The organism is Streptomyces sp. NPDC096324 (assembly GCF_044763015.1).
In the GTDB taxonomy this organism is placed as follows: Bacteria; Actinomycetota; Actinomycetes; order Streptomycetales; family Streptomycetaceae; genus Streptomyces.
In genome coordinates this window covers 169,087-280,050 of record NZ_JBIWFK010000010.1, presented here as the reverse complement: position 1 = coordinate 280,050, position 110,964 = coordinate 169,087, and the positions used below count along the sequence as shown (strand labels likewise).

The following is a 110,964-nucleotide window of genomic DNA, read 5'->3' as shown; positions in this document are numbered from 1 at the left end:
CGCGCACCCCGGCCGGGTCGCCGCCCTCGCCGGATTCCATCCGAGCCCGCTGATGAGCGACGCCCCCGACAGCCCGCACCTCCTCTTCCCCGAGCTCACCGCCCGGGTCCACCTCGGCATCGCCGAGAGCGACATGACACCCGAGGTCGTCGGCGAGCTGGACCAGGCATTGGAGGCGGCGGGCGTGGACCACACCTGCGAGATCTACCCGGGAACGGTGCACGGCTTCACCATGGCCGACACCGACGCCTTCGACCCCGCGGCACTGCAACACCACTGGGACCGCTTGCTTCCCCTGCTGGAGAGCGCCCTGACCAAGCCCTGAGCGCCTCCTCGGCGTAGGGGCAAACCACACGTTGCCAAAGAACCCGGCTGCGCGACCGGGACGCGCTCAACAGCCCGGCACGACTGGTGGCCGCGTGCCGAGCCACTGCTCGGCGCCCCAGGCCTCGAATCGCTCCACCTCCGCGAACCCGAGCTTTGCCGCGAGACGCATCGAGCCGCTGTTGGCGGTCTGGGTGGTGAGCACCACCGGCTTGCCGGGGAGCGCTTCCGCGAGCCAGTCGAGCGCCGCCGTGCACGCCTCCGCGGCGTACCCGCATCCCCATGCCCGCGGCAGGAACATGTAGCCGAGGTCGGCCTTCCCCGCGGCAGCCGGGCGTTGGTGCCCCGTCGCCCTTCTGAGCAGGACCTGGCCGATCATCGACCCGTCGAGTTCGACGACGAAGCTCCCGGGCCACCCCTCGGGCACCTCAGGCGTCTCGCGCTCGAGCTCGGCGCGAGGCCGGGGGCCGCCGAGGTAGGTGTGCACCTCCGGCGAGGCGAGCAGCTCGATGAACACCGCACGGTCCCGGGTCTCGGACGCACGCAGTATCAGGCGCTCGGTTCTGATCGGCTCAGGCGGCCATATGACGGCTCCAAGATCTTCCATCCCGCGCACGCTAACAGGTGGTCAGAACAACCGGGCGGGTATCGCCGACCCCGCTCAGCCGCAGACCCACACGCCATCCCGCTGTAGCGTTCACCCGCTTCCATTGCAACGTGTGTGATGCAGGTTGTTGCGTTGCGCTCATTGTCATTGCAACAATTTATCGTCATTCACCTGCTGCTATGACGATTCCATGCAATAAATGAGTTGCTAGATATGTGAATGCAACGTAGCGTTTCCGGCATCAGAAACGATGGTGCACGCGTCCCGTCGAGCGGTCGACCGGGCAGGCGAAGGGGTGGGGATCATGGAATTGACGCAGAGCCGGCGGCAGGCCGCCGCTCCTGGTGCCTTCACCGCCTTCGCTCGCTTCGTGCTCTGCGGTGGGGGAGTGGGGCTCGCTTCCAGCTTCGCCGTGGCGGCCCTCGCCCGCTGGATTCCCTGGGGCCTGGCCAACGCCCTGATCACGGCGGCTTCCACCGTCCTGGCCACCGAACTGCATGCTCGCTTCACCTTCGGCGCGGGCGGACGCGCGACCTGGCGCCAGCACGTGCAGTCGGCCGGGTCCGCCGCGGCCACGTACGTGGTGACCTGCGTGGCGATGGTCGTCCTGCATCTACTGCTGGCGGCGCCCGGGGCCGTGCTCGAACAGGCCGTCTACCTGTCCGCCTCCGCGCTAGCCGGCGTCGCCCGGTTCGTGGCGCTGCGTCTGGTCGTCTTCGCGCGCGGCAACACACAGGAAGCGACGGTCGCCGTCCGCCGCGCCTCCGCGCCGGACGCGACCGCCGTCCGTCCCGTCCACCCCGCACCCGCGACCGCACCCGCGACCGCGGTCCGCGTCCCGGCGCTGGTCGGTCGGGCGACGCTGTGCCGCGCCGCCTGACCGACCGGCGCCGGTGCCGGGCGGCCGAGTGGAACGCCCGGCATCCCGCCGCGGTGTCACATCCGCGGGTCGGGCTTCAGCAGGGCGAACGCCGCGCCGAACGGGTCCGCGAGCCAGGCGATCCTGCCGACGTCCGGGACGTCCGCCGCCGGCATCAGGACGGACCCGCCGTTCGCCGTGGCCGCCGCGGCCGTGGCGTCGGCGTCCTCCGCGAAGAAGTACGGCACCCAGCGCGGCCGTTCACCCTCGCCGTCGCCCGTCGGCGCGACCCCGCCGAAGGAGGCGTCCTGCTGGTCGCCGTCCTTGGTGCTCAGCACCCGGTACGTCATGCCGGGAGCCTGCATGTCCTGGCTGCGCCAGCCGAACAGGCCCTCGTAGAAGGCGATGGCGGCGAGGGGGTCGGGGACGTGCAGCTCCGCCCAGAGCAGCGTGTTCGGGGCGGAGGCGATCCCCAGCCCGGTCGTCTTGCCGGGCTGCCAGAGCGCGAACTCGGCGCCCTGCGGGTCGGTGGCCTGTGCCAGGTGGCCCTCACCCATGACGTCCATGGGCTCCATCCGGACGGTGCCGCCTCCGGCGGTCACGGCCGACACCGTCGCCTGGATGTCATCGGCCTTGAAGTGGATCATCCAGGCGGACGTGGCGCCGTCCTGGGTGAGCGGTCCGAGCGCCGCGACGGTCTTCCCGTCGATCTGGAAGAACCCGTACCCGCCCGCCTCCGGTCCGGCGGAGACGAACTGCCAGCCGAAGACGGCGCTGTAGAACGCTGCGGCCGCCTCGGTGTCGGGGCTGCCGAGGTCGAGCCAGTTGGGCGATCCGAGGCTGAAGTCTGTACCGAGCATGAGGAGTCCTCCGGGGACGACGGTCGAACGGGCGGGGGCAACAATGCCGACCCGGCCCGCGGCCGGCCACCCGTGACCACCGGCGGATCCCCAGGCTTCACCCGTACGGAGCAACCCGGGCGTCGTGCGGGGCGTCGAGGCGCCCCGGCGACCCACGCCCGACGCGGAGAGGGCGCCTCGCCGAGGTCAGTCGCACAGGGCCGCCACCACCAGACTGTCGAACACCAGGGTGCCGTTCTGGGAGGCGGTCACCCGGACCGCCGTGTCCTCGGCCGCGTCCTGCTGGGGGAGCGGGGTCGCGGCGATGTGGCACGCGATGTCCAGCTCCACGGGGTGGTGGAAGGCGCTGCGCACCTCGATGGGCAGAACCCGGTACGGGGCGCAGACCGCCTGAGCCGCCTGGCGGGCGGCCTCGAGGAGCAGCATCGCGGGCACATGGTCCACGGGATGGTCGAAGAGCGCCGGATGACTGGGGTCGACCCGCAACTGCCAGGTGCGGCCGCCCCGGCCGGAGCGCGCGGCCGGGACACCGAGCACCACGTCCCGGACGTCGAGGCGCCCCACGACGGGCGGCGGCAGGGCCTCGGGCAGCCGGGGCAGACCCGACGGCGGCCCGAGACGGTCCCCGCGCAGCCGGGCGTACGCGGCGGGCGACAGGATGTCGAGGCTGATGCGGCCGGCGCCGACGAAGGCGTCGTCGTCACGCAGCAGTTCGGCCTCCACGGTCATGACCGTCGCCGCCCCCGCACCCGCACCCGCACCGGAGTCCGGCTCCGCACCCGCGCCGGGAGCCGAGTCCGGGTCGGGGGAGCGGGCCACCTCCAACCGGATCTCGGCCGGCCGGCTGCCCAGGAGGAGCGCGGCCGGGGCGACCTCGATGTCGAGTTCGCCGATGATCCACTGATGGCCGCGGGGGATCCCGTAGTAGGTCTGGCCGACCAGCAAGGACGCCTGTCTCAGGGATTCGGCCGCGAGCAGGGGGTCGTACCAGGTACCGGCGATCGGCGCGTAGAAGGCGTGGCCCCGGGGCCACTGGGCGCCGAGGAAGAAGGTGTCGGCGCCTGTCCGCTGCCAGTCGGTGATCAGCACGTCGGCGATGGCGCTGCGGTCGACGAGGTGACGGGGTGCGGTGCGCAGGTAGGAGAGTTCGCCCTGACCGGAACCGTGGTCCGGTGCCAGGAACGCGCGCGAGGGTTGGATCAAAGACACGCGGGTCTGCCCTTCTCGTGGCCGGTGGTGGGGCGGGCGTCGGCGGCCCGGGTCAGGCGACCAGTTCGGCGAAGCGTCCGGCGTGGAAGACCAGCGGGCCCTCGCCGTCGGTGACGGCGCCCTCGACGGCGTCGGCGATGACGAGCTCGTGGTCGCCGGCCTGGTGGATGGTGGCGATACGGCAGTCCAGCCAGGCCAGACCGTCCGCGGGTATGGGATGGCCGGCCCGGGTGGAGTCCCACTCGCCGCCGCCGAAGCGGTCGGCGCCCCTGGTGGCGAACGTCCGGCACAACTGCGCGTGCTGCCCGCCCAGGATGGTCACGGCGAAGCTCCCCGCCTCCCGGATCGCCGGCCAGGTGGTCGACGTGGACGCCGCACACAGGGCGATCAACGGCGGGTCGAGGGAGACGGAGGTGAAGGAATTGACGGCCATGCCCACGGGACCCGTCTCCGTCTGCGCGGTGATCAGGACGACCCCGGTGGTGAACCGGCCCAGGATGTCGCGAAAGGAACGCTGCTCCAGCATGTGAACTCCAAAGGTTGTCGGGTGGCCGGGCGGGGTCGGCGCGGGGGCGGAACCGCCGCCCCCGCGCCGTATGACTGTTCCCGCACCGGGTGACTCGCCCGCGCCGGGCGATCCGCCCCGCGCCGCGGGCGATGATCAGCGGCCGGCGCGGCTCGCGATGGCCCAGTCCACCGCTTCCTGGGGGCGCGACGCGGAGCCGGTGATCTGCGGGGACACGTACCGGGCCAGCAGTTCCAGGCTGAGGTTGGTCTTCTCGTACGAGGTCCAGTCGGCCACGTAGACCAGGAGCTTGCCGAAGCCGCCGGTCGCCTCCTGCATGCGCCGGATGCCCTGCACGACGTCCTCGACCGAACCGACGAGCGCGCCGCCGGCCTCGACCCGGGCCTCGAGCGCCCGCTCGCGCGGGGTGTCCGGGCTGATGACCTCGCGGCCGGCCGCCTTGCCGAAGTACTCGAACAGCCAGCGGTCGTAGCCCTCGCGGACATCGGCGAACGCCTCGGCGCGCGTCTCCGCGACATGGACCGGAAGCGCGATGCGCCAGTCCTCGCGCCGCAGGGTCTGGCCGTGCTCGTCCGCGGACTCCTCGGCGTACTTCCACTGCTGCGCCAAGCCTATGTGGTCCGGGGCGCCCGGCGTCATCAGCGCGAAGGGCAGCGCGAACGAGGTCATGCTCAGGCCGTACTTGCCGACCAGGCGCGGGCTGGCCGAGGAGGTGCCGCTGGTGGCCATGGCCACCTCGATGCCGTCGCGGTTGAAGCGGGGCAACTGCAGCTTCGCGTCCTGGAGTTCGTACCAGTCGGTCTTCTGCGTGATCCGGGAGTCGCCGTTGACGAGCTCAAGGACGGTCGGCAGAGCCTCGTCCAGGCGCCGGCGCTGGACGTCGGGCGCCAGGCCGAACATCTTCGCGTCGAACGGGACGCCGGGGCCGACACCGAGGATGTAGCGGCCCCGGCTGAGGTGGTCGAGGTGGACGGCGCGGCTGGCGACATGGAAGGGGTGGTGCCCGGACAGCGGTACGACGCCGTGCGCCAGCTTGATCTGGCTGGTGCGCTGGGAGGCCGCGGCGATCATCGTCTCGGGGGCGCCGACCAGGCCCCAGCCCAGGGTGTGGTGCTCGCCGAACCACGCCTCGTCGAAGTTCAGGCGGTCCGCGTGCTCGACCAGGTCGAGGTTGCGGCGGACGGCGAGGTGCGGGTCCTGGCCGGTCTCGTGGACGGGGGACAGGAAGAGACCGATACGGCTGTGCACAGCATTCCTCCGAGGAATATGAAGACGGATCTGGATGTGGATCTGGATCTGGATCTGCATGTGGATCTGGGCGCGGGCGCGGACGTGAAGAGCAGCGCAACGCGACGGGCTTCGGCCGTGGTTGCGGCTACGGCTACGGCTGCGGGACGACCCGGTAGACGGAGTCCTTGAGACCGCGGACCTTCTCGTAGTCGACGTCGAGCTGCGCCTCGTCGCGCGCCGTGAGGTAGACGCGCATGGAGCTCGTCAATAGGTCGGTGGTGGGGCGGATTCGGGAGCCCGGAGCCAGCTTCAGACCGGCCAGGAACACGCTGTCGAGTCCGCGGATCTCGTTCACCGCCGCGGTGTCGACGCTCTCGACGACACCGTCCTGTTCGGTGGGGGTGTTGTAGACGACGCCGGGCCGCAGCCGGGTGTAGACGCGGCCGCCGTACTCCCGGCGGAACTCCGCCGGCCGGACGTACGCCCGGGCGGCGAGCCCCGCCTGGTTGTGGCCGAGGCACACGTCGTGGAAACCGGCGTGGATGTTGCCGTTGAGGCGGGTGCCGATCTCGACCAGCGCCGGGCCCTGCTCGGTCATGATGACCTCGGCGTGCGCGGGGCCCCAGCGGACGTCGAGAGCGGCCAGCACCTCGCGTACGTATGCCACCAGGGTCGGCACCGGACCGGCGTCCGGAGCGAGGAGGATGTCCCGGTTGTAGATGTTCTTGCCCGAGGGCAGGAGCGTCTTCTCGTACTGCCAGACACCGCAGGCGTAGTGCTCGCCGTCACTGCTGACCGTGTCGACGATGTACTCGGTGCCCTTGAGGTACGACTGGACGAGGATCTCGGTGTTGGCCGTGCCGAAGATGTCCCGCGAGGCCAGCCCGGCCGAGGCGGCGGCCGCCACTTCCTCGGCGTTGTCGCAGATGTACACGCCGTCCGAGGCCGCCGAACTGAGCGGCTTGACGACGACCGGGTACGCGCCCCGCTCCTCCGCCCAGCGGACCAGCTCCGTTGCGTCGCCGCTCTTGAACTGGTCGGCGCACCGCACACCGGCCCGCCGCAGCGCCTCGATCATCTCGTACTTGTCCCGGCGGGCCGCAGAGAGACGGGTGCCGTTGGACGGGACGCCGAGCGCCTCGCTGAGACGGTCCGCCAGCGGTACGGCACCCTCCTGGCCGGCGACCACACAGGCCGGGGCGTACGGACGGAGCCGTTCCAGCAGCACCTTCTCGTCGCCCTCGACGATGTTCTCCTCGTACTCCGACAAGCCGGGCGCGAGCATCGAGGGGATGAGTTCCGGGGTGCTCTGCACGTGGATGACCCGTGCACCGGTCTCGGTGAAGGCCGCGGGGTAGAAGTTTCCGGCGGAGTAGCCGTCGACCACCACGACGGTGGGCCGTTGACTGCTGGTCTGGCTCATGGTCGTCCTTCTTCTGACGCGACACGTGGTCGCTCGATCACCAGGGGAGTGCACAGCGGGGGTGCGGAGGGTGCGGGGTTGTGAGGCCGCTGGGCGTAGGGGGCCGCGGGGTGTGTGGGGCCGCTTGGTGTGCGGTGCGTACGGGGATGACGGAGTGCTACGCGCGCGGTGATTCCGCGATGAAGCGGGCCAGGCGCGCGATGCCCTCGCGGATCGCCTCCGGCGCGAGGTTGCTGAATCCGAGCCGGATCTGCCGTTCGCCGCCACCGCCGATGTGGAACATGCTCATCGGCGCCCAGCTCACGCCGTAGTCACGGGCGCAGCGCTCCATCTCCGCCAGTCCGGCCTCGAACCCCACCTCCACGGTGAGGAAGAAGCCGCCGCGCGGGGTGTTCCAGCGCACCTGGTGCTCGGCGTACCGCTCGGGCGGGAAGTGCTCGGCGAGGCTGTCCAGCGTGGCCTGGAGCCGCTCCAGGTAGACGGCGGCCAACTCGCGGGTCGCGGGGCGCAGGGTGTGGCCGTTCTCCACGAGGATGCCGCCGACCACGGCCTGGGACAGGGAGGACGATCCGACACTGAACATGGCCTTGGCCCTGGACAGTTCCTGCGCCAGCGTGCGGGTGACGCCGTCGGCGGCGGTGACCGGCTGGTCGGCGACGAGGTAGCCCAGGCGGGCACCGGGGAAGGCCGACTTGGCGAACGAACCGAGATAGATGACCCGGCCCGCGGTGTCGAGCGACTTGAGGGTCGGCATCGACTCGCCGTCCCGCGCGAACAGCCCGTAGGGGTTGTCCTCCAGGATGACCAGGTTCTCCTCGGCCGCCACCTCCAGCAGACGCCGGCGGGCTTCGAGCGGCAGCACGGTGCCGGAGGGGTTGGAGAAGTCGGGGACGAGGTAGACCGCGACCGGCCGCCTGCCCCCGGCCCGCACGGCGCGTGCCGCCTCCGCCACCGCCTCGGGGTCGAGGCCGTCGGGGCCCTCGCCGATCCCCTCGACGGGGATGTCGAGCATCCGGGCCGCGCCGCGGATACCGACGTACGCGGGGGAGACGCTCAGCAGCACGTCGTCGGGGCCGGCGAACAGACCGCGCAGGGCGACCAGCGTCGCCTCCTGGAAGCCGTGCGTGATCATGATGGCTTCGGCGGGGGCGTCGATGTTCTCGTCCTGCCGCAGCATCCGCGCCACGTCGTCCTGGATGAAGCCGTTCACCGGTCCGTACTGGAACAGCATCCGGGTGATGCGGTGCTGCGGGACGCCGCGCTCCTGGAGGTGCTTGACGTAGCGGTCGATGTGGAACGAGAGGTCCGCCAGGTCGTGGTTCCCGTCGTACGGCGCTCCCGAGGAGAAGGAGAGGGCGTCGGGGAACTTCATGGCGGTCTCGCTGAGGATCCGCATCGAGTCCATCGCGGGGTCGGCGATCCCGGCGTGCAGCGCTTCCTGACGCAGCGCCACCCAGCCGCTGTCCGCCGCTTCCGACGCCGGTGATGTGGGCGATCCGGGCGATGCGGGCAATGTCGTAGTGCTCAAGGTCAGATCTTTCCTTCCGTGATCCAGCTGCCCTTGCCGGGCGACCACTGGCGGATGCGGGTGGCGGCGACGATCCCGCCCTGTACGTAGGGCTCGGCGTCCAGCACCTTCTGGAGCTCGGCCCGGTCCTCGACCTCGTAGAGCAGCAGGCCGGCGTTCTCGTCGGCCAGTGGCCCGCCCAGCAGCAGCACGCCGCTCCGGGCGAGGCGGTGAAGGTTCTCGGCGTGCGCCGGGTGCAGTCCCTGGCGTCCCGCGCGGTCCACGTTGTACTCGAATTCGACGACGAACTTCGCCACGGTTGTCTCCTGTTCGCTCTTCCTGGCCCGCCGGCATTTCCGTCCGGCGGGTCTTACATGTAGAGGCCGCCGTTGACGTCGATCACCGCGCCGGTGGAGTAGCCGGCGCTCTCGGAGCACAGGTGCAGGACGCTGCCGACCGCCTCGGCGACCGTGCCCATGCGCCGCATCGGCAGCTTCGAGAGCACCGCCTGCTTCTGCTCGGGGTCGCGGCGCTCCCAGGCGCCGGCCACGCGGTCCGTCGCGATGGGCCCGTGGGCGACCACGTTCACCACGACCCCGGCGGGGGCGAGTTCGTACGCCATCTGCTTGGTCATGCCGATCACGGAGGCCTTGGCGCCGACGTAGGCGGCGTTGTTGAAGTGGCTGTAGGTGCGGCCGCCGGCCGAGGCGAAGTTGACGATGCGTCCGTAGCCGTCCTGAGCCATCCGCGGGGCGCATACCTTGATCGCGACGAACGTGCTGACAACGTTTTCCAAGTAGGACTGGCTGAAGTGCTCCTCGGTCAGGTCCGCGTACCCGATGACCCGGGTGTCGCCTCCCACGCCGTTGACCAGGATGGAAGGGGCGTGCCGGTCGACGATGTCGGTGAGCTGTGCCTCCGCGGCGGGGATGTCGGTGATGTCGCCGACGACCACCTCGACCTTGGTCTGCTGGGCCAGCTCGGCGGCGAGGCGGTTCACGGCCTCCTCGTTCTTGTCGAAGAGGACGAGAGTGTGTCCCTGGCGGGCCAGGCCGCGCGCCACGTCCTGAAGGATTCCGCCCGCCGCGCCGATCAGGAGGGCTGTGCGCGAGGTCTCTACGGTCATGTCGATTCCCTGGGTTGGGGTTGGGCTTGGGATGTGATGGGTTGGGCTTGAGAGGCCTGGGACCGGGTCTGAGGCCCGGTGGTCCTGCTCGGCGTCGTCGCGGGTTCGGGGGCCGGTGCGTCGGCGGGGGCCGTCCGCTTCGCGGTGGTGGCGAAGTCCGAGATCCGGGTCATGGACTTGAAGCCGGCGGCGACGCCGAGGCCGAGGACGAGCAGACCGATCCACAGGAACGGGTATCCGTACGCGTTCGCCACGGTGATCCCGATGGGGCCGCCGATGACGAAGGCGGCGTTCCAGGCGAAGAAGTAGGAGCCCTGGTAGGTGCTGACGCGTCCCTCGGGGGCCCGTACGGCGATGAAGGTCGCCGACATGGGCGCCCACAGGACCTCGCCGAGCGTCCAGACGACGGTCGCAGCGGTGAACATGAGGATGTCGTCCGCCAGGGCGTTGAGGCCGAAGCCGACCGCCATCAGCGTGGCCGCCAGGACCAGCGGCGTCTCGTCGCCCATCCCCTTGACCGCCTTGGGCACCAGGGGGAGCAGGGCGATGGAGAGCACCGCGTTGATGGCCAGCACGATGCCGATGTCCCCCGGACTCAGCCCCGACCCGCTCATGTCCAGCGGCAGGGCGGAGTTGACCTGGAGGTAGACGCAGGCCAGCAGGAAGACGAGGGCGAGGAAGGCGACCAGGACCGGGGAGCGGTAGGGCTCGCCGATGCTGCGCGCCGCACGCCGCAGGGCCGACGCGTCCGCTCCCTCGTGCTCCGCCGGGTGCATCTCGTCGGCGGGCAGGGCACAGACCAGGAGCGCGTAGACGGCGCTGCCGGCGGCCCAGACGAGGAACAGCGCGGGTGGGTAGAAGGAGAGCAGGAACCCGGAGATGACCGGGCTCAGCGACATCCCGACGTTGAAGCCGACGAGGAAGAGGCTGTAGGCCTTCGAGAACTGCTCCGGCGGGACGATCTTGGCGATCAGCCCGGCGCCGGCCGGCCGGTCCACCGCCGACAGGAAACCCGTCGCCAGTGACAGCAGGCCGAGCGCGTACACATTGGTGGTCACGAGGAACAGCAGCGCCGTGACGGCCGCGAGCGGTTGGGCGGCGATGATCGTGCGCCGTGGCCCGATCATGTCGGCCACCGCGCCGCCCACCAGCCCCGAGGCGAGGATGCCGGCCCCGAACAGGCCGACCATGACCGGTGTGGTGTGGGCGTCGACGAGGTGGTCCTGCTCCAGGAAGAGCACGAGGAAGGCCGGGGCGAGGATGCCCAGCCGGCTGACGGTCTGTCCGGCCCAGAGCAGCCAGAAGGTTTTGGGAAGCGCCATCAGGTGCCGACCCTTCGTGTCGTGGTGAGACTGCTGTACGCGAAGGCGGCGGAGACCAGCGTCATGTGGTGGTGCCATCCGGGATAGGACCGGCCTTCGAAGGCGCGCAGACCGAAGTCGTCCTCCAACTGCCGTACGGTGTCGGCGGTGCCGGCGTGCAGAGCCGCGAGTTCGAGCAGTTCACCCGCGGGCCGGTTCACCAGGCTGGTGATCCATGTCCGTCCCAGGCGGCGGGTGTTCGGATCCCGTTCGGCGAACACGCGGTAGGCGGGCGGGTGTCCGGCGGCGCGGGAAGCGCGTGGCGTGCCCGGCTCTGGTTCCGGCAGCCGGACCAGGCCGGTCAGGACGTGAGCCGTACGTTCCTCGTCCCGCCGGGTCCGTATCGTCACGAGGTGCGGCGCCGCGGCTTCGCGGCGGGTGAGGACCTGCCGTGCCGTCAGGACCGTTGCGGCTCCTGCGTGTTCGGAGCGAGTGGGGCGGGCGCCCGACTGCGGTCCGGGGGCGGCCAGGACCGGCAGGGCGGCGGGCACCGCGACGACGAAGTGACGTCCCCGGGAGCTCAGCGCGCGCACGATCTCCCCGGTGTCCGCGTACCCGTCGAGGTCCGCGACCACCGGCACCTCGGCGAGTTGCCCGCCCGCCGGCAGGCTCTCGACCAGGTCGAGGGTCTGCGCCTCGGCGGAACGGTGCTCGGTGCTCTCGGGGATGCGGGCCCGGCGGCGCAGCGCCGGGTCGTTGGACCACTGGTCGGGCAGCAGCAGACGCCAGTCGACGGGCACGTCCTCGGTGTCCGTGGACAGGAAGGCGCCCACGCCGACCTGGCAGTTGAGGGTGCGGCCGGCCTGGGGCACGAAGCGGCGGTGCACACCGCAGGACCGGTCGCCCCGCTTGGGGACGACGGCCAGGCCGATGGTCCAGGCGCGGGGGGCGGTGTGCCGCTGCACCCAGCGGGTCAGCTCGGCGCGTACGGGTTCCCAGGCCCAGGGGCTGGCGTTGATGAACTGGTGCAGGGACTGGGGGGCCGTGCACGAGTCCGACACGGTCGCCGCGAGGCGCCGCACGGTCTTCTTGCCCGGCGTGCTCAGGAGCCCCTCCATGTAGGCGTGCGCCCACCGCCGCTGGTCGGCCCGGGGCAGCCGCCCGAAGAGCTCCTGCGTGAACGCGGAGACCGATGCCCGTGGCCGTGTACCCGGCTTCGTCGCCATCGCTTGTGTCCCTCCCGCTGGTCCTGCTGGTCCCGGCTCCTGAACGGCGCCACACGGAAAAGAATAGAGAACGATCGCTTTGTTTTCGACTCCGGGGTGGGGACTGCCGGACACTTTGCGAAGTCCGTCCGCGGAGCGAGCCGGGAAACACGACCTGACCTGCGCATACGCGAAAGCGGTGGGCAGGTCAGGCGACGAGGTCCAGGGCGCGCGCGGTCAACTCCGCCGCGATCTCCGGCGCGTTGAGCCCCCCGTTGCCGGTGGAGGCACCTGCCCTCGCCCTCATTTCCGGGAGGTCGGGCATCCCCAGTGACAGCGTGAGGGCGCCCTTGAAGCGGGACAGGTGCAGGACGCCGAACGGCCGGGGCGCCGCGCCGTGCAAGGCCGTTGCAGGGGAGGACGAGTACGGGGTTCCGTCGCCGCTCGTCCCGTATCCGGGCCCGTGCGGGCCGGTGCCGTGCATGACCTCGTACGGGGATGTTCCGTGCGCGGCCTTCCGCGAGGCGGTCGCGTAGGACGGGGTTCGCCACGGGGTTGTCCCGAACTCGGCCTCGTACGAGGCGAGCCCGTACGAGACGGATCCGTGCGCGAGGGGTCCGAACGCGAGGGTTCCGTACGGAGTTGTCCCGTACCGGGTCACCAAGGCCGCGTGGTGGCCGAGCGCGGTGTCCGCGCACCCCTCCTGCGTGACCCGGAAACCGAGCCCGCCACCGGCGACGGCGGCCGCCGTCTCGGCCTCCACCGCACGCCGGATACGGGCATGGTCCTGCCGGACCGGGTGCCGTGCGGCGTCCGCCTCCCGTACCGCCAGACCGTACGCGCGGGCGTGGTCCGCCAGCGCGCCTCCGTCCCCAGCCCGGACGGTCGTCCGTACGACGTCGACGAAACAGCCCACCTCGGACACCCGGACACACTCCGCGTACCGCCGACGCAGCGAGACCGCCGTCAGCAGCGCCACCTCCTCCTGCCCCACCGCCCGCGCGCACGAGTCGGCCAGCGCCGCCGCGAAGAACTCGCCCGCGGTGACGCGGTGGCGTCGGCACCACGCCGTCAGGCGCGCGCTCTGCCGGGCCGTCAGCGCCACACTCCCCGCGCCGACGGCCTCAACCACCGCCCCCGCCGAGCCCAGGACCGGCCTGAGGTCCGACGACACCGGCGCTCCCGGGACCGGGGTCAGGCGCTTCGGCCGGGCCGTACGGAGGCCGAGCGGGGCCCGCGGGGCCGGGATCGGTCCCGGCCCCGCGCCCGGGTAAGGCTGTGGCTGCGGCCGATAGGTCAGCTCGTCCGCATCGGGGGCCGGATCCTGCCGGTAGTCAGGCCGGCCGCGGCCGGCCGGGCCCTCTCCGAGCAGGGCGTCCAGCAGCGCCCGCAGCAGCCGTGCCGTGGACGGGCCGTCGCACAGCGCCGGGTGACAGGTCAACAGCAGATGCGTCTCGGCGGCGGCCGGGTCGTGGCCGACCCCCAGCCGCCACAGCGGACCACCCGCCGTCAGGACGTCCCCGGCCCCGGACATCAGGCGGTCGCTGGCCCGGGACGCGGACATCGGGCCGACTCCGGGCCGGGACCCGGACGTCAGGCCGACTCCGACCCCGAACGTCAGCGCGTCGTCGGCCCCGGACGACATGACCTCCCCGGCGCCGGCCGCGCCGGGACCGGGGACGGCCGCCGTGCACATCTCCTGGCGGAGCTGGTCCGGAACGAATCCGGGCACCTCGTGGAACCACAGGCTCCCGCCGTCCTCCACGATCCGCAGGGACAGGGCACGAAATCCCCGCGCCCACCGTGCCACGGCCCGCTCCACGTACGCCGGGGAGAACACGGCGGCCACCGTCAGACGGGTGGCGGCCTGGGTCTGCCCGCCCGTCAGCGCGTGCCGGTACGCGCAGGCCGCCTCGGTCCCGCTGAGCCTGCGCAGCACCCCGGCCGGCGTCATCCCGCGACTCGTCCCGCGACCGGCCGCGTCGCCCGCCCGCCGGGCCAGGAGACCGTGTTCGTCAGACTCACCCCGTGGCTGTCGAAGTCGAGCGTCACGCGGTCCCTGTCGGCCATCGTGAACCCGCCGTGGAAACTGCTGCGGTCGGCGCCGAGATACACGTAGTGCACCCGCCCCGGGTGCAGCAGCGCCCCGTGGGCGAACAGCCCGGACATCATGTCCTCCAGCCCGTAGTGCAGCGCCTTGGTGCCGGTCGTGAAGTCGCCTTCCCAGACCCGCGCGCCGTCCCGCTCGATCGTGACGCGCCCGGTCACCGACCGCGGCGGCTCGTCCAGGAACAGCCAGGACGCCACCCCGGCGTCGCACAGCTTCGCGTACGACAGATGCCCGGCGTGGCGCCGGAACCGGCCGATGTCGGTGAGGTCGTTGCCGAAGGTGTAGCCGGCGTAGCGCGGGCTGCCGTGCTCGTCGGTGACGAACACCAGCACCACCTCGGCCTCCTCGCACAGCGCGACGGCGCCCGGCGGTACGGCCAGCGGTTCGCCGGAGACCTTCAGGACCTCCCCGAGCCCCTTGACGAACCAGTTGGGCTGCGCCTGCGTGGCGGCGTCGACCTTGACGTTGTGGGTCTGCATGAAACCGCTGACCATCGCGTCCCCGACGGACGCGGGCAGCAGCGGCGGCCGCGGCGCGATGCCGTCGCGCCCGGCGGCAGGGACGACCACCTCCTCGCGGCCCGCGGTGAGGGCCGCCCGCAGCGCGGCACCGTCACCGTTCGCCGCCGACACCGCGGCGACGACCGCCGCGCCCAGGTCTTCGCCGGGGCGCACCGGATGGAGACGGACGGCCTCGCCGTCCACGGGCAGGCCAAGGCCGAAGTGGCGCTCACCCTGGTAGGTGCATTCGAAGAACACGTTCATGGCAGAGATCTCCTTGAAGTCGTCGGAGCAGGGTTGTCGGGGCATGGCTGACGGGAATGTCAGCGCATGGCTGACAGGGATGGCGGGCACGGCTGGTGGTGCGGCGCGCACGGTGCGGGGCACGTTGTGCGGCGTGCGGTGTCCGGCGCGCGTGGGGCCCGGTGCTCAGTGCGAGGCGCGGACGGCGGGTCGCGGGACGGGCACGGGCCGCCAGGAGCAGCTCTCCTCGGCGAGGGCGAGCACGGCCCACGGCTCGGCCGCGTCGTTCAGCGTCAGCCCGAAGCCGTAACCCGGCGCGGGCGAAAGGGTGTTGGCGTGACGGTCGACGACCGGGCGAGGTGAGACGATCATCTCGGGGAAGAAGCGGTCGCTCTGGCCCGCCTCGACGGTCAGCGCGTCACGGTGGCAGAAGGCCAGCGCCCGGCCCGCGTTGATGAGCGGGCCGACCTCGGCCACCTGGACACCGATCTGGAACGCGATGCCGTGCCGGCGGGCATGGCCGATGAGGCGGGCCGCGGGCAGCGGGCCGCCGTTCTTCGCGACCCGGATGTTGAACGCGTCGCACGCCCGCGCCTCGACCGCCGTCCTGGCGTCCTCAAGGGTGCACAGGGACTCGTCCAGCATGATCTTCAGTCCCGCCCGGCGGCGCAGGGCGCCCAGAGCGGCCCAGGAACCCTTGGGCAGCGGCTCCTCCACGTAGTCCGCCCCGGCGTCCCGCAACCGCCACGCGTGCGAGAGCGCGGTGGCCTCGGTCCAGCTCATGTTCGCGTCCACCATGACCGGCACGCCGTCACCCACGTGCGCGCGCACCGCCCGGACACTGCGCGCGTCGCGCTCGATGTCGTCGGACGCCTTGATCTTGACGAAGTGGAACGGACCGCGGGTGGCCAGGAACTCCTCGGCGGTGATGCTCAGGTCCAGCACCTGCGAGACGGGCAGGGGAGCGGAGGGCGGAGCACCGTCCGGCGCCGGCCCGGCGCCGCCCATCAACTCCGCCGCGCTGAGCCCCATCCGGTGGCCGAGCAGGTCCAGGACCGCCGTCTCCAGCAGGCACAGGAGGTTGTTCCCGCCGGTGATCCCGAAGACCTTCGAGAAGCCCTCGCGCCGCGTCCGGTCGAGGAGTTCGGCCGGTGGCTCGCCGCGCAGGAGCGCGAAGGTCCGCTCCAGAGGCGTCCGGCGCAGGGCATCGAGGACGGAATCGGTGTCCTCACCGGTCACGTACGACCTGGGCGCGCACTCGCCGATGCCGCTGACGCCCTCACAAGTGAGGCGCAGGATCAGGCTGTCGGAGGCGGCACGGCGTGCCGCGGGGTGGTCGAAGCGGGCGTGCATGGGCTGGCGCACCCGGTAGAGCACGGCGGCCTCAGGCATCGCGGTCGAGCCCCTGGAGCAGGGTGTGCGTGGAGGTCCAGTCGACCAGGTCCGCGCTGACGCCGGTGAAGAAGAGGTAGTGCTTGTCGGTGGGCAGCTTCATGATCGTCCCGCGGTCCGGCGCGATCGCGGCGAACACCCGGTGGGCGCTGTCGAGGTCGACGATGGGGTCGCTCATTCCCGACACGAAGGTGGCCGGGACCGCCGGGACCGCCGGGAGCGCCCGGTCGCCGGGTTGCAGGTAGCGCCGCTCGAGCTCCAGCAGGGTGCTCCGCGAGCGGCGGGTGATCAGGCGTACGGCGAGGTCGTCGTGGTCGATGAACTCCTGGTACTTGGGGTCGTCGGTGAAGTCCCGCGACTTCAGGCCCGCGTCCCACGGCTCGGTGCCGGACTCGGCAGCCAGCGCCCGCAGTTCGTCCTCGCCGAGCGTGGCGTGCATCCGCCCCAGCCAGGCGGAGCAGAACACGGCCGCGTCGTAGCGGGTGGTGAAGTCCGGGTGGTGCATGAGAGCGGCCATGAAGGAGCCGCCCAGGCAGTGGCCGAAGAGCGACAGAGGCACGTCGTCGCCGATCATCTCCCGTACGTGCGCCAGCGCGGCGATGTAGTCCCCGAGCAGCGTCTCGGCCCCGGGCAGGTCCCCGCGGTCGCCGGGGCTGATCCCGCTGCCCCGGCGGTCCAGGACGAAGAAGGCGATGTCGTTGTCGGCGAAGCGCGAGCCGACCTCCCACATCCAGCCGGCGTGGCTCTGGAGGCCGTGGAAGTAGAAGACGGCGCCCTTGACCCGCTGGGGCCGCCAGAGGTGCAGGGCCAGGTCGACGCCGCCGGACGGCAGGTCGACTATCTCGCGGCGGGTGTTCTGCGGAGGCCTCTTGGTCTCGATCATCTCGTTGTTCTCCTCAGCGTCCGAAGCGGCCCGCGGTGGCGACCGCGGCGATGGTGGTGATGGCGGGGGCGAGCGGCGATTCGATGGTGACTGCGGGGGTGTTGACCGTGTCGAACGGTGTGTCGATCGTGTCGGTGGTGATGCCGTCGATGCCGGCCATGAAGTCGACGTCCTTCTGGAAGGGCTTGTACTTGTACTGGGTGGCGTTGCCCGCCTGCCGGCGGGACTCGGCGTACGCGGTGATCGCGTCGAGCGGCACGGTGCGCACCCTCAGCGGCCCGAGCCGGCCGCTGTCCCGCTTGGAGGCGTACTCGATGTTGACCTCGCTCAGCTCCCGGTCCACGGCCTGGGAGAGGGAACGGTCGAGGTCCCGGCCGGGTACGGGGACCTCGGCGGCGACGACGTAGTACGGCGGCTCCGCCCACTGCGGCCCGCACATGTACAGGCCGGTGTCGAGACCGAGCCCGGCCATGCCCTGCTTGATGGCCTGCGAGACCTCGGCCTCGGTGATCTTCTCTCCGGTGAACGAGTGGAAGACGCCGTCCCGGTGGACGAAGTGCAGCCACGGCGTGCCGTCGACGATCCGGTCGACGCGGTAGATGTCACCGGTCCACAGCCGGTACAGGCCGTTGCCCTGAGTCATGATCAGGTGGTAGTCGCGGCCCGCCTCGACCTCGTCGAACAGCAGCGTCCGCACCCGGGTGCCCGCGTCGACCAGTTCGCCCAGTGGTACGTCGGCGGGGACGAACTCGAAGAACGCCTGGCCGACGGCGAGCGGTTGGCTGTCCAGCGAGTCGTCCACCGGGATGGATGTCACGCCCTCGGTGCCGCAGCCCATGAACGGCAGCTTGCTGACGCCGGGCAGCACCGCGTCCAGCTTGGCGCGGTACAGCTCCGCGCTGGAGGACAGCCAGCAGCTGTACAGGGTCAGCGACGGCCACACGTCCGTGAGGCTGAACTCGCCCTTGGCCAGGACCGATTCGAGGTGACGGGCCGCCGCCTCGTCCGGATCGGACCACGGCCGGCCGTCGAGCGTGCCCTCGCGCAGATCGCGTACGAGCTCCTCGCCGTGCTCGGCGACCAGGTCGCGCAGCGATATGAGCGTGCTCGGGTTGATGGCCGATATGTAGTGCAGGTCCTTGCCCACGAGGTGGCGGATGCGGTGGTACATCCGGCCCGCGTGGGTGGCGGGAGCCTGGGTGTTGAACCAGGGGGACTGGTACCACGGCGGGTTCCAGTCACGGCTGTTGATCTGCGGGTGCCGGTTGCTGATCGCCTGGTGCTCCACGCCGTGCACGAAGTCGTACACGTCCTCGCGGACCGTCTGGGTGTCGAGGGTGGCCCATGGGTGGGCGAGCAGCTCGGGGTGGTGCAGGAGGTAGGTCCCCCACATGGCCTTCATGGCCGGGATGCGGTAGGTGAGCAGCCAGTGCAGGGTGTACGGGACCCGCTTGGGCACGCCGGTCGTACCGCTCGTCTTGAGCCAGCGCAGCACGGGGCTGCAGGAGAGCACACCTCCCTTGGTACGGGTCTCGCGCTCGATCTCCGGGAGGAAGTCGGCGTACCGCCTGATCGGCAGGACCGAACGGAACAGGGAGGGGTCCTCGGCGGTGACGTTGTAGCCCCGCGCCTTCCAGTGGAGGGAGTCGGCGCAGGCGCCGATGATGTCGCGCAGCACCCGTTCCTGCGCGGACTTGGGGTCCTTGAGATCCGCGAGCAGGTCGTCGCGGGCCTGGAGGCACTCCTGCACGAACGGGTCGCGCCGGTTGTTCCAGTGCTGCTGCCAGTCGGTGGTGTCCATGGGTGTCGTTTCTCCTTGCGGATGAATGTGGATAAAACGGTCATGTGGGGTGTGAGAGTGCCCGTGAGTCAGGGCATCCGGGGAGGGGAGGAGGAGAGCGGGAGGAACGCAACGGGGAGGGGCGGGCCCGGCGGTCGGCAAGGCGGTGGCCGGGGACGGCCGGGCGCGGCTGCTGGGGGACGGCCGAGGTGGGGCTGCCGGGGGCAGCAGCCGAGTGGGGCGAACGGCCGCCCCCGTCCCGTCAGTTGTGAGGTGCGGGGCTACCGGCAGCCGGTTCCGATGACGTGGCGGTGGCGCCGGTGGCGGTGGCTGTGGGGGTGGCAGTTGCGGTAGGCGTGGATGTGGATGTGGATGTGGATGTGGATGTGGATGTGGATGTGGGTGCGGGTGCGGGTGCGGATATGGGTGTGGTCGTACGGGCGAGCTCGGTCAGCTCGTCGAGGTCGTACAGGGCGCGCCGTGCGGTCCCGTACCTGGTGATCTTGCCGCGCCGGGCCCACTGGCGGATCGTGACCTCCTGGACGCCGAGGACGAGTGCCGCGAGCTCGGTGGGCACCCGTCGGGCGCGGGCGCTCACGCCGCCTCCCGCAGGGCGAGCCACTGACGCGGGGTGAGAACGTGTCCCGCGGCGCAGACGGGTCCGCGCAGCAGCAGGCCCTCGCCGCCCCGCCGGGGCAGGAACACCTCGGCCGTGCAGTCGGGTTCGACGCAGGGCCCGAGGCGGACGAGGTCGGCCGCCGGAGCGGTGCTTTCCCGGCGCAGTCCCGCCGTCGCCCGCCCCATCTCGTCGGCGAACCGGCCGGCTTCCGGATGGGCCGCCAGCCAGCCGATGTACCGGCCGAGGAAGGCGGCCATGTCCGCCACCGTCCGGCGCGGCGGCGCCGCGTCCGCCACCCCGTCCACGACGAGCCGCGCCCAGGCGGACAGTACGGCGACCACGTCGTGGCGGGCGTCCAGGGCCGCGGACCGCACCGGCAGAGCGGCTTCCCGGCTGCCGGTGATGCGCTGCGCGGGAGCGCCGCCGGAGGGCCTGTTCCGCTCGGACTCGCTGTGCCCGTGCAGTTCCGGCAGGGCGGCCACATCGCGCACGACGGCCCGTCGGCACAGGCCGCACAGGCGACTGCCGGGCTCCGCGCGCCGCCCGCGCGGGCGGCCGGCGTCGCCGTCCGCCCTGCGGCAGCGCGTCGAGGTGCACAGGGTCGTTTCGTCGGCCACGGCCAACTCCTAGCGTTTTCGGGGTCGGTGAACAAGAAAGCGCCGCACGAGGCGGCGCTTCGGGTAAGAGGTGAGGAGCCGCCATGCGCGTGAACTGGCTTGTGGAGCGCGGCGGTTCGGGCGGTACGGGGAGCGTCCGGAAGAAGACATGCGGGCTCGGGAAACAGCGTTACACGGCTGCCGGTCGGCCACAAGCGCCGACCCGTGCCGGGGGCGAACTCCTCGTCTACTTCGGCAAGTCCGGCGCCGTGGATGCCTTGGGGCGAATACCGGTGGGCCGAAAGGCGGGAGCCGGAGGCCGGGAGCCGGAGGCCGGAAGGGGGGGAGGTGGAGGGCGGTGGGGCGGGAGGCAGGAGCCGGAGGGTGGTGGGCCGGAGGCAGGGGCCGGAGGCAGGGGCCGGAGGGCGGCGGGAGGCCGGAGCCGGAGGGTCGGTGGGTCGGAAGGGGGCGGCGGAGAGCCCGAGGTCTGGGGTCGGCTCGGGGTTCTGACTCGCCCGAACTCGCCCCGGCCTGACCATCCCCCGACCCACCACCCCCCCGAACCACCGAGACCAGTCCGGGGCAGCCCTAGACAGGCTGTGGCACGCCCAAGAGCCGGTCACGCAGCACCGGGAACTCCTCGCGGGTCCGGGCGGCCAGGCCGGGGTCCAACTCCACTCGTAGCACCTGCTCCCCGGCACCCGCCTCGGCGACCACCTCGCCCCAGGGGTCGACGACCACGCTGTACCCGGCCTGCTCGACCCCGGCGTGTGTGCCCGCGGTGTTGCAGGCCAGTACGTACGCCTGGGACTCCACGGCGCGGGCGCGCGCCAGCAGCGACCAGTGGGAGCGCCGCCGTGCGGGCCATCCGGCCGGGACGACCAGCAGATCGGCGCCGGCGTCGACGAGCAGCCGGAACTGCTCGGGGAAGCGCAGGTCGTAGCAGGTGGCCAGGCCCGCGGTCAGTCCGGTGCCGGTCAGCGGGACGGTGACGACCTCTTGCCCGGCGGCCATCAGGGCGGCCTCGCCGCGGTCGAAGCCGAAGCGGTGGATCTTCCGATAGGTGGCGTGCGGACGGCCGTCGGGCCCGAAGACCAGCGAGGTGTTGCACAGTTCCCCGTCCGGGCACCGCTCGACGATCGAACCGGCGTGCAGCCACACCCCGGCGTCGCGGGCGGCCGCCCCCATCGCCGTGGCCGTCGGGCCGATTAGCGGCTCGGCGTGAGCGTCGAAGCGCTCGAAGTCGAAGGCGCCGACGGGCCACAGCTCGGGCAGCACCACCAAGTCCGCGCCGCGCTCCGCACGCACCAGGTCCGCGACGCGCTCGCGGCGGTCACCGGCCGTCTCGCCGGGGTCTACATCGATCTGCAGGAGCGTCGCGCGCACCGCCGTACCGTCCATGGTCGAGTCCTTCTCCGTGTGAAGAGTGAGGTGTGAGGTGTTAGATGTGATGCGTGAGGTCGCGGGTGCCGGGTCTCAGCGCAGGTGGGAGGCGCCGTTGAGGTCGAGTACGGCCCCGCCGGCCCACTCCGCCCGATCGGAGGCCAGCCAGGCCACGGCCGCGGCGATGTCCGAGGGGTCCGCGACCCGCCCGTACGGGCTCTGCGCACGGATGGCGTCGCCGTCCGGCCCGGTGAGCATGGGCTCGGCCAGCTCCGTGGCGACGAAGCCCGGTGCGACGGCGGTGACCGTGATGCCGTGCGGGGCGAGGGACTGCGCGAGCGACTGGGTCAGGGCGTGCACGGCCGCCTTGCTCGCCCCGTAAGCGGGGGCGTCGGGCTCGCCCCGGTAGGCGCCGCGGGAGCCGATGTTGATGATCCGGGCGCCGCGCGGGCCCTGCGGCCGGTGCATCAGGTGGTCGACGAGGCACCAGGTGAGCTGGGCGGGGCCGTGCAGGTTGACGTCGATGACGCGCCGCCACGCGGCCTGCCAGTCGGCGTACGAAGTGCTGGTGATGGGCTGCTCGGTGTAGATCCCGGCGTTGTTGACCAGGACGTCGACGGTGCCCAGGGCGGTCACGGCGGCCGTCAGCACCGCCGCGGCCTGGTCGGGGTCGGCGAGGTCGCCGGACACGACGGTGTGGCCGTCGCCGGGCAGCGCGTCCGCGACGGCTCGCGCGGCTGCGGTGTCCGCATGGCAGTGCACGGCCACGGCATGGCCGGCGGCGGACAGTTCGGCGGCGACGGCGGCTCCGATGCCGCGGGATGCACCGGTGACGAGCGCATGACGTCGGGCGGTGGTCAAGGGGACGCTCCTTGGGTAGGGCGGGCACGGCGGAGGTGACCGGTCGCGCGGATCGGCGGGGAAGCCGAGGCACGCCGGTGGCGGCGGGAGGAGGGAGGGCCGGGCCGAACGGACAGAGCGGTGCGAGGCGCGACGGGGCGCTCTGAAAAGGCAGTTGGGCGTGGCAGTGGGAGAGCGGTGCCGGTCAGCGCGCCCCCTCCGAGTCGCCGGCGGAGGAGCGGTTCTTGGCCCGGACACTGTCCCCGCCGAGGTCGCCACCTTCGGTACTTCCTGCGAATCCGGGTTCTCCCGTGAAGCCGGCCTCTCCTGTGAAGGCCGCTTCTCCCCCGGAGTCGGAAGCGTTCGCGAAGCCGGGATCTGCCGTGAGGACGTCGTCTCCCGTGAGGGCGTCATGGAGCCCGCCGCACGTCAGGAACGCCCACAAGCCGCGCAACTCCTGTGACACGCTGCCGCCTTCCGCCCCGGCCCGGACCGATGCCTCGGCACCGGCCATCAGGTAGGCCACCAGCAGTTCCATGTCCCGCAGATCCCTGTCGCACGGCACCGGGATCCCGTCCGTCTCGGCGCGGGTCCGTTCCAGCAGGTCCCGCAGCACGTGGACCCAGCCCGCGGGCCGCTGCGCCGGGTCGGCCGTCTGTTCCTGGGCCAGCCGTCCGGCGGCGCGTACGGTGACGTCCCGCTCCAGCAGCCAGGCCAGCTCTATCGTCAGGTCGATGACCACCTGGACCCCCGGGCGCGGTACGGCGGTGATGGGGCGGAGGGCGGCGAGCGTGGCCGCGTCCCCTGCGGCGCGTACGGCGTCCGCCAGGTCGCCCTTGGTGGGGAAATGGAAGGTCAGCGCGCCCATGGTGGTGCCGGCCGTCTTGCAGATACGGGACAGGGAGGTCCCGGCGTACCCGTGCCGGTCGAACTCCGCGGCGGCGGCCGCGATAAGCGCGTGTCGGGTCTGTTCGGCCCGCAACTGTCTCACCATGCCAGGACCTCCGTGCCACATCGGCGCCGTTCCTGCGCGGCTGCGGCGGCCGCCGGGGGCGGCGGGAAAGGAGGGGTCCGCTGTTCTCGACCGGGCTGCACGGTTCCTCCGGGCTGCTAGAAGGCGTTGCGCCGGTCGGGCCGGAGCGGCCCGAGGTGTCCAGTGCCGTGCGCCGCACGGTGGAGGACCCGGTTCCGCGGCGCTCGGGCCAACGGCCACCGGTCCCTGGGCCGCGCGCCTCCGGGCCACCTGGTCCTTGGGCCGCGCGTCCCCGGGGCCACCGGTTCCCGATGCTCGGGCCACCGGTCCCCGGCGGTCGGCGGGACGGGGATTTCCTCGGCCCTGTTCCGGCGGTGACCGGGGCCGCGGGCCCGGCGGGCTCGGCAAGGACCCCCAGACCGTGCAACACGATGTCGGTGCTTCGGTGGCTGGAGCCTATAGCCGAGTGGGTCCGGTACCGCCCCCTTCGCACACCTGGCGAACGACTTTGGCACCTTGCGGGCATCCGTCGTACGACATCGGCGCATCCCTCATCAGGCCGCCAGGTGAACGCGGTACCAGGACGCGGACTCGGCGAGACGGGCCAGCGGGCCCGGCCCCGCGGGGCAGCCGGTGATCCGCCAGATGTCGTCGCTGCGATACCAGTGGTGGCGGGCCAGCAGCGAGAACTGACGCTCGCTCATGCTTCCCGGCGCCTCCCGCAGCCGGCGCAGACAGGTTTCCCAGGGCCAGTCGTCGGCGACCGGGTCCAGCAGGCCGCGTTCGGTCAGCGCCGCCATCAGGTCGTGGTTGCTGACGGGCACGGGATGGCTCGCGTGGTGCACCGCGGGACCCGCCGGGGTGTTGGTCGCGGCGAGCGTGACGATCAGCCTGGCCAGGTCGGTGACGTCGACCACGGACAGCAGTCCGCTGCCGCCGTCCCAGTGGGCCGGGACCCTGGCGCGCAGTTCCGCCAGTGCGGGCACCACCCAGCGGTCACCGGCGCCGAGGACGAGTCCGGGCCGCAGCACGATCGCCCCCGCCTCCAGCGCCAGGCGCTCCCCGGCGAGCCGGGTGACGCTGGCGGGGGAGACGGGGGCTGGGGAGACCTCGTCCACCGCGATCCCGCGATGCGGGCCGGGCCCGTAGACCGCGGCGGTGGACAGATGCACGATCCGTGCGACACCGGCACGTCGGGCCTCGTCCAGGAGGGCCCGGGTGCCGTGCACGTTGACGGCCTCACACGCCTCCGGGCTGCCGGAGACCCGGGAGGCGAGGTGGACCAGTACGTCCGCGTCGCGTGCCGCGCCGCGCAGTGACGCCGGGTCGGACAGGTCCCCGGGCACCCAGGACAGGCCGGGCGTGTGCGGGCCGTCGGGCGGAGCGGCCCGCACGAGGGCGCGGACGCTGATGTCGCGCCCACCGGCGCGCCCGCGCCGCAACGCGCGCAGGACCTCGGAACCGACGAAGCCGGTGGCGCCGGTGAGCAGGACTCTGAGGGGTGTCACGCGGGAGACTCCGTCTCGGCGGCAGCGTCATCGGTTGCGGCGGTGGCGCGGGTGGTGCTGGTGGCGCCGCCGTACAGGGACAGGTCCAGTTCCGCGATGACCTCGGCCGGCGCGAGGGCCGGCAGCAGACATCGCCACATCGACGCGATCCGCTCGGGCAGGTCGGCCCGGTTGGTGGAGATCTGGGACATGATCTGCGTGCCGGTGTACGCCCCCACGAGGAGCCGGGCGAAGTCGGCCTCCTGGACATCCGGCAGGATCTGCCCCATCTCGCGGGCGCGCTCCAGCTCCTGGCGGAACTGGTCCGCCCACCACTCGTAGATCGCGTAGTCCTGGAGCTCGGTGGCCCCCTGCTCCACGGCGAGCCTCACGCCGGCCCGGAAGAGGATGTTGCTCTGCATCTCGACCGCCAGGTAAGCGGTCATGTCCAGGAGCTGTTGAAGTCCGCCCCCGCCCTCCGGAGGCCGCAGGTCGGCGGCCTGTTCCAGGATCACCGCGCGGGCCAGTTCCTCCTTCGACTTGAAGTGGAAGTACATGGCCCCGGTGGTGGCGCCGGCCCGGTCGAGGATCTTGTTGATGCTCGCGCCGGAGTAACCGACTTCATCGAAGACCTCGGCGGCTGCGCGCACCAGTGTTTCCCGGGTCCTGACCGCACGCTCCTGCTGACGCGCCATCGATCGACCTCCTGAATCCCTCGACAAACAAAAAGAACGACCTCTATGTTATTCGAGTCGGGCCCGACGACCAAACGGGTACCGGCTTCCATCTCGTGCTGAACCCAGGGGGAGATTCAGTCATGCCGTCGAACGCTGTCCAGGAGCAGGTCACCACCGCCGTCCAGGAACACGTCACCACCGCTGTACGGGAGTACGCCACCGGCTCGCTCGCACCCGTACCGCAGAGCTACACGCACAAGACCAGGCAGGAGGAGGTGCTGCTCCGGGCCTGGGAGCGCACCGGTCCGGACGCCTTCACCGTCACGGCCGAATGGCCCCGCGACCACCGCTTCTACCGCACCCGCCATGGCCTCCTCGATCCGATGCTGTTGAGCGAAACGATCCGTCAGACCCTGCCGCTGCTGTCCCACGGCGCCTACGCCGTGCCGCTCGGGCACCAGCTCCTGTGGCAGGACCTCGACTGGCACATAGCGGCTCCGGCCGCGGCCCCGGAGATACCCAAGGGCCTTGAAAGCCCTCTCGCCCGGTACGCAGACTCGGACTCCGCCCGGTACACAGGCTCGGACTCCGCACCCACGACACCCACCGGTCCCGAAGGCCCCCTCGCCCTGCGGGCGGGCTCGGACCCCACTCCCGCCCTCGTCGAGCTGCGCATCACGTGCCCGAAGGTCACCTACCGCCGCGACCGCGCCGCCGCGATCGCCCTGAGCGTCGAGGTCCTGCGCGACGGCGTCCCGTTCGCCACCGCGCACTCCCGCTTCACCATCCAGGACCGCGCCGTGTACGAGCGGCTGCGCGGCCGGTACGCCGACATCGCGGCGCTTCGTGTTCTGCCGCTGTCGCCCCCGGCGTCCCCGCGGCCCGTGGGCCGGGACGGCTTCGAGGACGTGGTGCTGTCTCCCACCCACACCCCCGACCGCTGGCAGTTGAGGGCCGACACCACCCACCCGATCCTCTTCGACCACGCGGTCGACCACGCCCCCGGCATGCTGCTGCTCGAAGCCGCACGCCAGGCCGCCCAGGCCCTGGCCCACCCCACGCCCACCATCGCCGTCGGCATGGAGTCCACCTTCACCCGCTACGCGGAACTCGACGCCCCGTGCTGGATCCTGGCCGACGCCCTCCCCGCCGACTCCCTCGGCCGCACCCGCGTCCGCGTCACCGCCCGCCAGAACGACCGCGACATCTTCACCTCGACGGTCACCCTCGCTCCGGTCCCCGCTCACCCGTAACGACACGGGTGCCATAGGCCGTACCAGCGGTGGGACTTCCGCTCGTGTCCGCCGCGCGGTGTCGGGCCGGTGTACTTCTACCGTCGGCCCCACACTGTCAACATCACTGATCGAAGCGGCAGTTCACGAGCCCCGGCCGCTCCCGTGCCTCGCGTGCAGGCCGACACTATGATCCGTTCTGGCGGCGGATCACAGGCCTCCGCCCTGCTCCGCAGGAGTCCGTCCCTCTCCGCCCGGAAGGGGCACAGCGTCCACGGAAGAATCCGATGAACAACGATCAGCCCAGCATGGCCGTGATCCTGCCGATCATCCTCGTCGGTTTGATAGCGGCGGCGACGTCGGCAGGGCACGGCGCCAGTTCGCTGGCCCGGCACGGCATCCGACGCGCGGACCTGGGCATCCGACTGCGCGCAGGCGCCGCCTTGGCGGGAGGGGCGGCGGCGCTGATGTACGTCTGGGGTGCGGTCCACCTGGTCCGGGACGAGACGATGACGACCCAGGCGTGTCGGGAGGCGGTGCCCGTGGAGTGGGCGGCACGCATATCCGGGGTCGACGTCTCTCTTCTGCCGGTGCACTTGAACTGTCATGTCACCGGAGGGAGTTCGTACGCGGCGGCGGTACCGGAGTACGTCAACCCCGCTGTGCTGGGGTTTGCGCTTGTCGCTGTTGTTCTCGGAGTCTTCGCAGCTCTCGAATCCGAGCGGCAGGCCAGAGTCGACTTCCGTGCAGAGAAGACCCGTTGACGCGATCCCCGAACTTCCGGGAACGAGAGGAACAGGTATGACCACGGTTCACGCCACAGGAGTTCAGGGGGACCGGCAGCCCGGTTCCGGGCGGGATCGGGAGCGGGGTGCCGTGGCGCGCGTCCTCGTACGGGCAGCGACCGTGCTCGTCGCCTCGGCTGTGGGAGTCGCCGGCACCCTCCTCTACGAGAGGGACGCCCCTCCGGACACATCCGCTGTCGACGCCCAGGCCGCCGGTCTCGCCGAGGACCTGCGCGGCGACTTGAACGCGGGCTTCTACTCGGGCGGCCGGGCCTACGGGGGACAGTTCACCGAGGGCACGCTCGTGGCCCAGGTCGAGAGGCACGGCGGAGCACTGCTGAGCGTGGCCGGGGCACAGGACCGGTCCGACCCTTTCGGCCACACGGCACAGGTGATGCTGGGGTTGGTGCCACCTGGGAAGGGCACCGTCGCAGCGGGTGCCTATCCCGTGCGCTGCTACCGCTACACCTTCGGTCTCGGCTCCCACAGCGTGGACCAGTCCGCCATGACCTGCCCGGCTTCGCGGACCGACGGCAAGCCCGGCAGTCCGGTGGCCCAGATGGGCGCGCTCCTCGCACGGCAGCCCTCGAGCCCGTACGCCTACCGGGCGATGACGACCGAGGGGTACGCGCATACGCCGAAGGGCGCGCTGGACTTCCTGGAGGACAAGCGACTGGTCGGCGCGAAGGACACCGTGAGCATGGTCTCCGGGCAGGCCGTGGGCGAGGGCGGCGTCTACGTCCTGGCCCTGCGCATCAACGGTGTCTGCCACCACCTGCGTATGGAGTCCTCGTCCGCCGCGTCAGGCTTCGTACCCCTGTGGGCCGCCCCGGCCGACCGGCAGAAGACATGTGACGTGAGGGGGGCCGCGGCCGCCGCGACCCTGTACGGGGTCGATCCGGCGAAGGCGGGGTGATCTTCGCGCGGTGACATCCGCGCGTCACCCCACTTCCTGATCGGCCAAGGTCGGGCCGGGAATCGCGGCCGGGCATGAGGTGGGCCGGGCCCTACTTGCTGTGGACGATCTGGATCAGGTTGCCGCAGGTGTCGTCAAGCACCGCGGTGGTGACCGGGCCCATCTCCAGCGGCTCCTGGGTGAAGGTCACCCCCAGATCGCGCAGCCGGTCGAACTCCGCCCGTACGTCCTCCACGGCGAAGGCGGTGACCGGGATGCCGTCCTGGACCAGCGCCGTCCTGTACGGCTGCACCGCGGGATGACCGGAGGGCTCAAGCAGCAGTTCGGTCCCGTCGGGATCCTCCGGCGAGACCACGGTCAGCCACCGGTGCTCGCCCAGGGGGACGTCATGCTTCTTCACGAATCCCAGCACCTCGGTATAGAAGCGCAGGGCAGTCTCCTGGTCGTCGACGAAGACGCTGGTCAGGTGGATCCTCATTCGGTGCGCTCCGATGGGTCGGGCCTGAGCCATCGGGTCGCGATGCGCTCGAGGGGTTCGGTGTTGAGGTCGTGGAATTTGTACCGGCCCTGGCGCCGCGAGGCGACCAGACCCGCGGATTCCAGTACGGCCAGATGCTGGCTGATCGCCTGACGGGACAGCCCCAGGCCGTGCTTGGTCACGAGGCGTGTGCATATCTCGAACAGGGTCTGCCCGTCCCGCTCCACCAACGCGTCAAGGATCCGCCGCCGCGTGGGGTCGGCCAGCGCCTTGAAGACATCCTCCGCCACAGGCATCACCATAGGCAAGCAACGACTTGCCTATCAAGTCGAGCTTCACCTGATCGAAGAGACGACACGAGGCGAGACGGGACGGAGAGCGAGGCGGGGACGGAGAGGGAAGCAGAGGCGGAGGCTGAGGCGGCGACGGAGGCTCAGGCAGAACAGGCGCCCTGGTCCGATGCACACGCCGACCCGTCGGTACCCTGCGTCATCATGATGCGTGTCTGGATCCTGCCGATGCTGCTCGTGCTCTGCGGTTCGGCCGTCGCGACGGGGATGGTCCTCAAGGGCACCCCCGCCACGGCCGCGGTACTCCTGTTGGCGTTCCTGGCGCTCGCGGGCGTGAACTCGCCCCTGATCTTCCCGAGGTCCATCGACGCGGGAGAGGCACAGCGTCGCAGCGCGGTCGACGGTCGGCCCATCGTCTACTGGCGTCCCGGTTGCACGTACTGCATACGTCTGCGCCTCCGACTGGGCCGTACTGCCCGCCGCCTGCACTGGGTCAACATCTGGCGGAACCCGGCAGGAGCCGCCGAAGTGCGGGCGGCCAACGACGGCAACGAGACCGTGCCGACCGTCGTCGTGGGGGGCCGGCCACACACCAACCCCGATCCCCATTGGGTACGCGAGAAGCTCTCCGACCGCCCCAGGTGACGCGCTCCGCCCTCGTACCCATATTGTGCGGCCATGGCGGTCATGGATGTTCGCAACGACAACACGGGCTGGCTCGTTCTGTGGCTGGAGCCACTGGGGGAGGATCGCTGGCTGAGGCCTGGTGAGACCTTCCGTGTCCGATCCGACTACGACGGCGCCGAGTCGGCGTTCTCGATCACGTCCTGGGTGAACGAGGAGGACCGGGCCGCCGGGATCGAGAACGTGGCGGTCTGGATCGAGGCCGGTGACTGCTACGCCCAAGTGACCGATGACGCGGGCGACATCGTCGAGTGCGGCCACCATCGGCCGGAAGAGATCGACAGGAAATGGACCGAGGCGGCGGAGAAGGCGCGCGAGCGCGTGAGCGAGCTCGAGCCCCGACGGAACCCTTGAGACAGGATCCTCACGCGCCCTAGCAGGCTTGGCCGTTCGCAGTGGCCGAGGCATCGGCCAGGTTCTGGCGACACAGCCCGAGAGCCTCCCGTACGAGCCGGCCTTCGTCGTCGTCAGCCGTCTCCAGAAGCGCACCGGCGGCGCACAACGCGTTCCAGAAGTCCACGGGCCTGCCGCGCGGTGCACGGGGCATTTTCCGGGCGAGGGAGAGGAAGGCAGTGGCCAATTCGCCCTTGAAGAGGTTGCGGGCCAGTGCGAGTGCACGGCCGGTCGCGATGCCCCCCGATGCGCCGAAGGCGTTCCTCAGCAGGCGCTGTACTTCCGTCTCCCGCTCGTCCAAGAGCCGGGGAACGTCGAACACGCCGTGGATCTCCAGGACTTTGCCACACAAGTCCTCCTCGCCCGGGCCGAACTCGGAGTAGATCTCGTGGGAATCCGGGCCCAGCCGCCGCAAGTCGGGGGCCGACAGACCCAGTGCCAGGCAGACGGCCCAGACCGCGCCGTCCCAGTCCCCGGTGCGCGCCGCGAGTTCGGCGAACACACCGACGGGCGGAACGCCTTCCCGCAACCGGTCACCCGCCACCGTGACCAGCACACGGTCGCCACCGCCGTGATCTGCCACGCACCAGCCTCCTCGTCACAGGCCCGACCGCCGCCGCTCGCGTCGGAACCTGTGCGGAACGCTACCGGCCCAAGGACAGCGCCAGGACTCGGCCTCCTTCCTACGGAATCAGTGGCGGTGGTCACGGCCCCACCGCCAAATGCGAAGACGTACTTCACAGGGCGTACCGCGGATTCAACTGTTGCGGCTGGCCGTTGTTGCAAGCTATGTGCAATAAAGTGGATTCGCGTGGATGCACATGGATGCGCATCCCAGTCAGTCACTACCTGCGCCGGGGGGCGTCTTGCCGTATCCGAACACGGCCGAAGCCATACACGCATGGACTCACGGGTGGGCCGTCTCGCGTGGTGCGGCCGAACCTGTGCCCGCCGCCTGGGGGTTCACCGTTGACGTCGGACTGCCCGGGCACGTCGTGCGCCATGTTCTGTCGGCCACCGACGAAACGGTCGTCCGTAAGATCACCGAGAACACGGTCGCCCCCGGCGTCTGGCTCAAGACGCCCACGCCGCCGGAGACAGTCACGTCCTGGCTCGGGCCCGGCTGGTCCCTCGCCGGCGGACCCGGTTTCCTGATGTCCGCTCCTCCGCGCCCGGCCCGCGCCGAAGCCCCACCGGCAATCGCCGAAGGGTACCGGCTGGACACCTGGACCAGGGCCGGCCTCACCCGTGCCCTGGTCCGTTCCGCCGACGGCGCCTTCGCCGCACGCGGTCAGGTCGCCGTCACGGGCTCCGCCTATGTCGTCGACCAGGTCGAGACCGACTCCGCTCATCAACGCCGGGGTCTGGGACGCCTGTTGATGTACAAGCTTGCCGAGGTCGCGGCCGGACAGGGGGCCACGACAGGTGTGCTGGTCGCGACACCTGAGGGCCGAGCCCTGTATGAGACGGTGGGATGGCACGTACTGGCCCCGCTGACCAGCGCCGTACGGAACTGAGCCCTGCCCGACGCCTCGACGCCGGCCCGGGAGCGCGGGAAGCTCGACCGGAGGATCCGGCCGAGCTTCCTGCCTCCAGCGCCGATCTCCCTGCTCAGGGAATGAGCTTCAGCAGCTTGTTCGGGGAGCCCGAGCCGATGCCGCTGAGGACTCCGCTGGTCGCGCCGTTGACCAGCGCGCTGCCGACGGTCGCGGGGGAAGCGCCCGGGTGGGCCGTCAGGTAGAGGGCGGCGGCCCCGGAGACGTGCGGGGCGGCGAACGACGTGCCGTTGCCCGTGTACGTGGCCGAGTCGGAGGTGTTCCAGGCCGCCGTGATGCCGGAGCCGGGGGCGAAGATGTCCACCCTGGAGCCGTAGTTGGAGTAGCTCGCCCGCGCGTCCGTGCTCGTCGTCGCGCCGACGGTCAGCGCTTCCGTGACCCGGGCGGGGGAGTAGTTCGACGCCAGGGCGCCCGAGTTGCCCGCCGCTATCGAGTACGTCACCCCGGAGGCGATGGAGTTCTTCACCGCGGTGTCCAGCGAGGTGCTGGCGCCGCCGCCGAGGGAGACGTTGGCGACGGAGTTGGCCACATGGTTGGCGGTGATCCAGTCCACGCCCGCGATGACTCCGGCGGTCGTGCCGGAGCCGTCGTTGCCGAGGACCCGTACGGCGACGATCTTCGCCTTCTTGGCCACGCCGTAAGTGGTCCCGGCGGCGACGGTCGCGACGAACGTCCCGTGGCCGTAACCGTCCTGTGCGGTGGCGTCGTTGTCGACGAAGTCCCATCCGTAGGAGGCGCGGCCCGCGATGTCCTGGTGGGTGATCCGCACACCGGTGTCCAGCACGTACACGGTCGACCCGCTGCCCCCGTCGTCGGGAGAGGTGTACGTGCCGCTCAGCGGAAGGTTCGTCTGGTCGATCCGGTCCAGACCCCAGGGAGCATTGGTCTGGGTACCGAGGGTGTGGACGACCTGGTCCTGCTCGACCGAGGCGACGTCGGGGTCGGTCGCCAGCCTTCTGGCCTGGGCGCCGGTGAGGCGGGCGGCGTAGCCGTTGAGCGCGGAGGTGAACGTCCGCCTGACGGTCCCTCCGTACTCGGCCACCAGGCTCTTTCCGCGCGGGGCGGTGGCCTTGAAGCCGACGTTCTTCTTGAGCGTGACGATGTAGCTGCCGGGAACGGCGTCGGAGGAGTTCGCCCCTAAGACGGTTCCCTCGGCCGGTGTGGCCTGGGCGGGGAGGGCGGAAAGCGCGCCGACTGCGGTCGCCGCGGCGGCCGTTGTGGCGATCGCCGCGGCGATGCGCCGCTTCATGGTGCGTACTGCTGCCATGTGGGGAGGTCCTTTGCGATCGGGCGCGGAATCCTGGTGGGGATCCCCGCCGAACCATGCGTGGCACTCGGGTCGGTGCCACACGGCGACCTTGGGTTCCGTGTCCGGCGATCGGAAAGGCATTACATGCACACGTCATGAATCTGTCACGCGTGGCCATCCTGCGCAGCACTGTGGCCACAGGGGGGCCACGTCACCGCGGCGAGAGGGGCTGCGACCGCCGCCCGCCGACGGTTGTGGATCGCTGGGCGCCGCCAGGCGGTCGTCAGGCCCGCCGCGCGCGGGCGCAGGCAGTCGTCAGGGCCGCCGTACGCCCCCGCTCGTCAGGCCACCGGCCCCTGACCCCCGCGGACCCGCCGCCAAGCCTCGGTGAACAACGCGGGAAGCGTGTCCGGCAGGAGCTCGAAGGCCCGCACCTCGTCCCCGGAGAAATGCAACTGCGCCCCGATCAGAGGCACTTTCCAGGTCTCCATCGGTGGCAGAGGCTTCTTGGCGTGCGCCCACGGCCCGGGCAGGAAGATCGTGCGTCCCGCGCGGGCCCTGCGGTCCTCGACCACCAGGGCACGCACCGTCAGCTCTGCCGCGGCCGCCTTGTGGCGGGCCGGGGTCCACGCGTTCCAGCGCCGTACATTGCGGTCCGACGGGGCCGGGAGCAGCAGGAGTTGGAGGAAGAGGGCGGCGGCGTCCTCGGACAGGCCGAGGGTGGCGACGACATCGGCGACCAGGTCCGGGACACAGGCGCGCGGGTCGGACTCGTAGCGGCCCGGAGGCAGATCGCCGGCGGCGACCCGGGCGGTGACGCGGTCGCCGGAGCCGTCCGTGAGCCAGTCGGAGCGCCGGTTCCCGAGGCTGTAGCGGGCCATGCTCTCGTTGAGCAGCCCGGCCGCGGCGTCGCCCGCGGCGAGCAACTCGCGCAGATGGCGGACGACTTCGGGCATCCCCTCGCGCACGGGGTCCCCGGCGGGGAGGTCCGAGTACGCCCACGCCAGGCCGGCGAAGACGGCGTCCACGAGGAAGTCGGCCTCGTAACGGCGCGTGATGTCCCACGGGGTCCGCGGGACAGGCTGCTCGGGCGGGCCGGGCCGGGCGCCCGGGAGGAAGTCCGGTGGCACAGCGGAGTTCGCCGGGGCGAGGAACAGATGGCACAGGTGGGCCGCCGGCATCCGGGTCTCCAGGGCGACCGCGGCCTGCCAGGTGCTCCACGGCGGGGCCGGGCGGGCGCCCTGCTGCCGTGCCCAGGCCGCGGCGGCGCGCTCCGCGACGCGGACCAGGCCGCCCGGCTCCCACAGGTCCGCGGGGTCCTCGGGCATCACCTCGGCGAGCAGGGCGCTTCGCCCCGAGTCGCCCAGCATCGCCAACTCTTCGCGCGCCGAGTCGAGTTCCCCGTTCTTGAAGCCGAGCACGGTACGTTCGTGCTGGTCGAGGCAGGGCTTGTAGTAGCTGACCGCGCCGGGGTTGCCGGCCAGGACGAGGGCCGCGGCGGGGCGGCTCAGCCCGGTCGCCTCGCTCAGGGCGAGTACCGCGTCCGCGGCCCAGTCGACCGGGCCGCGCTCGCGGACGAGCTCCACCAGGCGCCGTAGCTGCTCGGGCGCGCCCCACGCGTGCCGGCGGTCCACGACGTGCAGCGGCGCCTCGGGGCGCGGGGCGGCCTCACCACCGGGCAGAACGGCCTCGAAGTAGAGGGTTCTGCGCGCACCCGGCAGGTGCAGTCCGAAGGAAACCCCTTGATGGTCGCGGGCGTTGAACGAGATCGGTCCGGCGAGCCGACCCACGCGGAAGCGGTAGGCCGGATCGGCGAACGGCGTGCCCGCCCACATCTCCAGGAAGCGGAGCACCACTTCGCGGCGCTCCGGCCGGGTCGCTGGGGACGCCGCGCGCAGGGCGAGCCCGCCCGTGCGTCCCACGACGTCCGTCCAGGTGCCGGATCCGGGAAGCCGGACTTTCCGTCCGCTCGGATCGGGTGCCCAACTGGCGATGATTTCCGGCCAGGTGCCCTCCGGTGACCGGTGGACCTCCTGCTGCCCCGGATCGAGTGCCCGACTGCCTTCGATGTAGCGTCCGATGCGCTCGATGTCCTCGAAGGTGCCGAAGCTCCAGCCTTCCGGGACGTGGACGAGACCCCCCAGGGCGCCGCCTATCGCGTGACTGTCCCGCATGGGGGGCGGCGGAGGCGGAGCCGTCTCGATGTCGTTCATGGGTCAGATCATGGCGGACGGCACTGACACGCCGGGCCGTAGGGGCGTGCGGCGAGACGGGCGTACGGCGAGCGTCTCGACGTGCGGCGCTGCCCACTTTCCCGCAGGATTTGGCACACCTCTCCTCCGGCCGCCGCGTCCGCCCAGGCCCGTCGCGGCCGAGGGCCCACTGCGACACCAGGGAACTGTGACTGCATAGTGGAGGGTCGATTCGAGGAGAGGACCGCTGTTGCCGCCGTTCAATGAGGGTGCCGCAGAACAGGTCGAGGCGGAGCAGGCTCACGTGGCCGCCATGTACGGGCTGCTCGACGAGCGGTTGGCGGACGTACGCGCGCAGTTGGCCGATGTGCTGAGGTCGCGGGCCGACAGCGCGGGCGAGGTGTACGAGCGCGACGCGGCCGCGGAGCGACTGGCGCGGGGCCTCCGTCGGCTGGAGGGGGCCGAGGAGGGGCTGGCGTTCGGCCGGATCGACAGGGGGGACGGAACCGCCCTGCACATCGGACGGGTCGGGCTGCACGTGGACGACCGCGATGTACCGCTGCTCGTCGACTGGCGGGCGGACGCGGCGCGGCCCTTCTACGAGGCGACGGCCGTCCATCCGATGGGGCTGCGGCGGCGCCGTCATCTTCGCGTCGAGGACCGTGCCGTACGAACGGTGAGCGACGAGGTCCTGGACGGATCCGCGGTCGCGACCGACGACGTCGTCGGCGACAGTCCCTTGACCGAGGCGCTGGAGGCACGGCGTACGGGACGGATGCGTTCGGCGGTGGCGACGCTGCAGGCGGAGCAGGACGCCATCGTCCGATCCCCGCACCGGGGGGTGACGGTGGTGCAGGGCGGCCCCGGCACGGGCAAGACCGTGGTCGCGCTCCACCGGGCGGCATACGTCCTGTACGCGTTCCCGGGCGCAGCCGCGCGGGGTGTGCTGGTCCTCGGGCCGAACACGCGGTTCCTCGACTACGTGTCCCAGGTGCTTCCCTCGCTGGGGGAGAACGATGTGCTCCTGGCGACCTGCGAGGAGCTGGCCGGGGTGGTGCCCGGGGCCGCGGAGCCGTTCGACGTCGCGCGCCTCAAAGGGAGTTCCGCGCTGGCCGAGGCGCTCGCGGACCTGGTCCGTTCCCGGCAGGCCCCTGGCAGCGGCTTCACGGTGCGGGTCGGGCAGGAGCAGGTCCGTCTGGAGAGCGTGGACGTCGCCGCGGCGCGGGAGGCCGCGACGGCGAGCGGTCTGGCGCACAACCGTGCCCGGGAGGTGTTCAAGGAGCACCTGATCGGCACGGTCACGGGTGCCCTGGAGCGCGGCGCCGTCGAGGCACTGCGACACATCGACGCCGAGGTCGCCGAGAGCACCGGCATGAATCTCGATGCCGCGGCCGCGTCCGACCTGCGGGCGCTCGGTTTCGACGACGCTCCGGCCGCCGACCCGGCCGAGGTGTTCGACGCCGAGACCGCCCGCACGAACCTCATGGACGACGATCATGTCGACAGCGCGGTGGAATCCCTCTGGCCGCGACTGACGCCCGAAGGGCTCGTACGGACCCTGTTGGTGGACCCCCGCATGATGACCAGGCACCTGGCGTCCCTCACCGGCGACGAACGTGCCCGGTTGGTCCGTCCTCCTGACGCCCCGTGGACGGATGCCGATCTGCCCCTGCTGGACGAGGCGGCAGCCCTGGTGGACGGGCCGCCGGAGCAGTCGTACGGACATGTCGTGGTCGACGAGGCCCAGGAGCTGACCGCCATGCAGTGGCGGATGGTGATGCGCCGCTGCCCGGCCAGGTCGATGACGCTGGTGGGCGACTACGCCCAGGCGGGTGCCCTGACGGTGGCCAGCGACTGGTCCCAGGCGCTGGGCCCGCATCTCGGCGGCCGGTTCGCCCTGCACACACTGACCGTCAGCTACCGCACGACACAGGAGATCCTGGAGACCACCCACGGCCTCCTGTCCCGGATCGCTCCCGGACAGACACCGAGCCGTTCGATCCGCCACGGTGAGTCCCCGCGGCGGCTCACCGCGACACCGCACGCCATCACCACCACCGTGGCCGAGGAACTCCGGGAGCAGAACGAGGCCCACCCGAGTGAACTGCTCGCCGTGATCTGCGCGGACGACCGGGTCGAGGAGCTGGCGTCCGCGGGTCTCGCCCGGTGGGCCCGCCTCGTACCGGCCTCCGAGGCCCGCGGCCTGGAGTTCGACGCGGTCGTCATCGTCGCCCCGGAGGAGATCGCCACGGCCCGCCCCAGCGGCGAGCGTGACCTGTACGTCGCCCTCACGCGCGCCACCAAGAGACTGTGCACGATCGCCGTGGACGCGACATCGTGATCGGCTCACCGAATTTTCAGGTGGTCATGAAGTCGAGCTCGGAGGGAGCGGGCGATCTCGTCCGCCCGGTCGTTCGTCACGTGCTCCGCCGCCGGACGCCGAAGCAGCTCGAACACGCCCGGCCCGCGATGTTCGGGCCGCAGATCCGCCTTACGCGGAACGATGTGGAAGTGCACGTGCGCGAAGCCTTCGGCCTCGGCGAACTGCACGACGTACGTCTTCGCGCAACCGGTCGTCTCCCGCAGGGCCCGGGAGAGCTTGACCTGCCACATTCCCAGGGTGGATGCCTCGGCGTCGGTGAGGTCATGCACCGCGGCGACGTGCCGACGAGGCAGCAGCACCAGCCAGCCGGGCACCACGGTGTTGAAGGCGTGTGCCACCCGCCAGTATTCGTCATGCGCGACGCACTCACGGGGCGGCAGGTCGTCGAACTCCGCTTCCTTGCCGCACGCGAAACAGTCGGGAGTCGTCATGAACGGGGATCGTAGAACTGTCTCTCGGTGAACCGCTCCTCGGCGGTCGGCCGTCCGGGGACCCCTGGCACGGAGCGGGCCATCGCGATGCAGCGGGGTGAACAGGCGGAATACCCGGTTTGTGTCAGGTTGTGGATGGCGAGACTGAGGCCATGAGTACCTCGGAAACCACCCTCGCCAAGAACAAAGACCTGGTGCGCGCCTTCATCGACGCGCTGTTCACCAAGGGCGACCTCGGCGCGGTCGATGAGTACCTCGCCGAGGACTTCGTCGACCACGACCCTCCGTTCAACGCGCCGGCCGACCGTGAGGGCATCCGCTCCGCCGGCGCGCTGTTCCGGGAGGCGTGCCCCGACTGGCACAGCGAGCCGCAGCTGATGATTGCCGAGGGCGACCTGGTCGTCGAGCACTTCACCGCCGGTGGGACGCAACGCGGTGACCTGCTCGGGGTACCGGCCCCGGCCGAAGGCCGCCCCTTGACCCTGCACGGCACCAACATCTTCAGGATCCGGGGCGGACGCATCGTCGAGCGGTGGGGTCGGCCCGACGAACTCGGCATCCTGCGCCAGCTCGGGATCGTCCCGCAGATGTAGCGACACCCCGGCGGCGCGGGAGGATCACGAACCCCTTGGCTCCCCTGTGGCCGGGACGACCGGGTCGCCCGGGGCGGGGCGCGTCCGCGGTGGGGGAGCCAGGGGCATGTCGAACGTCGGGCTGAAGTTCCATCCCAGCAGGCTGGGCCTTGCGTCGTACAGGGCGAGACGTCCGATGGGGGCGGTGCACAGTGCCAGGTTCGCGCCGGCGGCGCCGGGCAGACCGAGCCATCGGACGGTCAGGACGCGGATGAGATTGCCGTGGGTCACCAGCACCACGTCCCTGCCTCCCGCCAGCCGATGGCTGTTGGTGTCGCTGCACTGGAACGCGCTGCCGGGGATGAAGGCGACCGGATGCCGGACGGCGTAGGACAATAGTTGGGAGGGGGCGAAGGTCCGGTTCGGATCGGCCACGAAGGCCTGCCGAAGTCCGGGTCCTCGGTGAAGTTGAACAGACCGCTGCGCATCTGCGCGAGATGACGCAGCGTGATGCGGTCACCTTCCGGGACGCCCCGTACGTACTTCGAGACGGGATCGTCCAGGCCCACCTTCTTCTGGTCGACCAGGCGCAACAGCGCGGTGACCGTGAAGGTCTTGGTCACGCTGCCGACGCGCATGTTGAACCTCGGCGACATCGGCGCGTTCGTCGCCTCGTCGGCGGTGCCGAAGGCCCGCACGTAACTGCCCTTTCCCGGGGCCCACAGGCCCACCGTCACACCGGGCGTTTTCGTGGTCTTCAGTACGTCCTTGATGGCGTGGTCGAGCTGCGCGGTGACGGCCGGCGACAGCTTCCGCATGACCGGTTCCGCCGAGCGGGATCCTTCCCCCGGTCGGGACCCCTCTGCCGAGCGGGACCCTCCGTCGAGGGCATGCCGTCGAAGGCCTGCGCCCCCGGGCCGGCCACCAGAACCGTGCCGGCTGCCAGGGCCGCGCCGATCGTCACGAGCGCGCCACGTCGAGCCGCGGGACGAGCGCGGTCAGTGATTCAGGAACCGCGGGGCATGTGCTGCGCCTTTCACCGTCCGGGTGGGCCCTGTGCCGCCTTCCCGTCTTCTTCGCCAACTGTCGTCCCGTCCAGTCGGCGATTCCTCTGCTCCAAGAGCGGTTCGCGGCATCCGTCGAAGTGATGACGGAGGCGCCGGCCTCACCCTCGTTGCTGACACAGAACCCAGGGTGAACCGACGCCGGGCATCGTTTCCGGGCAGCGCCGGGAACAGCCGGCCCGGCCGGCACGGTTGCATCGACAGAGGGACCGGCGCCACACGGCCGGGGCACGCGGACCGTAAGGTCGTCGGCCCCGCCGGGATCCGGGCCCCAGGATCGCGGTACGCCCGCCGCGCATCCGGACCCAGACGTACTTCCGCAGGAGGAACCGTTTCATGATCGACCGGCCCTTGACGCTCATGGCAGTGCACGCCCACCCCGACGACGAGGCCACCGGAACCGGAGGGGTCCTCGCGCGGTACGCGGCGGAAGGCATCCGCACGGTTCTCGTGACGTGTACCGACGGCGGTTGCGGGGACGGACCGGGGGGTGTCAAGCCGGGCGAACCCGGGCACGATCCGGCGGCGGTCGCCTTGATGCGCCGTCAGGAACTCGAGGCGAGCTGTGACGTCCTGAAGATCAGCGATCTGGAGATGCTGGACTACGCCGACTCCGGGATGACGGGCTGGCCGAGCAACGACGCCCCCGGTTCCTTCTGGCAGACCCCCCTGCGGGAAGGGGCGGCCCGGCTCGCGGAACTCATGCGGCACTACCAACCCGATGTGGTCGTCACCTATGACGAGAACGGCTTCTACGGCCACCCCGACCACATCCAGGCCCACCGCATCACCATGGCGGCGCTGGAGATGACCGAGCTGACCCCGAAGGTCTACTGGACCACGATGCCCCGCTCGTCGATGCAGCGGTTCGGCGAGATCATGCGCGAGTTCCACGAGGACATGCCGGAACCCGATCCGGCCGAAGCCGCCGCGCTGGCCAAGATCGGCCTGCCCGACGACGAGATCACCACATGGGTGGACACCACTCCGTTCAGCGGCCAGAAGTTCGACGCGCTGGCCGCGCACGCCAGTCAGGGCGAGAACATCTTCTTCCTCAAGATGGGCAAGGAGCGGTTCGGCGAGCTGATGGGCATGGAGACCTTCGTACGTGTCCAGGACGCCACCGGCGCGGCCGTGCCCGAGAACGATCTCTTCGCTGGACTGCGCTGACCCGTCCGCCCCGAAGACCAGGGAAGCGCATCGACCGCCGGTACGGGCCGGGCGGACCGGACGAGCCCGGCCGCCCGATCCGACGCCGGTCGCGGGACTCCGGAGACTCCAGCGATCGGTGCGAGTCGAGTCCGGCGCAGGCACCGAGCCGGATCCACTCCTCGCGACGGTCGCGCAGGGTGGTGGCACCTGCGCCTGCGACGGACCCGGCGTGCGGTCCTCCCGTGACCGACGTGTGCCGGTCAGGTGTACCGAGGCGGCGTCGGATCGACGGGCGCGTCCCCTCTCCCGTGGCGCCGTGGCGCCGTGGCGCCGTGACGCCGTGACGCCGTGACGCCGTGACGCCGTGACGCGGGGCTCGGGAGTGACGCGGGGGCCCGGGAGGATCCGGCGGCCTCAGCGGGCCCGGGCGGGAGCGGCCCGGCGCCCGGCCACCGCGGCCGTCACCGACGCCAGCAGGAACGCCGCCGAGGCGATGACCGCCGCCGCGTGCAGCCCGCCGATCATGCCGCCCGCCGCGCCGAGGAGGGTGCCGAAGAGGGCCACGCCCACGGCGCTGCCCACCTGTCGGGACACGTTGAACACCGCCGACGTCACACCGGCCTTGTCCGCCGGGCTCGCCTCCATGATGGCCACGGTGGCGGCCACGACGGTGACGGGCGTCGCCAGACCCGTCGCCATGAGCGCGAAGAGCAGCACCGGGTAGGAGGTGTCGGGGCCGGCCACCAGCCAGCCCAGGAAACCGGCGCTCCCGAGCACCAGCGCGCCGGCCATGGGCAGATACGGACCGCCGCGGGCGGTCAGGCGGCTCGACAGCGGTGCCGCGAGGAAGCCCATGCAGACCGACGGCAGCAGGGCGAACCCGGTACTCAGCGGGCTGAGTCGACGTTCCTGCTGGAAGTACAGCGTGGCCACGAACAGCATCCCGTAGTAGCCGAAGCTGAGCAGCAGGCCGATGAGGTTCGTCGCCGTGAGCCGGATCTCGCGGAACAGCGACAGCGGCAGCAGCGGCCGCCTGCCCTCCGGCCGCAGCACAGCGCCCTTCTCCAGACGCAGTTCGACGGTGACGAAGGCGGCCAGGGACACCACGCCCCCCGCGAACAGCGTCAGCACCTCCGGCGACGACCACCCCGCGCTCCCCGCCTCGTTGAGCGAACCGGCCACCCCGAGCAGCCCGACCACGCCGAGGGCCAGACCGGCCGGGTCCATCCGGCCCGGCCGGGCGCGCCGGCCGGGAGCCGGCACATGACGCAGGGTCAGCAGCACCGCCACCGCGGCCACCGGCAGGTTCACCCAGAACACCGAACGCCAGTCGAAGCCCGAGACGAGCAGCCCGCCGACCGCGGGTCCGGCACCGAAGGCGACGGCCGAGACGAGCCCCCAGTGGCCGACCGCCCTGGCACGCTGGGCCCGGTCGGGGTAGGCCGCTTGCAGCAGGGCCAACGACGCGGGGACCAGCAGCGCGGCCCCGGCACCCTGAGCCAGCCGGGCCGCGATCAGGACCTGCGCCGAGGGCGCCACCCCGCAGCCCACCGAAGCGGCCGCGAAGACCCCCAGGCCCGTCAGGAACAGCGTGCGGTGCCCGAAACGGTCCCCGAGTCCGCCACCCAGCAGCAGCAGTCCGGCGAAGAAGGCGCTGTAGCCGTCGACGATCCACTGCATGTCCGACGCACCGGCGTGCAGCGAGTCCTCGATGGAGGGCACCGCCACGTTCACGACCGTGACGTCGAGCATCACCAGGAAGTAGCCCAGGCTCAGCGCGATGAGAGGCGGCAGCGAGAGGGACGACCGCCCCGGTGGCGCCGCCCGGGCGGGGGCGGCAGGGGCGACAGGGGCGTGCGAGGGGGATGGAGCGGGATCCGTGGAGGTCATGTGATCAGTCTCGGGCCGCAATACTTCGTCCTCCGTCGAAGTGTCGTCGCACTAGGCTGGCCGCATGACCAGGACGACGACCGGTCGGCACCCGGACCAGATCCACCACCAGCCCGACATCGCCAGGGCGGCCGCCCTGATCGCCGATCCCTCCCGCGCCCGGATGCTCAAGGCACTCAGTGACGGCCGCGCACTGCCCGCCGGTCTGCTGGCCGCAGAAGCAGGCGTGAGCGCCGCGACGGCGAGCGCCCATCTGGGCAAACTCGTCGAGGCCCGCCTGGTCACCATGGAAAGCGTGGGCCGGTGCCGCTACTACAACCTGGCCGGCCCCGACATCTGCCTCGCCCTGGAAGCCCTGGCCGTCATCGCGCCGCCCCTCCCGGTCACCTCACTGCGCGAGAGCAGCACCGCCGGCGCCTTGCGCCGCTCGCGCACCTGTTACGACCATCTCGCCGGCCAACTGGGCGTGGGCCTGCTGGAATCCCTGCTCAAGGCCGGTCTGCTCGTCGGACACGACGGCACCCACCGGCCAGACGCAGCGGTGCGCGACGGCGCGAGGGGATACGGACACGACGTCGACTACCAGCTCACCGAGACCGGCCTGGAGGAACTGGCCCGGTTCGGTGTCGACCTGGCCCGGCTGCCGGCCCGCCGCCCGCTGATCCGGTACTGCGTGGACTGGAGCGAGCAGCGCCACCACCTCGCCGGCGCGGTGGGCGCGGCCCTGACCGCCCGGCTCTTCGCACTGCGCTGGCTGCGGTACGGCTCCAGCCCCCGGGTCGTCCATGTGACCGAGGACGGCGCCGACGGCCTGGCCGACACCTTCGGCCTGCGGCTGGCGGACTGAGCCCGCCCGGGGGAGCCTCCATTGCGGCCGAGCGGTGTACTCCTTGCGGAGGCGACCGACCCGGTGGACCGGGAGACGGAGGCTGGAGTCAAGGTCTTTCGTCCGGATCGGGGAGCGGCGCCCGGTCAGCCGAGGACGACGGTCATGCGAGGAAGACGGTCAGCCGAGGATGACAGTCAGCACCTCGCCGGGCGCGGAGCCCGCCTGCGCCACCGGCGAACCGTTCGGGGACCACACCCCGGAGCCGCCGGACGTCTCTTGGTACTCCCCGCTCTGTCCCGCCACGGTCGACAGTACGACCCATACGCCGTGCGCCTGCGCCCGCTCCCGCATGTGCGCGTCCCGGCGGGCGGACTGCTCGGGGCCCTCGCCGTAGAGCGTGCCGGCGACGTACGCGTCGATGCCCAGCGCCGCGGTTCGCGCCGCGTGCTCCGGCACCGCGGCGTCCCGGCACACGGCGAGTCCCAGCCGCCAGCCGTCCACCTCGAAGACCACCGGCTTGTCGCCCGGGGTGAAGCGGATCCCCTCGGCGCCGTGCAGGTGCATCTTGGCGTACGCCGCCTCGGCGCCCTCGCCCGTGACGGCCAGCATCGCGATGTACTCGCGTCCGTCCACGTCCTGCCAAGGGGCGCCGGCCAGTGCGGTCGATCCCGTGCTGCCGCAGGCGTCGATCAACGGGGCGAGGCGGGGATCGTCCGCCGCCACGGCCGGTGCGGCGAGGTCGTATCCGGTGAGCGACAACTCGGGGAAGACGATCACGCGGGCCCCGGCGCCCCGCACCGCCTCGGCGTGCAACACGGCGTTGGCGGCGACGTCCGGACCGGCGCAGCGGGGCTGGGCGACGGCGACGGTCAGAGGTTCGGGCACAGGGCACTCCGGTCCGGTGTGGGGGAACATCGGCCACCCTAACCTCAGGCCGATGAGGGCCTCCGGATGAAGGCCCTCGGTGGATGCCTACGGGGCGCCGGCCGATGACACGCCCGACCGGCGATCGACGCTCCGAAGGAAGCGGCGCGGTCCTGGCCCGCGGGTTCAGGCGAGGGCGGCGGCCAGCAGGGCGAAGGCGGCGATGATGACGGCGACGCGGACGTAGTGGAAGCGGTCCCAGTGGTTCATCTGCTGCTTCCAGTCCTCGGGCAGGCCGTCGGCGGTCCACGTCTTGACCCGGTTGTTGATCGGGACGAGCAGCAGGATCGACATGACCACGCTCAGGATCAGCAGCGCGGCGGCGGTGACGACGAGTCCGGCGCCGTGGTGGTCCCATCCGGCGACGGCCCACACCACGCTGAGGACGAGCGAGCCGATGTACCAGAACGGCATCACGGCGCCGAGCAGTCGGGCCCCGTGGGTGCGGCCGCGCAGGCCGTTGTCGCCGGGGAGGCCGTTGAGGATCGGATTGACGAAGAAGGCGACGGAGAACTCCACCCCCACCATCACGCCGACGACCACGGTGGTGAAGACCTCGAGTGCGTTGAGCATGATGACCCCTCCTGAGATCTAGCGTTGCTAGGCGATGAGGCAACGCTAGTACTACTGCCGCTCGATTGTCTAGCGATGCTAGGATCGGGTTATGTCGGTACAGGAACGCAAGGAGCGTGAGCGGGCGGGCCGCGAGCGTCTCATCGTGGCGACGGCCCGCGAACTCGCGGAGCAGCAGGGCTGGGACGCGGTCACCACGCGTCGGCTCGCCGAGCGCATCGAGTACAGCCAGCCCGTCCTCTACAGCCATTTCCGCGGCAAGCGCGAGATCATCGGTGCCGTCGCCCTCGAGGGTGCCGCCGAGATGGCCGTGGTCCTGCGGGCCGCAGCCTCCACAGCGGACGGCCCGCGCGCCCGGGGCACCGCCCTCGCCCGCGCCTACCTCGACTTCGCCGAGCACAACCCGGCGGTCTACGACGCCATCTTCCAGCTCGACGGCGGCCTGCCGTTCGCGGACGAGGACACCCCGGAGCCGTTGAAGGACGCCTTCGCCGCCCTGCTGGAGAGCCTGGGTGAGGTCGCCGGGGACGGCGTCCACCCGGCACTGTTCACCGAGGTGTTCTGGGCGGCCCTGCACGGGCTGGCGACCCTGACCCGGGCGGGGCGGCTTCCACCGGGGGACGCGGAGCGGAGGGTGGAACTGCTGGTGGACCGGCTTGCCAGGGCCTGACACCAGTTGGCGTGCGGCCGGACGGGAACGAAGAAGCCCCCGCCCGGCGGGCGGGGGCTTCCAGATCCTTTCGAGAGCGCGCCCCCGGCGGCGACCGCTCGTGCGAGCGCGCCGGGCGCCAGCCACTCGCGGATGGGGTCAGTGCCAGTTGCTGATCCGCACGTCGTGCGGGTGCGGTGCGCCGGCGCCCGTCTCCACCAGGGATTTCAGGCTCATCAGGAACAGTGCCCACTTGGTGGTGCAGTGGTTCATGAACTCCACCTGCTCGCGCCAGCCTTCGTGCGCGAACAGGATGATCGTCCACTCGCCTTCCTGCTTGAGGTCGAAGGTCACCGTGGTGCCGACCCATTCCTCGGGACCGGCGACGACCTCCCACCGCACCCGGGTGTCCGGGAGCAGTTCGAGGACCTTCATGTCGAAGCCGCCGACGTCGCCGAAGCGGAACTGCAGTACGTCGTCTCCGCTGCCCTCGGTGTCGGTCGTCCACCACGCGGCCAGACCGTCGACCGTGGTGAGTGCCTGATAGACCGTGTCCCGGGCCGCGGTGGTGCCGACCCGGTGCAGGATGTCCGCCATCTCGATCTCCTCGCTTCTTCGCGTTCTCGGCTCGTTACTTCTTCTCGTTCTTGGCTCGCTGGATCGCCTCGGCGATCTTCTTGACGCGTTGCAGTCGGGCGTCCCACAGCGCGCCCACCGACTGCAACTGGGCCACGGCGCGCGCCAGTTGCGCTTCGTCGACGTGGTAGCGACGCTCCCGGCCGGCCGCCGTGGACCGAACGAGTCCGGCCCGGTCGAGCACGGTCAGATGCTTGGTCACGGCCTGCCGGGTGACGGGCAGGCGGGCGCTGAGGGTCGTCGCGGTGCCCTGGCCCTCGGCCAGCAGCAGGTCGATCATGCGGCGCCGGGTCGGGTCGCCGATCGCCGACCACAGACCGTCGTCGACGCCGGTGTTCATCGCGCGCCCGCCGCCTGCTTGGCGGTTGCCGCCAGACGGGGCAGATAGAAGTCCCAGCCCTGCCGGTGGTCGTTGTAGTGCGCCTCGAGCACAGCGGCCTCCCAGCCGCGTTCGCGGTAGCCGCTCTCGCGGAAGCGGAGCGTGGTCCCCTCACCCGACGGGGCGAGTTCGAAGGTCACCAGCAGCGAGTTGCCGGAGGCCGCGGTCTCCCCCTCCTCGTAGGTCCACCGGAACGACAGGGTGCGCGGCGGATCGGACTCGACGACCGTGAACGGCGCGGAATTGCGGGTGCCGCTGCTCTCGTCCGTCCAGGTGAGGCTGCCCGGCCTCCCGGGGGTCGCCTCGAAGTCGGTCTCCGCGCTCCACCAGTCCCGGATGTGCTCGGGGTCGGTGAGTACGTCGAACACCACCTCGGGCGGGGCGTCCACGTACAGCTCGCGCTCGATGCTCCCGTGCTCCATGTCCGCAGCCACCTTTCGCAACCTTTGGTTGCACATCACGATAGGCGACACCGCCGCCTTTCGCAACCGAAGGTTGCTCATTGGTGCCGGGCCCGCGGTATTGGATCTACGGTGTCGGACCCGCGGTGTCAGGCCTGCGGTGTCGGACCCGCGGTGTCAGGCCTACGGTGTCAGGCCTGTGATGCTGGGCCCGCACGCCGGGCCACCCGCTGCGGAGCGGGAACCGGTGGCGGGCACACGGCTGTCCCGCCGGGAATCCCCTGTGTCCTGTATCCGGTGTCTGTCCGTCAGCGCGAGGCGGCCGCGCGCAACGCCCACTCGTGTGCCGCCGCGGTGCGCAGGGCGGCCTCAAGGTGGAAGAGCTCGCCCGACAGGGAATCGTCACCGCCGAAGACGCGGTCGGCGAGTTCGGCAAGCGTGTCGCTGCCGTCGGGCGTCGGGGCGAACAGCACGTTGTACAGCGCGTCGCAGCTCTCCGGCTCGACGTCGGCGGCCCCGACGCCGGTCCAGACATGTGCGCACCGAAGTCGCAGCAGCGTGATGAACGACCGCAAGGCGTCCCACTGGACGTCGGGGTCGGCGCAGGCGTTGAACCGCGTCCGCAGGGCGGCGTACAGCTCGGGCAGACCGAGGCCCAGTACGCGCGTACCCGCGTACGTCCACAGCGCCGATCCGGTGCCGGAGCCGCAGGCCTCCCAGCGGGAGTCCCACAACAGGCGGGTGAAAGCGGTGCGCGCGGGGCCGCCGTGCAGGGAGATCCCCAGGATCAGGCCGCCGTTGCAGTCGACGGATGCGTGGTTCTCACCCCATGCGACGAGCCGCCCCAGCCACGCCGGGTCCTCGGTCTTCCGGGCGAGGACGGGCAGGAACTCGGGGAACAGCGCGGCCCCTTCGTGCTTCTCCAAGGCCTCGGCGATCGCGCCCCGCAGCTCCTCGCACGGCAGGTGCAGCAGCCCAAGACACGCGTCCCTCGACACCTCGTGCAAGCCGTCGACGTGCTCCCACAGCAGGGACGTGGCCGGGGTGTACCCCAGGCGGCCCACCGCGTGGAGCACGCCGGACGGTACGTCCTCACGCAGCCGGCCCCCGTCGACCGTCGCCTCCAGCAGGCGCGCGGCCAGCTGCCGGTCGCCGTGGCGGGCGAAGACCGGCACCAGCGCCTCGTGCGCGGCGGGCGCCGACAGGAACAGCGGCAGGAGCGCCTCCGCATCGGCTGAGCCACCGTGCCGGAGCACGGCCTCGGCGGCCATGGACTCCCATTGCCGCGCCGCTCCCGGGGCGTCGACGCCCGCGCAACGGTCGAGTATGGCCTGCGTGGCCGGGGACAGTGTCAACGTGGGAACCGCCTCTGTGTGGACAACACCGCCGCACAGCATGACGGAGACCGGTCACGCGATGCCACGCAGTTTCCCCACCCGGCCAACCCGGCACGCCCACCTCGCGGTTCCCGCTCAGCCCGCCCGCGAACAGCGCCAAACCCCCGTGACCCAGGAGCAGTTCACCATCAAGCTCCTCGCCCGGACCGGCGCCGGCATGCGGCAGCACCCTGACGAGCCCCGGGCACCACGCCGATCGCCATCTACGGCAAAGTGGCGGGTAAGGACAGCTGAACGCCAACGGCCCTGTTAGGGGCGGGCGTCCATCGCACCTGGGGCGTGACGCGCGCCACAGGAACTTCGGGCGGGGCGCGGAGAGTACCGAGTGTGAGTCAAAAAGAACCAGCGGAGTCCATGCGCTCGCGCATACGGGCGGGGGACCGGGCGGCATTCGCCGAGCTCTACGACCAGTACGCGCGGGCGGTCTACAACCATGCCCTGCGGCTGACCGGCAACTGGTCACAGGCCGAGGAGGTCATGTCCGAGACGTTCCTCGCCGCCTGGCGCGGCCGGGAGCGGGTCGATCCGGAGGGCGGACCGTTGGGGCCCTGGCTGCTCGGCATCGCCACGCACAAGGCGCGCAACGCCAACCGGAGTCTGCGCCGACGGCTCGCCTTCCTCGCGCGCAGCCCGCAACCACGTCCCGTCGAGGACTTCGCGGAGGAGACGGCGGGGCGGATCGACGACGCCCGCCGGCTAGCGCTGGTCCACCAGGCGCTGGGCCGGCTGCGCCGCCAGGAGCGTGAGGTGTTCGCGCTGTGCGTGTCGGCCGGGCTCGACTACCGGCAGGCCGCGCAGACACTCGGGGTCCCCGTCGGCACCGTACGGTCGAGACTGTCGCGCGCCCGTGCCCGGCTCGCCCGGCTCAGCTCCGGGCAGGACAGCGCGAGGACGGAACCTCCCGGCCCCCGTGGAGAGATGGAGAGTGAGGCCGCGTTTCGCGGCCCTGTTCCTGCAGGAGGAGACCCGATGAACGCCGACGGTCGACGGACCGAGGACGCGCTGGAGTTGCTGTCCGCGCCGGCCGAATGGGACCTCCCGCCGGAGCGGCACCTCCACCACAAGGACGTACTGATGCAGCAGATCGACCACGACCTCGGCCACGCTCCCACCGCGGCCCCGGTCCGGCCACCGCGTCGCCGGCTGACGCGTCCGGCCATCCTGGTGCCCCTCGCCTCCACGGCGCTGGCCGCAGCGCTGGCCGTCACCCTCACCGTCAGCGGCACCGGACACGGTCCCGCGCCGGCGGACCGGGCCGCCATCGGTAGCGCCCGCGCCCAGAGCGCCTCCGTCACCCTGAACCGGATCGCCGTCGCCGCCATGGCCAGTGACGTCACGCCCGTCAGGGACGACCAGTTCGTGTACGTCAGGAGCCTGGCCGTGTCGAACAAGGGAACGTTCGAAGGGCCCGTGGTACTCGGAGCCCCTCACACGGTGGAGACGTGGACCTCGCAGGACCCCAGGCCCCTCAAGACCACCGGCTGGATACGCGAGTCGGGCAAGGACGCCGTGATGCCCGACGAGACGATCCCCATCGAGTCCACCGACGCGGTCCCGGCGGGCATCGACCACCCCACGTACACCTGGCTGTCCTCGCTGCCGACCAACCCTGACACCCTGCTCGCCCGGCTGCGCCGCGATGTCCGCGTATTCGACGGAGAGTCCAGGGAACAGGCCGTCTTCTCCCTGATCGGCGACCTGCTGAGCGAGACACTGATGCCGCCGCAGAACACCGCCGCCCTGTACAAGGCGGCCGCGAAGATACCCGGCGTCAAGGAGATCCCGGACGCCGTCGACGTGGCCGGCCGGCACGGGATCGCCATCACACGCGAGGACCCCTCCTCCGCCACACGCGATGAATGGATCTTCGACAAGCACAGCCTCGCGTTCCTCGGCGCACGCGGCTTCATCACCCATGACAAGCAGAAGGGCATCACGTCCGACACGCTGACGGGCAGCACAGCCGTGCTGCAGCGCGCCGTCGTCGACGGGCACGGCGAGAAGAGCGCGGGGGCCGAGAGCTGAGCAGCAGGGGGCGACGCGCGGGGGCTCTGCCGGCCCGCCCGAGTTCGCCCCCTGCCTGCCGGGGTCCGCGAGGGGGCGTGCAGGCCGCCGACCGGTTGCCGGGCGTGCCCGCCTCGCGGACTCGATGGTTTCGTGCCCCCGCGGGCCCCGACGCAGGTCGGTCACTACGAGGACGCGTTCCGCAAGGCCGAAGACCGTTGGCTCCTCAGCTCTCGTTCCTTGATCTGGCCTTTGCGGGACCACCCACGTGGACGACTCCCGCACTGAGATGCGAACCCACCACTGTTCAGCAGACGGTATTCGTGATCCTGTCCGACCCTCTCGTGCGGCTGATGCGCAGGCGCGGGCCGGAGAGCCCTTCGATCGTGTCGGGACCGGAGGCGAGGATGGGATGATCGTCTCCTCTCCGGGACACCAGGCGACGCCCTGTGTGCCGGATCGCGGTGATCGACGAGGAGGACGAAGGATCGATGACGTTGAACGTGGGCCAACGGGTGCGGTTGGCGGCTGATCTCCGGTTGGACGGGTCCGTGACCCCAGCGGGGGAGCCCTCGGAGGAGACGGGTGCCTTTGCCGCCTCTCTGGCCCTGGCAGCAGGCATCGAGGGCACCGTCGAGCGTGTGGATGAGCACCACCGCCAGCAGAGCCACGAGGTCCGTGAGTACCAGCGCCTCAAGTCCCTCCTCGACGACTTCGGCCACCAGATGCCGCCGGTGAGCAGAAAGCAACTGGAGGAACAGGTGGAGGCCTTGGAAGAGCCGTGGGCCGCCTACCAGCGCCAGATGCTCCGCGTCACGGTCCGCGTGCGGCTCGACAACGGATTCGTCCTCGACGACGCACCCGAGGAGGCTTTCGCCTCAGCCTGACGAGGCGTTCGGGGCGCGCTTTGCGCATGCGGCCCGAAGCCGGGCAGGACAGTCCGGTTGAGGACGGGGGGCGCGGGTCAAGGCTGCTCTCTGCGGCTCACAGCGGTGTCAGGAAGAGGTTGGGGACGACAGCACAGCGTCTACGAAGTCGGCCGGCGCCAAGTAACAGTGGACTTCGACGTAGTGAGCAACCAATTCAGGAGCAGCGTAGGTGACGTCGTTGCCCATGACGCGTATCTCTGAACTGCCCCGCGGACAGTCGCCACGCGTTCCGGACCGTCTCGAGACACACCAAGGGCAGAAGTGATGGCCCCGAGTCCATGGTGATTTCCATCAATCTCCTGTTCCCACGTGGTCGTGGCTTGGACCACGTGGGGAGTTTCAGCGAGCGAGCCCAGTTTCTACGGGGCGGGACTCGTCACGGCTGTAGGCGGACCATCCCCCGACGAAGAGTCGGCCAGGGTGCAGGCCCGCGTATTCAAGGGTCAGGAGGTTGTGGCAGGCCGTCACTCCTGAGCCGCAGTACGACACGACCTTCGGCGAGGAGCACTGATCCACTCCCGCGGCGGCGAAGTTGTCCCGGATCTGCCGCACGGGCAGAAGCTGTCCCTGACCGTCCAGGTTCTCCCGGCAGGGGACGTTCACCGCACCCGGTACGTGGCCCGGACGCGGGTCGACCGGGTCCAGCTCGCCCACGAAGCGGTCACGGTTGCGGGCATCGACCGCCAAGACGTCCGGCCCCACCACCTCATCGGCCTCCGCCAAGGCCTCGGCCGGCCAGGGGCGCACGGAGAAGTCGGCATCGGCGGAGGCCGGTTCCACCACGGTCAGGGAGCCGGGGTGCGCCTCGACATAGGCGGCGATTCCGCCGTCCAGGATCGCCGCGCGACGGCCGGTGGTCCGCAGCATCCACACCAGCCTGGCCGCGATGACCCCGCCTTGATCGTCGTACGCCACGACGATGTCACTGTCGTTGATCCCCAGCGCCCGCATGCCCGCGGTGAACACCTCCGGCGACGGCAAGGGATTCCGTCCGCCCTTCGGCGTTGCGGGCCCCGTCAGCCAGCGGTCGAGGTCCACGAACACCGCGCCCGGCAGATGTCCTCCTTCGTACGCCGCTCGCCCGGAACGGCCGTCCAGGTACCACCTCACGTCCGCCAAAACCACGTTCCCCGGCAGGTCGTTCAGCCCCTCAACCCGCGTGAACGGCGAGACATCCACAAGTTCACTCATGGGGCGACGGTAACCAGCGGTCCATAATGTGAGCAAGATCGTTTCGTATAGCGGGATTGATCCGGTGGAGGTCGTCCGGAGCGGCGACACAGTTCCCGCCCGTGCCGGAGGGGCGGCTGTGCGGTTCGGGACGGAGTGAGTGGGTGCGTACGGCGGCTTCCGGCGCAGGACCCCGTTCACTGCGACGCGGACCGGTCGGCCCCGGACCCCCCGCCCGCCGGATCGACGGGTTGGGACGTCTGCCATCCAGCGAAACGGTCTCGGCCGGGTGGTCGATCGCAACCATGGTCGGCTGTGCGGCGTGTGATCCGGTGGGACGGCTTTCGCCTGTTCCCGACCGGAATGCGAGGGGGCCCGATGACACAGGAGCAGACCGGGGACACGGCGTCACGGACGGGACCGGGCACGAGGCGGCCAAGGACCATGCGCGGCCATGCGGCGCGCTGGTTGTTCCGTTTGGTCATGGCCGTCATGATCCTGCTGCTCGCCCTGCGCACCTACGAGGAGACGGGCGTTGCGCACGCACAGTCGAACGGAACGCTGCACACGGCCGGGGCCACTATTGCGAAGCTGACGTCCCACACGACGAGCGGGCGAGACGGTGGAGGCCAGGACGGTGGCAGCGGCGACTGGACCGTCACCACCAAGTACACGATCGAACTGCGTATCGGCGACGGGACGAAGACGGTGAACGGCGTCTCGGACGATTCCGCGAACGGCCTCCAAGAGGGGCAGCGGGTCCGGGTGGGCCTGTGGCACGGGCGGGTCGTGGAGATCGACGGGCGTGACGTGTGGCTCGGCTGGTATCCCGAGGGGTGGGACATGGCCCTGTTCATGCTCTACCCGCTGATGACGGGCTATCTGATCGCCCTTGCCCTGGCCGCCGCCGCGTACCTGGCCGGCCTCGACGGCCGGGTACGGCTGGAGCGGCGGGAGCGGGCCGTACCCTGGGCGTTCGGGTTCCTCGTCGCGGTGGCGGCGAGCTTCTTGCTCCTGGGGTGCGCGGCTTTCGGGAACACCATCGCATACTGGCCCCTCGCTCCGATCGGAGCCGGGACCGCCACCGCGCTGGTGGGGCTGAGGCGAGCGCTCCGGCGGGCCCGCGCCACCCGTGCCGAGGACTCACCCATGGGGAGTGCACCGGCCCAGGCCTGATGTCCGGGGCCGGCCGCCCGGGCGATCCTTCTGGAATGGTCAGGCGAAATCGCTGGGGGCGGAGACCTCCGTGCCATGGAAGGGGCGAACGCCGAAGGGGGCTTGAGGTTCCCTCACTTCTCCGTGATCAAGCCCACCGTGCACCATCCATGGCCATAGAGGTGCAAACCGTCTTCTAGGTGATGTGTGCACACCGGTCAGGCGCTAGTTTGGCGACTTCTTGATCGCTATCTGACCATCTGACCAAGGGTCGAATGCACACCATGCACATGGCACCGCCCGTTCCGGGGGAACGGGTCACTCTGCGCGCGCTCGGACGTCCGCCCCGCACCACCGCCCTGCTCGTTCTCTCCCCGACTCCGCTGAGCGGGGCGGTCCTGGCGACGCCCCGGCCGGCCGTCGCGGCGACACCCGCCGTGAACGGGTCGGCCGGAAAGCTCTCCGCTGCCGACGTTCCGTCTGCCGTCGGCGCGGCGAGGCGTTCCGGCGACGGGAGTTCGAACAGGACCTGCCTTGCGGCTCTCACCCTGCGGTACCGCGGCAAACCCAACTACAACGCGTGGGTCATCAGCCTCCGCTCGAAGGCGAGGTCCTGACCATGGCACGCAGGACAAGACTCACCGGCATCGCCCTGGCCGCCGCCGTCGCGGGCGGATTCCTGACGGGCTGCACGTCGGACGACGAATCCCTGACGTATCAGACGGACTACAGCAATCACCGACCGCTGCGGGTCGTCGGCTACCCCTCCACGGGAAGCCTGGAGACGGTGCAGAAAGCCGTGTGGCGGCTCGCCGACGGCGACGTCGACGCGTTGGCCGCGCTCGCCGTCGACGACACGCACGCCGACGCCACGGCCCGCAACTGGGTCAAGGCCTTCGGCGCCGCCGCCGGAGGAGACGTGACAGCGGACTTCTATGACGAGGGCTCCGTACGGCAGGTCGTGGTCCTCTACTTCGCCAGGAGCGGCCAGATCAAGGAGATCGAGGCCCGCAGAGGAGAAGAGGACGACTCCTGGGGACTGACCCTCGCCGAACCCGACCCGGCCGAGGCGACGGCCAAGCCCACATGGGCCCCGTCCAAGCCGGGCAGCTCCGGCTCCCGCACCTCCGGCACCCCGGCCATCATATTGGGCGGCACTGAGCCTCCTCCAAGTCGGGGGAACTGAGCGCGAGTTGGACAGTCCCGCGCAACGGCGAAGCTCCTGGTAGACGGGTTCTCGACCAAGACCGCTCGTGTCCGCCAGGAGCTTTCGCGTGCTTGCCCACCCGTTCTCGATCGACTTGGCCACCCGCACGCTTCAGTTCCTGGCCGGACAACTGACGGCCGGGCGTCGGGACATCGGGACGCGGTGGCGGCGGCTTTCCGTGGCACGTCAGGCCCTGCTCGCCCTGGCCCACCTGCAGTGCGGCGACACCTACACCCAGCTCGCGGCCGGGTTCGGCATTGGGATCGCAACCGTCTACCGCTGCATACGTGAGGCCATCGAAGACCTGGCCGCCCTCGCCCCGACGCTGGCCGAGGCGACGAAGACCATCCGGACGAAGGCGTTCGTCGTCCTTGACGGCACCCTGCTGCTCATCGACCGCATCGCCGCCGACACCCCCGTACTAATATGGGAAGCACAAAGGCCACGGCATGAATGTCCCGGTCCTTGCCGATCCGTTCGGACGGCTGCTCTGGGCCTCGCCGGCTCCGCCCGGCTCGACCTACGACCTGACCGTCGCCCGGCAGCAGGGGAACATAGACGCCCTCACCGCCCCTCAAGGGCTGGCGGCTCCTGCGGAAACTCCACTGCATCGAGGTAATGGAGTGGCACGTCGCGCTGATAGCCGTCGAACACCCGGTCCTGCTCTACGACGCCGACGGCTGGGAGCCAGGCCGGGGGCGGGAAACCTCACGACGGCGTGGCTACGCGGCGCCCCAACTGCGCCATTGGCTGCGGACGTGGCCTGACGGTGGCAACGTCTGGGACGAGGCACTCCAGACGATCGGTAAGACTCGAGCACCCGCAATCGTCGGCACCCGTCGGCACGACTCGTCAAGGAGGAAGAACACTCCTCTGCCAGGACCGGCGTTCCCGGAGACGGGACTTGGCGCCCTTCGACGCGGTCGTCCGCACGTCACTTGTAGATCTTGCCGGGCTCGGCCTTTGCCGGAGCGAGCAGCTGGGAGACGGTCACGAAGGTGTAGCCCCGCTTGCTGAGCGCTTTCAGGATGGAAGGCATGGCCGGCACGGTGCCCTTGTGCAACGGGTGGAGCAGGATGATCCCGTCGCGGCCGGCGCCCGCGAGTACGCGCTCGCTGATCAGCGCGCTGTTGTTCGTTTCGTAGTCCTTCGCGGTCACCGTCCACAGCACCTGCGCCATCCCCAGTTCCCTCGAGACCTTGGAGACGCGGTCGTCGGTGCGGCCCTGGGGCGGGCGCATCAGCGTCGGCTCGCTGCCGGTGACACGGGAGATGGCCCGTGCCGTGCGGCGCAGCTCGTCGCGGATCTGGGCGTCAGAGACATCGGTCAGCACCGCATGGGTCCAGGTGTGGTCCCCGATCTCGTGGCCCTCCCCGGCGATCCGTCGCACCACATCCGGGAACTCATGGATGCGCCGGCCCTCAAGGAAGAACGTCGACGGCGCCTTGTACTCCTTCAGGAGGTCCATCAGCCGGTCGGTGGGTTCGCCCGGCTTGCCGTCGAAGGTGAGCGCGATGCACTTGACCTTCCGGCAGTCCACCTGCCCCGACGGTACGACTGCTCCCGACCCGGCACGGTCACGCTCCTCACGCGGGGAGAGCGTCTCCATCCTGTTCGCCTGGACGACCATGACGGCGATCACCGTCACGGCTGCCACCACGGTCAGGGTCAGGAGTATCAGTAAGCGAGGCCGCCTTTTAAGGATCTTCATCTCAAGGAGAAGATTTCGACGCCGCAAGCGTTGCCCAGCGGCCTCAACAGTGAGGCAGGGCACGTGTGCGCAGCACGATTCAAGTGAGATGCAAGCACGACCTCGACTGCGTTCCGCGCCGGCGTCTCTCCGAGGTGCTCGGCGGTCGGCATAGCGTGACTGCACTGCCGAAGTAGGAGGCGTGTTCGAGTATCTGCCCTACGAACTCGTCCGGCTGGGGGTGGTCTCGAAAGCGGCTGGGCTCGATCCCAGTGCGGTGGCCGCACAAGTGCGCCTGGGTCAAGAGTGTCTCGGCAGCGCGCGGCTGGACGCTCGCGAGCCTCGCAATCTGAGTGAGGAGGGGTCGGCGTCGCTCACGGGCGGCCCGGCGACGGCATGCGGCGTTACGGTCATGGTGACTCCCAGGGGATGTACGGCGCTCGGACTCACAGGTCCAGGACGAGGCGGTCGCAGCAGGAACGGGACACACACGGCACCAGGCAGTTCCCGGCGGACCGTTCGTGATCGGTGAGGACGGAGTCACGGTGGTCCGGCGTTCCTTCCAGGACCGGCGTGAGACAGGTGCCGCAGATGCCCTGCTCGCAGGAGGACAGCACCTCGGCCCCCGCCTGCCGGATCGCCTGCAGCACGGTGATGTCCGACGTGACGGTCACCGTCCGCCGGCTGCGCCGGAGTTCCACCTCGAACGGCGACTGGCGGACGGCGGCGCCGCCGGGCCCGGCGGAGAACCGCTCCGTGCGCAGACGGAGGACGCACGGGCACGTTCGACCGTGGCGAGCAGCGGTGCCGGCCCGCAGCAGCAGACCTTCGTGTCCGCGTCGGGTTGCCCCAGCACGGCGTCCAGGTCGAGCAGCCCGTATTCGTCCTGCGGGACGATCCGCACCCGGTCCCGGTGCGCGGTCGACAACTCCTGGCCGAACGCCATCGATGCGCGGGACCGGCCGCCGTAGAGCAATCGCCAGTCGAGGCCCATCAGTTCGGCCTGCTGAACCATCGGCAACAGAGGAGCGATGCCAATGCCCCCGGCGATGAACAAGTAGCGTCGGGCGGGCGCCAGCGGGAAGTGGTTGCGCGGGCCGCCGATGTATTGCCGCGTCGTCCCTTCCTCCAGGATGAGATCGATGTGCGCCTCGGGAGTCCAGTCCGGCAGACGCCTCAACAGCAGGATCCAGGGTCCGTGAGAAACGCAGTCAATGAGCCGATTCGGCATCACTTCTCAAGGCGCGCATGGCTTCACCGAGGACGGTCCTCCGGCCGGAGCGCATACGGGATCTGCGGAGAGGCCAAGGCAATTTTGCGCGACCGAACTCAGAGCAGGTGTCCAATCGTCGTACCGACTCTTATTGAACGGGAATCGACTTTCTGTGCGCGATCCCGTCCGCAGGTAGCGTTCGGCATACCTCTAGAGGCGCTGCGCGCTGATTGCGGCGGAGATGCCGGAGGCCGCAGCGCGCAGCACGCCGACTGCGGAGCGGGCCGGCGCGTCGCGAGGAAGGACGACCGACAGCGCCGCGACTACTTGCCCGCGTCCCTCGCGTACCGGCACGGCGACCCCCGTGGAGACGGTCTCGACCGTTCCCGGGGCCACGACGAATCCGTCGCGACGGATGCCGGCCAGGACGTCGTACAGCTGCGCAGGGGAAGTCACGGTTTCCGGCGACAGCGATCTGAGCTGCTTGGCGAGGACGCGTTCCTGAAGTTCTTCGGAGCCGTAGGCGAGCAGGACGAGTCCGGACGACGATGCGTGCAGGGGAAGCCGCCCTGCGACGCGCGTGATATTCGCGCCGGCATTCGGATGGGACAGGCGCTCGATGAAAAGCGTCTCATCGTTCTCCAGGACCGCGAGTTGTGTGTGCTCCCGGATGCGATTCTGCACACCCTCCATGAAAGGGAGCGCCGCTTGCCGCAGCCGCAGGGCGTGGGAGCCGCGCAGGGCCAGCTCCCACAACCGCATGCCCAGACGCACCTGCTCATCCTCGTCTCGCTCCAGCAGCCCGCACTCGACGAGGTCGGCCACCATTCGGTGCACCGTGGACGACGGCAGGTTCGCACGCCGTCCGATCTCCGCCGCCGTCTGTAGCGTCCGGTCGGTACTGAACGTTTCCAGGACACGGACGATCCGCTCGGTGACGCCTTCTCCGGATCGGGAGTTCGCCATGGCCCGTCCTTCCTCCTTTCACCTGCTTCTCGCCTGCACATCGATAGGCTCCGGTCGCCGCCCGCTATGAGAAGCCGCGACCGTCTGCCTGGCCGGACTCCGCATCGCGGGCATCTTCCGCTGGTCCGCCCGCTGATCCGACGCTCTCCTCAACTCGCCGGTGCGGCATCGAAGCGGACCTGCGCAGCCGGTTCGACGGTGATGGAGCGCTCGGCGTACTGGATGGCCGAGAAGGTCGTGTTGTGGTGGGCGATGACCTGAGCGGCCGACGGCGCAGCGTCAGGCGGGCGTTCCGGCGTGGTGTGTCCGTCTGAGACCAGCACAAGGTCGTAGCCACGTGAGAGCGCGCTGCGGCTGGTCGAGTCGACGCAGTACTCGGTGGCGAAGCCGGTAATGATCACTCGGCACACCTCTTGTTCGTCGAGCAGATCACCGAGCCCGGTGTCGAGGAAGGAGTCCGCGCTGGCCTTGTCCAACACGACATCGCCCGGCTGGGGTGCCACCGCCGGATGGACGTCGATCAGGCCGGCAGGCACGTCAAGGAGCCGTTGCCGCAAGTAGACGATCGGCACGCCGGCGGAGCGAGCCTGTTCGGCCAGATCGGCGACCTTGTGCAGGCAGGCCTCGACATCATGGGCGTCGCTCAACAGGGCGGTCTGCATGTCGATGATGAGCAATGCGGTGTCCGGCATCACCCGAGCCTATCCGGCTGGGCCCCGCACCGTGGACGGGCAAGTGGCCCAGGAACAGCGAGCCCGTCATGATCTGAACGAAACCATCTTGCGGTCACCCGCCGCCCCGCGCCCTCGAAGCCCGCATTCCGAACAACCGGGGTGCAGGCCTCTACGTTCACGTGCTCGCGGCGGAGTCGGACCGGCTTCACTTGCTGCGAGCAACCCGCGCACGCGGGCGGTCAGAAGCTCCAGCTGTACAGGCCGCCACCGGTCTTCACCGCGGACACCGCGAGTCGGGCAACTTCCCGCAGGACCGCCGACAGATCATCGTCGGTCATGTCGTCCCCGTCGGCAGACCGGAGCCGCGTGCTCCAGCGGCCTGCGAGCTCCTCCAGCTGGGCGCCAGGTTCTCGTGTCTGGGGCGATCACCACAGCCTCAACTCCGCCGGGTGGCAGCGGTCTTCGGAGGGCATGGTGATTTAACATGATCGGGGCGTGTGCGCGAATCGGTGCCGGGGGTACGACATGGCCGTCTACGAACTCAAGAACCGCCTGGTCGTCGGTATCGCCTCCAGCGCACTGTTCAACCTGGCGGAGGCGGATGCCGTCTTCCGCGATCAGGGAGAGGAGGCCTACCGCGCCTACCAGGAGGAGCACCTGGATGACACCCTGGACAAAGGGGTGGCCTTCCCCTTCATCCGCAGGCTGCTGTCCCTGAACGACCTCTCTCCCGATGATCCTCTGGTCGAGGTCATCATCCTGTCCCGCAATGATCCCGACACCGGGTTGCGGGTCATGCGGTCCATCCAGTCCCACGAACTGCCCATCAGCCGGGCCATCTTCATGCAGGGCCGCTCGCCCTACCACTTCATGCCCGCCCTGAACATGTCCCTGTTCCTGTCCGCGAACGAGGACGATGTCCGCGAGGCCGTCGCGCTCGGGCTGCCCGCCGGCCGCGTGCTCGGCGCGGCGGTGGCCGACGAGGGCGATGACCACGACCTGCGGATCGCCTTCGACTTCGACGGGGTCCTCGCCGACGACGCCTCGGAACAGGTCTACCAGGCCGGCGGCATCGACGACTTCCGCTTCCATGAGTCGGCGAACGCCGCCACCCCGCACGATCCGGGTCCCCTGCGTGACTTCCTCGCAGGAGTCAACCGGCTCCAGCGGCGTGAAGAAGAACAACGGGCGCAAGACGCCGACTACAGGATTCGCGTCCACGTCTCCCTCGTCACCGCCCGCAACGCACCCGCTCACGAACGCCCGGTGCGCAGCCTGCAGGACTGGGGTGTGGCCGTCAACGACGCCTTCTTCCTCGGTGGCATAGACAAGAGCACGATCATGGAGGTCCTCAAACCCCACATCTTCTTCGACGATCAGGTCGGCCACCTGACCGGCACCTCCCGCAGCACGCCCAGCGTGCACATCCCCTTCGGGAAGATCAACGAACCGGACCCCGGCGACTGAGCGAGCACGGCTATGAGGTCCGCCTCAGGCGAGTCCGGGCCCCTTCAGGAAGATCGCGGACAGAGGGTCCGGCACGGTCTTCTCGGTCGGCGACAATCCGGCCGCCCTCGGGAGCGTGAGAGGGATGCCGGCAAGGGGACCGCATCGAGGCGGGAGGCCTCCGGGCTACCGAACCGAGGCGGTCGTCGGCGGTGCGCGATGCGGGCCGCCGAACGGGGTGAGGGTCAACGTCGCGTGCACGGTCTTGCCGTCGAGCGCGGGAACCGTCTTGATCCTTCCGCCGAGGCCCTCGATGAGGGGGAGCCCGAAGCCGCCGCGCTCGCCCGGGGTGCCGGACTTCTCCGGCAGCGTCTCGCCGTGGTCGGCCACGGCGATGTCCAGATGGCTTCCGTGCAACGTGAGCTCGAGGGTGCAGGACTCGTGCGTGTGCCGGATGGCGTTGGTGACCAGTTCGGAGACGATGAGCACCACATTGCCCATGCGTGAAGCGGGAGCCCCGTGCGCGGCCAGCCATCGGGCGGTGATGTGCCGCGCCACCTGCGGGGTGTGCAGTCCGTAGGGCAGGGCGACGGCCAGTTGATGGTCGGTAACGGGGCTGTGGGGCTGATCGGTTGGGGGTGCCGGAGTCGGTGCGGTGGTGGTCATGGCCGGTGCCTCCTCTCTCGCGGGGCGTGTTGTGGCTCTGCCAGTGATCCGGAGCCGTAGCCATCGCAGATGACGCGAAAAGCGCATAAAAAGTGAACATTATGAACCAAATGCGGCTTCCTGTTCAGGTCGTCTGACGGTGATGCCACTTCGGATGCCGATCCCCTTGCCGCGTCGCCGACTTGCCGATTCCAGATGCCCGGGGAAACCCCCTTGCCAAATGGTCAAGAAGTGTTGACCATTGGAGGCATGCCTACCGACGATGTCCCCGAGACGTTCCACGTCACCACGGACGACCAGCTACGCGCCGTCTCCAATCTCACGCGGCACCGGATCATGGCCGTCCTCCGCTTCGAGCCCGCGACGATCACGCAGATCGCCGAGCGAGTGGGCCTCGCGAAGGGGAGTTCCAGCTACCACGTACGGCTGCTGGAGCGGGCCGGCCTGGTGAAGGTGGTGCGAACGCGGAAGGTCCGGGGGGTCACCGAGCGGTACTACGCCATGGCCGCGCGGTCGATCGTGCTGCCGGATCCGGGCGAGGGAGGCCCGGACGTGCTGATGCGGCACGCGGTGGCGGACCTGGAGGCGGCTCCGGCGGATGCCGAGCGGCATGTGGGGATGGCACATCTGCGGCTCACCGAGGAGCAGTTCGCGGAGCTGGGGGCGCGGCTCCAGGCGCTGGCGGAGGAGTACCGGAAGCTGTCAGATCCGTCGCTGCCGGACACGTCACTCGTCTTCGCGCTGTTCCACCCGGGATCGCGCAAGCAGGCCGAAGGAGACGCCAAGTGAGCTCAGACGTCCGGAAGTTGCCGACCGGGTTCGGACGGCTGTGGACCGCGCAGACGGTGTCCTCGCTCGGTGACGGGGTGACGCACGCGGCGCTGCCGCTGCTCGCGTTGACGTTGACGCGGGATCCGATGGCGCTCGCCGTCGTCACGGCCGCCGGAACACTGCCGTGGCTGCTCTTCGGGGTGCTCGGCGGTGCGCTGGTGGACCGCTGGGACCGTCGGCGCACGATGTGGGTCACGGACGCGGCGCGTGCGGTGCTGCTCGCGATACCGGCGGCGGCCGCCGCGCTCGACGTGCTGAGCATTCCGGTGCTCGCGGCCGTCGCCTTCCTCCTGGGCCTCGGCGGACTCTTCTTCGACACGGCCGCCACGGCTTATCTGCCGGATCTGCTCGGCCGCGACCCCGCGGTCCTGGAGCGCGCCAACTCCCGTCTGCGCGGCGCCCAGACCGCCGCGTCGGGCTTCGCGGGGCCGCCCGCGGGCAGCGCCCTGCTCGCGCTCGGACGAGCGGTCCCGCTGCTCGCCGACGCGGTCTCGTTCGCGCTCTCCGCAGTGCTCGTACGATCGCTGCCCGCCGCACCCCGGCCCGTTCCGCAGGCCCGTGAGTCGCTGCTGCGGCAGGCGCGGGCCGGTGCCTCGTACGTGTTCCGGGACCGGCTGCTGCTCGGGCTCGCGCTGCGTCCGGCGGTCGGGAACATCGCCTTCCTCGCCGTGGAGACCGTACTCGCCCTCTTCGCGCACGACCGTCTCGGAATCGACACCTTCGGCTTCGGCCTGCTCCTCACGGCGGAGGCCACCGGCGGTCTGCTCGGTGCGGCCATCGCCTCCTTCCTGGGCCGGCGACTGGGCACCGGTACCGCGCTCACCTGTACGGCAGCGGTCGAGGGACTCGCCATCCTGGGCCTGGCCGGCGCCCCGAACCCGTACGTCGCCGGCCTCGCGCTCGCCGTCTGCGGAGCCGGCATGGGCGCCACGATGGTGCTCGGCCCCTCCCTCCGACAGGCGGTCGTCCCCGCCCACCTGATGGGCCGGGTCGCCTCCACCTCCCGCATGCTCGCCATGTGCGCCGCCCCGTTCGGTGCCTTCCTCGGCGGTTGGCTGGCCACCACCTACGACGTGCGCACCCCGCTCTACACCGCCGCCGGCCTCCTTCTCACCATGACCACCGTCACCGCGACGATGACCAGCAACCGCCGGGTCGAGGCGGCGCTGCGTGCCGCCGCCCCGGTCGATGACCCAGAACACCCGGAATCCCGGGACCCCGTTCAGGAAGGCGCCCTCTAGGGCTCCGCGAGGCCGTCGAGCCGGTGCCGAGCCCGGCTCGATGTCCCTCGCCTCGGCCCGGAGCGTCGGGCGCCCGGCCTCCACGGGATGCGACGAGCGGTCCGGCGGGCGGGGAGCGAAGGGAGATCCCGCAACGATCACTACGGAAACGACGTCATATTGAGGTGGGCGGCGTGGAGTTCGTGAGGGGATGCCAGTGGTGCGGGACGAGGCGTGGAGCGAGTGGTTGCGGCAGTCGCCGCCGGGAGACGAACTGCTCGCGTGGTGGCGGCAGGCGGGGGACGGGACGCGCCGGATCGGCCGGGAGGCTTACGGGGAGCGTCTGGCCGTCCTGCTGTCCGCCGCGGCCCCGCGCGACTGCGCGGCGGCTGGATTCGGGTGCACGCGGCGCATGGACCGGGTCTGCCGTGAGCCGTCGGTGTGCCGGCTGGATCCTGTCGCGCCGTCGGCCGCCGAGGAGGTTGCGCGCGGTGAGCGCGAGGGTCCGGTCCCGGGTGCCTGCGGCGGATTCCACGGCTTCCGGGACGACTTCGAGGTCCATGTGCGGTTCAGTGGTGGCGGCGACCGGCACCGCGCCGTGTTCTGGCGCGACACGGCCGCGTCGGCGGTGCGGCTGTGGGTGGACGGCGTCCCGGTCGGCTCCGGGGCATGCCTGGACTCGTACGGGCGCTGGCTCGACGACAGGTTCCTGGTGGTGCAGGCGGAGGGGCCGGACAGCCATCCCCGGCAGTCGTACGGGCCGGGGACACTGGTCACCGGAATCGTCTCCGTGCTGATCCACGACGCCGCCCACGGCTCCACCCGGATACTGATCCCGGAGCCCCACGAGGGATGGACCGATCCCCAGGTGGTCCTGGCCGGTGCGACCCTACGGGTGTACGCGACGCGCGAGGCCGTGGCCGCCGACGTACCCGACCGGATTTTCCCGGCCCGGCCGGCCCCGGAGTGACGGCGGTAGCCGCCCGCACCGGGGCGCGGTCCCCATCCACCGGCGGGAGTACGGCACGATCGCCCCGACCGAAGCCGGCCGTGCCCGACCGTACGAGCGGTACGAGTGGGGAAGGCCGGTAAGCCCAGGACGCCGTGCCGGATGCCGTCGTTCAGCGCGTGAGCTGAAGTTGCCAGACGTCGAGGTAGCCCGATCGGAAGCCGGCCTCCGAGTACGCCAGATAGAACTCCCAGAGGCGTGGAAAGTCCGGGGCGAAGCCGAAGGAGGCGACGTCGTCGCGGGCGAGGAAGCGTGAGCGCCACTGGGCGAGGGTCCGCGCATAGTGGTCGCCCATCCGGTGGCGCCCGCTGACGCGCAGCGAGGTCGGGCCGAGGGCTTCCTCCAGGGCGTGGAGCGAGGGGATCTGCCCTCCGGGGAAGACGTACTTCTGGATCCAGGTGCGGACGTCCTTCGTGGCGAGCATCCGGTCGTGGGGCATGGTGATCGTCTGGAGCGCGACGCGTCCGCCGGGAGCCAGGAGGCGGTCGAGTACGGCGAAGTACGTCGGCCAGTACTCGGATCCGACCGCCTCCAGCATCTCGACGGAGACGATCGCGTCGTACTCGCCCTGTGCCTGCCGGTAGTCACGCAGCACGACGGACACCCGGTCGGCCACACCCGCCTCGGCGATCCGTGAGCACGCCAGGTCGCGCTGGCTCGGGGAGATCGTCAGCGTGGTCACCTCGGCGCCGCGCAGTCCCGCCCGGATCGCCAGTGCGCCCCAGCCGGTCCCGATCTCCAGCATCCGTGTCCCCGGACCGACCCCGGCCATGTCGAGGACACGGTCGATCTTGCGGATCTGTGCGGCGTGCAGGTCGTCGCCGGGAGTGAACAGCGCGCACGAATAGGTCATGGAGGGGTCGAGGAAGAGCGCGAAGAACTCGTTGGACAGGTCGTAGTGGCGTCGGATGTTGGAGCGGGCACCCTCCAAGGTGTTGCGTTCCGTGTCCGGACGGCTCTGGTCGGCCCATTGCCGGAACGCGGTCGCGGGTCGGCGGGCCGGGCGTTTCAGGCGGGCCGCGACCGGCGTCAGCAGGGCCGCCGGGTCGGTGCTCGTCCAGTCACCCGCCATGTAGGCCTCGCCGAAGCCGACGGGGCCTATGACCGCCAGACGGGAGAAGAGCGCCGCCGGGCGGACGATTCTCATCACCGGCGAGTCGGGGCCGCCGCGCCCGATGCGTTCCCCGCCGGGAAAGGCCACCCGCACGGGGAGGGAACGCATCGCCTGGCGGAAGATCCGCTCCACCATCCACGCCCGCACCGGGGCATGTGGGGGGTCCGTGAGCAGGGGACGGGCGTCGGTCACGGGCACGGTCGTGGTCATCGAGGTGTCCTTACGGCGGGCCGGCGGGGGAAGACCGGCAGACGGCGCAGCCAGAGCACGGTGCCGTGGAGGCGGATGCCGAGGCTGACCCTCTGTGGCAGCAGCGGGTGGGCGAGGACGGTCCGCAGGACATCCGTCGGCGCGGCCCCGCGGCGGCGGCCGGTGAGGGAGGCGGAGAACACCGTACGGCTGTCCTGGACGAGCGTCACGGTCAGCGCGAGCCGTTCCCGGGGGACCGGCAGGCGCATCCGGTACTCCCCGGCCACATCCAGGAAGGGCGAGACGTAGAAGGTCTTGGCCGTGCTGGCGTGTCCGGTCGGGGAGGGCCTCAGCAGGTAGCGGTGGTGCTGCCCGTAGGTGTTGTGGACCTCGGCGATCACGCAGGCGGGGTCGCCCGCGGGGGTCAGACACCAGTAGACGGTGAGCGGGTTGAAGACGTGTCCGAGCACGCGCGCGGAGGTCAGCATGAGGATGCTTCCCCCAGTGAGGTCGATGCCTTGGTCGCGCAGCCAGGCGTCGATCTGGGGGCGCAGCGGACGGCCCGGCTCCGCGCGGTGATCGGAAGCCAGGATCTGGGTGAACGGTCTCAGCCACCACGGGTAGGCGGGCAGGTCGTCGAGGTCGACCAGCCACAGGTAGAGGCGGTTCCGGAAGACGCGCCGTAGCGGTGTGCGGCGCGTGTGGGTGAGCCGCCCGACATACAGGGCCGCGCTCACCACCGTGCCCCCAGTGCCGCCGCCGCGCGCACGCCCGCCAGACAGCCGTCCTCGTGGAAGCCCCAGCCGTGGTAGGCGCCCGCGTACACCACGACCGGGCTGTTGAGCGCGGAGAGCCTGCGCTGGGCGGCGAGTGCGTCGAGCGTGAGGATCGGGTGCTCGTAGACCCGTCTGACGAGGACCGCGGCCTCGTCGACCTCCGTGGAGCCGTTGAGCGTCACGAGGTAGTCCAGCGGTTCGCTGAGCCGCATCAACCGGTTGAGGTGGTAGCTCACCAGGACGGAGCCGCCCCCTCGGCAGCCCTGTTTGAGGAGGTTCCAGGACGCGTGGGTCCTCGGCCGCGACGGCAGGACGGAGGCGTCCGTGTGCAGCCAGGTCTCGTTGCGCGAATAGCCGAACGCGCCAAGGACCTGTTTCTCGTCGGTCGTGGCGTCGGTGAGCAGGGCCAGGGCCTGGTCGGCGTGGGTGGCGATGACGACCCGGTCGAACGTGTGCTTCGTTCCGGCGGTGTCGATGACCTCCGCGCCGTCGAAATGCCGGGTGATCCCCCGGACCGGTGTGCCGGTATGCACCTCGGGCAGTCGCGCGGCGATCCGCTCGACGTAGGTGCGGGATCCGCCGGAGACGGTGCGCCACCGGGGCATCGCCCGCACGCTGAGCAGGCCGTGGTTCTCCAGGAAGGCGAAGAGGGGGACGGCGGGGAAAGCGGTGCTGATCTCCGCCGAGGCGGACCAGACCGCCGAGACCAGCGGCAGGGCGAAGTGGTCGGCGAAGTAGCGGGTGAACCGGTGCCTCTCCAGGAATCCGCCCAGGGTCAGGGTGCTCTCCCCGGACGCCAGCAGCCGGCGCGCCTCGGAATGGAACCTGGGTATCTCGGACAACAGGTTGAGGAAGGCCCGGCGGGCGGTGCCCGGACGGGGGAGCAGGCCCAGCCCGCGCCTGCCGCCCGCGTATTCGAGACCGCAGCCTCGGCAGCGGATGCTCATGGACATCTCGCTGTCCTGGGTCGGGACGTCCAACTCGGCGAACAGGCGCAGCAGTTGTGGGTAGTTGCGGAGGTTGTGCACCAGGAAACCGGTGTCGAGCGACACGACCGCGCCGTCGGGGGTGGCCACTTCGTGGGTGTCGGCGTGTCCTCCGAGCCGGGGCGCGGCCTCGAACAGCACCACGTCGGAGCGGTGGCGCAGCAGGTACGCGGCGGTCAGGCCGGAGATGCCACCGCCGATCACCGCGATCCTCTCAGACCCCATCGACGCTCCTCGGACGGTCGGTCCGCAGGCCAAGATCGCGGCGGATCAGTGCCGCGGCCGTCAGGGCCGACCGGGCCGCCCCTTCCGCCGAGTCGATCGGGTAGCTGTTGTGGATTGCCGACCCCGCGAAGTACACGCCCGGCAGCGGCCGGCGCGTGATCCGGTCGGGACGCAGGTAGTCGCCCGCGAGGATGGCCTCGCCGGGGCGCTGGTTCGGCCGCTGCCGCACCCGCCGGACGGGATGCCGCAGGTCCAGGTGGAGGCGGACCTTCTCCATCACGTACTCCTCGTCGGTGCGGGGGCTGAGTGTGCACAGCACGACGCACCGGCCGGCGTCCGGCTGCATCAGGATGTTTATCCCGTCACGCGAGTACAGGACGGGGCCGGACTCCCGCAGGACCGTCTCGCGGTCGTCGAGGTCGACGGTGAACGCGACGCAGTGGGTGTGACCGTCCTCGTCGACGGCGTGGTCGATCCGGGACGCGTCGAGGAGCGCCACCATGTCGGGGACGAAGGCCGTGACCACGACGGCGTCGAACTCCTCGGCGCCCGCCCGGGTGTGGACGCGGACGGCCCCGTCGGACGACTCGATGCGGGACACCCTGCGGTCCGCCGTCAGCGTGACCCCGCGTTCTCGTAGATGGGCCACCCAGGGGTCCACGAGGTACTCGTCGGTGGCTCCGGGGAGCACGAAGGCGGTCTTGGAGCGGAACAGGTTCGCCGCCATGCGGGCCAGCGGAAGCGGTGAGTAGTTGCGCGCCGATCCGTACCGGTTCTCGCCGCGTCCGCTGAAGTGCCGCTCCGCCAGCAGGGGTGAGGGACGCCATGCCCACAGGACCCGCAGCTTCTCCCGGAGCGGGATCTCCTTCGCCATCATGCGGTAGAGGTGGGAGATCTCCACCCAGCCGGTGGTCTCGGTGTGGGCGAGCCGGCGGACGCGGCGGAGGGACTCGTGGACGGTCCGGCCGCCGGGGCCCTTGATCATGCCGAGGATCCGCAAGAGGTGACGGTAGTCGTCCATGAAGAAGCGGGGGCAGTGCTCGCCCCCGTCGCCGACGTCGGCCCGGCCGCCGAAGTGGACGTCCTGTTCGTAGACGCTGAGTTCCGCGTCCGGGTGGCCGCACAGGGCGAACGCCGTGGTCAGGCCCGCGATGCCGGAGCCGATGATGCAGATCCTCACGCGTCGTCCTCCGGGCCCGGGGTGCCGGACTGTGCCCAGCTCGTTCCAGAGGGGTCCGCGACGAACGGGAATCCGCTGGCGCCGTCCGAGCCGGTCCGTACCGCGAGGATCTGGTGGACGCTCATCCGGTTGGCCTCGAAGGCGAGGGAGGCGCCGGCGAGGTACAGCCGCCAGATCCGTGCCCGGCGGGCGCCGAACCGGTGGACGATCTCCTCCCAGGCGGTCTCCAACTGCTGGGACCAGGCGTCGATCGTGCGGACGTAGTGCTCGCGCAGTGACTGGACGTCCCGGATCTCGAACCCGGCCCTCTCCAGGTGCGCGAGGGTCGCGGGCAGCGGGCGCATGGTCATGTCGGGCGCGATGTAGGACTCGATGAACGCGCCGCCGCCCGGCTTGGCCCTGCCGCGAGACATCTGCTGCAGGAGCAGTCGGCCGCCCGGCCGCAGCGAGCGGTGGAGCATCGCGCAGTACTCGGGGTAGTTCGCCGCGCCGACGTGCTCGCCCATCTCGACGGACGACACCGCGTCGTAGGAGTCCCCGACGCTGTGCCGGTAGTCCTGTAACCGGACCTCGACCTCGTTCGCGAGACCCCGCTCGGCGAGCCGGGCGGTGATGTACTCGTGCTGACGCGACGAGATGGTGATCCCGGTCGCCCGGGCACCGTGCCGTTCGGCGGCGTGAACGACCAGTGAACCCCAGCCGCAGCCGACGTCCAGCAGGCGGGAGCCCGGTCGCAGGCCGAGCTTTCGGCAGACGAGGTCGAGCTTGTCGCGCTGGGCGTCGGCGGGACGGTACTCGGGGGCGTCGGAGGTCCACAGACCGCAGGAGTAGCCCATGGTCTCGTCGAGGATGGTCTGGTAGAACTCGTTGCCCAGGTCGTAGTGGTGGGCGATCGCGGCCCGGTCGCGTCCGGGGGTGTGGGTGCGTCCGGTGAGTCCGGCCTCCTCGGCCGGTGGCTTCGGGGGCAGGCCGAGGAGGCCCAACCGCACGCCCAGCGGCAGCAGCGACGGCAGCGCGCCGAGGGTGCGGACCCCGTTCTGCCGGACCGTCCGGACGTAGTCGAGGCACGTGTGCAGCGCCTGCCGGAAGTCCCCCTCGACATCGAGCCCACCGGTGACATACGCGCGGGACAGCCCCATCTCGCCGGGGCTGCGCAGCAGATGCCTGACGGCCCTGGGACTGCGCAGCACCAGCACGGGACCGTCCTGCGGGCCCGCGCTGCTTCCGTCCCAGACGCGCAGCCCCACCGGCAGGTCGGTGCCGAACAGGGTGCGGGACATCGCTGCGACACGGCCCGCTATCCCCTTCGTCGTGGTCTCCCGCAGTAAGGGGATGGATCCTGCTTCCTTCACAGCTCTCCTCGGATGCTGGGCCGAACACCGGCCGATATGGGGGGTGTTCGGGATGTTAGGGATCTGTCCGTAACGGGGTCGCGAGTTGTCCGTAATACCCTCGGGGCTGGCGAATGCTGGTCTACTCTGGTCGCCCCCCGGACGAACCGGGCACCAGGAGCCGGTCGGTGCCCGAAGAACCGCGTTGCGCCGACGGCTCACGCGCCGAGGTTCGGCAACCGGTCCCGAGCCCTGAAGGCCTTCCTCGCCGCCGCGATCCGGGTCGACGAAGGCGATCGGGATCCGGCCCACTCCGCCCCACCCCATCCCGCCCCGCCTCGTCCCGTGCGGGGCTTCGCTCTCTCAAGCACGTTCCACTGACGTGGTGGAGAGCGATCTGGGTCACCTGGTTTTCCGTGGTGCGCACCTCTTGTCCAAAGTGTCATGAACCCGCCATGCTTTCCGTGAATCTACTCGCATAGATTCACGCTTTTGATGCTCCACCTGCCAGCGCGTCCATCCGCACACCCTCCCGGAGGATCGCCCAGTGAGACCTCGTGAAGCGCGCCGCCGTGGCACCGTCGCCGTCCTGGTGTCCTTACTCGGCCTGTCCGTCGGCCAGACCGTTGCCGCCCTGCCCGCAGCCGCCGCCGCTCCGCCCGCCGCCCCCACGGTCGCCGCGGCACAGGACCAGGCAGCGCGTGCCATAGCCCGCTCCCTTTCCGACTCCGCCTGGCGTGCCCGCGTCCAGCACGCCGCCCTGACCGCCGACGAGGTGCCCGTCACCGCTCTGGCCGACCGCGCCGACAAGGATCTGAAGTCCACGCTGACCGCGGCGGATCACAAGATCGCCGCCGCCAAGGGCCTTGACGCCGGCATCGGTTCGCTGCTCCGGCTGCGCCTGGGGGACCACGCGATGTGCGGCGCCCTGTCCGCCGGAAAGCTGCCCTGGGTGGCCCCCGCCACCACCGATGATCACGCCACCACGATCGTCGCCTACGACGTCCGGGGCCGGGCTCACGCACTCGACGCCCGCCACGCACCCGCCCGTCCCGTGTACGTCGTGGACATCGACGGCTCCAAGGCCCTGGCCGCCGGCCTGAGTGTCCTGAACAGACAACTGCGCCACTACGGCCTGGACTCCGCCACGCCGGCACCGGCACCGAAGGCGGACGCCACCAGGAAACCGCAGGCCCAGGCGGCCGCTGCCGGGGGCTTCTGGACCACCCGCATCAGCGCGGTGGAACTCTCCGACGACGAAGAGCCCTGGATCAAGGGCGACGCCGAGATCTACACGCTGGTCACCGGCTTCGGACAGGACGGCGCCGTACGTGTCGATCCCGTCGACATGCCCTACCTCGACAATGACGGCACGGTCTATCGGCCCGGCCAGATCCTGGTCAACTGGTCGAACTACAAGTACAACCTGGCCGATGCCGTGATGATGGAAGAGGACGGCAGCACCAACTACCGTGACCTGGCCAAGGCCATCGCCACCGCCCTGCTCACCATCACCGACCAGGGCACCTACATCCCCCTGGTGAACGCCATCCTGGACGCCATCCCGAACGACTGGTGGACGGACGATCCCGACTACGTCGACTCCTGGTACACCCTGGCCAGCAGCGACAACGGCACCCGCTACGGTGCTCGCGGCAACGGTTGGATGACCGTCGAACCCTATTTCGTGCAGCAGTTCTGATCCGTACGACGGTGACGAGAGGTGCGGGCCGGTGCATAACACCACCGGCCCCATCGACCGGTGGGGTACAGGCCCACCTGGCCGAGGCCCATGGCGCCGACGTCTTCCGCCGGACGATCTCGACCACCACTGACAAAGCCCTTCAGGGCATGGCCGGTGAAGACCTACTTCGTGCCGGTGCCGGCCGACGGGGTGACGTACGACAGGTTCGTAGCCCTCGGTGAGCGGTTCGGCTACCCGTACTGGCTCGTGCGCGAAGGGCTCAACGACCGGACCGACTGACGCCGAGGGGCGGGGGGGGAGGGGGAGGGGGCGGACGGAGTTCGCCCACCCCCGTGGCACCCAGGGGCCCGGAAACGATGCGGCACTTCCCCCGCACATCGGGGGTTATGTGCTGCCTGTACGTTTCAGGGCCGAATCCTGGCGGGCGGCCTCCGGTGTGTCCTCGCCACATGCGTCCGCGGATCGCGCGGGAAGAGTAGGCACGATCGGCGAGTACGCCCGTGTTGCGGGTTCTCCCGGCGCCATGCCCCGGCGTTGTCAGTCCCCGCCGTTACCGTTCGGCCATTCACGATCTTCAGGGAGGGTGGCTCAGTGGGTGCCAGCGGCTGGGACTACGTCATCAGGTACGACGGCGATGTTGAGGTGGCATTGGGGACTTTGCGGGCCAGGGTGTTTCAGGAGGAGTACGGCGACGGCACCCGCTACCGAAGCCTGCGGGACCTGTACGCGGACGAGGAGTTCATGGGCACAGAAGGCACCCATACGATCCTCGACATCGACAGGGTTGTTGCCGCGGATGCCCCGCCTACGCGGTCCGGGATTGCTGACTACGGCACCCTGCGCCCGTTGGCACTCAGCCGCGTGGTGCACCACTTCGGCACCGACCGCCCGACGGTCGAGCAGTACGAAGAACTCGCTGCCGCCGCCAATGAGGCTGCGAGCCATGAAGAGCACGAGCGGAGCCTTCTCGGGGAGTGCCAGATGCGATGGACCGGCTACTACGTCGTCCTCCACTCCGACGACAGGCCGACTCACCTGGGAATCTTCGGCTTCTCCGGAGACTAGGAGTGATCGGGGGGAGAGAGAGCCGGTTACCTGCCTCGACGCGGTCGTCGCCGAGATCGAGGGCGCCCAGTTGCCCACTGAGCAGACCCCCGGCGACGACGACTGCCGGCCGAGGCGAGCGCCGCGTGACTTTGTGGGCCGGTGTCTGGCGCAGAGTTCAAGTGGTGCGCGGGCCGTTGTCAGGGAGCGTTTCTGCGCGCCGCTGGTTGTGCGGGCCAACCCTGTGGCCGGCGCCTGACCCGAACCGACGTCGCCGTGCTGTGGGTGGGCGGGTTCGCCGGTGGCTTGCGCCCACCCTGGTTGGTCGTCAGCCGGCGACGATTTCGTTCACGATCCATGCGCCGAGTTCTTCGGTCATGGTGGTGTGCCCTTCGTTGCGGCCGGCGCACTGGAAAGCGTCGAGTGCGCTGTTGTCCGGTGTGATCGGCTGGTAGAGCCGCTTCGGGTCGTCGATGTCGCCGACGGCGAGGGCGCTGATGCTGGGGATGAAGCAGGACGTGGTGATGACGTCCGGGTTCACGGTGTTGCCGAGAACGGTCATGAGGAGGGCGGCCAGGCCGAAGCTGCCGGTGTCGCCGTCCGGGGACGGCACGGTGAACAGGCCCCCGGGCGCTCCGTCGATGGCGGGCAGCCCGCTGGTGCGCACCGATACCGGCTCCTCACTCGTCTTCTGCAGGCGCGCGACGACCTGATCACCCTCGGCCTGGGTCTTGAGCCACGTGTCGTTCAGCGTGTTCCCCTGACACTTCACTGCGGTCGCGCCGGCCTTGACGCCGTTGCCGGTGCCGCTGTCCACCCCGTTGGCGACCCCGATCTTGCGGACGCCGCGGGGCCATCCGCCGATGTCGTCGAGCGCGGTGAGGAACGCCATCCGCTCGGGCGCCTGCTGCGGGGTGCTGCCGGCCTTTTCGATGTGCCAGCGCGCCATCTCCTTCGCTGCCGGGCTGTTGAGCAGCCCCGAGAACTGGCGCAGCACAGGGCCCACGACGGGAGCCTCCCCCCACTTGTCCGTCGCGAAGTGCGTGAAGGCCTGAAGAGCGATGGGGAACCATGCGCCCTGGTGGGGGGTGTCGTAGGAGAGGTAGAGGGACGTCTCGTGGTCGGGAAGCGAGGGGTCCTGTTCCATCTTGGCCAGCGCGTAGCGGGTGATCAGTCCGCCCATGCTGAACCCGCCCACGACCAGCTTCGCCCGGCCCACCCGCTCGGCGACGGCCCGGCGGATGCAGTCGATGGCGGTGTCGGCGTTCGACGTGATCGATGCGGTCCGGTCGTTGTAGCCGAGGATGACCACGTCCCGGCCGGTCGCGTGGAGTTCGGAGATGAAGCGGAAGTCGCCGTTCTCCTCCAGGCCGTGCCAGAGCTGGTCGAGGTCGCTCGAGCCGCTGGAGAAGCCGTCGGAGAGGATGACCGGCCTGATGAGCTGTCTGCGGTTCAGCGGGCTGTAGTAGACCCAGGCCGTTCCCCCGTCGAGGGGCCACTCGTCGTGCGGCTCCGGCGCGGGAGGAAACGAGGAACGGACCTTGGGAGAGACCGGACCCCAGACGTCGACGACAGGATTCATGCGCTTGGCTCCTTGCATCTGTCACGGAGCAACCGAAAACACCGGCTCGTCCGCGCAGCGCCGCGAGATCGGCACTACTCAGCAGCATAGTCACAATGAGTATGCCAACGGATACTTAAAGTAGTAGACCCGTCGGCATCCCCGACCACTTGCCTTCGACGGCCAGGGCGTCCTTCAGGCGGGCTTAGGGTGCCCCCGTGAATGTCGATGATCTTCAGTGGCAGTTGAGCCATCTCGGTGGTGTCCTGCCGCGGCTTGTGGACGAGATCTTGGAACGTGGCGGTCTCGAGACGCTGGTGGAGGCCGCACGCGAGCGCGAGGACTGGTTCTGCGCTGTGGGTGCGGTACGGGGGCTGTGCACGGTAGGGGAGTTCGGGCGCGCCTGGGCGGTCATGGAGCCGTTCGCGGCGTCGGGCTGGCAGCCGGCGGTACGGGCCGGGGCCGATGTCCTTCTGCGGTGGAACCGCGTCGAGCAGGCGCTGGAACTGGCGGACCCGGGCCGGCGGGGGCAGGAGGGCGGTGACGCGTGGCGGGACTACGCCGCGGCGCTGGTCCGGGCCGGCCGGGTGGACGACGCGATCGGCGTGCTCGTCCCGTATCTGCGTGACAGGCGGGTGCTGCTGGGCCTGGTGGAGATGACCGACGGGCAAGGACGCGACGAGCGGGTGCTGGAGGTACTCACCCCGATCGCCGAGGAGTTCCGGCGTGACCCTGAGCAGCGCGGTGTCCGTGACCTGTGGGACGTCCTGGCCGGCCAGGCCCGGGTCCTGGAGCGGTCCGGCCGCGTGGACGAGGCGATCCGGCTGCTCGGCGCGGACGTGGCCGCACGCCGGTACGGGCCGGAGAACAACGTCGAGTTCTATACGGAGCTGCTGGCCCGGAACGGCCGCATCGAGGAACTGCGCGACCTCGCCACCGGTACCGAGACGTCCACCGCAGCGGCTCCGTACGTCAAGGCCTTGGAGGACCTGGGCCGAGCCGGAGAAGCGGAGGCGTACCTGCGCGACCTCATCGCCGCGAAGTATCCGGGCTGGTACGACAGCGTGCTGATGGGACTGCTCATGCGCCAGGGGCGCTTCGACGAGGCCATCGCGGCGGTGGAGCACACGTTCGACGACCTCTATGACGGAAACCTTCTCCAATCGACCCTGATCGTGCTTGCCGACCAGGGCCTACACGACAAGGCCATTGCACTCACGGAAGGACGCAGCCCCGAGTTCCTCGCGGAGAACGAGGCGTACTGGCTCCGGTCCAACCGGTGGTGGCTGATGGGAGAGGCCGGACGCGCCCGGGAAGCGATCGAGGAGATCGAGGCACTGCCGACCGGCGAGGTCGACGACCGCGAACTGACCATCGCCTGGCTGCTCGCTCAGGACGGCTGCGTCGAGCAGGCCATCGCCCGCCTGCGCCGGCTGTCCGGCAAGCAGGCCGCGACCGACCTGGCCGAACTGCTGATCGGACAGACGCGCTTTGCCGAGGCTGTCGCCGTCATCCCCGACGTGGCCGCCCAACGGGAGGAGGAACGGCGCCTCCGGACGGACTGGACGGACCCTACGGAGCCGACGGAACAGAAGGAGCCGGCTTCCTCCGACTAGCGGGCACGGGCGGGGCGATCCATGGACGGTCCCGAACGCCGTCCACTCGGAATGACGGCCGTCACCGCAGCGCGCCGGTCGTCCACACCAGGTCGATTCCACCAACGCGGGGGAGTACCTGACCGTATGCCGAGTTCTTCGAGATCAGCGATCCATGACGGGTCGAGGGCGCGGGCGGTGCCGGCGGATCGCTCAGTCCTGGGCAGGCATCACCCGGGTCACCTTGCCCTTCAGGTCGGCATCCAGATAGCCGGTGACGTGGTCGTCGGCGAGATAGACAGCCAGTCCCAGCGGGGTGTCGAACGTGTCGTCGGCAGGGCGGACCAGGACGTAGCGCATGGTCGGCCGCTGTACGTTCAGGTCCTTCTTCGCCCGCTCCAGCAGGGCGGGAAGGACGTCCCAGTCGAAGCTGTCGAGACTGAAGGGGCGTTCGCCGCCGATGATCGCGCTGCTGATGATGCCCTTCTCGACGCCCTGGCCCAGGCGGTAGGTGTAGCTGTCGTACTTGGTGTCGCTGCCCTTGACCATGATCTCCGCGGACACATACGTCGGATAGACCGTGAGGTCGCATGCGCGGTCCGTGCCGGTCGCGGCCTTGATCTCCTTCACCGCCGTCCGGATGCCGGCCGGGGTGAGCAGATCCGTCTTCGCGTCGGCCTGGGGCTTCGGCGTCGCGCGGGACGGTGTGTGCGTGGGGTCCGTCGTCCTGGCCGAGGAGGTCCCGCCGGCTGAATCGGCTGGCTTTCCGCTGTCCTTGTCGCCCCCGTCGGGCAGCAGGGTCCACACCAGAACACCCGCCAGCACGGCCCCGACGACGGACGAGGCGATCGCGATTCGGCTCTTCGCACGGTTGCCCGGCTGTGCCGTCGTCGGTCGTGTGGGGCCCGCCGGGTACGGAGTCGCCGGGCCGAAGCCCGAAGCGGGCCCGAAGCCGGTGGACGGTCCGAAGCCCGCAGCTGGTCCGAAGCCGGCGGGCGGTCCGGACCCAACCGGCGTGGAGGGCGCGGTTGTTGGACCCGGCGGGGGCGCCAGCCAGTACGACGTGGCCCCGTCCGCCCCGGCAGGAGCACTGGAAACCGTGCCGCTCGCCTCGATCGCCTCCGCGAGCAGCCGGTCCGCGGTCGTCACGTCCGCCCGGTCGGCGGGGTTCTTGACGAGCACGGCGTTCAGGAACCCGGTCAGAACTCCGGCTCGGGCGGGTGGCGGAAGCTGCTCGCTCAGCATGGCCGCCAGCGTGGCGAGGGTGGTTCCCCTGCGCAGCGGGTGATGTCCCTCGACGGCGACGTACAGCATCATCGCCAGCGACCACAGGTCGGAGCCGGGGCCGCCCTCGCCGCCGGAGATACGCTCGGGTGCCATGTAGTCGGGTGTGCCGATGATCGACCCGGTCGCGGTCAAGGCGCTCGAGTCCCTGATGGTCGCGATGCCGAAGTCGGTGAGGACGGGACGTCCATCGGGTCTCATCAGCACGTTGGCGGGTTTCACGTCCCGGTGCTGGATGCCTGCATCGTGCGCGGCGCGTAGCGCGGCCAGCACCTCGCGACCCAGCCGGGCGGCGTCGGCGGGCGACAACGGCCCCTTCTCGAGCCGGTCCTGAAACGATCCGCCGGTCACCAGTTCCATGACGAGCCACGGGTAGACGTACTCCCCGCCGTCCACCACGTGGTGGATGGTCACCACATTGGGGTGATCGACGCGGGCCAGCGCCCGTGCCTCGCGCAGTACTCGGGCCCGGAGCATCGCCGCGCCCTGCGGGTCGTACTCGGCGAGACCCGGATCGGGAGGCCGTACCTCCTTGAGCGCCACGGCCCGGTCGAGGACCAGATCGCGTGCACGCCACACCGTGCCCATGCCACCGCCACCGAGCCGCGCCTCAAGCTCGAAGCGCCCCTCAATGACCCGTCTGCCGGAATCACCCTCGTTCATGGCCGGAAGCCTACGAGATGGCTGTGACACGGCCCCAAGCAGGTGACCGCAATACTCCCAGACCGGTGCGATCGACCCTGCCCTGGCGAGTTCGACCTTCGCCAGGGCCGGCTCCAGCCCGACTGCCGAAGCGAGTTGCCGGCACTCCATCGTCTTCCCGCACGTTCGGCCCGGCCGTCGGGATGTGCTCGTCGGGCTCTCGACCGGTGCCGCTTCGACGGAGGATGAGGAGGAGCGCGGGTCCGCGTGGTGAAGTGTGGGCCTGTGACAACTCGACGGCAGGGAGCGTTTCTTCCGATGACCGCACAGCCCGTACGCCCTGAGCGCAGCGGTCCGAAGACCGCCTCGGTCATGGATGTCTCGCCGTTCAAGCCTTCTCTCGTCAAAGCGGTGTTCAGGGACGTGACCCCGATGCACGTCTCTCGGTCGGCCGCGTGGGCCGCCGCTTCGGTGACGCGGACCGTGCTGACGGAGATCATCGATGGCGCGAGGAGAGCGGCGGCGGCGGCGGAGTCCCGGAGGAAGCTGATTCCCGGGGACCTTCTCTCGGCGATCGACCGGAACGTCGAGCTCGAGGTGGGGGACAAGTGGTACGGCCACAGCCCGACGTTCCAAGGCCTGACCGGTGTCCTGTACGACGCCGAGGGTGTCATCGTGCCGTCCCCCAAGCGAAGCAGGTCGCGCAAACCGAGTGCTGTGGTCGGCGCCCACAGGTTCGAGGCCGGGGTCAAGAAGCTGCTGCGGAGCATGGGGGCGACGGCCGTCCCGGTGATGGTCCGCGACCTGGACGGCATCGCGAGCGTGTTCCTGACGGACCTCGCCCGGGACGCGGCCATGGTCGTCCGCGAGGGCGGGGTCAAACGCTTCGGTACGGTCACCCCCGTGATGTCGGGCGAACCGGGCCCACCCCCGTTCCTCAAGGATTCCCTCCGGTCCCTGTCCGCCCGCAGAGGGGACGGGCGGACCATCGGCAGCGATGACATCTTGGCCGCCACCACGATTCAGTTGTTCGGCGGCAACCTCAGACAGCGAGCCCTCACCGAGGCACGCGAGGCGACACGGAACACCTCGGCCGGCTGAGAGGGCGCGAACGACATCGCCGCCTGTCTCATCAGGCTCCCGGCGCGGCGCGGCGCGGCGCTCGGTCAGGTCTGCCGGAGTGTCGTCGGGAGCCGATCGTCAACCGCGTGCCGGCGTCATCACCCAGGCTCACGGGTGTCTGCGGAGACAAGCTATATTCGGCCATCGCGCGGTGCTGGAACAGCACTTCAGCAGTCTTCTTACCCGGAGGGGCACGATGTGGCAGGCACTGTTCCGTCGGCCCGCGGAATCGATTTATCCACGTGTGCGCGGTAAGTGCGGTGCGGGCAGGCACGTGGTGCGCAGCGAGCGGCTGCTGCTCTACACGCCGCTCATCGCCCTGGATTTGATGGCTCCCGCGGCGGCCGGCTCCGACGCCGAGGCGCAGCGCTGGCTGGGGTCCAGGCCTGACGAGCTTGTGCGGCACGAAGAAACCCGAGAGTTGTTCTTGTCCATGCGTGCGGATGACGACCTGTCAGGGTTCGCGCCCCGCGATCGCTTCAAGATGATGAGGAAGCTGGAGAAGCGCTCCGATGGTTTCTTCGCGCTGACCGCCGTGCATGTGGCCGACGGCAGATACGCGGGCGCGACGAGCGTGGACCTGCGCTCCGGCGAGATCGGTGGCTGGCTGGCTCCGGACTTCCGCCGGCAGGGACTGGGTGCCGAGCTGTTCCGCTCGGCCGTCCAGTTCGGTCACCGCCATCTCGGCCTCAAGGTCGTACGAGCGGGCGCGGAGCCGACGAACAGTGCGTCTCGAGGTGCACTCACGGCAGCGGGCTTCACCCCTGCGCCAGGACCGGCACGGTTCACCCTGGGTGACGGACGTGAGATCGACGCGTGCTGGTACCAGCATCGACAGGAAGCGACTTCGCGCTGTCGTGGCGGGAGCTGAGTCGCTCGCGAGGCCGGTCACCTGGTGCCGGACGAGTCGTTCGTCATCGGGATCACGCTCACTCCCCGTCGAGCGCTACGGCGTGATCACCGGGGTGGAGCGGCCTGATGGGCGTGGCGAGCCCCGCCCGCCCGGCGACGAGCCCTGTCAGGCGTCCTTGATCGCGGAGATCTCGAACTCGAGCTGGATCTTCTCGCTCACCAGGACACCGCCGGTCTCCAGCGCCGCGTTCCAGATGACGCCGTAGTCCTTGCGGTTGATGGTGAGCGAGCCTTCCAGGCCGACGCGAACATTGCCGAACGGGTCGGTGGCGGTGCCCTCGTAGATGAAGGGGATGGTCACCGACTTGGTGACGTCCTTGATGGTGAGATCGCCGGTGACGTCGAAACTGCTGTCGCCGCTGCGGTGGACGGCCGTGGAGACGAACGTGATCTGCGGGTACTCGTCCATGTTGAGGAAGTCGTTGCTGCGCAGATGCTTGTCGCGATCGGCGTTGCGGGTGTCGACGCTTTTGGCCTCGATGGTCACCTTGCCCCCCGACCTGGACGGGTCGGCGCCGTCGAAGGACGCGCTGCCCTCGAACTCGGAGAACGCGCCGCGGACCTTGGTGACCATCGCGTGCCGTGCGACGAAGCCGATACGGCTGTGCGCGGCGTCGATGGTGTAGCGGCCGCTCAGGGGGGACAGGTCGGTCGGGAACGCGGTCATCGCGGGACTCCTCGGGTCAGCGCGCCATGAGGTGCATAACGGACAGGGAAAACCTAACGGTCATGCTGTGTGCGCGCCCGTCGGCACGGAACGACGCGGCCGCCCGGCCGGAATCACGGGCCGGGCGACCGCGTGGAACCTGCCTCCTTCCGGGTGAACCCGTCCCGCCGGTCCATCGCCGCACGGCGGCCTTCACTCCCTCGTCGGACGCCCTCGGCATGGTCCGGCCGAAGTGGTGAAACGCCCTCGGCGGCAGGGAGCGCCTGAAAGGATCGAACGGGCTCATCGCGACGCAACCGACCGCTCACGATCACCAGCCGGGAGGCTCCGATGGACGTAGTGCTGCGAGAGGTGAGAGACACCGACCTGCCGGTGTTCTTCACTCACATGAACGATGCCGAGGGAATCCGGATGGCGGCGTTCACTGCCAAGGACCCGTCGGACAGTGAGTATTTTCATTCTCACTGGGCACGGATCCGCCAAGATCCAGCCGTCATCAATCGCACGGTCGTCGGCGAAAGCGGTGAGGTCGTCGGGCACGTGGCCGTCTACGGCCCGCCCGAGGAACGCGAGGTCACCTACTGGATCGGGCGACAGTACTGGGGCCGAGGAGCCGCGACCGCCGCGCTGCGCGAGCTGCTCGCCATCGCGGACACGCGCCCGGTGTACGCCCGCGCGGCAGCGGACAACGCGGGTTCCATCCGGGTCCTGGAGAAGTGCGGATTCGTGGTCACCGGCAATGATAGGGGCTTCGCGAACGGACGGGGCGAGGAGATCGACGAGGTGGTCCTCACTTTGCACGGCTGAGTCGGCCCGGCTGAAGGAGATCCGGTCGGGAACTGCTCCACGGATCCGACGACGCTATGGTCCGCACATGGACACCACTGCCTCACCACGCGTCCTCGTCATCGGGCTCGATCCCCGCCGGGTGCCCGGGCCGTGGGATCCCGAGCCGGTGGTCGAGGCGATCGAGGCGGGACTGGCCAGGTTCGCCGAACATGGTGTGGGCGTGGAGACCTGCCTGATCGGCCTGGACGGACGTGACGACGTGGAGACGGTCGTCGTGAACGCGCTGCGAGCCCATGCGTGGGAGTGCGTCACCGTCGGCGGCGGCCTGCGGCACTCGGACGATCAGGTTGAACTCCTCGAGCAGGTGGTCAACTTGATTCGGCGCCACGCACCCGATGCGGCCATCGCGTTCAACAGCGGCCCGGCCACCACCTACGAGGCTGCCGCCCGGTGGATCGAGTGACAGCGGCCGGGTGCCCCGGTCGGAGTTTCAGGCCGACCGCGGCACCCGGCGGGTTGAACGGTGGAGCGATTCAGCGGCGGTACCGCCGAACAGCGGGGGCTCAGCCGCGGGGCAGGACCAGTGACTGCACGTCCGGCAGGCCTCGCCAGTCGTTCGACGCGACCGTGGCATGCGCCTTGGCCAGCAGGGCGACGCGGGCCGACGCGTCGGACGCCGACGGGCTGACGTCGTCGAGAGCCGGCGACACATTCTGCGAGTCCGTCATGAACAGCAGGTAGTGGTTGGTGTCGTACCAACTCGTGTCGATGCCGTTGTTGATGTAACCGGCCGCGTCACCGTCGAACGACACGAACCAGGGGCGCAGGGTCGTGTCGGAGTAGCGGGTGCGCGGGTCGCCCGAGGCGGCGTTGTGCACCGAGGGGAAGATGTTCGCCTGCGCGGTGGTGCCGGCGGTGTGCAGGTTTCGCAGGTACGTCGCGTACTCCTTGTCCGTCCACAGCGTGTCGGTCGGGTTGTTCTCCTCGACCGTGCCGGGGATGATCTCCAGCAGCACCTTGCCCGCCAACTGCGCCCGGGTCGGCCAGTTCCCGGCCTTGGCGGCCTCGTCCAGGGTGGCGTACTGGCCACCGCCGGGCTTGTTCAGCAGGTCGTTCGGCTTGTAGACCAGGCTGCCCAGGTGCGCGGTGATCGACTTGTCCAGCTTGGCCGGGCTCATCCCGAGGTTGGCCTGGAAGCCGGCCTTCATCTCCAGCTTGATGATCAGTGGCCCGTGGCCGGGGTGCGCGCCGAGCCACACGCGGACGTCGTCCAGGCAGGTCTCCAGGTCCTTGTTGGCGCCGCCGGTGTAGAGGTCGGCGGCCGAGGAGGCGTTGACGCAGTTGTTGCTGTTGCTGGTCAGGCTGCTGTGACTGACCTTCCACTCCTGGGTGAAGAAGTCGTCCCAGACGTCCAGCTCGATCATCGAGGTACCCGTGTCGAGGCCCTGCGCGAGGTAGGTGAACGAGCTGGGGTCGTACGTGTTGTGGATTCCGGACGTGGTGGTGCCGGACAACTGGAGCGAGTTCGTGTCGGCGGCCGAGGCGGCGGCGCCTCCGACTCCGCCGGCGCCGAACGCGAGGGACAGACTCAGCACGCCGAGCAGCCCGGTACGCAGTGCGAGTGGACGCAGCGCGGGTCTACGGCGGTTCATCGAACCGGTCAAGGTTCCTCCATCGTGGGGGTGACTCTCCGTCTGGACGGTGACGGCCATGTATGAATCGACGGAGACATGACACGTAACGCGATCGAGAATCCCGCTGTCAGCTACGAATCCGGCCGATCCTTACTCAGCGCCGACTGGCTCCCAGGGCGGAGGCGTTCACGTTCCTGATGAGGTCGCCGTGCGCGGCCCGTCTCTCGGGGCGCTGGGGCGCGGCGGCTGCTGACGTTCGGGTGGCGAAGCCATCGTGAGCGGCCGTCGGTGCGCCTTCCGTATTTCGCGGAAGCCGCGGCGATCTACCGCGACCTGCTCGCCGACGGTTCCGTGGAACACCTCGCACGTGCGATGGGTTCGAGCGTGCCGTGGCGGTTCAACGCGAAGTGGTCGACATGTACCGCGCGATGGAGGGCCGTGGGGGCTGCCCCTCGTCCTACGGTTTCGTCTGGGCGCTCCTCGATCTGGCGATCTATCTTGATCTGGCCGGACAGACCGACGCGAGCCTGGAGGTCGACCGCGAGGCCGTGCGGCTCAACCGCCGCATGGCCGAAGCCGATTCACGGCACCTGGAAGGACTGGTGATCTGGCTCGCCGGGGTTTCCACCCGGTTCGCCGACCCGGGGCATCCGCGGGAAGCCGGAGAACTCCTGGACGAGGCCATCGCCGCCTGCGACCTGCTTCCGCCCGAGGACGACCTCGGGAATTTCGGATTCCGCCAGGCCGTCCAGGCCGCGTCGTTCGCCCGATCCGGTGCCCGGGACGAACGTGCCAGCGGCGAACGGACCACCCCGATCGGCGTCGGCCCGGATCCGCGGGCACTCCAACCGGTACTCGGCGTGAGCTTCGACTGGTGGGCCTTCAGCGTCCGGCAGGCCTATCGCGCGGGACGCGAAGCCATCGACGGCGCGATCTCCCTGGCAGGGGACGCCTCCGAACTCGATCCCACGCAATTGGCGGAGCCCGGCACGCTGCTGCGCCGCAGCACCATCCGCGAATCGGTCGCGTTCGACTGAGGTCCGCGGTCATTCATGGCGAAGGCCGTCCCGGCCCTGGATGAAAGTGTGGCCCTCGAACGCCGGCTTGTCGCCGCACGTCCGAACAGCGGCCCCCGCCGCTTGATCCGAGCGCTGACCGACCGAGCGATCGGACACTTGGTAGTCGGCGTGAACTCGACAGCAGGCGAGAGTCTCCGTGAAGCTCGCGACCTGTCCGCGGCCGCCGGTTGCGAATCGGACTGACGTGCCGCACGTCTTCCACTGCGTGGGGCGAACGGGGTTGTTGGGCCACAGCGAGCCCAGAGAGCACGATGCCGAGTCGACCGGCGGGGGCGTATGTCTGACGTTCCGTTGGCCAGAAGTTGCCGTTCAGCCGGAGTACACGCCGTTTCAAGATCGTCTGGCCAGAGTTCCCCCTCGTGCCTACCTCACCTTCGCGTGCCGGCGTCGCCTCTGTGTGCGCCGTGTCCCTGACACTCTCAGGATTCCTCGTCACCGGATTGCTGGCCGCTCAGCCCGCGGCCGCCGCCGACCCGGTCGGCTATCAGAACGTTCGGATCAACGAAGTCACCTCGTCGAACAACGACACGGTGGAGCTGTACAACTCCGGCTCGACCGCGGTGAGCATCAGTGGCTGGAAGATGTCCGACGACAGCTTCTCGCAGCAGTCGTTCAGCCCGTCCGCCACGTCCGTCCCGGCGGGCGGCTTCGTCACCTTCAACTCGCCCAAGGGACTGGGTGACGCGGACAAGGTGGTGATCTACACGTCCGGCGGCACGGTCGTCGACCGCGTCGAGTGGGCGACCGACAAGGCGAAGCCGGCGATGGCGCGTTGCGGCGGCGACGGCACCGGAGCCTGGGTGACCGCGACCTCGGCGGCCACTTTCGGCACCGCGAACGCCTCGGGCTGCCCGTCGTCGATCCCGGCGGCGAGCCGGGTACGGATCAACGAGGTCACCTCGGACGGCTCCGACACCGTGGAGCTGTACAACGGCGGAACGAGCGCGGTCAGCGTCGGCTCGTGGAAGTACGTCGACGCCGACACCTCCCACTCCGCGGTGACGATCTCCTCGTCCTCGCCGAGCGCGAGCAGCATCCCCGCCGGCGGCTACGTCACGTTCAACTCCACCATCGGGCTGGGCGACAACGACTCGGTCTTCCTCGTCGACAGCAGCGGCAACACCATCGACTCGCTGACCTGGACCACCAACGCCGCCAAGCCGTCGGACGAGCGCTGCGCCAATGGCACCGGCTGGTTCCAGACCGCCGCGACCGCGACGCTCGGCAGCGCGAACTCCTGCTCGGGCAGCTCCGGTGGTGGTGGCGGTTCGCAGACCGGCCAACTCCTGGGCGGCGGCGGCTCGCTCACCAGTGGGTGCGCGCCCGAAGCGCCTTCCGGCACGGGTTCCACCCCGACGGGCACCGCGGCGTGGCCGGGTGGGCTGGACGTCACGATCGTGGACAACGTCTGCGCGTTCACCACGTCCACCGGCCCGGAAGGCCGGGATGTGAGCGGCCTGGCCTTCGACCCGGCGAACCCGTCCGTGCTGTGGGCCGCCAAGAACAAGAACTGGCTGTACAAGCTGGTCAAGAGCAACGGCAAGTGGATCCCGGACGCGACCTGGAGCGCGACCGGCAAGCAGATCCGCTTCGCGAGCGGCTCCGGCGAGCCGGACTCCGAGGGCCTGACCGTCGGCGGCAACGGCCACCTCTACGTGACGTCCGAGCGCGACAACACCAACAACACGGTTCCCAAGGACACGATCCTGGAGTTCGACCCGGCCGCGACCGGATCGACGCTCACCCCGGTCCACCAGTGGGACATGACCTCGCAGTTCCCGCAGCTCAACACCGGCAGCAAGGACGACGCCAACCTCGGTTTCGAGGGCGTCGGCTACGTGCCGGACAGCTGGCTGACCGCGAACGGCTGGGTCAACCCGCTCACCGGCGCCGCCTACAACCCGGCGAACTACCCGCTGCACGGGTCGGGCCTGTTCTTCGCCGGCCTGGAGTGGGACGGCTCGCTGCACGTCTACGGTCTGAACTCCGACGGTACGTTCACCACGTTCGGCACCATCGCCACGGGCAAGGCCTCCGTGATGGACGTGACGTACGACGCCGGCACCCAGCGCCTCGTCGCGACCTGCGACAACACCTGCGGTGAGACCCACACCTTCATGAAGGTCAACGCCTCCGGCGCGATCGTGCCGGACGTGACCTACACGAACCCGGCTGTCATGCCGGCCGACAACCTGGAGGGCTTCGCGCTCGCCCCGACGTCGACCTGCGTCAGCGGCTTCCGCGAGGCGGTCTGGAGCGACGACGGCATCTACGGCTTCGGCTCCGGAACCTCCTCCTACGGACACGCGCTCTACAGCGGCACATTCCCCTGCTGATCACGCCGAACGCGGGGAGGCGGCTCCTTCACGGGGCCGCCTCCCTCATTTCGGGCGCTGGACCTCTTCAGGACGTGTGTGACGCCGTGGGTTCGGGACGGATCTGGGCCGGGGCGTGAACCGAGGCTCTGGCCGCCACGCACCAGACGTGGTCCGGAACCCGGCGAACGGTCGGATCCCCTTCGACTGCCGGGCATCGGGCCGGGTACGCCCGGGCATCAAACCGGTACGCCCAGGGGCCGCTACCGCTCCGCGTACCCGGACCGCTCCGCGTCGGCCGTACCGGTCCTGCCCGCACGCTCGTCGGGCCGGTCCGCTCAGAGCACCGACGGTTTGGCGGTGGGTTTGGGGGATCCCTGCACGGGGGCGGCAGGTGGCTGATGGTTCCCCGACTGCCCCGTGGTGGCGTTCGGAGAGGTGAGGCTCGCGGCACCGGATACGAACTGCAGCTGACCGCCCCGCAGTTGCTTCGTTCCTCGCACGTTGCCGTCCTTGGCCTCCATGCCCGCTTGGACCAGTGCCGTCCCGGCGTTCTCCCAGGTGTAGTCCTTCAGAACGTTGTGCAGTTCGCGGGCGCCGATTTTGCGCTCCGACCAGTTGTCCGCGACGTTCCCGATGGCGTCCGCCCAGGCGATGTGGCGCTGCGAGGCATCCTCGGGCGTCATGACCACACTGTCCTTGCCCAGGTGGGCCGCACCGCGCGCGGGGTCCTGGAGGAACTTGGCCGCGCCACTGTCCCGGTTCACCAGGATCGGAATGCAGTGCGCGGCGGCCTCGGTGGCCACCAGGCCGAAGCCCTCGGTCTTGGACGGCATGATCACCACGTGGTTGGCGTGCATGTCGTTGACCAGGTCCTGCTTTTCCTTGGTGAAGGGCTTGACGGTGACCCTTCCCGGTCCGCCGGCCTGGCTGTCCGCCTTGGCTTGCGTTTCCTGGAGCTTCTCCGGATTCGCGCCGCGGATGGTGAGATGCACCTTCTTGCCGTTGTCGTTGAGGTGCTTCACCGCTGCCAGGGCGTCGCTGCCCCCCTTCATGGGATCATCCATGCGCCCCATCAGCAGAACGTTGAACTGTTCCTTCGGCGAGGGCGGACTGAAGGTCTTGACCGTTTCGCCACCGGGCACGAGATCGTGCCAGCTCTTGGCCTCCGTGTTCATCGCCTGAATCCGCTGGACGTCCTCGGTCAGTGCTCCGCCGACACCGACACCGACGCGGGCCTTCCTGAGAATGTCCTTCTCGATCTTCACCTTGGCCTGGCCCGCGTCCGTCCGCATCTGAACCATGGCCGGGTCGTTCGGATCGGTGATCTTGGCCTGCTCCAGCTTCTCGGGCGAGGTGTGGAGAAAGTTCATGTGCACGGCGTCCGGATACCAGGCGGACTGCATGGCGGACGCCGCGGGTCCGGAAAACCGGCTGTGCCCGATGACGATGTCGTACTGGCCCTCTCCCGCGGCCGGAAGGCCGAAATCCCGTGGATCCTGCTGGGCCGCTTTGAGGATCGTGTCCATCTTGTCCTCGCCCGCCACCGGGGGAACCTTGTGAACGGTCGCGGCTCCGTGGTCCTGCGGGTTGTCCGTCACATAGAGCAGGTCAACTTTGTGGGCCTGGTTCTCCGCGAGCCCCTCGGTGATGAGCTTGTTGAACACGGGCACTCCGCCTAGCCCCATGCCACTCTCGTTGGAGACAACAAGGATGCGTGCCATGCCGGTTTCTCTTCTCTGTCCGCGCTCGGAAGGTATGCGATGGGGATCGGGACCTGGATCAGCCGTCGTACACGTCGACCCGTGGCGGGTCCTTCGGCCGGTGGCTTCCGGGCTTGCAGCCCGAGAACGGTCCCGAGGGGTCGCGCAGAAACGTCATCGCCGGTACCAGGAAGTCCCGGTGCCACATGGCGGGCCCGTTCATGCCGGCCTTGACGGAGGTCATTTCCTGCCATGCCATCCACAGGCCGTAGAGGTGGGCCACCGCGTCGGGGTGCTCCCACCAGCGCGGGCACCACGGGGCGCGGGACGACTCCTCTCCGGCGTAGATCGGCAGCAGGAGGTTGTGCACCCAGATGACGAGGCCGCGTTGAGCCGTCGTCAGATCGTCACCCTGCTGGTAGAGGATGAACGGGGGTGGGCCCTGTCCCGCTTCCGCTCCCTCGCCGCCGCCGGTGGTGTCGTCGTTCATCCCGTACGTCTCTCCTCTGTCATCTCGTCGGCCCCGCCGGGCGCCGATGCGGCCTCGGACGGTCCCCCTGCCGCCTCGATGACAGTCCGTGCGGTATCGGGCATGGACGTCCCTTCCTTCGGCGCGATCCTTCGGGTTCGCGTGATGCCCCACGGGTGCGGGGTGCCCTCGCAGGACTACAACGCGGCCGTGGTGCGGGGAGGTTCAACGCTCGAAGGGGATTTCTTCGGCCCTCCCACGACCCGCTCCGGACCCTCGCTCAGGCCGAGGCCCCGACGGCCTGTTTCGTTGAGCTGGCCGAGGGTGAATCGGCCGTTCCAGGAACGCTCGTAGTGCTCCTCGGGGAAGTCGCTCGGACTGGAGCCGGTGGTGAACGCGTCCCTGACGTCGGCGGCGTACTTCTCGTTGCGGGGGCACCAGGGTGCGGCGGGTATGTACATGACGTTGCCCCAGCCCTGCTGGTTCTCGACGGGCGCGACGCTGTGGATCATGTCGCAGTGCCACCACACGGAGTCGCCGGCGCTGACGTCGGGGATCGGTGTCAGGGCCCGATAGAGGACCGGGTGCCAGCGCTTGGTGACCGGGAAGACCTGGTTGGGTCGTACGCCGCACATCGAGTCCTCGGGGACGTCCGGCAGCAGCGGACGCAGCAGGAGGTAGGCCATCACCTCCGGGATCGGGACGGTGTGCAGCACGCCCTGGTCGGCATCCATGTCGGACAGCGCGGTCCAGCCCTGGAAGGTGCGGAAAGCGGAGCACATGGTGGAGCCGGGGTACTGGGGTCCGTCGGTGCGGTGGGCGGCGTCCCAGGGGTCGTACCGCTCGACATCGCCGCTGAAGAGGTGGCGGAACGCCTTCTGGTACGCCTGGGTCATCCACAGGTCCAGGTTGCCTGGATCGCAGTGGGTGCCCAGGCCGGAGGAGTCCGTGCCCGGCGGGCGGCGCCGGATGCGGTCGGGGTAGAGGGCGTCGCGGTCGGGGTCGAACCACTGGGTGCCGTCGTCGTCGGTGTGCTTCCAGAACGAGTTCAGGAACGACTGGACCGTGGCCATCCGGTCGGACTGGCGGGCCCGCATCTGCGCCTGTGACCAGTAGATCGGGTAGATCTCGGGCTTGGAGCCGACACTGCCGAAGAAGTCGTCACCGGGGCCCGTGTACGTCTCGAAGAACTTGTTGCGCTCGACGTAGCCGACGATGTCCTGGTCCCAGGCCAGTGCCTGTTCACGCGGGAAGAGTCCGCGCACGACGAGGCAGCCGCGCCTCTTGAGCTTGGCCTCCTGCGCGGGCGTGACGGTGCCGGCGGCGATGGCGTCGTAGTCCAGGACGGGCCAGACCTCCTCGCCGAGCTCGCGGTCGGCCTCGATCTCCGCGACGCGCGCCTCGATGCGCCGTTCGACGGCGGCGAACGCCTCCTCCACCGTGCGGCCGTGCGCCTCGATACGGGCGCGCAGGGCGGGCTTGAACTCACGGACGGCCGCGGCGATGTCCTCCGGGGGCCGGTTCCAGTGCGGCAGGGCGGGCACGGGGCGCTGGTCGGTGGTGAGCGTCATCTCGGCTCCTTTAGTCAGGACTCCTTACTAGAGCAACGTAGGCCCGCGTGCATGTTTAGGCAAGAGTCCTTACTAGAATGCTCGTATGACCGCGCCGAAACCGTCCCTGGAACTGCTGCGTGCCCTGACGGACGAGAACGTGCTGCGTGCCCTGATGGCTCACGACCGGCTCACCCGGGCGGAGATCGCCACCAGGACCGGCCTCTCCAAGCCGACCGTCTCCGAGAGCGTCCAGCGCCTCGAGCAGGCACGACTCCTCGTCGACACGGGCGAGCGCACCACCGGGCGCGGCCGGATCGGCTCCTACTACGCGCTGGCCCCGCACCTCGGTAACGCCCTGGTGGCGAGCATCACCCCGCACGGTGTCGTCGCCGAGGCCGTGGACGCCCTCGGGCGCACGCAAGTGCAGGTCCGCACCGCGTTGCACGCGAACGCGGGACAGGAAGCGGTCGCCGAGGCGCTCGGCGAGGCAGCCGTACGACTCGACGGCGAGACCGGTGGCCCGCTGCGCCTGGCGGTCGTGAGCGCCGCCGACCCCGTCGACCGGGCGACCGGGCGACTGGTGCACCTGCCGGACGCCCCGTTCCTGGTGGGCGCACTCGATCCGCCCGCCGTCCTGGCCGGCACGGTGATCGGCCCGGTCCTGGTGGACAACGACGTCAACTGGGCCGCCCGCGCCGAGTACGAGCAGGGGTGCGCGCAGGGCGTCGACGACTTCGTCTACCTCCACCTCGGGGAAGGCCTCGGCTGCGCCGTGGTCGGCGACGGCGTCGTGCGCAGGGGACATGGCGGTCTCGTCGGGGAGATCGCCCACCTGTACACGGCGGGGCCGGACGGACAGGCCATGGCCTTCACCGAGGTGTTCGCCGCGCTCGACCTGCGCCGGGCCTCCTCCACCGCCATCGACGTGCCGAAACTGCTGGACATCCTGGAAGCCCCCGACGCCCGCGCCGAGCAGGTACGCGTCGCACTGGCCCACGCCATCGGCGGTGTCCTGTCCGCGGCCCTCTCCTTCGCCGACCCCCGGACGGTCGTCGTGGGCGGAACCTGGGGCTCCCACCCCCGCCTGATCGCCGCGATCGAGGCACACCTCACGCGCTCGCCACGGTCCGTCCCGGTCAGTGCGGCTGCCCTGACCCTCCCCGAGCTGGCCGGAGCGCGCGCCCGTGCCGTCGAGGAGCTCGGTTCCCTGATCGTCCGCTCCGCCCACCCCGCCACGCAGTGGTGAGAACTCTCAGCCCCCTTCCGCACCGACCCACCGGAACACGATGACCACGCAACCTGCCCTCGCCCCTGCTTCCTCCGTCACCAGCCGTCCCGACATCCGGCTCGTCGTCACCGACATGGACGGCACCCTGCTCGACGCCGACGGACGTGTCCCGCACGGGCTGTGGCCGCTGCTCGCCGACCTGCGTCGCCGGGGCATCGTCTTCAGTCCCGCCAGCGGGCGCCAGTACGCCACGCTGGCGCACCTGTTCGCCGGCGCGGACGACGACATGGTCTACATAGCGGAGAACGGCGCGTTCGTCGTCCGCGGCGGCACGGAGGTCTCCTCGGACCCGCTCGACCCCGCCGTCGCCGCCCGCCTGGTCAAGTCCGTCCGGCAGCTCGTCGACGAGGGCGTGGACGCGGGCGTCGTCGTGTGCGGCAAGCGCGCGGCCTACACCGAACGCGGTGACCAGGCCTTCCTCGACGAAGTGGGCCGCTACTACAACGCGCACCGCCTGGTCGACGATGCCACCGCGGTGGACGACGAGATCGTCAAGGTCGCGGTCTTCGACTTCGGGTCGATCGAGCGCACCACGGCCCCCGCCCTGGCTTCCTTCGCCGACACCCACCAGGTCGTCGTCTCCAGCGAGCACTGGATCGACGTCATGAACCACAGCGCCGACAAGGGAATCGCCGTACGCCGGCTTCAGGAGCACCTGAACATCGGTCCGGCCCAGACGATGGTGTTCGGGGACTATCTGAACGATCTCGGCATGCTAGACGCCGCCGAATGGTCGTACGCGATGGCCAACGCCCACCCCGCCGTCATCGCCCGCGCCCGCCACCTGGCCCCCGCGCACACCGACGACGGCGTCATCCGCACCATCAGGAGCGTCCTGGACATCTGACACCGTCCCCCAACTACCGCACGAAGCACCATGGTTGACGGGATCAGTCCAGGGTGATCCGGGCGATGACGGGGAGGTGGTCGCTTCCGGTGGCGGGCAGGGTGCGAAGGTGGCCGACGGTTGCCGAGCGGGCCATGACCTGATCGATCCGGGCCACGGGGAAGGCGGCGGGAAAACTGAAGGCGAAGCCGCGCCGCGGCACGTTCATCCGCGAGGTCAGCGGGGTCAGCCCGCGGTCGTCGAGCGTGCTGTTGAAGTCGCCGAGGAGTAGGGCCGTGCGCAGTTCGTCGTCGGCGATGACCTTGCCCAGCAAGCCGGCGCTTTCGTCCCGCCAGGACGAGGCGAGACCGGTTGAGCGGATACGAACCGACGGCAGGTGCGCCACGTAGACCGCGATCTCACGGTGTCGGACGTGGACGACGGCCCGTAGCCCGCGGCTCCAGGGTTCGGTGATCTCAGCGGGTCTGATGTCCACCGTGTCGACGTCGGTGAGCGGGTGCTTCGACCAGAGTCCTACGGTGCCCGCCACCGCGCGGTACGGGTAGCGCGGTGCGAGGGTCCTTTCGTAGACCGGCAGCGCCGCGGGCACCAGTTCCTCCAGGGCGATGAGGTCGGGCTCGGCGTCGGCCAGGGAGCGGGCCGTGCCCGCGGGGTCGGTGTTCTCGTCGCCGGCGTTGTGCTGCACCACGACCAGGTCGTGCGCACCGGGCTCCGCCTCGGGCAGCAGCAGCCCGCCGAAGAGGCAGGCCCAGGCAGCCACCGGCAGGACCAGGGCCGCGAGAGCGAGCAATGAGCGACGCAGCAGCGACAGGACGAGCAGCACCATGATCACCAGCCCGGACCAGGGCAGGAACGACTCCAGCAGGCTGCCCAGGTGTCCGGGGGAGTTCGGAACAGTCCGGTGGAACGCCAACAGGATCGCTGTCAGCACCGCCGTCGCGGCGAGCACCCGCCCCCGCGTCCACGACAGCTGGACCCGCCCCCGCGTCCACGACGACAGGCCCTTCGCGGTCCCGCGCCCGGGCCGTCTCCAGCTCGCCTTCCATGGCGCTGCCGCTTCCTCCGCCGCCGTACCACCGGCTCGCGCTCTCATCGCTTCCCGTCCCTTGCCTTGTTCCTTTCCCCTTCAGGACGAGCTGCCTGGTGCTTCGGGTTCTGTTCTCAGCCGGATGGTTGGGTCGTCGTGGCGTCGGCCGGTGGTGGGAACCCGCCCCACTGAGGGGAGGGGGACGGTGCCGGTGAGGTGATGGGTTGCCCCTTGGACCAGTCGCGGTACTCCACGGAGAAGGGGTCGGAGGAGTACTGGGACAGGGAGTCGGAGTCGTCGTGGTGGAAGGGGACGGTCATCTCCAGGGACACCGGCAGGTAGTTGTCGCCGGTGACGATGGTGAAGCTCAGTTCCTTGCCCGGGCCCGCCTCGGCATAGGGGCGGTAGAAGAAGGCTCCGGTCGGGTCGGATGCCAGGGTCGCCAGGGAGACTCGGCCGGTGAGGACCCGTCCGGCGTGATCGGTTTCGCGGTAGTGATCGGCGTGCGTGATCAGCGCGGCGAGATGCTCCGGCGATGCCAACCAGCGCGTTTGCAGGGCGTTGCCGACGTCGAGGTTGTCCGTCGCGGCGCCGGCATCGCCGACGTAGGTGGTCGGCCCGTAGGTGGCCGTGTCGGTGGTGGGAGAGCTGTCCGGGGTCACCCAGGCCCGGTTGCCGATCACCACGACGTCCGGGGGAAACCAGGGGTCTTCGCCCGGCTCGTAAAGGACATGGGTCGCGGCGGCCCTCGTACCGCCGGAGGACATGCCGATACGACCCTGGCCATGGAATTGAGCGGGGTCGCTCGGATTGCGCGCGTCGATGTCGAAGGCGGTCACGGAACGGCTGACCATGGCCTGCTCGACGGCGCCTGCGGCTTGTTCCTGCCGGGTCGGACTTGCCGAGTCGGCCGTTCCGTCCACACCCGGAGCCGAAGGCACTGTCGAGGCGGTGCTCCCCTGCGTAGCAGGCGTGTCCGGCGCGCATCCGGTGGCCGTGGTGGCCACGACCACGGCAAGGCCGATCCATAACCCTCGTGCACGCACCGGCATTCCCCCGTTGTCTCATGCTTCAACTGCCTGCCGACGTACCGGACAATGCCGGTGATACGCGGTCGGGTCATGAACCTATAGCCCAGATCACCTGTTGGCGTGGGTATGGCGAAATATGCGGTGTGACGCAGCGGAAACCGCAAGGGGTAAGGGGCTCGGACGCTGTGGCGCCGGGCGGTTCCAGGTCGGAGTCACGGAAATCCAGGGAACCTCCCTCATATCGTCAGTGTGACGATATGATGAGGGTGTGTCGGGCAGACCCGTACGTACGCCCGTCCGCGCTGCCCTGAAACCGTCCCTCGGAGGATCCTGTGACACTCGGCGAAGACACCCCGACCACGGTGGACGTGCGCTGCGAACGGCTCGTACCGGGCGACCCCGCGTGGCTCTGGCACTTCCACCGGGCGCGGACCATGCTCCTGGCCCCCCTCGCCGCCGCGGCCGAGGAGCAACCGGCACAACTGCCGGACGGCGTCGACCCGGTGGCGGCCCTGGCGGCGTGGGAGGCGGTGTGTGCCACGCTCCCCGAAGCGCTGCGCAACCACGTCCCCGAGCCCGTCGAGTTCACCGAACCCGAGGAACTCACGGACCCGGCAGGATCGGTGGTCGACCGCGTGATCCGGCAGGCCGTGGAAGAGCGCGACCGGGTCGCCCGGGGCAGCGGCCTGTGGGGACCCGACGGACGCGAACACATACCCGTGCACCTGGTGGAGATCGCGGAGCACGACCTGGACACGCTGGCGGACGTCCTGGACCGCCTGACGCGTGCTCTGCACGAGCGGCTGAACGGGTCCGCGCTGCTGTACCGGATCGCCGCGCTCCACCCGTACCCGCTCGGTCCCTCCACCGCCTTGAGCCTGTGCGGCAACCTGCGGATTCTGCTGGACACGCTCCGTCCCGAGCCGGCGGCGGAGGATCTGGCACTGCTGCGGCCGCTGCTCGCACCGCCCGCGCGGGCGGACGCCGGCGAACCGGCCGCGCGGGTGCTGACCACCGAGCAGGAGGCCGCCTACCGGCGCTTCGCGTACCGGGTCGCCGACATCGTCTGCCCGGGCGACATGCGGGAGAGCGCATCCTTCGCGTGGCGGTACTGACGGAACGCCCCGTGCGAGCCTCCTCGGGTGACGGTACGACACGGTCGCCGGACGTCAGCCGCGGCGGCGCCCGTACTGGCGGGCCAGTGCGTGGAAGGCTTCCTTCGGTTCCCAGTGAACGCCGGAAGCCGGGTCGCCGGGACGGTCCTCGATCGTCTTCACGATGCTGTAGCTCGCCATGTCGAGGTCGTGGCGCGGGTCATGGGGGCGGTGTGGAGCGTCGCGGGTGACGAAGGTGTACGCCATCGCCGAATACAGCCCCATCGCCTCGAACGCCGCCAGCACGTCCGTCAGATACGTGGCCTGAGCGCGCTCACCGCGTACGAGACCGGCCTTGATCTCCGGAGGCTCCTTCGTGTAGTCGACGACGTCCCAGCCCATGCCGCCCCGCTCGGGCGCGCCCTCGAAGGTGCAGCAGCCGAACTCCATGACGGCGACCGGCTTCCCGAAGCGGCGGAAGGGGGCGAGATCGCGGAGGTAGTCCGAGGGCTGTCGGAAGTACGAGTAGTAGTCGATCCCCACGAGGTCGAAGAGCCCCCAGTCGACGTCCTCGTCCTGGGCGGCGGAGTACGTCAGACGTCCATGAAAGACGGAGCGGCCCACCCTCGCCGCCTTCGCGGTGAAGCGGTGCAGTCCCCGGGCCATGAGGACCGGGTCGAAGTCGCCCTTGAGCAGGTTCTCGACGCGCTCCTGGACGTTCGCGCCGGGCACGATGCCGGGGACGTACAGCACGAACTCGCAGCCGACGCTCAGATGCACGCCGGCACCCTGCCGCCGCAGCCGCTCGGCGTATCGGCCGGTCTCCGCGAGATGGTCCAGGATCTCCCGCTCGGGCACGTCCCCGAGCGCCGGTTCGAGCCAGACGTTCAGTCCGCGCTCCGCCGCCTCGGCCGCGGTCGCGGTGAGCCGTTCGACACCGTCCCCGGTGACCTTGACGGAATTGGCGTGCAGGTCACGGGAGATGGCTCGCAGGTCCCCGCGCATGTCGCGAACGTTCCACGCCGTCGCGGGCGTCTCCCCGGCACCGACCTCGTACACCACGCCCCGGTGGGTCAGCCCGCGTCGGCCGTGCGTCACCCGCCCGTCCGAGGCCGGTGCCTGCCCCGCCGCCCCGACGGGCAGCGCCACCGCGCCGCCGACCGCCGCGGCCATCCCCAGAAACCGCGCCCGGCTTATTCCCGGCGTTCCCCGCATCGTGCCTCCCGACTCCCCGCACCGGCGTCCTTCGCCTCGGACCCAGTCTCGGAAGCCGCGGCCCCTCCCGCCGTCCGCCGAAGGCCTACGAAGCCGGTCCAAGGGTCTACGAAGACGGTTCAAAGGCCTGTGAAAACGGTCCGATGGTCTACGAAGCCGGTCCGAAGGGAGGAATCCGGGTGCGCTCCGCCCGGGCTTCGGACAGGGCCCGACGCCCGGAAGCCGAGCGGTCCGGAATACGAACGTGCCTGACCGGATACTGCTCTTGACGGTCAGTCAGTCCCACCTTCACCATCCAGGCACCCCATTCACCGTGGAATCCCCGGACACCCCACGCCCCCTCGTGGGAACTCCGCCCGGATTCCCTGGAATTCGGAGCCCCCCACATGAAGCTCTCCCTTCCTGTGCGTGCCTCGGCGACCGCTGTCGTCGCGGCCGCCGCGCTGCTCACCGGCGGTTCCATAGCCGGGGCGGCCCCCGCCCCGGTGGCCACCGCCGCGCCCGACATCCCCGTGGCCAACGTCAAGGCCCACCTCGCCCAGCTCCAGTCCATCGCCACCGCCAACGGCGGCAACCGCGCGCACGGCCGGACCGGATACAAGGCGTCCCTCGACTATGTGAAGGCCAAGCTGGACGCGGCCGGGTTCACCACGACCGTCCAGCAGTTCACCTCAAGCGGCCGCACCGGCTACAACCTGATCGCCGACTGGCCCGGCGGTGATACCGGCCAAGTCGTCATGTCCGGCTCCCACTTGGACAGTGTGACGGCGGGTCCCGGCATCAACGACAACGGCTCCGGTTCGGCGGCCGTGCTGGAGACGGCACTCGCCGTGGCCCGGTCCAACTACCAGCCCACGAAACACCTCCGGTTCGCCTGGTGGGGTGCGGAGGAGCTGGGCATGGTGGGCTCGCGCTACTACGTGAACAGCCTCACCACCGCGAACCGTTCGAAGATCAGCGGCTACCTGAACTTCGACATGATCGGCTCGCCGAACCCGGGGTACTTCGTCTACGACGACGACCCGGCCATCGAGAAGACCTTCCAGACGTACTTCACCGGGATCGGAGTCTCCACGGAGATCGAGACCGAGGGCGACGGACGCTCGGACCACGCGCCCTTCAAGAACGCGGGCATCCCCGTCGGCGGCCTGTTCAGCGGCGCCGACTACATCAAGACGTCCGCCCAGGCCGCCAAGTGGGGTGGCACCGCGGGCAAGGCCTTCGACGCCTGCTACCACTCCTCGTGCGACACGTCGTCGAACATCAACGACACGGCGCTGAACCGGAACGCCGACGCGTTGGCGTACGCGGTGTGGGGGCTGTCGGCGTAGCGCCGCTCCGACCGCAGGTCATCCGTACGGTGGGCCGTCGTTCGCCGTGAGGTGTTCCGCGAGCGCGGGTGGGGGCCCTCGGGCCCGTACCCGCGCTCCGCCCGGTGTTCAGCGTGACCGTCGAGTGGTGTTCGGCGCGTTCATCGAGCTGGAGTGCCGGTATTTGTACAGGCGGTAGTTGGCCGTGCTGCGGCATGATGGCGGCCATGGACAGACTGGACGGACACACTTCCGACTGGGTGACTCTCTTCCGCTTCGAGAACGTCCCTGGCCGCCCGCGACCCGGTCGGCTCCTGTCGGTTTGACTGCGTGACCGGGGGATCGACTGGTACCCCTTCGCCGAACAGGACCTTGTGATCGACCTTATGTGCGGCGTGCGCGCCGACGGGCACTGGCACGGCACGATCGTCGTCCGTGTTCGTGCGGACGCCCTGCGACGGCTCGGACTCCATCCCGATCAGCCGACATCCGCGCCGGCCGACCCGCTGCCACCCAAGTGGTGGGGCCCGTGGGCGCGTTGGGGGAGGAGGCCGGATCCCGGTCCCGACGAAGCCGATCGCGGGTGACAGGGAACCCCCGCACTCCGGAATCCGTCTCTCCGTGCGTCATCTTGTATCGAATGTTTGACACAAGATTCCGTCTACGGCATCTTGTACTAGCAGATTGATACAAGATGACCTGAGGGGACCTCTCCATGCTCGACGCCGCCCCGCTCCAGCGCCGCTTCCTCGAGCATGCCGACCACTACGCCCGTTGGTCGGGCCTGGCCATCGGCATCATCGCCGCACAGGCGACGGCCACACTGGGGCACGTGGAGTTCGAGCAGCGCGTCGTGTTCTGCATCACGGCCTTCGGCCTCTGCGCGGTGGCGGGTGTCCTTCTCGCCGACGCGCTGACTCTGGTCCCGCAGGACGTGGTGCGCACCGCGACGCTCGCCCCGCGCCTGGTCAGAGACCACGTGCCACCGCGTATGGGCCCCCTGATCGCCCTTCAGGGGGTCTCGCTCGCCGTGCTGCTGACGATCACGGCCGCCACCGCCTCCGTCGACCCCGACCGCGTCCTCGGTACGGGGAAGGTCGTCGCCGTCACCTGCAACGGGATGCGGACCTCGCTGGGCCCCTGGCCCGGCCTGTACTACAGCCTCCCGATGTTCGGCGCGCTCGCCATAGCCACTCCGACCTGCGTGTGGGCCCTGCGCCGGATCGCCGACGGGCCGGGCGGGGAACAGCAGCGTCGCGACCGTGCGTGGGCGGTCACCGGAGCCTGGGGGCTGCTGGTGTCGAGCCAGCAGTTGTATGCCGTACTGATGGTCTCCGTCTCGCTGACGGACACGGGCTGCGCCGGTGCGATGGGCGCGCTCACCTTCTGGGTGTTCTACCCGCTGGCCCTGCTGAACCTGTTCACCCTCGTCTGGTCCCTGGTCACCTTGGTGGCCCCCCGAGCCGTCGGCGACAATACGGCGGAGGAGTTGTCCGACAATGAGTGAGCCCGCCGTCCGCGTCGACACCACGAGTCAGGTGCCGCCGTACGCGCAGATCCGCGCCCAGCTCGGCGCGCTGATTCTCACCGGACGGCTGGTCGAGGGCGACCGGCTGCCGACCGTGCGTCAGTTGGCCACGGACCTCGGCCTCGCACCCGGCACCGTGGCCCGCGCCTACCGCGAGCTGGAGGCCGCCGAGCTCATCCGCACCCGCCGCGGAGCGGGCTCCCGGGTCGCGGCACCCCCGCACGGCCCGACCCGCCCCCATGCCTCCCAACTCGCCACCCTCGCACGCGACTTCACCTCGGCAGCCCGCGCCCTGGGGGCCGACACCGAGACCATCCTGGCCGCGGTGCGCGCCGCCCTGACCCCGGACCGTCCCTAGCCTCCTCGGGCTGCTCGGCCGCGCGCACCGCTGATCGCCGGACCACTCTTGGCGTCGGCGATCAGCGTGCTCGTCATCGCGGCGGGTACGCTGCGCCGGAGCTGACCGTCGCCGCCGATGTACGCGGGGCCGAGGGCTCCGCCGCGGGTGTCGGGGGCCGGTGACGCCGAGAACGGCCGTCCCGCTTCACGACACCGCGGCGTCCATGTAGTGCCCCAAGTACCGGAACGCTCCGTCGACGACCTTGTACTCGAACATCGCGTCGTGGTTGTAGCCGAGCCCCGACTCGTACTTGACCTTGCGGGTGATGCCGGAATAGGAGATCGCGGGCATCCGGCGGGCGATCGCTCCCCGTTCCGTCAGCATGGTGCCGTCCTTGTCGCAGGCCTTGGCCAGGAACATCGCGGCGTCGTACGCCTCCGCCGCGTACCGGCCGGGGTCGGTGCCGTAGCGAGCGCGATAGGCCGCCGTGAACGCGCGGCCGGAGGCGCGGGCCGTCGGGTCCGTGAAGGATGCGGCGAAGACCCAGCCCGTCGCGGCGGAGCCCGCCGACGCGAGGAAACGTGGGTCGAGGGCGCGCTCCGTCGCCACCCGGGCGCCGGTGAACCGGGCGGCGGTCAGCGCCGACGCGAATCCGGCTGCCCGGGCCGCGTCGCCGGTGAAGACGACCGCGTCGGCGCGGGCGGCCTTCACCTCGGCGGCGAGCGGCGCGTTGTCGATCCTCCCGGCGCCCACACGGGTCACCGTGAAGTCGCGGCCCGTCTGCCGCAGCGTCTTCTCGGCCTGGTCGCACACGGTCCAGGCGAAGTCGCCCTGAGCCCGGTCGTCCACGAGGAACACATGACGGGCGTCCAGGTGGTTGGCGAGATAGCGGGTGCAGGGGGCGGCGAGAAGTCCGTACGTGACGTGAAGTGCCGCATGGCAGTGGAAGATGTTCGTGCCGAACGTCGAATTCTGAGTGTCGACGCCCACCGAGACGGACACGACGGGCATCACCGCTTGGGTGTACGTCTTCTCGCTCGCGCGGAAGCAGTCGTCCGTGGTGGGACCCAGCACGCCGAGTACCTTCGCGTCCTTCGCCAGCCGGGCGGCCACCTCGTCGGCCCGCCCGATGTCGCCTCCGTCGTCGTACGACCGCAACGTCAGCCGGAACGGATGGTGGTTCCGTGCGTTGAGCTGTTCGACGGCCAGCCGGGCGCCGTTGAGCTGGGCCTTCCCGGTCTCCTTGTGGGCGCCGGTCAGATCGCCGTGGAAGGCCACCACCAGTTCCGGTCGTGGACGGCCGGCACCGGACGCCGCGGACGTTCCCGGCTTCGCCCGGGTGCTCCACCACCAGGCCCCGCCACCGCCCGCCGCGAGGAGTCCCGCCGTCGAGCCGAGGCGCAGGAAGCCGCGGCGGCCGACCCCGTGCGGGGTGGGGCGGGCGGCGGTGACGGCCGTGAGTGTCGCGGCCCCGGGCGACGCCGTGTCGGACGCCGTGGCCGCGGACACCTGGGTGGGCTCGATCGCTCCGAGGGTGAGCACGGTGGCGGACCGGTCATTGATCAGCCGAGTGACCGACGCGGGCAGCCAGTCGGACGGTTCGGCGGAGTCGCCGGCCGTGTCCTCCCCGAGAGTCGCTCGAAGGTGCGCGAGGCTCGGCCGGTCGGCCGGATCCTTGCGCAGGCAGGCCCTCAGCAGAGGTGCCAGGCCGCCCGGGAGCGCCGCCGGATCGGGCTCCTCGTAAATCGTGCGCAGCAGCACCCCCGCCGCCCCGCCACCGCCGAACGGGCGCACCCCGGTCGCGGCGAACGCCAGCACGCACCCCAGCGAGAACACGTCGGTGGGCGGGCCGATCTCGCCGCCCCGCGCCCGCGCCTGCTCGGGCGACAGGAACCCCGGCGAGCCGACGATCACACCGCTGGAGGTGAGCGCGGTGGCGTCCGGCGCGCGGGCGATGCCGAAGTCGATGAGCCGTGGCCCGTCCGGCGCCAGCAGCACGTTCCCCGGCTTCACGTCGCGGTGTACGAGACCGGCCCCGTGCACCGCCTCGAGCGCGTCGGCGAGCCGCGCGCCCAGCACCCGTACGGAAGCGATCGACAGCGGTCCGAAGCCCTCCACCGCCTCGGCGAGCGAGGGCCCCGGCACGTACGAGGTCGCCAGCCACGGCGTCTCCGCGTCGGCGTCCGCGTCCAGCACCGGGACCACCCAGTGGCTGCCGACCTGCCGGGCGGCCTCGATCTCACGGCGGAAACGAGCCCGGAATCCGCTCTCGTCGGCGTACGACGGCCGGACCGTCTTCACCGCGGCGATCGCCCCGCCCGGCGCGCGGGCCAGGAAGACCACGCCCATGCCGCCGGCGCCCAGCCGCCGCAGCAGTCGGTAGCGGCCGATCCGGGACGGGTCGCCAACCCGCAACGGCTCCATCAGACGGTGAGGGGCGCGGGGCCGTCGTACACGAAGCGGCCCTGGTCCACGCGCCAGAGGAAGCCGCCGGTGCCGTCGAGCACCATCATGCCGATCTTGTCGAAGGCGAACGTCTTGGTGATGCCCTCGTACTTCCCGGCCCGCACGGCCGTGAGCAGGTTCTGCCGGGTGCGGCCCTTCGACGGCAGCCCTGCCAGGGCCTTGAGCAGCATCCCGGTCACGTCGTACGCCTCCGCCGCGTACCGGGGCGGCGCCTCCTTGAAGCGCTCGCGGTAGGCGGCGGCGAACGCGCGCGCCTCGGGTTTGCGGGTCGCGTCGATGACCGGCGCCACCATCACCCAGCCCTCGGCACCTTCCTGAGCCTGCGTCAGGAACTTGTCATCGAGCAGCGCCGGGCCGGAGACCCGCGCACCCGTGAAGGCGCGTTCGCGCAGCGTCGCGGCGATCAGCGCGGCCCGGTCGGGCAGCCCGGCGAAGAACACGGAGTCGGCGCCGGCGGACAGCACCGCGTCCACCGCGCCGCCGAAGTCGCGGCGCATCGCGCTGACCACCTCCGGCACGGACGGATACGAGATGCTGCCGAGCGCGTTGCTGAGGGAACTGGCCAGATTCGTCCCGTAGGTGCCGGCCGGCCGGTCGACGACGATGCCGACCTTGCGCGATCGCGCGGTGCCACGCAGGTAGACGCTCACGTAGATGGGCAGAACGGCGTCGGGCAGCCGTGCGTGCAGGAACGAGCGGAACCCCTGGATGGACAGGGCGGTCGTGCCGGGGGACACGCCGACGACCGGCAGCAGCCCGGCGTCGTACGTCGCGAGCGCCGTCTGCCCGGTCTCGTCGGTGGTCGGGCCGACCACGGCGAGGACCGCCGGATCGTCGGTGAGCCGCGCGGCGACCCGCGCCGAGGCCGCCGGATCGCCCCCGTCGTCGACGGCCTTGACCTTCACTGTGAACGGGGCGTCGTCGCGCGCGTTGAACTCCGCGACCGCGAGCCGCAGTCCGCGTTCCTGGGCCCGGCCCGTGTCCCGGTGCGGGCCGCTGAGGTCGCCGTGCAGCGCGATGGTGTGTGCCGGTCGGCGCGGGGACGCGGTGGCAGGACTGTCGGCTCCGGAGCCGTCGTCGTCGCGGTCGGCCGCCCACCAGACCCCGCCTCCGCCCGCCGCGAGGGCCACGGCCCCGCCGGCGAGCAACAGGAAACGACGCCGGCCGGCCGCGCGGGAGTTCTGCGGCTCCGCCGCCCCTGACGTCTCGCGCGTGTCGGGCTCCGCCGCTTCGGCGGCGGCCGGCGTGTCGGACGGTGTCAGCGTGTGCTCGATGTCCGGCAGCGCGAGCGCGGCGGCCGATCGCTCGGCGATCAGCCGGGAAACCGGCTCGGGCAGCCATCCGGCGGCTTCATCGTCCCGCGGTGCGGCCTCGGACGCCGCTCCGTCCCGTGCTGCGACCTCGGACGCTCCTTCGTGCGCCGGTACGGTCGCGGAGGTGTCCTCGTCCTGCGGCGCGGTCGCGGAGGTGTCCTCGTTCTGCGGCGCGGTTGCGGAGGTGCCCTTGTCCTGCGCTGCGGTTGCGGAGGTGTCCTCGGCCCGCGGCGCGGTTGCGGGGGTCCCCTCGTCCTGTGGTGCGGTCGTGGAGGTTTCCTCGTCCTGCGGCGCGGTTGCGGGGGTCCCCTCGTCCTGCGGCGCGGTCTCGGACCTGTCCTCGTCCTGCGGCGCGACCTCGGACGCCTCATCGCCTCCGGGTGTGGTGCTCGACGCCCCTTCGTTCCGGGCGGTGCCGCCGGCAGACAGCTCCCGCACCAGCGCACCGGCATCCGGCCGCCGGGCGGGATCCTTCTCCAGGCAGCGGGCGAGCACGTCCAGCAGCCCCTCCGGCACCCCTTCGAGGTCCGCCGGGTCGTGGACGGCCCGGTACAGCAGCGCGTCGACCGCCCCGCTGCCGAACGGTGCCCGGCCGGTCGCCGCGAACGCCAGGACACAGCCGAGGGAGAACACGTCGCTCGCCGGGCCGATGCCGTCCCCGCCCCGCCCCTCGGCCTGCTCGGGAGACAGATAGCCGGGCGTGCCGACCACCACCCCGGTCGCCGTGAGTGTCCGGTCCTCCGGCGCGCGGGCGATGCCGAAGTCGATGAGCCGCGGCCCGTCATGGGCGATCAGCACATTGCCCGGCTTCAGGTCCCGGTGGACCAGCCCGGCCCGGTGCACCTCGCCCAGCGCCTCGGCCAGCCGGGCACCGAGCAGCCGCAGACCCCGCTCGGACAGCGGCCCGTACGCGGTCACGGCCTCGGCCAGCGACGGTCCGGGCACGAACGCCGTCGCCAGCCACGGCGCCTCGGCGTCCGGGTCGGCGTCCACCAGCGGCACCACGCAGGGGCTGTCCACCCGCCGGGCGACCTCGACCTCGCGGCGGAACCGCTCCTTGAAGCCCGGCTCCTCGGCGTACTCGGCGAGCAGCACCTTCAGCGCCACGAGCGCGCCGCCCGGGGTGCGCGCCAGGTACACCACGCCCATGCCTCCGGCACCGAGCCGCCGGAGCAGGCGATGATCCGCGATACGCGCGGGATCCGACGAACGCAGCGGCTCCATCAGCTCTTTCCTCCGAGCTCGAACTCCACGCGGGTCAGCATCGCGACGGTGGCGCGCGACCCGTACGTGCCCAACTCGTTGTCCGAGTAGCCCTTGGCGCCCTTCACCGACACCGCCAGAGTCACCGTGCCGAGCCGTGTGACGTACCAGTAGTAGGTCTGCTCGCCGCTTCCGACGAGGTACTTGCCCATCTCCACGACCTGGTCGTCGGAGTAGGTGTTGCTCCCTTGGCCGTAAGGAGTGGCGGTCGAGATCAGTTTGACGATCCGCTCGTCGGTACGGACCTGCTGCTGCCGGCAGCGCAACGGCTCCTCCAGCGTGGTGGCCAGCCGCTCGTCGGCCTCGCGCACGGTGGTGTGCACGGTGACCGCCGCGCTCACCTTGAGCTCGCCCTTGCCACCGGCGGCGGGGATCTCGCTGTAGCGGGACAGGGAGGCCAGGACCCCCGAGGGCAAGGCTCGCCGTTCCCACCGGCACTGTTCATCCAGCACGGCGGCGGTGTGCGGGGCACTCGCGGCCGGCCGCTGGGCCCGGAATTCCGTGCCCCACTCGGGCGGTTTCAGCGCGACGGCCGCCGCCAGGGCCTCGGCCCGGCTCTTCGTCCTGGGCACCTTGGCGGGGTCCGCCTGGAACGGTGTCTTTGACGACGCGTCACCACCTGCGGAGGACGCGGACGCGGTGGCCGCGGGAGAGCCGGACACGGCCGCGGATTTCGAAGGCGGCGAGGGACTCGGCCCGGCCGCCTTGCCGTCGGCCCCCGAACTGCAGCCGCCGAGTACCACTCCGGCCACCGTGGCTAACGCGGCGATCCGCCAAGGCCAAGTCCCGCTGCGCACAGCGATGTTGCCGCCGTTCATCCCCCACCGCCCCCTCGGTCACGAGCCCCCGCTCGTGTGTGGTGATCGTATCGACGGACGCGCGGATCGGGAGGGCGGTTGCACGAAAGGGGGACGAGCGGGTGCCCGTCCCCTCGCCGAGTGGAGTCGAGGATCAACCGGGCCGTGGCCGAGCGCGACGTCCAGATCCAGTTCGCCCATCCGAAGGTGAAGAGGTAGCCCGTGGGCAAGCGTCGGGACCCGGATCGGCCGCGGATCCTTCAGGCCACTCCTGCACCGTCATTCCCCCGTTCATCGGTCGCCCCGACTGGCCCCACGCGCTCCCAAACGAGTGGTAGGCCATGATCCACGTCACTCTCGAGCCACGTTTCATGGTGACTGGTTTGTGGGGTAGAACGTAGGTCGGGTGCTGACCGGTGACGGGCAGCCCCGTCTCATGGACCAGCCGGGGGTGTTCCTCGGCGATATCGAAGGACAGCAGTATGGCCAGCGGCACCGTGAAGTGGTTCAACTCCGAGAAGGGCTTCGGTTTCATCGAGCAGGACGGTGGCGGCCCCGACGTGTTCGCCCACTACTCGAACATCTCCGGCAACGGCTACCGGGAACTGGTCGAGGGCGAGAAGGTCTCCTTCGACGTCACCCAGGGCCAGAAGGGCCCCCAGGCGGAGAACATCGTCCGCGGCTGACCCAGGTCGCAGCGGAAAGCGGGCCCGGCTGTCGCCGGGCCCGCTGTTCCTTCGGGTCGTCCTGAGAGCGCCGTTCTCCGTTGTGAGCCACTGATGTATTCACGTCAGGTCTTGATCTGATCGCGGTACTTGCCGCACTCAGTGCGTGCGGTAGCTCGATGCGAGAGCCTGCCACCCGGCATTCGCGATCCTCTGGCGCCGCGGCCACGACCCCAGAAGCGGCTCCCCACATGGATCCCAGCACGATCCAGGTGAGGATCAAGCTGGTAGGGGGTCCTGCTGACGGCGAGGTCTTGTGGATACCGCTCAGCCGCATCCGAGAGCCCATCACGCCCAAAGGAACTGGGGCGCGCTACGTCATGACGACGGACGTGGTCGGGTCGGGCCCCGACGCTGCCCAGGCGTTTCGACTCGATGCTTCTGCGATCCCCGATGACTGAGGTTGGCGGAGTCTCAATGGCCGAGCGAAGTCGCACAAAGTCTTGAAAACCGTCGTGGTGCGAGTCACCGTGAGTTCAAATCCCGCACCCGCCGCAGGTGAACGGCTTCTGACAGGTGAATCGGTCGGGGGCCGTGTCCTTGTCCGCTGCCTGCCAGCGACCGTGAGCCCTCGCTGGTTCCCGACAGAACGGGCACGGGAGGGGCACGGCGCCGGGGCTCCTGCTCGGGGGCGATCGACCGTGCCCCATGATGGCCGGCATGTCACTGACCTTTGGCCCGGACCGGCAGACCCGCGAGTTCCAGTGTGACTGCTGCCAAGCTCCGATCGAACGGGCGTGGAGCTTCATCCACGCTGACGGTGCCGCGTACGCCGTGTACTTCGCGAACTGCTACCACCACAAGGACAAGGATCACGATGCGTGGATAGACGTGATCTTCGGGACCTGGGGAGCTGGAGCTGAACAGTGGGGCGATCACGTTTCGTTCGCCTGCCGCGTCGGTCCCGTGGCTGGGCAGAACAGGCCGGCTTCGACGCTGGTGACTGCCGGGCTCGCGCACCCCGACGGTCCTCTGTTCGGCACCAAGCTCGATCGTGAGGCCGCTCTCCAGCACCCGAGGTTGTCAGAGTTCTGGAAGGTGTCCGACTTCATCTTGGAACACGACCCGCTAGTACGCGGCCACATCTACGGACACTGATTCACGAAGGCCAGCGGGCCCATGGGTAGGCGCGACGGTCTGCGGTCGACGACGCTGAGAGGTTGGCTCCCGAGACTTTGGGCGGGAGCTGCCATGGGGCGAGTGATCATGACCCCTTACAACTCCGCTGCAAGAGAAGCAAGTGAGAGCTAGATCGTGCGGAGACTAACCTCGCGGGGGGTCATATCTGACGCACGGCGTGGAAGTGGGCGCTGGCCGGTGCCGGGTGATCTCGGTCCCCGAGCGTGGACAGCCGTACTCCGAGTCCCGCGAGAACGGTCTGCATGGCGTCCGCTCCTTCTACGTCTCGGTGCCTTTGGACGGGCGAGGCACCGTCACTCCTCCTGAGCCCGGACCGTTGTCAGTGCCACTTGCTAGTTTGCCTGGTGGAGTGAGACCGGTCAGAGAACCTTCGAGGTCCGCGGTCAAGGGGGGGGGGGGGTGGGCATAAGGGTCCCCGGGAGCCACCTCGGGACTATGTTGGAGGCCGTAGATCCCCACCCCCCTCATCCTCCATAAGGTCAGCGATCGGCATCTCCGCTGAACGGCGGTGTCGGGGATGCTCCCTCATTCCTCTCCAGGTGGGATGAGTCGATCAGCGCTTTCAGCGTCGTCCACGTGTCCGTGGGCGTCGACGGTGATCGGGGTGGCGCGTCCTCTGGCCGTGACCAGCCAAGCAAGAACCTGCTCGGTCAAGGGCCCGTTGCTGGGCCCTTCGTCCTTCCAGTACGCACGCCAGCCGCCACCCGGGATCGCGGCTACCACCTGGTCGGCTCGCTCCAGGTGCGAGAAGTCCGGATAGTCGGTCACTGGCCGGCGGGTTCCCCGCTGGGGATCAACGACGAGGGCCACGCCTGTTGTCGCCTCCCAGGCGTCCACAGGCACGGTCCGACCGATCATCGTCTCCGTGCCGGTGAAGATCGCGAGCCAGCCCGTTCCGTTGAAGTAGCGCATGCCGCCATCGTCCCTGGCGGCGGCTGGCTCGGACCCCTGTTTTCTGTTGGAGACATCAGCTTGGGTAGCTGCGATCATTGGCGGCGGCTTCGGGCGTTGACCGGGGCGAATGTCTGAGACGAGGTGTCATCGCCCTTGGTCGCTTTCACCGTGATTCTCCGCTGTTCCCCACTCTGTCTGGTGCGCTTGTGGTGCGGCAGTGGCGTTCTCGTCTGGGCCTGTTGACTCGATGGCTTCGCCGTACATGCGGACGCGGAGGCGCTCCTTGGCCGCGTCAAGCCGCTGGGAGTAGTCGGGCATGAAGATCTCGCTCAGCGTCGTGTCCAGCGTTCCTGAGATCGCACGGATCGGTGACCAGACGGCTCGGTCGCGCACGATCCCCTCAAGGTCGTCGGACTGGAACATCACTTGATAGAGCCAGTCCGACAGTACGAACGCTTGATCGGGCGTAAGCCTGATGATGATCGCTTCATCCTCCACGGCCTCAACCTACCCGTCTCGCCTGGTGGTGCCGCAGGCCCAGGTGTCACCAGGAACCAACGCGCTTTCCAACTGTGGTGGTGCCAGGCTTGGCTGTGTACAGGGGCGTTCAACTGCGTTCATGGACGGTCGATCGCAGGAACGGCTACGGGCCTCTGCCTCGTCTGAACGTGCGCGAACGATGCTGAATGAGACGAAAACTGAGACGGAGGGCGGGAGCGGGCTCGTTGGCATCGTCGCTGTTAAAGGCGTTTCAGGTTCCGGTCCAGGATCGCCCGAATCCGGTCGACGTCGGCGGGAGCCTGGGTGCCTCTCTTGGGCAGCACCGCAACTCCGGCCGCGCGGTCACCGCTCAGCAGCGCGAAGAGTCTGGGTGTCTCCAGAGACGCTGACCTTGAAGCCGGACGGATCGGCGGGAACAGGTGTCCGGCAGGGGTGAGGCCATCCTCTACAGTTCGTTCACCAGCCGGACACCCACTCGGGTGACAGGCCTCATTTCGTTGGGAAACACATGCGCAGACTCGCCATCGGCGTCGCTTCGTCCGGCGCGCTGGCACTCATGGCCCTCACCGTTCCCGCCGCTCACGCGGACACGGTGGTGGGCGACACCAAGGTCTCGAACGTGGTGGTGAACGGCGGAAAGGACGTCGCCGTCGGCACGACGAACAAGGTGACCTTCAAGGTCACGTTCACCGCCTCCGACCCGGCCGGCATAGCCTCCGGGCAGACGTACCTGTACCACGGCACCTGGAGCGACCCCGACGCCTTCTGGACCCAGGACTCGCCCAGCGAGACCGTGTGCACCTCGGGGACGACCGTCACCTGCACGTCGACGTACAGCATCTGGCCCGAGTACGACCTGCACTACAACGCCTTCGCGGGCACCTGGCACTTCGGCGCGTACGCGAAAGCCAAGGACGGCGACTCGGCGAAGCGTACGAACCTCGGCACCTTCCACGTGCAGCGCTACTCCAAGCTCACGGTCAACGCCTCGCCGGAGCCGGTCACCAAGGGCCGGACGATCACCGTCGCGGGCAAGCTGACCCGTGCGAACTGGGATGACCGCGAGTACCACGGGTACGCCGGGCAGCCGGTCAAGCTGCAGTTCCGCAAGGCGGGCACCAGCACGTACAGCACCGTCAAGACCGTGAACACGGACGGCAGCGGCAACCTGAAGACCACGGTCACCGCCTCCACCGACGGCACCTGGCGCTACTACTTCGCGGGCACGAGCACCACACCGGCCGTCGCGGCCACGGGTGATTCCGTCGACGTGAGGTAGCGACGGGGCCAGCCTCCGAGCAACCCACAGGGGCGCGCTGCCGTGAAGCAGCGCGCCCCTGTCTGCTGACGTCCCTTCCCGTGTGGAGCCAGGCCGCCCACCATCCGCGCCCGCCGCCCGCGCCCAGCCCGCCGCC

At 70.3% G+C, this 110,964-nt stretch carries 105 protein-coding genes and 3 pseudogenes (1 of these 108 only partly in view); 43 read left to right on the top strand and 65 right to left on the bottom strand.

Annotation, left to right across the window (positions count from 1 at the left end; translation table 11 throughout):
* Positions 1 to 325, top strand: the end of a protein-coding gene (locus ACIQ7M_RS28355; RefSeq protein WP_403649755.1) for a dienelactone hydrolase family protein. 428 nt of this gene lie to the left of the window's left edge; the window shows 325 of its 753 coding nt (coding positions 429-753); its start codon lies off the left edge, out of view; the stop codon is at positions 323 to 325.
* 66 nt (positions 326 to 391) lie between these two features.
* Here ACIQ7M_RS28355 and ACIQ7M_RS28350 read toward each other — a convergent pair whose 3' ends face one another.
* Positions 392 to 931, bottom strand: coding sequence for a GNAT family N-acetyltransferase (locus ACIQ7M_RS28350; protein WP_403649626.1), 540 nt, complete (start codon positions 929 to 931; stop codon positions 392 to 394).
* Positions 932 to 1,235: 304 nt separating this feature from the next.
* Between ACIQ7M_RS28350 and ACIQ7M_RS28345 the strand changes: the two genes are divergently transcribed.
* A complete protein-coding gene (locus ACIQ7M_RS28345; protein ID WP_403649623.1) occupies positions 1,236 to 1,811 on the top strand; it encodes a hypothetical protein in 576 nt (191 codons plus the stop codon).
* A 56-nt stretch (positions 1,812 to 1,867) separates the two neighbouring features.
* Here the strand turns inward: ACIQ7M_RS28345 and ACIQ7M_RS28340 are convergent, their stop codons facing one another.
* The 21 genes from ACIQ7M_RS28340 to ACIQ7M_RS28240 form a co-directional block, all read right to left on the bottom strand.
* A complete protein-coding gene (locus ACIQ7M_RS28340; RefSeq protein ID WP_386988736.1) occupies positions 1,868 to 2,650 on the bottom strand; it encodes a VOC family protein in 783 nt (260 codons plus the stop codon).
* Positions 2,651 to 2,836: 186 nt separating this feature from the next.
* Positions 2,837 to 3,859, bottom strand: coding sequence for a ScbA/BarX family gamma-butyrolactone biosynthesis protein (locus tag ACIQ7M_RS28335; RefSeq protein ID WP_403649620.1), 1,023 nt, complete (start codon positions 3,857 to 3,859; stop codon positions 2,837 to 2,839).
* 52 nt (positions 3,860 to 3,911) lie between these two features.
* Positions 3,912 to 4,385 carry a flavin reductase family protein gene (locus ACIQ7M_RS28330; protein WP_386988730.1) on the bottom strand — a complete coding sequence of 158 codons (474 nt, stop codon included), beginning with the start codon at positions 4,383 to 4,385 and terminating at the stop codon, positions 3,912 to 3,914.
* 135 nt (positions 4,386 to 4,520) lie between these two features.
* On the bottom strand, positions 4,521 to 5,633 hold the full coding sequence (locus ACIQ7M_RS28325) for an LLM class flavin-dependent oxidoreductase (protein WP_403649617.1): 1,113 nt from the start codon (positions 5,631 to 5,633) through the stop codon (positions 4,521 to 4,523).
* 133 nt (positions 5,634 to 5,766) lie between these two features.
* Positions 5,767 to 7,038 carry an ATP-grasp domain-containing protein gene (locus ACIQ7M_RS28320; RefSeq protein WP_403649614.1) on the bottom strand — a complete coding sequence of 424 codons (1,272 nt, stop codon included), beginning with the start codon at positions 7,036 to 7,038 and terminating at the stop codon, positions 5,767 to 5,769.
* Between the two features lie 157 nt (positions 7,039 to 7,195).
* A complete protein-coding gene (locus ACIQ7M_RS28315; protein ID WP_403649611.1) occupies positions 7,196 to 8,566 on the bottom strand; it encodes a PLP-dependent aminotransferase family protein in 1,371 nt (456 codons plus the stop codon).
* Positions 8,567 to 8,568: 2 nt separating this feature from the next.
* Complete coding sequence (locus tag ACIQ7M_RS28310) at positions 8,569 to 8,862, bottom strand: YciI family protein (RefSeq protein WP_384785956.1); 294 nt, start codon at positions 8,860 to 8,862, stop codon at positions 8,569 to 8,571.
* 53 nt (positions 8,863 to 8,915) lie between these two features.
* The gene (locus tag ACIQ7M_RS28305) at positions 8,916 to 9,671 is read right to left on the bottom strand and encodes an SDR family NAD(P)-dependent oxidoreductase (protein WP_403649608.1); all 756 of its coding nucleotides are present in this window, start codon (positions 9,669 to 9,671) and stop codon (positions 8,916 to 8,918) included.
* On the bottom strand, positions 9,668 to 10,993 hold the full coding sequence (locus ACIQ7M_RS28300; protein WP_403649605.1) for an MFS transporter: 1,326 nt from the start codon (positions 10,991 to 10,993) through the stop codon (positions 9,668 to 9,670). Before ACIQ7M_RS28300 ends, ACIQ7M_RS28305 begins: the two co-directional genes overlap by 4 nt.
* Positions 10,993 to 12,198, bottom strand: a complete 1,206-nt coding sequence (locus tag ACIQ7M_RS28295; protein ID WP_403649602.1) for an IS701 family transposase — start codon at positions 12,196 to 12,198, stop codon at positions 10,993 to 10,995. The genes ACIQ7M_RS28300 and ACIQ7M_RS28295 overlap by 1 nt, the downstream gene beginning before the upstream one ends.
* 187 nt (positions 12,199 to 12,385) lie before the next feature.
* Positions 12,386 to 14,131, bottom strand: coding sequence for a hypothetical protein (locus ACIQ7M_RS28290; RefSeq protein ID WP_403649599.1), 1,746 nt, complete (start codon positions 14,129 to 14,131; stop codon positions 12,386 to 12,388).
* On the bottom strand, positions 14,128 to 15,096 hold the full coding sequence (locus tag ACIQ7M_RS28285; RefSeq protein WP_403649596.1) for an FAH family protein: 969 nt from the start codon (positions 15,094 to 15,096) through the stop codon (positions 14,128 to 14,130). Before ACIQ7M_RS28285 ends, ACIQ7M_RS28290 begins: the two co-directional genes overlap by 4 nt.
* A 120-nt stretch (positions 15,097 to 15,216) precedes the next feature.
* Positions 15,217 to 16,422 (bottom strand): mandelate racemase/muconate lactonizing enzyme family protein, encoded by a 1,206-nt coding sequence (locus ACIQ7M_RS28280; protein ID WP_403649593.1) that lies wholly within the window; start codon positions 16,420 to 16,422, stop codon positions 15,217 to 15,219.
* The gene (locus ACIQ7M_RS28275) at positions 16,415 to 17,305 is read right to left on the bottom strand and encodes an alpha/beta fold hydrolase (RefSeq protein WP_403649590.1); all 891 of its coding nucleotides are present in this window, start codon (positions 17,303 to 17,305) and stop codon (positions 16,415 to 16,417) included. The genes ACIQ7M_RS28280 and ACIQ7M_RS28275 overlap by 8 nt, the downstream gene beginning before the upstream one ends.
* 13 nt (positions 17,306 to 17,318) lie before the next feature.
* Complete coding sequence (locus tag ACIQ7M_RS28270; RefSeq protein ID WP_403649587.1) at positions 17,319 to 19,106, bottom strand: GH3 auxin-responsive promoter family protein; 1,788 nt, start codon at positions 19,104 to 19,106, stop codon at positions 17,319 to 17,321.
* Between the two features lie 573 nt (positions 19,107 to 19,679).
* Entirely contained in the window at positions 19,680 to 20,321 is a 642-nt protein-coding gene (locus ACIQ7M_RS28265) for a hypothetical protein (RefSeq protein WP_403649584.1), read from the bottom strand.
* A 567-nt stretch (positions 20,322 to 20,888) separates the two neighbouring features.
* Positions 20,889 to 21,686 carry a carbon-nitrogen family hydrolase gene (locus ACIQ7M_RS28260; protein ID WP_403649752.1) on the bottom strand — a complete coding sequence of 266 codons (798 nt, stop codon included), beginning with the start codon at positions 21,684 to 21,686 and terminating at the stop codon, positions 20,889 to 20,891.
* A gap of 90 nt (positions 21,687 to 21,776) precedes the next feature.
* Positions 21,777 to 22,544 carry an SDR family NAD(P)-dependent oxidoreductase gene (locus ACIQ7M_RS28255; protein ID WP_403649581.1) on the bottom strand — a complete coding sequence of 256 codons (768 nt, stop codon included), beginning with the start codon at positions 22,542 to 22,544 and terminating at the stop codon, positions 21,777 to 21,779.
* A 184-nt stretch (positions 22,545 to 22,728) separates the two neighbouring features.
* Complete coding sequence (locus ACIQ7M_RS28250) at positions 22,729 to 23,517, bottom strand: TetR family transcriptional regulator (protein WP_403649577.1); 789 nt, start codon at positions 23,515 to 23,517, stop codon at positions 22,729 to 22,731.
* 533 nt (positions 23,518 to 24,050) lie between these two features.
* A complete protein-coding gene (locus tag ACIQ7M_RS28245; RefSeq protein ID WP_403649574.1) occupies positions 24,051 to 25,004 on the bottom strand; it encodes an NAD-dependent epimerase/dehydratase family protein in 954 nt (317 codons plus the stop codon).
* A complete protein-coding gene (locus ACIQ7M_RS28240; protein WP_403649571.1) occupies positions 25,001 to 25,678 on the bottom strand; it encodes a ScbR family autoregulator-binding transcription factor in 678 nt (225 codons plus the stop codon). Before ACIQ7M_RS28240 ends, ACIQ7M_RS28245 begins: the two co-directional genes overlap by 4 nt.
* Before the next feature lie 122 nt (positions 25,679 to 25,800).
* On the opposite strand from ACIQ7M_RS28240, the gene ACIQ7M_RS28235 reads away from it, so the two are divergent.
* From ACIQ7M_RS28235 to ACIQ7M_RS28225, 3 genes are all read left to right on the top strand, one after another.
* Positions 25,801 to 26,913: a ScbA/BarX family gamma-butyrolactone biosynthesis protein gene (locus ACIQ7M_RS28235; protein ID WP_403649568.1), complete on the top strand. Its 1,113-nt coding sequence runs from the start codon at positions 25,801 to 25,803 to the stop codon at positions 26,911 to 26,913.
* Between the two features lie 266 nt (positions 26,914 to 27,179).
* Positions 27,180 to 27,656 carry a hypothetical protein gene (locus ACIQ7M_RS28230; protein WP_403649565.1) on the top strand — a complete coding sequence of 159 codons (477 nt, stop codon included), beginning with the start codon at positions 27,180 to 27,182 and terminating at the stop codon, positions 27,654 to 27,656.
* Positions 27,657 to 27,693: 37 nt separating this feature from the next.
* The gene (locus ACIQ7M_RS28225; protein WP_403649563.1) at positions 27,694 to 28,593 is read left to right on the top strand and encodes a hypothetical protein; all 900 of its coding nucleotides are present in this window, start codon (positions 27,694 to 27,696) and stop codon (positions 28,591 to 28,593) included.
* 91 nt (positions 28,594 to 28,684) lie between these two features.
* Here the strand turns inward: ACIQ7M_RS28225 and ACIQ7M_RS28220 are convergent, their stop codons facing one another.
* Positions 28,685 to 29,071 carry a VOC family protein gene (locus ACIQ7M_RS28220; RefSeq protein ID WP_386978459.1) on the bottom strand — a complete coding sequence of 129 codons (387 nt, stop codon included), beginning with the start codon at positions 29,069 to 29,071 and terminating at the stop codon, positions 28,685 to 28,687.
* Entirely contained in the window at positions 29,068 to 29,361 is a 294-nt protein-coding gene (locus ACIQ7M_RS28215; RefSeq protein ID WP_403649559.1) for an ArsR/SmtB family transcription factor, read from the bottom strand. The genes ACIQ7M_RS28220 and ACIQ7M_RS28215 overlap by 4 nt, the downstream gene beginning before the upstream one ends.
* 204 nt (positions 29,362 to 29,565) lie before the next feature.
* On the opposite strand from ACIQ7M_RS28215, the gene ACIQ7M_RS28210 reads away from it, so the two are divergent.
* Together ACIQ7M_RS28210 and ACIQ7M_RS28205 are read left to right on the top strand one after the other, a co-directional pair.
* Positions 29,566 to 30,006, top strand: a complete 441-nt coding sequence (locus ACIQ7M_RS28210; protein WP_403649556.1) for a glutaredoxin domain-containing protein — start codon at positions 29,566 to 29,568, stop codon at positions 30,004 to 30,006.
* A gap of 33 nt (positions 30,007 to 30,039) precedes the next feature.
* The gene (locus ACIQ7M_RS28205; RefSeq protein ID WP_403649553.1) at positions 30,040 to 30,399 is read left to right on the top strand and encodes a hypothetical protein; all 360 of its coding nucleotides are present in this window, start codon (positions 30,040 to 30,042) and stop codon (positions 30,397 to 30,399) included.
* A gap of 19 nt (positions 30,400 to 30,418) precedes the next feature.
* Here the strand turns inward: ACIQ7M_RS28205 and ACIQ7M_RS28200 are convergent, their stop codons facing one another.
* Positions 30,419 to 31,021, bottom strand: a complete 603-nt coding sequence (locus tag ACIQ7M_RS28200; RefSeq protein ID WP_403649549.1) for a hypothetical protein — start codon at positions 31,019 to 31,021, stop codon at positions 30,419 to 30,421.
* 361 nt (positions 31,022 to 31,382) lie between these two features.
* On the opposite strand from ACIQ7M_RS28200, the gene ACIQ7M_RS28195 reads away from it, so the two are divergent.
* A complete protein-coding gene (locus ACIQ7M_RS28195) occupies positions 31,383 to 31,955 on the top strand; it encodes a GNAT family N-acetyltransferase (protein WP_403649546.1) in 573 nt (190 codons plus the stop codon).
* A 94-nt stretch (positions 31,956 to 32,049) separates the two neighbouring features.
* Here ACIQ7M_RS28195 and ACIQ7M_RS28190 read toward each other — a convergent pair whose 3' ends face one another.
* Positions 32,050 to 33,261, bottom strand: a complete 1,212-nt coding sequence (locus ACIQ7M_RS28190) for a S8 family peptidase (RefSeq protein WP_403649543.1) — start codon at positions 33,259 to 33,261, stop codon at positions 32,050 to 32,052.
* Positions 33,262 to 33,584: 323 nt separating this feature from the next.
* Positions 33,585 to 35,456 carry a hypothetical protein gene (locus ACIQ7M_RS28185; RefSeq protein WP_403649540.1) on the bottom strand — a complete coding sequence of 624 codons (1,872 nt, stop codon included), beginning with the start codon at positions 35,454 to 35,456 and terminating at the stop codon, positions 33,585 to 33,587.
* A gap of 292 nt (positions 35,457 to 35,748) precedes the next feature.
* On the opposite strand from ACIQ7M_RS28185, the gene ACIQ7M_RS28180 reads away from it, so the two are divergent.
* A complete protein-coding gene (locus ACIQ7M_RS28180) occupies positions 35,749 to 37,776 on the top strand; it encodes a HelD family protein (RefSeq protein WP_403649749.1) in 2,028 nt (675 codons plus the stop codon).
* Between the two features lie 5 nt (positions 37,777 to 37,781).
* Here the strand turns inward: ACIQ7M_RS28180 and ACIQ7M_RS28175 are convergent, their stop codons facing one another.
* Complete coding sequence (locus ACIQ7M_RS28175) at positions 37,782 to 38,249, bottom strand: HIT family protein (protein ID WP_403649537.1); 468 nt, start codon at positions 38,247 to 38,249, stop codon at positions 37,782 to 37,784.
* 152 nt (positions 38,250 to 38,401) lie between these two features.
* Here ACIQ7M_RS28175 and ACIQ7M_RS28170 point away from each other — a divergent pair, with 152 nt between their 5' ends.
* Positions 38,402 to 38,842, top strand: a complete 441-nt coding sequence (locus tag ACIQ7M_RS28170) for an ester cyclase (RefSeq protein WP_389841887.1) — start codon at positions 38,402 to 38,404, stop codon at positions 38,840 to 38,842.
* A 24-nt stretch (positions 38,843 to 38,866) separates the two neighbouring features.
* Here the strand turns inward: ACIQ7M_RS28170 and ACIQ7M_RS28165 are convergent, their stop codons facing one another.
* Both ACIQ7M_RS28165 and ACIQ7M_RS28160 read right to left on the bottom strand, forming a co-directional pair.
* Positions 38,867 to 39,121, bottom strand: a complete 255-nt coding sequence (locus ACIQ7M_RS28165; protein WP_403649534.1) for a histidine phosphatase family protein — start codon at positions 39,119 to 39,121, stop codon at positions 38,867 to 38,869.
* On the bottom strand, positions 39,109 to 39,639 hold the full coding sequence (locus tag ACIQ7M_RS28160; RefSeq protein ID WP_403649531.1) for a serine hydrolase domain-containing protein: 531 nt from the start codon (positions 39,637 to 39,639) through the stop codon (positions 39,109 to 39,111). Before ACIQ7M_RS28160 ends, ACIQ7M_RS28165 begins: the two co-directional genes overlap by 13 nt.
* Before the next feature lie 582 nt (positions 39,640 to 40,221).
* Between ACIQ7M_RS28160 and ACIQ7M_RS28155 the strand changes: the two genes are divergently transcribed.
* Positions 40,222 to 41,055 carry a PIG-L family deacetylase gene (locus tag ACIQ7M_RS28155; protein ID WP_403649528.1) on the top strand — a complete coding sequence of 278 codons (834 nt, stop codon included), beginning with the start codon at positions 40,222 to 40,224 and terminating at the stop codon, positions 41,053 to 41,055.
* 396 nt (positions 41,056 to 41,451) lie between these two features.
* Here the strand turns inward: ACIQ7M_RS28155 and ACIQ7M_RS28150 are convergent, their stop codons facing one another.
* Positions 41,452 to 42,927, bottom strand: coding sequence for an MFS transporter (locus ACIQ7M_RS28150; RefSeq protein ID WP_403649525.1), 1,476 nt, complete (start codon positions 42,925 to 42,927; stop codon positions 41,452 to 41,454).
* A 64-nt stretch (positions 42,928 to 42,991) separates the two neighbouring features.
* Here ACIQ7M_RS28150 and ACIQ7M_RS28145 point away from each other — a divergent pair, with 64 nt between their 5' ends.
* On the top strand, positions 42,992 to 43,774 hold the full coding sequence (locus ACIQ7M_RS28145) for an ArsR/SmtB family transcription factor (protein WP_403649522.1): 783 nt from the start codon (positions 42,992 to 42,994) through the stop codon (positions 43,772 to 43,774).
* Between the two features lie 159 nt (positions 43,775 to 43,933).
* On the opposite strand, the gene ACIQ7M_RS28140 is transcribed toward ACIQ7M_RS28145, so the two are convergent.
* Both ACIQ7M_RS28140 and ACIQ7M_RS28135 read right to left on the bottom strand, forming a co-directional pair.
* Complete coding sequence (locus ACIQ7M_RS28140) at positions 43,934 to 44,641, bottom strand: carbon-nitrogen hydrolase family protein (RefSeq protein WP_403649519.1); 708 nt, start codon at positions 44,639 to 44,641, stop codon at positions 43,934 to 43,936.
* 165 nt (positions 44,642 to 44,806) lie between these two features.
* Complete coding sequence (locus ACIQ7M_RS28135) at positions 44,807 to 45,253, bottom strand: anthrone oxygenase family protein (protein ID WP_386978406.1); 447 nt, start codon at positions 45,251 to 45,253, stop codon at positions 44,807 to 44,809.
* 91 nt (positions 45,254 to 45,344) lie between these two features.
* Between ACIQ7M_RS28135 and ACIQ7M_RS28130 the strand changes: the two genes are divergently transcribed.
* On the top strand, positions 45,345 to 45,923 hold the full coding sequence (locus ACIQ7M_RS28130; RefSeq protein ID WP_403649515.1) for a TetR/AcrR family transcriptional regulator: 579 nt from the start codon (positions 45,345 to 45,347) through the stop codon (positions 45,921 to 45,923).
* A 138-nt stretch (positions 45,924 to 46,061) separates the two neighbouring features.
* On the opposite strand, the gene ACIQ7M_RS28125 is transcribed toward ACIQ7M_RS28130, so the two are convergent.
* The 4 genes from ACIQ7M_RS28125 to ACIQ7M_RS28110 all read right to left on the bottom strand — a co-directional run bounded on the left by ACIQ7M_RS28125 (position 46,062) and on the right by ACIQ7M_RS28110 (position 48,673).
* Positions 46,062 to 46,499, bottom strand: coding sequence for an SRPBCC domain-containing protein (locus ACIQ7M_RS28125; protein ID WP_386978400.1), 438 nt, complete (start codon positions 46,497 to 46,499; stop codon positions 46,062 to 46,064).
* Between the two features lie 34 nt (positions 46,500 to 46,533).
* The gene (locus ACIQ7M_RS28120; protein WP_403649512.1) at positions 46,534 to 46,878 is read right to left on the bottom strand and encodes an ArsR/SmtB family transcription factor; all 345 of its coding nucleotides are present in this window, start codon (positions 46,876 to 46,878) and stop codon (positions 46,534 to 46,536) included.
* The gene (locus tag ACIQ7M_RS28115) at positions 46,875 to 47,339 is read right to left on the bottom strand and encodes an SRPBCC domain-containing protein (RefSeq protein WP_403649510.1); all 465 of its coding nucleotides are present in this window, start codon (positions 47,337 to 47,339) and stop codon (positions 46,875 to 46,877) included. The genes ACIQ7M_RS28120 and ACIQ7M_RS28115 overlap by 4 nt, the downstream gene beginning before the upstream one ends.
* 287 nt (positions 47,340 to 47,626) lie before the next feature.
* Positions 47,627 to 48,673, bottom strand: a complete 1,047-nt coding sequence (locus ACIQ7M_RS28110; protein ID WP_403649508.1) for a hypothetical protein — start codon at positions 48,671 to 48,673, stop codon at positions 47,627 to 47,629.
* Positions 48,674 to 49,069: 396 nt separating this feature from the next.
* Here ACIQ7M_RS28110 and ACIQ7M_RS28105 point away from each other — a divergent pair.
* From ACIQ7M_RS28105 to ACIQ7M_RS28095, 3 genes and pseudogenes are all read left to right on the top strand, one after another.
* A pseudogene (locus tag ACIQ7M_RS28105) lies at positions 49,070 to 49,688 on the top strand (RNA polymerase sigma factor).
* Positions 49,685 to 50,740: a CU044_5270 family protein gene (locus ACIQ7M_RS28100; protein WP_403649505.1), complete on the top strand. Its 1,056-nt coding sequence runs from the start codon at positions 49,685 to 49,687 to the stop codon at positions 50,738 to 50,740. Before ACIQ7M_RS28105 ends, ACIQ7M_RS28100 begins: the two are co-directional and overlap by 4 nt.
* A gap of 443 nt (positions 50,741 to 51,183) precedes the next feature.
* A complete protein-coding gene (locus ACIQ7M_RS28095; protein WP_389841845.1) occupies positions 51,184 to 51,606 on the top strand; it encodes a hypothetical protein in 423 nt (140 codons plus the stop codon).
* A gap of 381 nt (positions 51,607 to 51,987) precedes the next feature.
* Here ACIQ7M_RS28095 and ACIQ7M_RS28090 read toward each other — a convergent pair whose 3' ends face one another.
* A complete protein-coding gene (locus ACIQ7M_RS28090; protein WP_403649500.1) occupies positions 51,988 to 52,839 on the bottom strand; it encodes a sulfurtransferase in 852 nt (283 codons plus the stop codon).
* A gap of 462 nt (positions 52,840 to 53,301) precedes the next feature.
* On the opposite strand from ACIQ7M_RS28090, the gene ACIQ7M_RS28085 reads away from it, so the two are divergent.
* The 4 genes and pseudogenes from ACIQ7M_RS28085 to ACIQ7M_RS28070 all read left to right on the top strand — a co-directional run.
* On the top strand, positions 53,302 to 53,994 hold the full coding sequence (locus tag ACIQ7M_RS28085) for a hypothetical protein (RefSeq protein ID WP_403649498.1): 693 nt from the start codon (positions 53,302 to 53,304) through the stop codon (positions 53,992 to 53,994).
* A gap of 263 nt (positions 53,995 to 54,257) precedes the next feature.
* Positions 54,258 to 54,590, top strand: coding sequence for a hypothetical protein (locus ACIQ7M_RS28080; RefSeq protein ID WP_403649495.1), 333 nt, complete (start codon positions 54,258 to 54,260; stop codon positions 54,588 to 54,590).
* Between the two features lie 2 nt (positions 54,591 to 54,592).
* Complete coding sequence (locus tag ACIQ7M_RS28075) at positions 54,593 to 55,159, top strand: hypothetical protein (RefSeq protein WP_403649492.1); 567 nt, start codon at positions 54,593 to 54,595, stop codon at positions 55,157 to 55,159.
* 88 nt (positions 55,160 to 55,247) lie between these two features.
* Positions 55,248 to 55,749: pseudogene (locus ACIQ7M_RS28070) on the top strand (transposase family protein); the annotation flags it as partial.
* Positions 55,750 to 56,114: 365 nt separating this feature from the next.
* Here the strand turns inward: ACIQ7M_RS28070 and ACIQ7M_RS28065 are convergent.
* The 5 genes from ACIQ7M_RS28065 to ACIQ7M_RS28045 form a co-directional block, all read right to left on the bottom strand.
* Positions 56,115 to 56,891, bottom strand: coding sequence for a polysaccharide deacetylase family protein (locus tag ACIQ7M_RS28065; protein WP_403649489.1), 777 nt, complete (start codon positions 56,889 to 56,891; stop codon positions 56,115 to 56,117).
* A gap of 425 nt (positions 56,892 to 57,316) precedes the next feature.
* Positions 57,317 to 57,544: a 2Fe-2S iron-sulfur cluster-binding protein gene (locus tag ACIQ7M_RS28060; protein ID WP_403649486.1), complete on the bottom strand. Its 228-nt coding sequence runs from the start codon at positions 57,542 to 57,544 to the stop codon at positions 57,317 to 57,319.
* Complete coding sequence (locus ACIQ7M_RS28055; RefSeq protein WP_403649483.1) at positions 57,541 to 58,101, bottom strand: ferredoxin reductase; 561 nt, start codon at positions 58,099 to 58,101, stop codon at positions 57,541 to 57,543. The genes ACIQ7M_RS28060 and ACIQ7M_RS28055 overlap by 4 nt, the downstream gene beginning before the upstream one ends.
* 192 nt (positions 58,102 to 58,293) lie before the next feature.
* Positions 58,294 to 59,049, bottom strand: coding sequence for an IclR family transcriptional regulator (locus ACIQ7M_RS28050; RefSeq protein ID WP_403649480.1), 756 nt, complete (start codon positions 59,047 to 59,049; stop codon positions 58,294 to 58,296).
* Between the two features lie 149 nt (positions 59,050 to 59,198).
* Entirely contained in the window at positions 59,199 to 59,741 is a 543-nt protein-coding gene (locus ACIQ7M_RS28045; RefSeq protein WP_403649477.1) for an isochorismatase family protein, read from the bottom strand.
* 507 nt (positions 59,742 to 60,248) lie between these two features.
* On the opposite strand from ACIQ7M_RS28045, the gene ACIQ7M_RS28040 reads away from it, so the two are divergent.
* Positions 60,249 to 61,190, top strand: a complete 942-nt coding sequence (locus tag ACIQ7M_RS28040) for a 5'-nucleotidase (RefSeq protein WP_403649746.1) — start codon at positions 60,249 to 60,251, stop codon at positions 61,188 to 61,190.
* 165 nt (positions 61,191 to 61,355) lie between these two features.
* Here the strand turns inward: ACIQ7M_RS28040 and ACIQ7M_RS28035 are convergent, their stop codons facing one another.
* A complete protein-coding gene (locus ACIQ7M_RS28035; protein WP_403649474.1) occupies positions 61,356 to 61,835 on the bottom strand; it encodes an ATP-binding protein in 480 nt (159 codons plus the stop codon).
* Positions 61,836 to 62,084: 249 nt separating this feature from the next.
* Between ACIQ7M_RS28035 and ACIQ7M_RS28030 the strand changes: the two genes are divergently transcribed.
* From ACIQ7M_RS28030 to ACIQ7M_RS28020, 3 genes are all read left to right on the top strand, one after another.
* Complete coding sequence (locus tag ACIQ7M_RS28030) at positions 62,085 to 62,624, top strand: ArsR/SmtB family transcription factor (protein ID WP_403649471.1); 540 nt, start codon at positions 62,085 to 62,087, stop codon at positions 62,622 to 62,624.
* Positions 62,621 to 63,907 carry an MFS transporter gene (locus ACIQ7M_RS28025; protein ID WP_386978327.1) on the top strand — a complete coding sequence of 429 codons (1,287 nt, stop codon included), beginning with the start codon at positions 62,621 to 62,623 and terminating at the stop codon, positions 63,905 to 63,907. Before ACIQ7M_RS28030 ends, ACIQ7M_RS28025 begins: the two co-directional genes overlap by 4 nt.
* A 190-nt stretch (positions 63,908 to 64,097) precedes the next feature.
* The gene (locus ACIQ7M_RS28020; protein WP_403649468.1) at positions 64,098 to 64,856 is read left to right on the top strand and encodes a hypothetical protein; all 759 of its coding nucleotides are present in this window, start codon (positions 64,098 to 64,100) and stop codon (positions 64,854 to 64,856) included.
* A gap of 151 nt (positions 64,857 to 65,007) precedes the next feature.
* Here ACIQ7M_RS28020 and ACIQ7M_RS28015 read toward each other — a convergent pair whose 3' ends face one another.
* Genes ACIQ7M_RS28015 through ACIQ7M_RS27995 form a run of 5 tightly spaced genes read right to left on the bottom strand, consistent with a single transcriptional unit; the run spans position 65,008 to position 70,717 of the window.
* On the bottom strand, positions 65,008 to 66,219 hold the full coding sequence (locus ACIQ7M_RS28015) for a class I SAM-dependent methyltransferase (RefSeq protein ID WP_403649465.1): 1,212 nt from the start codon (positions 66,217 to 66,219) through the stop codon (positions 65,008 to 65,010).
* Positions 66,216 to 66,935: a DUF1365 domain-containing protein gene (locus ACIQ7M_RS28010; protein WP_403649462.1), complete on the bottom strand. Its 720-nt coding sequence runs from the start codon at positions 66,933 to 66,935 to the stop codon at positions 66,216 to 66,218. Before ACIQ7M_RS28010 ends, ACIQ7M_RS28015 begins: the two co-directional genes overlap by 4 nt.
* Positions 66,932 to 68,185, bottom strand: coding sequence for an NAD(P)/FAD-dependent oxidoreductase (locus tag ACIQ7M_RS28005; RefSeq protein WP_403649459.1), 1,254 nt, complete (start codon positions 68,183 to 68,185; stop codon positions 66,932 to 66,934). The genes ACIQ7M_RS28010 and ACIQ7M_RS28005 overlap by 4 nt, the downstream gene beginning before the upstream one ends.
* On the bottom strand, positions 68,175 to 69,365 hold the full coding sequence (locus ACIQ7M_RS28000) for an FAD-dependent oxidoreductase (protein ID WP_403649456.1): 1,191 nt from the start codon (positions 69,363 to 69,365) through the stop codon (positions 68,175 to 68,177). Before ACIQ7M_RS28000 ends, ACIQ7M_RS28005 begins: the two co-directional genes overlap by 11 nt.
* Complete coding sequence (locus tag ACIQ7M_RS27995; protein WP_403649453.1) at positions 69,362 to 70,717, bottom strand: class I SAM-dependent methyltransferase; 1,356 nt, start codon at positions 70,715 to 70,717, stop codon at positions 69,362 to 69,364. The genes ACIQ7M_RS28000 and ACIQ7M_RS27995 overlap by 4 nt, the downstream gene beginning before the upstream one ends.
* Positions 70,718 to 71,243: 526 nt before the next feature.
* On the opposite strand from ACIQ7M_RS27995, the gene ACIQ7M_RS27990 reads away from it, so the two are divergent.
* Both ACIQ7M_RS27990 and ACIQ7M_RS27985 read left to right on the top strand, forming a co-directional pair.
* Positions 71,244 to 72,398, top strand: coding sequence for a DUF3103 family protein (locus ACIQ7M_RS27990; protein WP_403649450.1), 1,155 nt, complete (start codon positions 71,244 to 71,246; stop codon positions 72,396 to 72,398).
* 156 nt (positions 72,399 to 72,554) lie between these two features.
* Positions 72,555 to 72,680 (top strand): hypothetical protein, encoded by a 126-nt coding sequence (locus tag ACIQ7M_RS27985; RefSeq protein ID WP_403649447.1) that lies wholly within the window; start codon positions 72,555 to 72,557, stop codon positions 72,678 to 72,680.
* 103 nt (positions 72,681 to 72,783) lie between these two features.
* On the opposite strand, the pseudogene ACIQ7M_RS27980 reads toward ACIQ7M_RS27985, so the two are convergent.
* Positions 72,784 to 72,930 (bottom strand): annotated as a pseudogene (locus ACIQ7M_RS27980) (IS5/IS1182 family transposase); the annotation flags it as partial.
* A gap of 62 nt (positions 72,931 to 72,992) precedes the next feature.
* On the opposite strand from ACIQ7M_RS27980, the gene ACIQ7M_RS27975 reads away from it, so the two are divergent.
* Positions 72,993 to 73,466: a hypothetical protein gene (locus tag ACIQ7M_RS27975; RefSeq protein WP_403649444.1), complete on the top strand. Its 474-nt coding sequence runs from the start codon at positions 72,993 to 72,995 to the stop codon at positions 73,464 to 73,466.
* Between the two features lie 307 nt (positions 73,467 to 73,773).
* Here ACIQ7M_RS27975 and ACIQ7M_RS27970 read toward each other — a convergent pair whose 3' ends face one another.
* The gene (locus ACIQ7M_RS27970) at positions 73,774 to 75,027 is read right to left on the bottom strand and encodes a lipase family alpha/beta hydrolase (RefSeq protein ID WP_403649440.1); all 1,254 of its coding nucleotides are present in this window, start codon (positions 75,025 to 75,027) and stop codon (positions 73,774 to 73,776) included.
* Positions 75,028 to 75,224: 197 nt separating this feature from the next.
* Between ACIQ7M_RS27970 and ACIQ7M_RS27965 the strand changes: the two genes are divergently transcribed.
* Positions 75,225 to 76,622 (top strand): hypothetical protein, encoded by a 1,398-nt coding sequence (locus tag ACIQ7M_RS27965; RefSeq protein ID WP_403649437.1) that lies wholly within the window; start codon positions 75,225 to 75,227, stop codon positions 76,620 to 76,622.
* A gap of 192 nt (positions 76,623 to 76,814) precedes the next feature.
* On the opposite strand, the gene ACIQ7M_RS27960 is transcribed toward ACIQ7M_RS27965, so the two are convergent.
* Positions 76,815 to 78,548 carry a serine/threonine-protein kinase gene (locus ACIQ7M_RS27960; RefSeq protein WP_403649434.1) on the bottom strand — a complete coding sequence of 578 codons (1,734 nt, stop codon included), beginning with the start codon at positions 78,546 to 78,548 and terminating at the stop codon, positions 76,815 to 76,817.
* A gap of 297 nt (positions 78,549 to 78,845) precedes the next feature.
* Between ACIQ7M_RS27960 and ACIQ7M_RS27955 the strand changes: the two genes are divergently transcribed.
* Positions 78,846 to 79,628 (top strand): hypothetical protein, encoded by a 783-nt coding sequence (locus ACIQ7M_RS27955; RefSeq protein ID WP_403649431.1) that lies wholly within the window; start codon positions 78,846 to 78,848, stop codon positions 79,626 to 79,628.
* Between the two features lie 172 nt (positions 79,629 to 79,800).
* Positions 79,801 to 80,520: a GNAT family N-acetyltransferase gene (locus ACIQ7M_RS27950; RefSeq protein ID WP_403649428.1), complete on the top strand. Its 720-nt coding sequence runs from the start codon at positions 79,801 to 79,803 to the stop codon at positions 80,518 to 80,520.
* 147 nt (positions 80,521 to 80,667) lie between these two features.
* Here the strand turns inward: ACIQ7M_RS27950 and ACIQ7M_RS27945 are convergent, their stop codons facing one another.
* Complete coding sequence (locus ACIQ7M_RS27945; protein ID WP_386978280.1) at positions 80,668 to 81,228, bottom strand: YceI family protein; 561 nt, start codon at positions 81,226 to 81,228, stop codon at positions 80,668 to 80,670.
* A 330-nt stretch (positions 81,229 to 81,558) separates the two neighbouring features.
* Between ACIQ7M_RS27945 and ACIQ7M_RS27940 the strand changes: the two genes are divergently transcribed.
* Entirely contained in the window at positions 81,559 to 82,035 is a 477-nt protein-coding gene (locus ACIQ7M_RS27940) for a GNAT family N-acetyltransferase (RefSeq protein ID WP_386978277.1), read from the top strand.
* A 67-nt stretch (positions 82,036 to 82,102) separates the two neighbouring features.
* Positions 82,103 to 82,480, top strand: coding sequence for a hypothetical protein (locus tag ACIQ7M_RS27935; protein WP_403649425.1), 378 nt, complete (start codon positions 82,103 to 82,105; stop codon positions 82,478 to 82,480).
* Between the two features lie 100 nt (positions 82,481 to 82,580).
* Here ACIQ7M_RS27935 and ACIQ7M_RS27930 read toward each other — a convergent pair whose 3' ends face one another.
* Positions 82,581 to 83,669 (bottom strand): phosphatidylinositol-specific phospholipase C domain-containing protein, encoded by a 1,089-nt coding sequence (locus tag ACIQ7M_RS27930; RefSeq protein ID WP_403649422.1) that lies wholly within the window; start codon positions 83,667 to 83,669, stop codon positions 82,581 to 82,583.
* A 371-nt stretch (positions 83,670 to 84,040) separates the two neighbouring features.
* Between ACIQ7M_RS27930 and ACIQ7M_RS27925 the strand changes: the two genes are divergently transcribed.
* Positions 84,041 to 84,688 carry a hypothetical protein gene (locus ACIQ7M_RS27925; RefSeq protein WP_403649419.1) on the top strand — a complete coding sequence of 216 codons (648 nt, stop codon included), beginning with the start codon at positions 84,041 to 84,043 and terminating at the stop codon, positions 84,686 to 84,688.
* 446 nt (positions 84,689 to 85,134) lie between these two features.
* Positions 85,135 to 87,066, top strand: coding sequence for a lamin tail domain-containing protein (locus ACIQ7M_RS27920; protein ID WP_403649416.1), 1,932 nt, complete (start codon positions 85,135 to 85,137; stop codon positions 87,064 to 87,066).
* Between the two features lie 317 nt (positions 87,067 to 87,383).
* On the opposite strand, the gene ACIQ7M_RS27915 is transcribed toward ACIQ7M_RS27920, so the two are convergent.
* The 3 genes from ACIQ7M_RS27915 to ACIQ7M_RS27905 form a co-directional block, all read right to left on the bottom strand.
* Positions 87,384 to 88,769 (bottom strand): glycosyltransferase family 4 protein, encoded by a 1,386-nt coding sequence (locus tag ACIQ7M_RS27915; RefSeq protein WP_403649413.1) that lies wholly within the window; start codon positions 88,767 to 88,769, stop codon positions 87,384 to 87,386.
* Positions 88,770 to 88,827: 58 nt separating this feature from the next.
* Entirely contained in the window at positions 88,828 to 89,238 is a 411-nt protein-coding gene (locus tag ACIQ7M_RS27910; RefSeq protein WP_403649410.1) for a DUF4913 domain-containing protein, read from the bottom strand.
* Positions 89,239 to 89,414: 176 nt separating this feature from the next.
* On the bottom strand, positions 89,415 to 90,788 hold the full coding sequence (locus ACIQ7M_RS27905) for a DUF1479 domain-containing protein (RefSeq protein ID WP_403649407.1): 1,374 nt from the start codon (positions 90,786 to 90,788) through the stop codon (positions 89,415 to 89,417).
* An 85-nt stretch (positions 90,789 to 90,873) separates the two neighbouring features.
* Here ACIQ7M_RS27905 and ACIQ7M_RS27900 point away from each other — a divergent pair, with 85 nt between their 5' ends.
* Positions 90,874 to 92,016, top strand: coding sequence for an ROK family transcriptional regulator (locus ACIQ7M_RS27900; protein WP_403649405.1), 1,143 nt, complete (start codon positions 90,874 to 90,876; stop codon positions 92,014 to 92,016).
* 40 nt (positions 92,017 to 92,056) lie between these two features.
* Positions 92,057 to 92,905, top strand: a complete 849-nt coding sequence (locus ACIQ7M_RS27895; protein ID WP_386978239.1) for a Cof-type HAD-IIB family hydrolase — start codon at positions 92,057 to 92,059, stop codon at positions 92,903 to 92,905.
* 43 nt (positions 92,906 to 92,948) lie between these two features.
* Here ACIQ7M_RS27895 and ACIQ7M_RS27890 read toward each other — a convergent pair whose 3' ends face one another.
* Positions 92,949 to 93,998, bottom strand: coding sequence for an endonuclease/exonuclease/phosphatase family protein (locus ACIQ7M_RS27890; protein WP_403649401.1), 1,050 nt, complete (start codon positions 93,996 to 93,998; stop codon positions 92,949 to 92,951).
* A gap of 68 nt (positions 93,999 to 94,066) precedes the next feature.
* Positions 94,067 to 94,855: a hypothetical protein gene (locus ACIQ7M_RS27885; RefSeq protein WP_403649398.1), complete on the bottom strand. Its 789-nt coding sequence runs from the start codon at positions 94,853 to 94,855 to the stop codon at positions 94,067 to 94,069.
* Between the two features lie 440 nt (positions 94,856 to 95,295).
* Between ACIQ7M_RS27885 and ACIQ7M_RS27880 the strand changes: the two genes are divergently transcribed.
* Positions 95,296 to 96,078: a hypothetical protein gene (locus tag ACIQ7M_RS27880; RefSeq protein ID WP_403649395.1), complete on the top strand. Its 783-nt coding sequence runs from the start codon at positions 95,296 to 95,298 to the stop codon at positions 96,076 to 96,078.
* Positions 96,079 to 96,132: 54 nt separating this feature from the next.
* Here the strand turns inward: ACIQ7M_RS27880 and ACIQ7M_RS27875 are convergent, their stop codons facing one another.
* Complete coding sequence (locus ACIQ7M_RS27875) at positions 96,133 to 97,272, bottom strand: abortive phage infection protein (RefSeq protein WP_403649392.1); 1,140 nt, start codon at positions 97,270 to 97,272, stop codon at positions 96,133 to 96,135.
* Between the two features lie 386 nt (positions 97,273 to 97,658).
* Between ACIQ7M_RS27875 and ACIQ7M_RS27870 the strand changes: the two genes are divergently transcribed.
* The 3 genes from ACIQ7M_RS27870 (at position 97,659) to ACIQ7M_RS27860 (ending at position 100,468) form a co-directional block, all read left to right on the top strand.
* A complete protein-coding gene (locus ACIQ7M_RS27870) occupies positions 97,659 to 98,603 on the top strand; it encodes a M28 family metallopeptidase (RefSeq protein WP_403649389.1) in 945 nt (314 codons plus the stop codon).
* Positions 98,604 to 99,297: 694 nt separating this feature from the next.
* Positions 99,298 to 100,089 (top strand): hypothetical protein, encoded by a 792-nt coding sequence (locus tag ACIQ7M_RS27865; protein ID WP_403649386.1) that lies wholly within the window; start codon positions 99,298 to 99,300, stop codon positions 100,087 to 100,089.
* A complete protein-coding gene (locus tag ACIQ7M_RS27860) occupies positions 100,082 to 100,468 on the top strand; it encodes a GntR family transcriptional regulator (protein WP_403649383.1) in 387 nt (128 codons plus the stop codon). Before ACIQ7M_RS27865 ends, ACIQ7M_RS27860 begins: the two co-directional genes overlap by 8 nt.
* Before the next feature lie 186 nt (positions 100,469 to 100,654).
* Here the strand turns inward: ACIQ7M_RS27860 and ACIQ7M_RS27855 are convergent, their stop codons facing one another.
* Genes ACIQ7M_RS27855 through ACIQ7M_RS27845 form a run of 3 tightly spaced genes read right to left on the bottom strand, consistent with a single transcriptional unit; the run spans position 100,655 to position 106,064 of the window.
* Complete coding sequence (locus ACIQ7M_RS27855; RefSeq protein ID WP_403649380.1) at positions 100,655 to 102,874, bottom strand: bifunctional serine/threonine-protein kinase/ABC transporter substrate-binding protein; 2,220 nt, start codon at positions 102,872 to 102,874, stop codon at positions 100,655 to 100,657.
* Positions 102,874 to 105,453 (bottom strand): ABC transporter substrate-binding protein, encoded by a 2,580-nt coding sequence (locus ACIQ7M_RS27850; protein ID WP_403649378.1) that lies wholly within the window; start codon positions 105,451 to 105,453, stop codon positions 102,874 to 102,876. Before ACIQ7M_RS27850 ends, ACIQ7M_RS27855 begins: the two co-directional genes overlap by 1 nt.
* Entirely contained in the window at positions 105,453 to 106,064 is a 612-nt protein-coding gene (locus ACIQ7M_RS27845) for a hypothetical protein (protein ID WP_403649375.1), read from the bottom strand. Before ACIQ7M_RS27845 ends, ACIQ7M_RS27850 begins: the two co-directional genes overlap by 1 nt.
* A gap of 707 nt (positions 106,065 to 106,771) precedes the next feature.
* On the opposite strand from ACIQ7M_RS27845, the gene ACIQ7M_RS27840 reads away from it, so the two are divergent.
* Positions 106,772 to 106,975, top strand: a complete 204-nt coding sequence (locus ACIQ7M_RS27840) for a cold-shock protein (RefSeq protein WP_382785311.1) — start codon at positions 106,772 to 106,774, stop codon at positions 106,973 to 106,975.
* 699 nt (positions 106,976 to 107,674) lie between these two features.
* Positions 107,675 to 108,112, top strand: a complete 438-nt coding sequence (locus tag ACIQ7M_RS27835; RefSeq protein ID WP_403649372.1) for a hypothetical protein — start codon at positions 107,675 to 107,677, stop codon at positions 108,110 to 108,112.
* Positions 108,113 to 108,679: 567 nt separating this feature from the next.
* Here the strand turns inward: ACIQ7M_RS27835 and ACIQ7M_RS27830 are convergent.
* Entirely contained in the window at positions 108,680 to 109,066 is a 387-nt protein-coding gene (locus ACIQ7M_RS27830) for a hypothetical protein (protein ID WP_403649370.1), read from the bottom strand.
* 126 nt (positions 109,067 to 109,192) lie between these two features.
* Entirely contained in the window at positions 109,193 to 109,546 is a 354-nt protein-coding gene (locus ACIQ7M_RS27825; RefSeq protein ID WP_403649368.1) for a hypothetical protein, read from the bottom strand.
* 511 nt (positions 109,547 to 110,057) lie between these two features.
* On the opposite strand from ACIQ7M_RS27825, the gene ACIQ7M_RS27820 reads away from it, so the two are divergent.
* Entirely contained in the window at positions 110,058 to 110,828 is a 771-nt protein-coding gene (locus tag ACIQ7M_RS27820; RefSeq protein ID WP_403649365.1) for a calcium-binding protein, read from the top strand.
* Positions 110,829 to 110,964 lie beyond the last annotated feature (136 nt).

What these genes read in the sequence shown, in the direction of transcription:
- ACIQ7M_RS28230 (WP_403649565.1), top strand. Translation starts at nt 27,180, where the DNA reads ATGAACAACGATCAGCCCAGCATGGCCGTGATCCTGCCGATCATCCTC.
- ACIQ7M_RS27915 (WP_403649413.1), bottom strand. Translation starts at nt 88,769, where the DNA reads ATGGCACGCATCCTTGTTGTCTCCAACGAGAGTGGCATGGGGCTAGGC.
- ACIQ7M_RS27900 (WP_403649405.1), top strand. Translation starts at nt 90,874, where the DNA reads ATGACCGCGCCGAAACCGTCCCTGGAACTGCTGCGTGCCCTGACGGAC.
- ACIQ7M_RS28075 (WP_403649492.1), top strand. Translation starts at nt 54,593, where the DNA reads ATGGCACGCAGGACAAGACTCACCGGCATCGCCCTGGCCGCCGCCGTC.
- ACIQ7M_RS28155 (WP_403649528.1), top strand. Translation starts at nt 40,222, where the DNA reads ATGATCGACCGGCCCTTGACGCTCATGGCAGTGCACGCCCACCCCGAC.
- ACIQ7M_RS28290 (WP_403649599.1), bottom strand. Translation starts at nt 14,131, where the DNA reads ATGACGCCGGCCGGGGTGCTGCGCAGGCTCAGCGGGACCGAGGCGGCC.
- ACIQ7M_RS28225 (WP_403649563.1), top strand. Translation starts at nt 27,694, where the DNA reads ATGACCACGGTTCACGCCACAGGAGTTCAGGGGGACCGGCAGCCCGGT.
- ACIQ7M_RS27960 (WP_403649434.1), bottom strand. Translation starts at nt 78,548, where the DNA reads ATGAACGAGGGTGATTCCGGCAGACGGGTCATTGAGGGGCGCTTCGAG.
- ACIQ7M_RS28285 (WP_403649596.1), bottom strand. Translation starts at nt 15,096, where the DNA reads ATGCCCCGACAACCCTGCTCCGACGACTTCAAGGAGATCTCTGCCATG.
- ACIQ7M_RS28330 (WP_386988730.1), bottom strand. Translation starts at nt 4,385, where the DNA reads ATGCTGGAGCAGCGTTCCTTTCGCGACATCCTGGGCCGGTTCACCACC.
- ACIQ7M_RS27850 (WP_403649378.1), bottom strand. Translation starts at nt 105,453, where the DNA reads ATGGAGCCGCTGCGTTCGTCGGATCCCGCGCGTATCGCGGATCATCGC.
- ACIQ7M_RS27910 (WP_403649410.1), bottom strand. Translation starts at nt 89,238, where the DNA reads ATGAACGACGACACCACCGGCGGCGGCGAGGGAGCGGAAGCGGGACAG.
- ACIQ7M_RS28350 (WP_403649626.1), bottom strand. Translation starts at nt 931, where the DNA reads ATGGAAGATCTTGGAGCCGTCATATGGCCGCCTGAGCCGATCAGAACC.
- ACIQ7M_RS28235 (WP_403649568.1), top strand. Translation starts at nt 25,801, where the DNA reads ATGCCGTCGAACGCTGTCCAGGAGCAGGTCACCACCGCCGTCCAGGAA.
- ACIQ7M_RS27865 (WP_403649386.1), top strand. Translation starts at nt 99,298, where the DNA reads ATGCTCGACGCCGCCCCGCTCCAGCGCCGCTTCCTCGAGCATGCCGAC.
- ACIQ7M_RS27855 (WP_403649380.1), bottom strand. Translation starts at nt 102,874, where the DNA reads ATGGAGCCGTTGCGGGTTGGCGACCCGTCCCGGATCGGCCGCTACCGA.
- ACIQ7M_RS27890 (WP_403649401.1), bottom strand. Translation starts at nt 93,998, where the DNA reads ATGAGAGCGCGAGCCGGTGGTACGGCGGCGGAGGAAGCGGCAGCGCCA.
- ACIQ7M_RS28090 (WP_403649500.1), bottom strand. Translation starts at nt 52,839, where the DNA reads ATGAGTGAACTTGTGGATGTCTCGCCGTTCACGCGGGTTGAGGGGCTG.
- ACIQ7M_RS28270 (WP_403649587.1), bottom strand. Translation starts at nt 19,106, where the DNA reads ATGGACACCACCGACTGGCAGCAGCACTGGAACAACCGGCGCGACCCG.
- ACIQ7M_RS27860 (WP_403649383.1), top strand. Translation starts at nt 100,082, where the DNA reads ATGAGTGAGCCCGCCGTCCGCGTCGACACCACGAGTCAGGTGCCGCCG.
- ACIQ7M_RS27945 (WP_386978280.1), bottom strand. Translation starts at nt 81,228, where the DNA reads ATGACCGCGTTCCCGACCGACCTGTCCCCCCTGAGCGGCCGCTACACC.
- ACIQ7M_RS28050 (WP_403649480.1), bottom strand. Translation starts at nt 59,049, where the DNA reads ATGGCGAACTCCCGATCCGGAGAAGGCGTCACCGAGCGGATCGTCCGT.
- ACIQ7M_RS28055 (WP_403649483.1), bottom strand. Translation starts at nt 58,101, where the DNA reads ATGCCGAATCGGCTCATTGACTGCGTTTCTCACGGACCCTGGATCCTG.
- ACIQ7M_RS28280 (WP_403649593.1), bottom strand. Translation starts at nt 16,422, where the DNA reads ATGCCTGAGGCCGCCGTGCTCTACCGGGTGCGCCAGCCCATGCACGCC.
- ACIQ7M_RS28300 (WP_403649605.1), bottom strand. Translation starts at nt 10,993, where the DNA reads ATGGCGCTTCCCAAAACCTTCTGGCTGCTCTGGGCCGGACAGACCGTC.
- ACIQ7M_RS28160 (WP_403649531.1), bottom strand. Translation starts at nt 39,639, where the DNA reads ATGCGGAAGCTGTCGCCGGCCGTCACCGCGCAGCTCGACCACGCCATC.
- ACIQ7M_RS27940 (WP_386978277.1), top strand. Translation starts at nt 81,559, where the DNA reads ATGGACGTAGTGCTGCGAGAGGTGAGAGACACCGACCTGCCGGTGTTC.
- ACIQ7M_RS27935 (WP_403649425.1), top strand. Translation starts at nt 82,103, where the DNA reads ATGGACACCACTGCCTCACCACGCGTCCTCGTCATCGGGCTCGATCCC.
- ACIQ7M_RS28020 (WP_403649468.1), top strand. Translation starts at nt 64,098, where the DNA reads ATGCCAGTGGTGCGGGACGAGGCGTGGAGCGAGTGGTTGCGGCAGTCG.
- ACIQ7M_RS27830 (WP_403649370.1), bottom strand. Translation starts at nt 109,066, where the DNA reads ATGCGCTACTTCAACGGAACGGGCTGGCTCGCGATCTTCACCGGCACG.
- ACIQ7M_RS27820 (WP_403649365.1), top strand. Translation starts at nt 110,058, where the DNA reads ATGCGCAGACTCGCCATCGGCGTCGCTTCGTCCGGCGCGCTGGCACTC.
- ACIQ7M_RS28340 (WP_386988736.1), bottom strand. Translation starts at nt 2,650, where the DNA reads ATGCTCGGTACAGACTTCAGCCTCGGATCGCCCAACTGGCTCGACCTC.
- ACIQ7M_RS28030 (WP_403649471.1), top strand. Translation starts at nt 62,085, where the DNA reads ATGCCTACCGACGATGTCCCCGAGACGTTCCACGTCACCACGGACGAC.
- ACIQ7M_RS28080 (WP_403649495.1), top strand. Translation starts at nt 54,258, where the DNA reads ATGCACATGGCACCGCCCGTTCCGGGGGAACGGGTCACTCTGCGCGCG.
- ACIQ7M_RS28220 (WP_386978459.1), bottom strand. Translation starts at nt 29,071, where the DNA reads ATGAGGATCCACCTGACCAGCGTCTTCGTCGACGACCAGGAGACTGCC.
- ACIQ7M_RS27955 (WP_403649431.1), top strand. Translation starts at nt 78,846, where the DNA reads ATGACCGCACAGCCCGTACGCCCTGAGCGCAGCGGTCCGAAGACCGCC.
- ACIQ7M_RS28250 (WP_403649577.1), bottom strand. Translation starts at nt 23,517, where the DNA reads ATGGTGAGACAGTTGCGGGCCGAACAGACCCGACACGCGCTTATCGCG.
- ACIQ7M_RS28135 (WP_386978406.1), bottom strand. Translation starts at nt 45,253, where the DNA reads ATGCTCAACGCACTCGAGGTCTTCACCACCGTGGTCGTCGGCGTGATG.
- ACIQ7M_RS28045 (WP_403649477.1), bottom strand. Translation starts at nt 59,741, where the DNA reads ATGCCGGACACCGCATTGCTCATCATCGACATGCAGACCGCCCTGTTG.
- ACIQ7M_RS28180 (WP_403649749.1), top strand. Translation starts at nt 35,749, where the DNA reads ATGTACGGGCTGCTCGACGAGCGGTTGGCGGACGTACGCGCGCAGTTG.
- ACIQ7M_RS28320 (WP_403649614.1), bottom strand. Translation starts at nt 7,038, where the DNA reads ATGAGCCAGACCAGCAGTCAACGGCCCACCGTCGTGGTGGTCGACGGC.
- ACIQ7M_RS27875 (WP_403649392.1), bottom strand. Translation starts at nt 97,272, where the DNA reads ATGCGGGGAACGCCGGGAATAAGCCGGGCGCGGTTTCTGGGGATGGCC.
- ACIQ7M_RS28100 (WP_403649505.1), top strand. Translation starts at nt 49,685, where the DNA reads ATGAACGCCGACGGTCGACGGACCGAGGACGCGCTGGAGTTGCTGTCC.
- ACIQ7M_RS27835 (WP_403649372.1), top strand. Translation starts at nt 107,675, where the DNA reads ATGTCACTGACCTTTGGCCCGGACCGGCAGACCCGCGAGTTCCAGTGT.
- ACIQ7M_RS28210 (WP_403649556.1), top strand. Translation starts at nt 29,566, where the DNA reads ATGATGCGTGTCTGGATCCTGCCGATGCTGCTCGTGCTCTGCGGTTCG.
- ACIQ7M_RS28345 (WP_403649623.1), top strand. Translation starts at nt 1,236, where the DNA reads ATGGAATTGACGCAGAGCCGGCGGCAGGCCGCCGCTCCTGGTGCCTTC.
- ACIQ7M_RS28145 (WP_403649522.1), top strand. Translation starts at nt 42,992, where the DNA reads ATGACCAGGACGACGACCGGTCGGCACCCGGACCAGATCCACCACCAG.
- ACIQ7M_RS27930 (WP_403649422.1), bottom strand. Translation starts at nt 83,669, where the DNA reads ATGAACCGCCGTAGACCCGCGCTGCGTCCACTCGCACTGCGTACCGGG.
- ACIQ7M_RS28065 (WP_403649489.1), bottom strand. Translation starts at nt 56,891, where the DNA reads ATGAAGATCCTTAAAAGGCGGCCTCGCTTACTGATACTCCTGACCCTG.
- ACIQ7M_RS28305 (WP_403649608.1), bottom strand. Translation starts at nt 9,671, where the DNA reads ATGACCGTAGAGACCTCGCGCACAGCCCTCCTGATCGGCGCGGCGGGC.
- ACIQ7M_RS28185 (WP_403649540.1), bottom strand. Translation starts at nt 35,456, where the DNA reads ATGAACGACATCGAGACGGCTCCGCCTCCGCCGCCCCCCATGCGGGAC.
- ACIQ7M_RS28170 (WP_389841887.1), top strand. Translation starts at nt 38,402, where the DNA reads ATGAGTACCTCGGAAACCACCCTCGCCAAGAACAAAGACCTGGTGCGC.
- ACIQ7M_RS28150 (WP_403649525.1), bottom strand. Translation starts at nt 42,927, where the DNA reads ATGACCTCCACGGATCCCGCTCCATCCCCCTCGCACGCCCCTGTCGCC.
- ACIQ7M_RS27870 (WP_403649389.1), top strand. Translation starts at nt 97,659, where the DNA reads ATGAAGCTCTCCCTTCCTGTGCGTGCCTCGGCGACCGCTGTCGTCGCG.
- ACIQ7M_RS28190 (WP_403649543.1), bottom strand. Translation starts at nt 33,261, where the DNA reads ATGGCAGCAGTACGCACCATGAAGCGGCGCATCGCCGCGGCGATCGCC.
- ACIQ7M_RS27970 (WP_403649440.1), bottom strand. Translation starts at nt 75,027, where the DNA reads ATGAATCCTGTCGTCGACGTCTGGGGTCCGGTCTCTCCCAAGGTCCGT.
- ACIQ7M_RS28015 (WP_403649465.1), bottom strand. Translation starts at nt 66,219, where the DNA reads ATGACCACGACCGTGCCCGTGACCGACGCCCGTCCCCTGCTCACGGAC.
- ACIQ7M_RS28240 (WP_403649571.1), bottom strand. Translation starts at nt 25,678, where the DNA reads ATGGCGCGTCAGCAGGAGCGTGCGGTCAGGACCCGGGAAACACTGGTG.
- ACIQ7M_RS28085 (WP_403649498.1), top strand. Translation starts at nt 53,302, where the DNA reads ATGGCCGTCATGATCCTGCTGCTCGCCCTGCGCACCTACGAGGAGACG.
- ACIQ7M_RS28035 (WP_403649474.1), bottom strand. Translation starts at nt 61,835, where the DNA reads ATGACCACCACCGCACCGACTCCGGCACCCCCAACCGATCAGCCCCAC.
- ACIQ7M_RS27895 (WP_386978239.1), top strand. Translation starts at nt 92,057, where the DNA reads ATGACCACGCAACCTGCCCTCGCCCCTGCTTCCTCCGTCACCAGCCGT.
- ACIQ7M_RS28175 (WP_403649537.1), bottom strand. Translation starts at nt 38,249, where the DNA reads ATGACGACTCCCGACTGTTTCGCGTGCGGCAAGGAAGCGGAGTTCGAC.
- ACIQ7M_RS28120 (WP_403649512.1), bottom strand. Translation starts at nt 46,878, where the DNA reads ATGAACACCGGCGTCGACGACGGTCTGTGGTCGGCGATCGGCGACCCG.
- ACIQ7M_RS28295 (WP_403649602.1), bottom strand. Translation starts at nt 12,198, where the DNA reads ATGGCGACGAAGCCGGGTACACGGCCACGGGCATCGGTCTCCGCGTTC.
- ACIQ7M_RS28130 (WP_403649515.1), top strand. Translation starts at nt 45,345, where the DNA reads ATGTCGGTACAGGAACGCAAGGAGCGTGAGCGGGCGGGCCGCGAGCGT.
- ACIQ7M_RS27840 (WP_382785311.1), top strand. Translation starts at nt 106,772, where the DNA reads ATGGCCAGCGGCACCGTGAAGTGGTTCAACTCCGAGAAGGGCTTCGGT.
- ACIQ7M_RS28275 (WP_403649590.1), bottom strand. Translation starts at nt 17,305, where the DNA reads ATGATCGAGACCAAGAGGCCTCCGCAGAACACCCGCCGCGAGATAGTC.
- ACIQ7M_RS28115 (WP_403649510.1), bottom strand. Translation starts at nt 47,339, where the DNA reads ATGGAGCACGGGAGCATCGAGCGCGAGCTGTACGTGGACGCCCCGCCC.
- ACIQ7M_RS28005 (WP_403649459.1), bottom strand. Translation starts at nt 68,185, where the DNA reads ATGGGGTCTGAGAGGATCGCGGTGATCGGCGGTGGCATCTCCGGCCTG.
- ACIQ7M_RS28125 (WP_386978400.1), bottom strand. Translation starts at nt 46,499, where the DNA reads ATGGCGGACATCCTGCACCGGGTCGGCACCACCGCGGCCCGGGACACG.
- ACIQ7M_RS28205 (WP_403649553.1), top strand. Translation starts at nt 30,040, where the DNA reads ATGGCGGTCATGGATGTTCGCAACGACAACACGGGCTGGCTCGTTCTG.
- ACIQ7M_RS28040 (WP_403649746.1), top strand. Translation starts at nt 60,249, where the DNA reads ATGGCCGTCTACGAACTCAAGAACCGCCTGGTCGTCGGTATCGCCTCC.
- ACIQ7M_RS27905 (WP_403649407.1), bottom strand. Translation starts at nt 90,788, where the DNA reads ATGACGCTCACCACCGACCAGCGCCCCGTGCCCGCCCTGCCGCACTGG.